Raw genomic sequence first — 115,343 nt, forward strand, 5'->3', positions numbered from 1 at the left:
TCTTCGCCGGCGCGTTGCAGCGCTACCGCCGCACCCTGCGCAAGCATGAGCTGGAACGCCCCACCGGCCTGGGCGGGTTGATCCCGTTCGTGATGGTCATCTGGCTGGGGGTTATCATGCTGGCCATGGTGACCGGGTACCTGACCCTTGCCTACTTCCTTACGGCCAAGTTGCTGTGGGTCAGCCTGGTGATCACGTGCGCCTACCTGTTGACCAGCTTCTTCGGCGACCTGTGCGAAACCCTGCTGTCGCCACGCCAACCCGGCGGCCTGGCACTGGCGTCGACCCTGGGGCTGGCGCCACGTCACCAGGCCCAGGCCAGCACCATCCTGGCCGGTATCGGCCGCACCGTAGTGCTGTTCCTGGCGCTGCTGCTGGCGTTGATGCCGTCGGGCACCAGCCCCAGCGAATTGCTGCTCAGCCTGGGCGACTGGGACGGTACCGGTGGCAAATTGCTGGGCAACCTGAACATCGTGCCGCAGGACATTCTGCTGGCGATGGCGATTCTGCTCGGCGGCTTGTTCGCCATCCGGGTGGTCAAGCGCTGGCTCAGCGAACGGTTGTTGCCGGAAACCGACATGGATGCCGGCATGCGTGCCTCGCTGGTCACCCTGGTGGGCTACCTCGGGTTCATTTTCCTGGCCATGCTGGTGATGTCGACCCTGCGCATCAACCTTACCAGCCTGACCTGGGTGGTCAGTGCCTTGTCGGTCGGTATCGGTTTTGGCCTGCAGCAGATCGTGCAGAACTTCATCTCGGGCCTTATCCTGCTCACCGAACGCCCGGTTAAGGTCGGCGATTGGGTCAGCCTGGCCGGCGTCGAGGGCGACATTCGCCGCATCAACGTGCGCGCTACCGAAATCCAGATGTCCGACCGTTCCACGGTGATCGTACCCAACTCGCAGTTCATCTCGCAGAACGTGCGCAACGTGACCATGGGCAACGCCCTGGGGGTGGTCGGCATCACCTTGACCCTGCCGCTGGATACGGATGCCAACCGTGTACGTGAGTTGCTGCTGGCGGCCTACCATGAACACGAGGCGATTCTGGACGCGCCCGCCAGCTCGGTGTCGTTCAAGGACCTGACCAGCAATGGCATGGTGATCGCGGTCAGTGGCTATGTGGCCGGGCCGCGCCAGGTGTCGGGCACCCGCAGTGACCTGCTGTTCACCATTCTTGGGCGGCTGCGTGACGAGGGTATCGCCTTGTCTTCGCCGCAGAGCATGGTGCTGGTACAGGAAGCTGCGCGCCCGGCTGACGAAGCGCCGTGATGCGCTTCATGCCAGTGGCACGCGACTAGATGAATGGCAGAAGCTGTCGAAAGGGGCCGCCACGCGCGGCCCCGTACAGTTCAGCCCAGGCACCGCGTTACATGCTTGACCGACTGGTAGCCCGACAAGCCCCAAGGCCCCAGCTCACGGCCTATACCGCTGCCCTTGGTGCCACCCCATGAGGTCTCGACGAACACCGCCTGCACCGAGTTGATCCACACATGGCCCACCTCTAGCGCATCGGCCACCCGCTCGGCGCGCGCCAGGTCTGTGGTGCACACTGTCGCCACCAGGCCGAAGCGGCTGTCGTTGGCCTCGGCAATCGCCTGCTGTTCGCTGGCGAAGCGCCGTGCGCACAATACCGGACCAAAGATTTCTTCGTTCCACAGGCGGCTGCCTTCAGGCACATCGGCATACAGGGTAGGGCTGACGAACCAGCCGCCACGGTCCAGCACTTTGCCACCGACCAGGCACTGCAAGCCTTCCTCCCGCGCCGTGGCAAAGTAGCCGGCCACCTTCAGCCACTGGGCCTGGCTGGTCACTGGGCCCATGTCGGCTTCTTCGCTCAGCGGGCTGCCCACCCGCAGGTTTTCCAGCGCTGCCTGCAGGCGCGGCAGCAGGGCATCGGCAATGCCGTCCTGTACCAGCAGGCGTGATGTGGCCGAGCACATCTGGCCCGCATTCCAGCAGATGCCGGCAACGATCCATTGCACCGCCGAGTCGACGTCGCAGTCATCGAACACCAGGATCGCCGACTTGCCGCCCAACTCCAGCGTGACCGGCCGGCATTGCGCGGCTGCGCTGCGCATCACCTGGCTGCCAACGTTATTGCTGCCTGTGAACGACAGTTTGTCCAGGCCGTTGTGGTTGCTCAGCGCGGCACCCGTCTCGGCTTTGCCATTGACGATATTCAGCACCCCGGCCGGCAGGCCCAGGGTGTCGGCGATCTGGCCGTAGGCGAGTTCGCACAGTGGGGTCACTTCCGAGGGCTTGAGCACCACGGTGCAGCCAGCGGCCAGGGCCGGGGCAAGCTTCCAGGCGCTGGTCACCAGTGGGAAGTTCCAGGGTACGATCAGGCCGACCACGCCCACCGGCTCCAGGCGGGTGCGGGCGGTGAAGCCCGGGGCAGCCAGCGGTACGTCGCGGTTTTGCCCAGGCAGTTGTTCAGCCAGCTCGGCGTAATAGCCGAAGGTCGCGATGGCGTCGTCCAGGTCGACTTCTGCCTCGTGGCGCGGCTTGCCGTTGTTGCGCATCTGCAGGGTGACCAGCGCTTCGCGGCGTTGCCCAAGCTGTTCGGCGAAGCCGCGCAGATACGCTGCGCGCTCACTGGCGCTGGTGCATTTCCAGGCGGGCAGGGCCGCACGTGCGGCGGCCACGGCCTGGTCAACCTGCTCGGCACTGGCAGCCATCAGTTCGGCAAACGGTTGGCCCAGTGCAGGGTCGTTGACGCTGATGCAGTCGCTGCCCTGGCCGTCGACCCAGCGGCCGGCAATGTAGTGGGAAGTGGTCATGGTGGTTTCCAGTCAGGCCATTTCGGCAGTGGTTACAGGCGTGTGCGCAGCCTGTTTGCAACGCACCCAGCGTGGGCCCTGCGGGCCATACACGCCGGCAGGTTCGGGGAACAGGTTGAGCAGCAGCAGGTACAGCACCCCGGCCAACCCCAGGGTGACCGGCAGGCTCAGGTCAATGCCACCGGCCAGGTCGCCCAACGGTCCGACGAATTGCCCCGGCAGGTTCACGAAGCACAGGCCGACCACTGCGCTGGGGACCCAGGCGCCCATGCCGCGCCAGTTCCAGCCGTGCAGGAACCAGTAGTGGCCACCCCGCTGGCCGCGGGTGAATACCTGCAGGTCATCAGCGTGGTAGAAACCACGGCGGGTGACCAGGCCGAGGATCATGATCACCATCCACGGGCTGGTGCAGGTGATGATCAGCACGGCGAAGGTCGACACGCTCTGCACCAGGTTGAAGGTAAAGCGGCCGATGAAAATGAAACCGATCGCCAGCACCCCGATCAGCAGCGTGGCGCCGGCACGGCTGAGCAGGCGCGGGAACACGCTGGACATGTCCAGGCCTGTGCCATACAACGCCGTGGTGCCGGTGGACATACCGCCGATCACCGCAATCAGGCACACCGGCAGGAAGAACCAGCTGGGGGCGACTGCCAGCAGCCCGCCGACATAGTTGTTGGCGGCAATGTAGTCCGGTGCCTGGGTAGCCACCAGGGTGGCGGTGCACAGGCCGAACAGGAATGGAATCAGCGTGGCACCCTGGGCCGCTATCACCGCCAGCATGATGCGCGCCTTGGGGGTTTCGCGTGGAATGTAGCGCGACCAGTCACCGAGGAAGGCGCCGAATGACACCGGATTGCTCATGGCCAGGATCGCAGCGCCGACGAAAGCTGCCCAGAAGCCCGCCTGGCTCAGGTTGACGCTGCCTGCGTAGCCCGCGTCGAACGGCCCGGCAAAAGCAGCGATACCCAGCAGGAACAGCAGGCTCGACGCCCACACGGCAATCTTGTTGACCCACAGCATGAAGCGGAAGCCGAAGATGCACACCACCAGCACCAGCACTGCGAACAGGCCGTAGGCCAGGCCCAGGGTCAGGTCGGTTTCCGGCAGGCCGACCAGGCGCTTGGCGCCGCCGACCAGGGCATCGCCCGAACTCCATACCGACAGCGAAAAGAATGCCACTGCCGTGAGCAGCGACAGGAACGAGCCGACGATACGCCCGTGCACGCCGAAGTGCGCGCCCGAGGAGACCGCATTGTTGGTGCCGTTCAGCGCGCCGAACAGGCCCATCGGTGCCAGGATCAGCGCGCCAACGGCAACGCCGAGCACGATGGCCCACACCCCCGCCTGGAACGACAGCCCGAACAGCACCGGGAAACTGCCGAGCACGGCGGTGGCGAATGTGTTGGCGCCGCCGAAGATCAGGCGGAACAGGTCCAGCGGGGAGGCGTCGCGTTGATCGGCGGGAATCTGTTCTACGCCGTTTGTCTCGATACCGGTCGAGTGGCTCATGGTGATGCTCCAGCGCGGTTGTTGTGGGCCGGCGCAGTGCGCAAGCCTTCTTGTGGGTGCGATGGCAGGGCGGCAGGGCCGCAAAAAGGTGATCAGGCCGGCGACACGGCCGACAGGTGTTCGTGGCAGGCCAGCCACTGGTCAGCGTGGCGGCGGAACACGATGGTCTCGCGCTCGTTCAGCTGGTGCTCGGCACCGCCGATGCGCAGATGCGTGGCCACATCATGCATGAAAATCGCCACGTCGCCTTGCAGGCTGACCTGGGCGTTGCTGGACGCGCAGGCGAGCACGGCAAACCCATCGGCCTGCCACTGGGCCCAGACCTTCTCATAGGCCCGGCGTGACAGCAGGGGTTGCGCCAAGGTATGGAAAAGGAACGTGGCGTCTTCGCTGAAGCAGGCGAAGTAGCGGGCGGTGTCGTTGCTGGCGAAGGCGGCAACAAGGTCGGCGGCGGCTTGCCGTACCTGCAGGGTCTGGTCCACGGGGTGGCCTCACGGGTTTTTATGATTGTGGTGAAGCGATTCTGGTGGGGCTTGCCGGTGGGAAAAATCGCTGGCGACAAATAATCAGTTCAGGAATTTGTGAAGTGATGCGCTGGCAGCCCGGCGTTTAGCCATACCCGACTGGCGGAGCAGGTCGGAGCAACTGTCTTTCTCAAAATTCGCAGAACCTGCGCGATTCATTGTGGGAGATTACCCAGCGCTACGGGCTGGGCTGTCGCGCAGAGAACTCAGTTCGTAAGCGCGACGCGGCCTGTGTGGGAGCGGGCATGCCCGCGAAGCAGGCGCCGCGGTGTCTGGCACCGGCTGCGCCGGTGTTCGCGGGCACGCCCGCTCCCACAAGAACCGTGTAATCTTCAAGTGCTGCATTTTGGCTGTTGATTTACACCCTCTTCGGCTGAGGCAACACCAGATCCAGCCAAGGCTCGCCAGTCCTGAGCATGGCATTGAGTCGCACCAGGACGATCCCGCGTGCGCGCAGCACCTCATAACGGGCCTTGAGCGCTGGGTTGTAGTTCATCGCCACCACTCCAATGTCTTTGACCTGAGCCCGCTAGCCGACCGTCACCTCAGCCGCGCACTCCACCGGGAAATTCACGGAGTTGGCGATAAAGCACTCATGATGCGCATCCTCATGCAGGCGCAGGGCAACTTCCCGGTCCGAGTCTGCGCTGATGGTAACCTGCGGGCGCAGCAGCACATGGGTAAAACGGCCCTTGCCGTGATCGTCACCTTCCACCATGCGCCCCAGTGGAAGGTCGACATACGCCAGTACATTCACGCCGTTGACCGCGCACAGGTGCAGGTACCAGAGCTTGTGGCATGCCGACAGCGATGCCACTAGCATGTCTTCCGGGTTCCAGCGCTGCGGGTCGCCACGGAATGCCGGGTCTGCGGAGCCTTGCAGGGCAACCTTGCCGGCGGCCTCGACATTGAAGTCACGGCTGTAGGCGGTATAGCCGGCGGTGCCGTAGCCCTTGTTACCTGTCCACGTCACCTGAACCACATATTGATGTTCTTTCATGCATCATCCTTGAAATGATCAGCCCGTGTTGTTTCGCCGACTCACCGTGCGAGGGTATTTCTGGTTGGTGTGTTACCTGTAGCGGCCTCGTCGCCGGCAAGGCAGCTCTCATGGAACAATATATAACTTATTGTTTTAGCATGGCGTGTCTTGAAATCGACCCGCCGCGAAGAATTTAACGCGGTGTCTGGCACCGGCTGCGCCGGTGTTCGCGGGCACGCCCGCTCCCACAAGGGCCCTGTTAAATCAAAAAGTTATATATTGTCCTGCAAAAGCCCGGCCGCCGCCTTAGCGATAAGGCCGGCGCGGGCCACATAAAACGAAAACCCCTTGAGGCATAAGCCGCAAGGGGTTTCTGGTTACTGCAGGCTACCGCTTAGACATTGAAGCGGAAGTGCATCACGTCGCCATCTTTGACGATGTAGTCCTTGCCTTCCAGGCGCCACTTACCGGCTTCCTTGGCGCCGCTTTCACCCTTGAACTGGATGAAGTCGCCATAGGCCACGACTTCAGCGCGGATGAAGCCTTTTTCGAAGTCGGTGTGGATAACCCCGGCCGCCTGGGGTGCGGTGGCGCCCACGCGTACGGTCCAGGCGCGAACTTCCTGCACGCCAGCAGTGAAGTAGGTCTGCAGGTTGAGCAGTTCGTAACCGGCGCGGATCACGCGGTTCAGGCCTGGCTCTTCCAGACCCAGGGCCTCGAGGAACATGTCTTTCTCTTCGCCATCGTCGAGCTCGGCGATTTCTGCTTCGATCTTGTTGCACACCGGCACCACGACCGCGCCTTCTTCCTCGGCAATGGCCTTGACCACGTCCAGGTGCGGGTTGTTGTCGAAGCCGTCTTCGGCGACGTTGGCGATGTACATCACCGGCTTGCTGGTCAGCAGGTGGAAGCCGCGGATGACCGCCTTGTCTTCGGCGCCCATGTTCTTCATCAGGCTGCGTGCCGGCTTGCCTTCGGTGAAGTGCGGGATCAGTTGCTCGAGGATGGCCTTCTGTGCCAGCGCCTCTTTGTCACCGCCCTTGGCATTGCGCGCAACCTTCTGCAGTTGCTTCTCGCAGCTGTCCAGGTCAGCGAAGATCAGTTCGAGGTCGATGATCTCGATGTCACGCTTGGGGTCCACACTGTTGGAAACGTGGATCACGTTCTCGTCTTCGAAGCAGCGGACCACATGGGCAATGGCGTCGGTCTCGCGGATGTTGGCGAGGAACTTGTTGCCCAGGCCTTCGCCTTTCGATGCACCGGCCACCAGGCCGGCAATGTCGACGAACTCCATGGTGGTCGGCAGGATGCGGTTCGGCTTGACGATTTCAGCCAGCGCAGCCAGGCGCGCGTCGGGCATCGGCACGATGCCGCTGTTCGGCTCGATAGTGCAGAAAGGGAAGTTCTCCGCCGCGATGCCAGATTTGGTCAAGGCGTTGAACAGGGTGGACTTGCCGACGTTGGGCAGGCCGACGATGCCGCAATTGAAACCCATGGGTATTCCCCTCTCTAAAGGAAATCAGGCCTTCTGGCTGTGCAGTTCGCGCATCGCCTTGGCGAAATCGCCGGCAAGCACGTCCGGCAGCACGCCGAGGGCAAAATCGATGCTGGCGTCGAGCTTCTCCTGCTCGGCGCGCGGCGCGCGGCCCAGGACGAAGTTGGAGACCAGTTTGGCGTCGCCCGGGTGGCCGATGCCAAGCCGCAGGCGGTGGAAGTCGTTCTGGTTGCCGAGCTGCGCGATGATGTCGCGCAGGCCGTTGTGCCCCCCATGACCGCCGCCGCGCTTGAGCTTGGCAACGCCCGGGGGCAGGTCGAGTTCGTCGTGCGCCACCAGGATCGCTTCCGGCTTGATGCGGAAGAAATTGGCCAAGGCCGCCACGGCCTGGCCGCTACGGTTCATGTAGGTGGTGGGGATCAACAAACGAACGTCGTTGCCCTGATGGCTGAACTTAGCCGTCAGGCCGAAATATTTTTTGTCAGCGGTCAGCGAAACACGCTGGGCGCTGGCAATGCGTTCAACGAAAAGAGCCCCTGCGTTATGCCGGGTCTGTTCGTATTCGGGGCCGGGGTTACCCAGGCCGACGATCAACTGGATGGCGGTCACGTCAGGGGCTCTTCCTTGGAGTTGGTGGGCTACAGTGCGCGCGGCACTGTAACCCGATCAACGCCGGCGTGCGAGTGGATTACTCGGCAGCGCCTTCTTCAGCAGCTTCGGCGGAAACGCGCGGAGCGTGAACGTTGGCAACAGCTTTGTCATCACCGTGGGCCAGAGCGACGAACTCTACGCCTTTCGGAGCTTTCAGGTCCGACAGGTGGATGATGGTGCCGATTTCAGCGTTGGCCAGGTCGACTTCGATGAACTCTGGCAGGTCTTTGGCTTCGCAGGAAACTTCGATCTGCGATTCAACGTGCGAAACTTCGCCGCCTTTCTTGACCGGTGCTTCTTCGTTGATGAAGTGCACTGGAACAACAGCGGTCAGCTTCTGGCCAGCTACGACGCGAACGAAGTCGGCGTGCATGATGAAGCCTTTGGCTGGGTGACGCTGCATGGCCTTGACCACGACGTTCTGCTTGGCGCCGTCGACGTTCAGTTCGATAACGTGGCTGAAGGCAGCTTCGTTTTCGAACAGTTTGGCGATTTCCTTGGCCACGATGGTCAGGGACTGGGCTTCTTTATCGCCACCGTAAACTACGGCAGGGATGCTGGCGGAGTGACGCAGGCGGCGGCTCGCACCTTTCCCCAGGTCAGTACGCGCTTGGGCGTTCAGGATGAAATCGGTCATTTTACTTCTCCAAAATAGCCTCCCGAATGGCGTTTGCGACCAGCGCCAGACGGGGATGGCAAAAAAGCCCCGCCCCAACACAGGTTGGGGCGGGGCGCTTCATATCAACACGGGTTCCGCTTAGCGGAACATCGCGCTGATCGATTCTTCGTTGCTGATACGGCGTACCGCTTCAGCGACAACCGGTGCGATATCCAGCTGGCGGATACGGTCACAGGCTTGAGCAGCGGCGGACAGCGGTACGGTGTTGGTCACCACCAGCTCGTCCAGTACCGACTTCTCGATGTTCTCGATCGCGCGGCCCGACAGGACAGGGTGCGTGCAATAGGCATAAACCTTGGCAGCGCCGTGTTCTTTCAGGGCTTTAGCCGCGTGGCACAGGGTGCCGGCGGTGTCGACCATGTCGTCTACCAGGATGCAGGTGCGCCCTTCGACGTCGCCGATGATGTGCATGACCTCGGAGTGGTTAGCCTTTTCACGGCGTTTGTCGATGATACCCAGGTCGACACCCAGGGACTTGGCGACGGCGCGTGCGCGCACAACACCACCGATGTCCGGGGATACGATCATGAGGTTCTCGAAACGCTGGTCTTCGATGTCGTCTACCAGTACGGGCGAGCCGTAGATGTTGTCGACGGGAATATCGAAGAAGCCTTGGATCTGGTCAGCGTGCAGGTCGACAGTGAGTACACGGTCGATACCGACGACAGTGAGCATGTCAGCGACGACTTTGGCGCTGATGGCTACACGTGCCGAACGCGGACGGCGGTCCTGGCGGGCATATCCGAAGTAAGGAATCACGGCGGTGATTCGGGATGCTGAGGAGCGGCGGAAGGCGTCGGCCATCACTACCAGTTCCATCAGGTTATCGTTGGTCGGGGCACAGGTCGGCTGAATAATGAAAACGTCTTTACCGCGAACATTTTCATTGATCTCAGTGCTGATCTCGCCGTCGGAGAATTTACCGACAGAGACGTCACCGAGAGGGATATGCAGCTGACGTACTACACGCCGAGCCAGATCGGGGTTAGCGTTCCCCGTAAAGACCATCATCTTGGACACGCGCAGTACCTGGAGGCTGAGGGTATACCTGGATGAGTATAAGGAAAATGGCAGGGGCGGCTGGATTCGAACCAACGCATGGCAGGATCAAAACCTGCTGCCTTACCGCTTGGCGACGCCCCTGTATCTGTTGCTTGCGAACGCTTATGCGCCCGACTTCTTGACCAGACTTTGCAGCTTGCGATGCAACATCGAAACATTGCTTCCTTTCGCCACAAACCCTGTTTGGGTCGCTGAAAGAAGGGCCAGAACTTTATCAGCTTCGGCTTTGCTTGGGAAGGCCCCAAACACACAGCTTCCAGTGCCGGTTAATCGAGCTTCGGTGAATTTTCCCAGTGAATTCAACGCATTGCGAACTTCTGGGTAATTCTGCTCTACCACCGGTTGGCAGTCATTTCGACTGTTTCCCTTGGGAACGGGGCGCATCTTAAGGGGCAGTGAATCACGTGTCAACTGCGGATGTGAAAAAATTTCTGCTGTGCTGACAGACACTTGCGGCACCAGCACGACATACCAGGGTTCTTCCGGGTCGACCGGGGTCAGCTGTTCGCCCACGCCCTGGGCGAAGGCTGCATGGCCGCGCACGAATACCGGTACATCCGCCCCCAGGCTCAGGCCCAGGGCGGCCAGGCGGTCTTCGTCCCAATCCAGCTGCCACAGGTGGGCGAGGGCCAGCAGGGTGGTGGCAGCATCCGAACTGCCGCCGCCGATACCGCCACCCATGGGCAGGACCTTGGTCAGCCAGATGTCCGCACCCAATGGGGTACCTGATTGCGCTTGTAGCTTGCGCGCAGCACGCACGATCAGGTTGCTGTCGTGCGGCACCGCCTCGATAGGGGTATGCAACTGAATCACGCCGTCATCGCGCAGGGCGAAGTGCAGTTCGTCGCCGTGGTCGAGAAACTGAAACACCGTTTCCAGCTCATGGTAGCCGTCGGCGCGGCGGCCAACGATGTGCAGCCACAGGTTGAGCTTGGCCGGTGCCGGCAGGGTCAGCGTGTGCATGGGCTCACTGCCCCAGCTGGCGCGGCTGCCAGTCCTTGATCACCAGGGTCACGTCCAGGTCCTGGCCGTGCAGCTTCAGGCGCTCGGGCAGCCAGTAGCCGTTCTGCTCGGTGTAGCTCAGGTACTGCACCTGCCAGCCATCTTGGTCGAGGGTGGCCAGGCGGCTGTTGCCGTCAAGGCTCAGTGTGCTCTTGCTGTCAGGGGCGGGCAGGCCGCGTACCCACCACACCAGGTGCGAGACCGGCAATCGCCAGCCCAGTTGCTCTTCCAGCAGGGCTTCGGGGCTGGGGGCTTCGTAGCGGCCCTGGTTGGCCACTTCCAGCACCACGCCGCCGGGGCGACCGGTGAGGCGGGCGGCACCTCGGCCCAGCGGGCCAGCCAGGCGAATGTCGTAGTAATCCTGGCGTTGCAGCCAGAACAGCGTGCCGCTGCCCGAATCGCGCGGTGCGCGGATGCCGACCTTGCCGTTGATCTGCCAGCCATCGAGGCTGCTCAGTTGCTCTTTATGGGCGCGCCACTGCTGTGGGTCGCCATGGCCTTGCAGGGCCTCGCGGCTTCCAAAGCCGGCGCAGCCGGCGAGCAGGGCGATCAGGGTGAAGGTAATGCAATGGCGCAGAAACATGGCGTTAAAGGGTCTCGGATCCGGTCAGGCGCAGGAGGGTCTTGCGCAGGAGGGGGCTGTCGGGCTGGGCATCGAAGCCCTTGGCCCAGACCTGGCGGGCCTCGCGGCGTTTGCCGTTGGCCCACAGCACTTCGCCCAGGTGGGCAGCCACTTCGTGGTCGGGGAAGTTGGCAAACGCCTGGCGCAGGTAGGTTTCAGCCGCGTCGAGGTTGCCCAGGCGGTAATTCACCCAGCCCAGGCTGTCGAGCACTGCCGGGTCATCGGGGGTTAGCTGGTGGGCCTTTTCGATCAGCGTCCGGGCCTCGGCGTAGCGGGTCGTGCGGTCGGCCAGGGTGTAGCCCAGGGCGTTCAGGGCCATGGCGTTTTCCGGCTCGCGGGCGATGATCGCGCGCAGGTCTTGTTCCATCTGCGCCAGGTCGTCACGTTTTTCGGCCAGCATGGCGCGTGTGTAAAGCAGGTTGAGGTCGTCCGGGTAGCGCTGAATGGCCTGCTGCAGCACCTGGTTGGCCTGGGCGTCCTTGTTGTTGTTGCTGTAGCTTTCCGATTCGATCAGGTACAGCTGGATGGCGTAGTCCGGCTGCGCTTCGCGGGCCTCGGCAAGCAGGCGCGAGGCCTCGCTGCCACGGCCGTTGGCGATCAGAATGTCGGCCTGGCGCAGTTGCGCCGGCAGGTAGTCGGGGCCCGGGCCGACCAGGGCGTATTCACGCAGGGCACCTGCGGGGTCGTGACGCTCTTCGCGGATACGGCCCAGGTTGAGGTGCGCGGCGTCGACATTGCTGTCGCGCTCGATCAGTTCCTGCAGGTAGCCCTCGGCCTCGTCCCAGTCCTTGTTCTCCAGGCACACCAGGGCCAGGGAGTAGCGCAGTTCGTCGTCGTCGGGGTACTGCTGGACCAGGCTGAGGAATTCGCCCTTGGCATCGGCGATACGGTCCTGCTCGACCAAGGTGCGGGCGTAGGTCAGGCGCAGGCGTTTGTCGTCCGGGTTGTCACGGATGGCCCCGCGCAGCAAGGGCAGTGCCTCGGGGCCGCGGTCCAGCGCCTGAAGCAGGCGGGCGCGCAGCAGGATCGGGGCAATTTCACCATTTTGCGGGGGGTGTGACTCGAGCAGTTCCAGGGCTTCTTCGGTCTTGCCGTCCTGGTTCAGCAGCAGGGCCTTGCCGAATACCAGCTGGCCGTTGTCGGGGTATTTCGCCAGCAGTCGCTCGAAGCTCTGCAGCAAGCCGTCACGTGTGCTCTGGTCGGTTTCGGCAGCTGACAGGGCCAGGAAATCGAAATGGGTGTCGCCCTGACCCTGCAGTACCTTTTCCATGTAGGCCATGGAGTCGTCATAACGGCCGGCGCGCGCCAGTTGAATGGCAGCGGCGCGTTGGGCGTCGAGGTTCTGTGGGTCGTTGCGGGCCCAGACCAAAGCGTTTTCCAGGGCGGGCTCGTCGGCGCCCAGGTATTCGGCGATGCGGTAGGCGCGCTCGGATACGCCGGGATCCTGGGTCTTGGCGGCCTGGTCGGTGTAGTTGGCCAGGGCGATATCGAAGCGGTTGCGCTGCCCGGCCAGTTCCGCCACCAGCAGGCTGTAAAGGGTGTCTTGCTTGAAGGATCCATACACCACGGGCTTCTCGGCCTCCGCCTTGGCGGCATCGGCAACGGGAGGCTCGGCCTTTTGCGGGGCCAGGCTCTGGCAGCCCTGAAGCAGGGCGAAGGCAAGCAGCAATGCGTATGGTTTGTTCATAGAAGGCTTTATTGGAGGACTCACCGGCGGTCGCAGCATGATGACACAAGCGCGGGGGCAAACCCACCTGCGAAGGTATGAAGCCATGCATAGCACATGCAGACCGCAGCGCGGCAGCGTGGTTCGCTCGCAACGCCGCAGCCCTGTCAGCACATTAGCGAACGGTGGTTGTCCTGCAACCTGCGAAAGAGGACAATTATCGGCTTCCTGTCACAACCAGCGACCTCGCATGGCCTTTCTTGCACTCGGTATCAACCATAAGACTGCCTCGGTAGACGTACGCGAGCGCGTGGCGTTTACCCCAGAGCAGCTGGTAGACGCCCTGCAGCAGCTCTGCCGACTGACGTCCAGCCGCGAAGCGGCGATTCTGTCGACGTGCAACCGCAGTGAACTCTATATAGAGCAGGACCACCTGTCCGCCGACGCCGTACTCAAATGGCTGGCTGATTACCACCGCCTCAGCCTCGACGAACTGCGCGCCAGTGCCTACGTGCACGAAGAGCACAACGCCGTGAAGCACATGATGCGCGTGGCCTCGGGCCTCGACTCGCTGGTGCTCGGCGAGCCCCAGATCCTCGGCCAGATGAAGTCTGCCTACGCCGTGGCCCGCGAAGCCGGTACCGTCGGGCCGTTGCTCGGGCGCCTGTTCCAGGCCACCTTCAGTGCTGCCAAACAGGTGCGTACCGACACCGCCATTGGCGAGAACCCGGTGTCGGTGGCATTTGCCGCCGTCAGCCTGGCCAAGCAGATCTTCGCCGACCTGGGGCGTAGCCAGGCCCTGCTGATCGGCGCCGGCGAAACCATCACCCTGGTCGCCCGCCACCTGCATGAGCAGGGCGTGCGCCGCATCGTGGTGGCCAACCGCACCCTGGAACGCGCCAGCATCCTGGCCGAACAGTTCGGTGCGCATGCCGTTCTGCTGGCCGACATCCCCCAGGAACTGGCCAACAGCGACATCGTCATCAGCTCCACTGCCAGCCAGTTGCCGATTCTTGGCAAAGGCGCGGTCGAAAGTGCGCTGAAGCAGCGCCGGCACAAACCGATCTTCATGGTCGACATCGCCGTGCCCCGCGATATCGAAACCGAGGTCGGTGAGCTCGATGACGTCTACCTCTACACCGTCGATGACCTGCACGATGTCGTGGCGGAAAACCTCAAGAGCCGCCAAGGCGCGGCCCAGGCTGCCGAAGAACTGGTGACAGTCGGCGCCGAAGACTTCATGCTGCGCCTGCGTGAACTGGCTGCCGTGGATGTGCTCAAGGCCTATCGCCAGCAAAGCGAGCGCCTGCGCGACGAAGAACTGCAAAAGGCCCAGCGCCTGCTGGCCAACGGCGGCAACCCCGAGGACGTACTGGCTCAATTGGCCCGGGGCCTGACCAACAAACTCCTGCATGCGCCCAGCGTGCAGTTGAAAAAGCTCTCGGCCGAGGGGCGCGTCGATGCGCTGGCCATGGCCCAGGAACTCTTTGCCCTCAACGAGGGCTCGACGGACAAAACCCCGCAATGAAAGCGTCGCTGCTGAACAAACTGGAAATTCTCCAGGACCGCTTCGAAGAACTCACCGCCTTGCTCGGCGATGCCGAGGTCATTTCCGACCAGACGCGCTTTCGCGCGTATTCCCGTGAGTACGCCGAGGTCGAGCCGGTCTATGCTGCCTATAAAGAGTGGCGCAAAGTCCAGGACGACCTCGAAGGTGCCCAGGCGCTGCTCAAGGACAGTGACCCGGACATGCGCGAAATGGCCGTGGAAGAAGTGCGTGAAGCCAAGGAGCAGTTGCTGACCCTGGAGGCGCAGCTGCAGCGCATGCTGCTGCCCAAGGACCCGAATGATGGCCGCAACGTGTTCCTCGAGATCCGCGCCGGCACCGGTGGCGACGAGGCCGCGATCTTCTCGGGTGACCTGTTCCGCATGTATTCGCGTTACGCCGAAAAGCGTGGCTGGCGCCTGGAGATTCTGTCCGAGAACGAGGGCGAACACGGCGGCTACAAAGAAATCATCGCCCGTGTCGAAGGGGAAAACGTCTACGGCAAGCTCAAGTTCGAGTCCGGCGCCCACCGCGTGCAGCGCGTGCCGGAGACCGAGTCCCAAGGCCGCGTGCACACTTCCGCCTGCACCGTGGCGGTACTGCCCGAGCCAGACGAACAAGCGGCCATCGAAATCAACCCGGCTGACCTGCGCGTGGACACCTACCGCGCCTCCGGTGCCGGCGGCCAGCACGTCAACAAGACCGACTCGGCGATCCGCATCACCCACTTGCCCACCGGCATCGTGGTGGAGTGCCAGGAAGAGCGCTCGCAACACAAGAACCGCGCCCGCGCCATGTCCTGGCTGTCGGCGAAGCTCAACGACATGCAGACCAGCGCCGCCCAGAACGCCATTGCCAGCGAGCGCAAACTGCTGGTCGGGTCGGGTGACCGCTCGGAACGTATTCGTACCTACAATTACCCACAGGGGCGGGTGACCGATCACCGTATCAACCTGACCTTGTATTCGCTGGACGACATCCTCAGTGGTGGCGTGGACGCGGTGATCGAGCCGTTGCTGGCCGAATACCAGGCCGATCAACTGGCTGCCCTGGGGGACTGATGACCATCATCGCCAGCCTGCTGCGCAACGCACAGTTGCCAGAATCGCCTACCGAACGCCTGGATGCCGAACTGCTGCTGGCAGCGGCCATCGGCAAGTCGCGCAGTTATCTGCACACCTGGCCCGAGCGGATCGTCAGCAGCGAAGACGCGCAGACCTACGCCGGGTACCTGCAGCGCCGCCGCGGCGGTGAGCCGGTGGCGTATATCCTTGGCCAGCAAGGTTTCTGGAAGATCGACCTGGAAGTCGCGCCGCACACGCTCATCCCACGGCCGGATACCGAGCTGCTGGTCGAAACCGCCCTTGAACTGCAGCCCGCGGCCCCAGCCAGGGTTCTCGACCTGGGCACCGGCACGGGCGCCATCGCATTGGCCCTGGCCAGCGAGCGCCCCGCCTGGCAGGTCACGGCCGTAGACCGGGTGGCAGAGGCCGCTGCGCTTGCCGAGCGCAACCGGCAGCGCCTGGGCCTGAGCAATGCCCAGGTGCGCCTCAGCCATTGGTTCGACAGCCTGGCCGGTGAGTGTTTCGACCTGATCGTCAGCAACCCGCCCTACATCGCCGCAGCAGATCCACACTTGGTGGCTGGCGACGTGCGTTTCGAACCCAGCAGTGCGTTGGTGGCTGGCCCCGATGGCCTGGACGACCTGCGCGTGATCGTCACCCAGGCCCCTGGGCACCTGGTGCCGGGTGGCTGGTTGCTGCTGGAGCATGGCTATGATCAGGCCGCGGCAGTACGGGCCTTGCTGGTCGAACAGGGCTTCAACGAGGTGGCCAGCCGGACCGATCTGGGTGGCCATGAACGCATCAGCCTGGGGCGCCTGCCATGCTGAGTGATCAGGAACTGCTGCGCTACAGCCGCCAGGTGCTGCTGGCGCAGATCGACATCGACGGCCAGCTACGCCTCAAGCACAGCAAGGCAATGATTGTCGGGCTGGGTGGCCTGGGTTCGCCGGTCGCCCTGTACCTGGCAGCCGCCGGGGTTGGCGAACTGCACCTGGCGGACTTCGATACCGTCGACCTGACCAACCTGCAGCGCCAGGTGCTTCACGACAGCGACAGTGTCGGCATGAGCAAGGTCGACTCGGCGCTGCAGCGCCTGCAGGCCATCAACCCGGAAGTCACCCTGGTTGCCCACCGCCAGGCGCTGGACGACGACTCCTTGGCAGCCGCGGTAGCCGCCGTCGACCTGGTACTGGACTGCTCCGATAATTTCTCCACGCGCGAGGCGGTCAACGCCGCCTGTTTCGCCGCCGGCAAACCCTTGGTCAGCGGTGCGGCAATCCGTTTGGAGGGGCAGCTGTCGGTGTTTGACCCGCGTCGCGACTACAGCCCTTGCTACCACTGCCTGTATGGGCATGGCAGTGAAGCCGAGCTGACCTGTAGCGAGGCGGGAGTGATCGGCCCACTGGTGGGCCTGGTCGGCAGCCTGCAGGCGCTGGAAGCGATGAAGCTGCTGGCAGGCTTCGGCGAGCCGCTGGTCGGCCGACTGCTGTTGATCGACGCCCTTGGCACCCGTATTCGCGAACTGCGCGTCAAGCGCGACCCGGCGTGTGCCGTGTGCGGCAAGCGCGATGGCTGAGCGCTCGGCGCCGGTCGGCGTGATGGACTCAGGTGTTGGTGGCTTGTCGGTGCTCGCCGAGATCCAGCGCCTGTTGCCCAACGAGACACTGCTGTACGTGGCCGATTGCGGCCATGTGCCTTATGGCGAAAAGTCCCCGGACTACATCCGTGAGCGCTGCCGGCGTATTGCCGGGTTCTTCCGCGAGCAAGGCGCCAAGGCCCTGGTGCTGGCCTGCAACACCGCCACGGTGGCGGCCGCGGCGGATTTGCGCGAGCTGTACCCGAACTGGCCATTGGTGGGGATGGAGCCTGCAGTCAAGCCTGCCGCGGCTGCCACACGCTCCGGTGTGGTTGGGGTGCTGGCCACCACCGGCACGTTGCAAAGTGCCAAGTTCGCGGCTTTGCTCGACCGCTTCGCCAGCGATGTGCTGGTGATCACCCAGCCTTGCCCAGGGTTGGTCGAGCTGATCGAGACCGGCGACTTGTGCAGCCCCACGCTGCGCCAGATGCTGTGGGGCTATGTCGAGCCGCTGCTGGCCGCTGGCTGTGACACCTTGATTCTGGGCTGTACCCATTACCCCTTCCTGCGGCCGCTGCTGGCCGGCATGGTGCCGCCAGAGGTGGCCATCATTGATACCGGTGCCGCCGTCGCCCGCCAGTTGCAGCGGCTGCTAGGCAACAATGGCCTGCTGGCCGCCGGACCGGCGCAGGCCACCCGCTTCTGGACCAGCGCCGACCCCTCTTCCCTGAAAAAAATCCTGCCTGTGCTGTGGCATAAGTCTGACGATGTGCAAAGCTTTGCCATGTGAAAAAAACGTGAAGAAAAGCTGAACTATCGTACCACTGCCGCTTTCTATCCCTTGCCTGAGATGAGGCGATCATTAAAACAGCACTAGGATGAAGGATGTTTCTCATGAAGAAACTGCTGGGCTTGGCGGCGGCTGCCGTTTTCACCATGGGGCAGGCAGTATCGGCGCAGGCTGCTGATGTATCGGTTTCGGTAGGGCAGACCGGTGACTCGACGATGGTCTACCGGCTGGGGCTGCAGTCGAACTGGGATGCCAGCTGGTGGCAGACCAGCGTAGGCCGCGTGACCGGCTATTGGGACGGTGCCTACACCTATTGGGACGGTGACGACACGGCAAGCAACCACAGCCTGTCGTTCGCACCCGTGTTCGTGTACGAGTTTGCCGGCCAGTCGGTCAAGCCCTACATCGAGGCGGGCATCGGCGTGGCAGCTTTCTCCAGCACCGAGCTGGAAAGCAACGAACTGGGGTCGTCGTTCCAGTTCGAAGACCGCATCGGCTTCGGCCTGCGCTTCGCCGGTGGGCATGAAATTGGTGTGCGTGCGATCCACTACTCGAACGCCGGCATCAAAGAACCCAATGACGGGGTCGAAAGCTACAGCTTGCATTACCGCATGGCGCTCTGACCCGATCGGGTCAATCATCAACCGCCAAGCGCGACTCAGGTTCGCGCTTGGCGGGGAGCCTGGCCGTCACCTCTGCGGCAGCGGCCATAGCCCACTGAAGTCAAGCGTCTCCAGCACCAACTCGGGCTCAGCCGCGGGCCAGCGCCGCAACAACTCCTGTGCGGCGCTTTGCGGCGTCCACTGCTCCGGAAAGGCTTGCGCAGGCGTCACTGGCGTTTTCAGCGACTGCGGTCCTACCACGGTCAGCGATATCCCCAACGCCTTGAGCGCATCACGTTGCTCACGTACCCACTGCGGCAGGTGGTTCCAACCGGCGGTTACCTGGCTTGGCGCGTACAACTGCAGGGCCGAGTAGCGGTTGAAAATAGCCATCACCTGGGGCGAATCACCCTTTGCCAGCAAGGGCGTCACCGCTGTCAGGCAGTGTTTGCCCGCCAGCTGGTTGCTGGAGACAATGGCCTCGATCAATTCGCTGTCAGCCACATCGCCCGGTAGATAATCGCTGGTACCGGCGTTGATGATCACGCCGTCCAGTGAGTGCCAGTGACGGGCGATCAACTGACAAGCGTCAGCGGCTTGCTGTGCATCGTGCAACTGCCAGGGCACTTGCAGGAATTGCTGGCCATAGCGTTCGCCCAGCGCTTCGAACGCAGGCGCATCCTTGCCACTCGCGGCCACCCGGTGGCCTTGGTCGAGCAGCCCTTGCAACAACGCCAAGCCAAGTCCATTGCTTGCGCCTGTAACCCAAAAACTGCGTGAGTTATTCAAGACGTTCTGCCCCCTGATGTTACCGTCGCGGCAGGCCTTTGAAGGCCTCCAATGCACGTTGGCGACTACTGCCCAGATCAACTATTGGATTGTGATACGAATTACCAGCGAAAAGATCCGTACATTTCATCGGACCATGAATTGTTTTTTCATCGATATCGCGAAGCTCCGGCAGCCAGTGACGAATGAAACGCCCCTCAGGGTCGAACCGCTGCGATTGTGAGACCGGATTAAAAATGCGGAAATAGGGCACCGAATCGGTGCCGGTAGAGGCGCTCCACTGCCAGCCGCCATTGTTGGCGGCCAGGTCACCATCGATGAGGTGGCGCATGAAGTGGCGCTCGCCCTTGCGCCAGTCGATCAACAGGTTTTTGCTGAGGAACATGGCGACGATCATGCGCAGCCGGTTGTGCATCCAGCCCGTGTGCAGCAGCTGGCGCATGGCCGCGTCGATGATCGGGAAGCCGGTACGGCCCTGCTCCCAAGCCTCGAGATCGTCCGGCGCATCGCGCCAGGGCAGGGCTTCGGTATGGCTACGGAAGGCGCGGTGCCGCGAAACCTGTGGGTAGCCGGTGAGGATATGCTTGTAGAACTCGCGCCACAGCAGCTCGTTGACCCAGGTCTGCACACCCGTGCTACCGCTGTCGAACTCGCCCTTGTTAGCCGCCAGGGCCCCATGCAAGCACTGGCGCGGTGAAATCACCCCGGCGGCTAGGTACGGCGAAAGCTGGCTGGTCCCTGGCATCGCTGGCAGGTCCCGGGTTTTATGGTAGTCGTCGATGGTTTCGTCCAGAAACTGCGACAGGCGCTGCTGTGCATGGGCCTCGCCCGCCGGCCAGTGCTCACGCAAGGCGCGCGGGGTTTTTTCGAAGCCGTCGATATGTTGCGGGATCGGGTCACTGTGGATCTTCAGCGCAGCCTGGCGCTTTACCCGCCGGGCCAGCGCAGGCAGGCTGCGGTGCAGGTGTTCAAGGCAGGTTTTCTTGAACTGGCTGAATACCTGAAAGTAATCGCCGCTGCGGGTCAGGATGGTGCCTGGGCGAAACAGCAGTTGGTCGAGATAGCTGTGCGCCTGGACAGACGCTTTTTCCAGCAGCTTGCGCGTAGCAGCGTCCCGGCGCTGCTCGTTGATGCCGTATTCCTCGTTCCAGTGCACGCTTTGCACCTGGTGTTGTTGGCAAACATCGAGTACGGCCTGAGGCGCCTGGTCCCAGGTGTCGATCTTGCGGATCAGCAGCGGGATGTTCAGCTTTTCCAGCGCCTGGCGCAGGTCGCGCAGGTTGCGTAGCCAGAAATCGACTTTGCAGTCGGCATCGTCGTGCGCACGCCATTGCCCGGGGCTTACCAGCCACAAGGCGATGGTCGGCCCGCGTTCAGTCGCAGCGCTCAGTGCGGTGTTGTCATCGATGCGCAGGTCACTACGCAGCCAGGTCAGGTGCATGGGTCACTCATCTCTACGGGCTGGCGGTCATGGGCTTGAAGCAGGCGCAAGGCCGCTTGCGGGGTATCGAACAGGAAAAGGTCAGGCAATTCGCTGTCTTTCAGGCGGGTTTCATGCAGCGTAACCATGCTGCCACCGAGTAACTTCGGCCCCGGCACCCCCTGCAGGGCACGCAGCAACGCTTTGTCGTCTATGCGCGGGCCCAGGTGCAGCAGCATGGCGCGGGGTTGGAAGATGCTGACTGCGCTTTGCAGTTGCGCCGCGCTGACAGGCTGTTCAAGTACCTCAACGGGGATGCCATTGCTGGTGAACAACCAGGCGCACAGCCACAGCCCGGGGCTGAAGGCCCGCTCGCTGTCCTCGGCCAGCAGCACGGCGGGGCCGTGCAGCAACTGGTTGTCGTGGTAAACGCGGGCGCCCAGTTTGCTGCGCAGCCAGCCGTAGAAGAACACCTGCTCCAGCCGCGCGTTGAAGTAGTTGCCCCAGCGCAGGTCGAGCAGGTCGAGCAAGGGCAGTAACAATTGCTCGCACAAGGTCAGAGCTGGATACAGCGCCATGGCCTGGTTGAGCTGCTGGTCCAGGTTGCGTTGCGACAGGCTGGCGATGGCTTCGACCAGCTCGAACTGACGGGCTTCCCAGTCGCCTTTGGGCGCGGTGCTGGTTGGCTTGTCGAGCAACTCGCGCACTTGGCCAACAGAGGCACCCCGCTGCAACCAGGCCAGGATCGTTTCCACCCGTTCCACCTGGCTTTGTGGGTACAGGCGGTGCCCCTTTGCCGTGCGTTGTGGTTTGAGCAGGCCATAACGGCGCTCCCAGGCGCGCAGCGTGACCGGGTTCACCCCGGTGCGGCGGGCCAACTCGCCTATTGGCAACAGCACCTCAGACCGCATTGCGTAAACCCAGGCTTTCAGGGTGGGGTTGCAGGTAGGTTTGCTGAAGCAGGTACGGGTCCGGATGCTTACGCAGGTGGTGTTTGAGCAGCGTCAGTGGCACCACCAGCGGCACGACGCCCTGCTGGTACTGGCCGATGATCGTCTGCAGCTCGGCTTTGTCCTGCTGGGTGAGGGTGTCCTTGAAATAGCCGCTGAGGTGCTGCAGCACATTGCAGTGGGTGCCACGGCTGGCACAGCGGCGCAGCGCCTGCATCAGCTGGCTGAAATACCGCTGGCCCACCTGTTGCGGGTCATCGTCCTTGCTCATGATGCCGAGCAGGCGCCCGAGGGTGCGGTAGGCCTGAGGGTTGTTGGCCATCAACAGGTACTTGTAGCGTGAATGGAAGCTTACCAAGGCACCCCGGCTGAGGCCCTCGGCCAGCAGGCGTTGCCAGTCGGCATAGGCATAGACACGGCTTATGAAGTTCTCGCGCAGCACCGGGTCATGCAGCCGGCCTTCCTCTTCCACCGGCAGGTCGGGGCGTAGCGCGCAGAAGGCCTGGGCAAAGGCGCCGCGACCACTCTGCACCGCAGGGTGGCCGTTTGGCTGATAGACCTTGACCCGTTCCAAGCCGCAGGACGGCGATTTCTGCATGAAAATGTAGCCGCAGATGTCACCCAGCTCAGCGGCCATCTGCTCGCCGTAGCTGCGTAGCGGCCCGGTCAGGTCCATGCCCGGGTTGCGGGTGCCGACCACTTCAGGGTTGTTCGGGTCGCCAACCAGGCGGATCGGATCGCGAGGCACGCCTAGCCCGATGGCTACCTCTGGGCAAACAGGCAGCCATTCGAAATGTTCTTCCAGTTGCTTGCGACACAGGTCGGAGGCCTTGTGGCCGCCGTTATAGCGAACGCTGTGCCCGGTGAGGCAGGCGCTGATGGCAATACGCGGCTTGCTGTGGGTGGGCGGGTTTTGCATGACTGCCTCCGAAAACCTGTACGTTTGTAAAAACTTGTACAGGTTTATTCCAGCACAGTGCGGAAGTTATGCAAACCAGTTTTTTTGTATAAGGTGAAATCAGTCCAAATGTTCGAGCAGTCGCCGTGCTGCTTCCTGGCCGCTAAGCCAGGCGCCTTCTACACGCCCTGACAAGCACCAGTCGCCGCATGCATACAAGCCCTGATCGGCATCGGCCAGGGCGCCCCACTCATGGTTGCTGCTCGGGCGGGCATACAGCCAGCGGTGGGCCAGGGAGAAAGCGGGCGCGGGCACCACGCAGCCGACCAGTTCGGCGAATTCGCCGTACAGATGCTCGATCACTGCCTCTCTGGGCAGGTCGATATGCTGCCGGCTCCAGTCTGCCGTTGCGTGCAATATCCAGGTATCGGGCTGCTCGTCGCGGCCAGGCTTGCTGCGGTTGCGTGCCAGCCAATCGAGGGCGCTGTCCTGCACGAAGCAGCCTTGCATCGGTGTATCCAGCGGGGCCTGGAATGCCAGGGCCACGGCCCAGGTGGGTTCCATCTGCACGCCGGCCGCCACGGCAGCCAACTTGGGCGTGGCGGCCAGCAGCGGTGTCGCCTGGGGCGCCGGCACGGCAATTACCACGCGGCTGAAGGGGCCGTGGCTGCAGCCGTCGGTATCCTGCAGGTGCCAGTACTGCTTGCCGCGAAACACCTCGGCAATGCGGCAGTCGAAATTCACCGTCACGTCGTTGAGCAGGCCGCGGGTGATCGCGCTCATGCGCGGCACGCCTACCCAGCGTGTCTGCTCGTCGGGGGAGGGGCTGAGGGTGCCGTCGCGGTAGTTGTACAGCTGGGGTTTCCACTGCTCTGCCCAACCTGCGGCCACCCATTGCTGGACCTGCTCGACAAAGCGCCGGTCGCGGGCAGTGAAATACTGCGCGCCAAGGTCGAGGGCGCCGGCCTCGCTGCGCTTGCTGGCCATGCGCCCGCCGCTGCCCTTGCCTTTATCGAACAAGTGCACCGACTGCCCGGCCTTCTGCAAAGCCTGGGCGGCAGACAAGCCGGCGATACCGGCACCAATGATGGCAATAGGTACTGTCATGATGGCCTCTTCAAACCTTGCTATGAGCAGGCTACGCTGCCAGGAAAACCTGTACAAAGCAAAAATATTGTATAAGGTAATTCCGCTTTGCCGGACAGGTTGGCCTATGTTTATCCGAGAGCGTCGGGTCAAAAAAGTGCCTTGATGTTAAAAATAGACCACCGCTGCAATCTGCGAGGACACAGGCATGCATATATTGCTGACAGGCGGTACCGGGTTGATTGGCAAGCACCTGTGCCAGTACTGGCTCAGCCAGGGCCACCGGCTGACAGTGTGGAGCCGGCGGCCACAGGAAGTGGCGAAGCTCTGCGGCGCCGGGGTGCGGGGCATCGCCCGGCTTGAGCAACTGGAAGCAGACGATCAGCTCGATGCAGTGGTCAACCTGGCGGGGGCGCCGATTGCCGACCGGCCCTGGACGGCCGCCCGGCGCAACCTGTTGTGGGCTAGCCGCATTGCCCTGACCGAGCAGCTGCTGGCTTGGCTGGGTACCCGCGAACAGCGCCCTGAGGTGTTGCTATCCGGGTCAGCGGTGGGCTGGTACGGAGACGGCGGTGAGCGCGAACTGACCGAGGCCTCGCCCCCGGTGCGGGAAGATTTCGCCAGCCAGTTGTGTATAGCCTGGGAAGAAACAGCGCAGCGCTCGCAGGCCCAGGGCATCCGTGTGGTGCTGGTGCGTACCGGGTTGGTGCTGGCCAGCGATGGCGGCTTTTTGTCGCGCTTGCGCATCCCCTTCAAGCTGGGGCTGGGTGGGCCGTTGGGCAACGGTCGGCAGTGGATGCCGTGGATCCATATAGACGACCAGGTCGCCCTGATTGATTTCCTCTTGCAGCATAAGGGCGCCAGCGGTCCTTATAATGCCTGCGCTCCAACGCCCGTGCGCAACCGCGAGTTCGCCAGGCGGCTGGGCCATGCGCTGCATCGCCCGGCGCTATTGCCGGTGCCGGCACTGCTGCTCAAGGCCGGCTTGGGCGAGCTGTCGACTTTGCTGTTGGGCGGCCAGCGTGCGCGCCCGGTACGTTTGCTGGAGGCGGGCTTCGCCTTCCGTTTCAATGATCTGCAATCGGCCCTGGACGACCTGTCCAGCCGCCTCTGACATAGGACGCTGCATGACTGATCACGCCCTGCTGCTGGTCAACCTGGGTTCCCCGGCCTCCACTTCGGTGGCCGATGTACGCCGCTACCTCAACCAGTTTCTGATGGACCCATACGTGGTGGACCTGCCTTGGCCACTGCGGCGGCTGCTGGTGTCGTTGATCCTGATCAAGCGACCGGAGCAGTCGGCCCATGCCTATGCGTCCATCTGGTGGGAAGAGGGCTCGCCGTTGGTGGTGCTGACCCGCCGCCTGCAGGCTGCCATGGTCGAGCATTGGCCGCATGGGCCGGTTGAAATAGCCATGCGTTACGGCCAGCCGGCGCTGGAGGATGTGTTGGCGCGTCTGGCAGCGCAGGGCGTGCGCAGGGTTACTCTGGCGCCGTTGTATCCACAGTTCGCGGACAGTACGGTGACCACGGTCGTGGAGTTGGCGAAACAGACCATCCAAGAGCGCCAGTTGCCGTTGCAAATGCGGGTGCTGCAGCCGTTCTACGAGCACCCCGCGTATATCCAGGCACTGGCGGCCAGCGCCGAACCTTACCTGGCACAGGATTACGACCACCTGTTGCTGAGTTTTCATGGGCTGCCGGAGCGGCACCTGAAAAAGCTGTACCCGCGCGGCACGCGCGGCAAGCATGATCTGCGTGCAGCCGACTGCTGCAAAGATGCCAGCGCCGAGGTGCGCGCGGTGTGTTACCGGGGCCAGTGCCTGGCGACCGCCAAAGCGTTTGCGGCGCAGTTGGGTATACCCGACGGCAAGTGGTCGGTGAGTTTCCAGTCGCGGCTGGGGCGTGACAAGTGGATCGAGCCGTACACCGAAACACGCCTGGACGAGCTGGCCAAGGCGGGGGTCAGGAAATTGCTGGTGATGTGCCCGGCATTCGTGGCCGACTGCATCGAAACGCTGGAAGAAATCGGCATGCGCGGCAGTGAGCAGTTTGTCGAGGCCGGCGGGCGGGAGCTGGTGCTGGTGCCATGCTTGAACGACCACCCGCAGTGGGTGAGGGTGTTGGCGGACATGTGTGAAAAGGCCTGAGTGAACCGGCCTTTTCGCGGGTGAACCCGCTCCCACAGGGTGTTTTGCTGCCCTGTGGGCGCTCAGGTCAAGGGTGGCTCAAGGCTGCTGATCCTCGAGCTTCTTGTGCTTCCAGCCGTCATTGCCAGGCAAGATCAGGTTCAGGGCAATCGCCACGATGGCACACAGGGCAATCCCCTTCAGGCCCCAGTCATCCGGGCCATCACCGCTGCCGATCAGTACCCCGCCAATACCGAACACCAGGGTCACCGACACGATCACCAGGTTGCGCGCTTCGGCCAGGTCGACCTTGTGGCGGATCATGGTGTTCAAGCCTACCGCGGCGATCGAGCCGAACAGCAGGCACAGGATGCCGCCCATCACCGGCACCGGAATACTCTGCAGCAGCGCGCCGAACTTGCCGATGAATGCCAGGGTAATGGCGAATACCGCCGCCCAGGTCATGATCTTCGGGTTGTAGTTCTTGGTCAGCATCACCGCACCGGTCACTTCGGCGTAGGTGGTGTTGGGCGGGCCGCCGAACAGGCCGGCGGCGGTGGTAGCCAGGCCGTCACCCAGCAGGGTGCGGTGCAGGCCGGGCTTCTTCAGGTAGTCACGGCCGGTTACGCTGCCAACCGCGATAACCCCGCCAATGTGCTCGATCGCAGGTGCCAGGGCTACTGGAACGATGAACAGAATGGCCTGCCAGTTGAACGCTGGCGCCGTGAAGTTGGGCATTTCCAGCCAGGGGGCAGCGGCAATTCTGGCGGTGTCGACCACGCCAAAGGCAAATGACAGGGCAAAACCCACCAGCACGCCAGCGATGATCGGCACCAGGCGGAAGATGCCTTTGCCGAACACAGCGACGATCAGTGTGGTCAGCAGCGCCGGCATGGAGATCAGCATGGCTGTCTTGTACGGCAGCAGCACGCTGCCGTCGCCAGCCTTGCCCATCGCCATGTTGGCGGCAATCGGCGCCATGGCCAGGCCGATGGAGATGATCACCGGCCCGATCACCACGGGCGGCAGCATGCGGTCGATGAAACCGGTGCCTTTGATTTTCACCATCAGGCCCATGAAGGTATACACGAAACCTGCGGCCATCACGCCGCCCATGGTCTCGGCCAGGCCGAACTGGCCTTTGGCGAGAATGATCGGGGTGATGAAGGCGAAGCTGGAAGCCAGGAACACCGGGACCTGACGGCCGGTGACCAACTGGAACAGCAAGGTACCGATACCCGCGGTGAACAGCGCGACGTTCGGGTCCAGGCCGGTGATCAGTGGCATCAGTACCAGCGCACCGAATGCCACGAAGAGCATCTGCGCGCCCGAAACGACCTGGCGCCAGAGCGGGTCGTTGAAGCCGTCCTGCATGTTCAGGCGTCCTTTTGCTTGGTGCCGAAGATCTTGTCACCGGCATCGCCGAGGCCCGGCACGATATAGCCGTGCTCGTTCAGGCGCTGGTCGATTGAGGCGGTGTAGATCTGTACATCGGGGTGAGCTTTTTCCACCACGTCGATGCCTTCTGGTGCCGCGACCAGGACCATGGCGCGAATCTCTTTGCAGCCCGCCTTCTTCAGCAGGTCGATGGTGGCAACCATCGAGCCGCCGGTTGCCAGCATGGGGTCGATGATCAATGCCAGGCGCTGGTTGATGTCCGGGGCGAGCTTTTCCAGGTAGGTGTGGGCTTCGAGGGTCTCTTCGTTGCGGGCAACACCGACCGCGCTCACCTTGGCACCCGGGATCAGGCTGAGTACGCCGTCGAGCATGCCGATGCCGGCGCGCAGAATCGGCACTACGGTGATCTTCTTGCCGGCGATTTTCTCTACCGCGACCTTGCCACACCAGCCGTCGATCTCGTAGGTTTCGAGCGGCAGGTCCTGAGTGGCTTCATAAGTCAGAAGAGCGCCGACTTCCTGGGCGAGTTCGCGAAAATTCTTGGTGCTGATATCGGCACGGCGCATCAGGCCGAGCTTGTGGCGGATCAGCGGGTGGCGGATCTCACGAGTGGGCATAGGGGGGGGCTCCGAAAGGCGGGCAAAAAAACCGCGCTAGATTAATCTATTCAGCCTGCGCTGTCGTCTGGTCATTCTGCACGTTAGTCCATAAACGCTTGATCTGTGACGAGCGGATGCGTACCTTTGCCCGCTTTTCCAAAATCCCCCGGAGCGCGCCATGTCCGCCGATCTCGAGCATATCCGTCAAGTCATGCGTGAAGCTGACTGCCTGTACACCGAAGCCGAGGTCGAAGCGGCCATCGCCAAGGTGGGCGAGCAGATCTGCAAGGACCTGCACGACAAGAACCCTGTGGTCTTCTGCGTGATGAACGGTGGCCTGATCTTCTCCGGCAAACTGCTGACCCACCTGCAGTTCCCGCTGGAAGCTTCCTACCTGCACGCCACGCGCTACCGCAACCAGACCAGTGGCGGCGAGCTGTTCTGGAAGGCCAAGCCCGAGGTGTCGTTCATCGACCGCGACGTGCTGATCGTCGACGACATCCTCGATGAAGGCCATACCCTCAGTGCCATCATCGAGTTCTGCAAGCACGCCGGCGCGCGCTCGGTGTACACCGCCGTGCTGATCGACAAGGACCACGACCGCAAAGCCAGCCCGGACCTCAAGGCCAACTACGTGGGCCTGCCCTGCATCGACCGCTACATCTTCGGCTATGGCATGGACTACAAAGGCTACTGGCGCAACGCCAACGGCATCTTCGCCGTCAAGGGCCTGTAAAAACGGCCACGTGCTAGAGTGCGGCTTCATACAAGGAGCCTCACATGCGTGCGTTTCTCCCCCTTCTGGTGGCCGTCAGCCTGCCGCTGGCCGCCGCACCGCTGCACAGCCAGTTCCTGCCCCCGGACGACCTGGCCCTGCGTCAGGAAGCACCCACCAGCCAGCAGTTGCTGCAAGTGACCGACTACTCGGTGGTAGTCGGTGCCCAGCGGCAGTCCGACCAGCAGCCGATCCCGATCACCTCGTCGCTGCAAGTGCGCCTTAAGGGCAAGCCGCTGAGCAAGGGGGCGACCATTGCCCAGGTGCTGCTGACATTCGACGGTGAGGCCGCCAAGAGCCTCAAGAAACCGGTGTACGACGACAAGACCCGCACCTTGAGCCTGAATTACCCCCTCAGCGACTACCGGGTGATCATGGACCTGCTGCGCAACGAAACGCTGTATGTGCAGTTCCTCACCTATGGCAATGGCCATATCTGGGCCGACCTGCACACGGGCACCGTACGTACGCGTTGAGGCGCGCGGCCTGCGGGGGGTAAACTGCCGGCCTTCGAAATTCCGTGATGGTCCAGATGGAGCCGGCAATGCGCAAAGACAAGAAACAGGTAATCGGTGACGAAATCAGCGACGACTACATCAAGTCGTTCCTTCAGTTCGAGCCGGCCGATGGCGTCACCTCACCCTCGCTGCACAAACTGGTGAAAGCCTACCGCGGCCTGCGTGTGGACGACTTCCAGCGTTTTGTCGGGTTCTTCGTCGAAGCCGGCCTGGACCTGGATGGCAAGGACGAACACGGCAAAACCTTCGTCGAGCAGATCGCCGACCAGCGCAATGCGCAGGAATACATCGAGATCATCACCCAGGCCCGTGGTTGATCGTTGGCCTGTGCCGCCTCCTCGCGGCCCAGGCTGACCAACACGCAGGCAAAAAAACGCCCCTAAGGGTGATGCCTGTCCTTTAAGCGTTATTGGGGCTGCTTTGCAGCCCTTCTCGGGCGCGCCCGCTCCCACACGTTTGGCGCTGAACTCAATAAATGCGCGATCCCTGTGGGAGCGGGCGTGCCCGCGAAGGGCCGCAAAGCGGCCCCCAATTACGTAACTGACTGGCATTGCCCCGAAGGGCGTTTTTTCGTTACCGGGCCAGTCAGGCGTAATGCTTGGCTGCCGGGCTGCTTTCCACCAGGTCCAGTGCCGCGTCGTTATCTGCACTGATCTTGCGGTACAGGGCGGCATCGGTTGCCAGGGTCTTCTCGCGTGCGGGGAAGATTTCCTTGAGTTTGTCGGCCCAGGCCCCTTTGGCCTGCTCAGGGAAGCAACGCTCGATCAGTTCCAGCATGATCGAAACGGTCACCGAGGCACCTGGCGAGGCGCCGAGCAGTGCAGCCAGGCTGCCGTCCTGCGCCGAGACCAGCTCGGTGCCGAATTGCAGCACGCCGCCTTTCTTCGGGTCTTTCTTGATGATCTGCACGCGCTGCCCCGCGACTTCCAGGCGCCAGTCTTCGGCCTTGGCCTGCGGGTAGAAGCGCCGCAGGGCTTCCAGGCGCTGTTCCATCGACTGCATCACTTCGCTGACCAGGTACTTGGTCAGGTCCATGTTGTCGCGGGCCACGGCCAGCATCGGGCCGATATTGCCCATGCGCACCGACAGCGGCAGGTCCATCAGCGAACCGTGCTTCAGGAACTTGGTGGTAAAGCCGGCATAAGGGCCGAACAGCAGCGAAGTCTTGCCGTCTACAACCCGGGTGTCCAGGTGCGGTACCGACATTGGTGGCGCACCCACGGCGGCCTGGCTGTAAACCTTGGCCTGGTGCTGCTTGACGATTTCCGGGTTGTCGCAGCGCAGCCACTGGCCGCTGACCGGGAAGCCGCCAAAACCTTTGCTCTCCGGGATGCCGGACATCTGCAGCAGCGGCAGGGCCGCGCCGCCGGCGCCCAGGAACACGAAGCGGGCGTCCACTTCACGGCTGCCGCCGCTGTTGACGTCCTTGATGCTGACGGTCCAGCCGCTGCCGTTACGGCGCAGGCCGACGACCTTCTTGCTGTATTTGACCTGCGCGTCCGGCGCGTCACCCAGCAGCTTCAGCAGCTTCAGGGTCAGGGCGCCGAAGTTGACGTCGGTGCCTTTGGCCACGCGGGTCGCGGCGATGTGCTGGTCGGCAGGGCGGCCAGGCATCATCAGCGGCATCCAGTCGTTCATCACGGCCTTGTCTTCGGTGTACTCCATCTCGGAGAAGGCATGGTGCTGCTTGAGCAGCTCGAAGCGCTTCTTGAGGAAGGCAACACCCTTGTCACCCTCGACGTAGCTCAGGTGCGGGACAGGGTTGATGAACGCACGCGCCGAGCCGAAGTTGTCCTTCTTGCTCAGGTAGGCCCAGAACTGGCGCGAAACCTCGAACTGGGTGTTGATGTGCACGGCCTTCTTGATGTCGATGCTGCCATCGGCGGCCTGCGGCGTGTAGTTCAGCTCGCACAGGCCGGCGTGGCCGGTGCCTGCGTTGTTCCAGGGGTTGGAGCTTTCCGCGGCTCCGGAGTCCATCGCCTCGACGACCTCAAGCTTCAGGGTCGGGTCAAGCTCCTTGAGCAGTACGGCCAGGGTGGCACTCATGATGCCCGCGCCTACCAGTACCACATCAACCGATTCGTTCTGCGCCATTTAACGCGTCTCCACAATCTACAGCTACCTAATTGACAGCATAGGACCTGGGGTTGCCAGGGTCGCCATGTCCGGCTTTTCGCAGTTCTTGCAACTTCCGCGGACACCGCCAACCAGTCTTCGGGTTCAGGTATTGAACGCCGTTTGCCAGGGCTGCGGCAATTCGACTTATGGTCAAGGTGTCGTGCGTGCGTTATGGAGCGGGTCAGGCACTCATGCAGGATGAGCGCATTTGCCGCCTGTTCAGGGCTGTTCGGGACACATCTGCCGCTTTTACACATGCCAGACTGTTCATTTGCTCGCCACACTCTTGTGAAGTTGTGAAAACCGTTTTTTCACGCTCTTTTGGAGACGTGAACCTCAAAAAGGGACTGCGCGATGGCAACCCGCAGGTTCATGCAGCGTGAAGGGCCGGAAAAGCAGGCACGACAGCCGATGCAAGACCTCAGTGGAAGGCTCTCTGTGGGCGAAGCGTTGAAGTTGCCGGGGTCAATCGGCGAGTGCGGGGCCCGATCAGGAGACGTCCTTATAATCGGGGGGAGATTATAACGATGTCGCGGGCAGAAATGTCGCCATTCGTGGTTTTTATTGCAGCGTTTGTCAGGCCAGGCGCATGCGCGGCTGCCAATGCCGGCTTGCGCGGGCGCAAAGCACAGGCCCGGGCAGTGCATGAAAGCATTGTCACAAGCGGGCTGGGACCGATGACTGGCCGATGCGGGGCTGGGTATACTGTGCGCCTTAGCCGCATTTTCTGGAGAAACGCGCATGTTGCAACGTCTGTTGTTCGGTTTGCTTGCCGTGGCCAGCCTCAGCCTGGTCGGTTGTGCCCACAGCCCGCAACAACTCAACCCGCAACCCACGCTCAAGGCCCAACTCGCGCCGGTCGGTCATGGCCAGCCGGTGGTGGTCCGGGTGGTTGACGGTCGCCCATCGCAGTCGCTGGGTACCCGTGGTGGCATGTACCCTGAAACCAGCACCATCAGCGTCAGTGGCAACGACGTGGTGCCCAAGCTGCAAGCCCAGGCTGAAGCGGCTGTGCGCCTGCTCGGCTTCACGCCTACGGCCAACGCCTACAACGCGCCGCAGTTGACCGTGACCCTGGCCGAGCTGAAGTACCAGTCGCCCAAAGACAACCTGTACGTGACCGAAGCCACGATCGGTGCCACCTTCCGTGCCGACGTGAAGAATGGCGGCCGCAGCTACAGCGGCCGTTACGGCGCGTCGCTCGACCAGCGCTTCGGCATGGCACCGAACCAGGACACCAACACCCAGTTGGTAGGCGACGTTCTGAGCGATGCGCTGACCCGCATGTTCAAAGACCCGAGCATTGGCCAGATCCTGGCCCAGTAAGCCCTCTGCGCTGCTGAAAACCCGCTGCCTGGTCGCCAGGCAGCGGGTTTTTTTTGTGCCTCGCCAATGCTTGCCGGTGGGGTGGCCGGCGCAGGTTCACGCCGCCTCTATATGGAAATCCAGCAGGCTGAAGCCAGTGCCGGCGTCCACCTCCGGCAGGTCTGCATGCACATGCCCGCCCAGCGCGCAGTAGACCAGCCACTGGCGGTCTTGCACATTGATGGCAAAACCATCGATCAGCGCCTGTTGCTCCTCGCTTTGGGCAACGAGGTAAAGGCGGTCCTGGTTTTCGGCGTGCAGCATGAAGTAGCTCCGGCTCATGGGAAGGTCGACAGGGTGGCCTGCTCAGATGACGAGCCGATGACAGATGAAATTAAATGACAGTTTGTCGCCAATGCCGGGCAGCGAAGGGCGAGTTGCGTAGAATGCGGGCCTTCGCCGTCGCTTACACCGAGGTTGCGTGATGTCCTTGCAAGTGCTTTGGGGTTTTCTGGCCGCCCATCCCACCAAGTTGATCAATGTGCTGGCGCTGCTGCTGACCTGCCCGGGCGGGTTGCTGCTGCAAAGCGCGCGGCGGCGCGCGGCCGAAACCCGCGAGAGCCTGGCGTTTGAGGAGGGGGTAGTGGATGCCTTCGACCTGCGGGTGCCCAAGTACTTCTACATTCTGGGCTTCGCTTGCCTGGCCATGGCGCTGCTGCTGTCCTGGCTCAGCACCTGGGTGTGAGATTGCGGGGCTGCAAGGCAGCCCCGCAATCGGTCAGGCAACTGGCGCCTGCTGCCTGACCTGGTACTGGTTGCGCACCGGTGTCGCATACTGCAACACCAGGTACGGCTGCTGCTCTTCAGGGCAGGCCGCCAGCCGACGTTGCCATTCTTCCTTGGCCTTGGCCAGTTCGTCGGCCGGGAACACCTGTTCGGCGCCAGGTACCTGCAGGGCTTCGTCCTTACCCTCCCACATTGCGTAGGCCAGGTAATGCACCGGGAACAAGCGGTAGCCAGCCAGGATCTGGCGGTCGATCTCCGCGGCCAACTGCTTGGTATCCTCGTAGTACTCGGTCACCGGTGGCGCGAAGTTGATGTGCACCCGGCCCTTGTAGCCGGTAATGCCCTTGGCAATGCTGTTGTCGTCCTCCCCTGGGGCCTTCTGGTAGCTGCCAGTGGTGGCGCGGATATACAGCTCGCGGGCTTTGGCCTGGTCGCACGGGTCGTACTCGTAGCTGATCGACACCGGCGTCAGGTTCAGGCTCTGGATGACGGCGCCAAACGCCTCGTCCTTGCGGCTCATGTGGAACATCTTGAGGATCGCCGAGTCGGTGCGGTCGTCACCGTCCTTGGCGCGGCCCTCGGCCTGGGCGATCCAGATCGAGGTGGCGTCCTTGCGGATCGAGTGGTTGATGTAGGCCGAGAGCAGCTGATAAGCCGCCAGCTTTTCACGGCGCCCGCTGATCGAACGGTGCACGATGAAACTCTTGTTCAGGCGCATCATGTCGCTGACGAACGGCTTTTGCAGCAGGTTGTCGCCAATGGCGATGCGCGGCGTGGGCAGGCCGGCGTGGTACACCGCATAGTTGACGAAGGCCGGGTCCATCACGATGTCGCGGTGGTTGGCCAGGAACAGGTAGGCCGTACCTGCCTTCAACTGCTCCACCCCGGAATAGGTGACGCCGTCGGTGGCGCGGTCGATGGTCTGGTCAACGTAGTACTCGACCTTGTCCTGCAAGGTGGAAACGCAGGTCACACCGGCGAATTCCTTGCGCAGGCGGCGGGCGATCAGCGGTTTGAGCAGCCAGCCGAAAGCCCCGGCTGCCCGCGGGAAGCGGAAGTGGGTGAGGATATCGAGGAATGCCGGGTCGCTGAGCAGGCGGGCCAGAACCGCAGGTACCTCAGCGTCGTCGTAGGGTCGGATGGCATCGAATTCGCCCATCATGCTCTCTTGTTGGAAACGGCTAGGGTAATAAACAGGGGCAGGCTCCGAAAAACGGCTCGGACGCACACGGGCCCCGTAAACAGACCGACAATTATACGCATAAGTCACCCCGGAGGCCGCGATGCTCGAAACTGCGTTCTACGATTGCCCTTATTGCGGTGAAGAGGTCGAAACCACGGTGGACCTGTCCGGTGGCGATCAGGAGTACATCGAGGACTGCCAGGTGTGCTGCAGGCCGATTCGTTTCGTGCTGCAGGTGCATGGCGAGGAATGGATGCTGGATGTCTACGGCGAGAACGAATGATGCGGCGGATCTACGAACCGGAAAACCTGCTTGAAGCCGAAATGCTGGCCGGGATGCTCACCAGTGAAGGCATCGCGGTGCAGGTGGTGGGCCGTGACCTGATCGGTGCAGTCGGCGAGCTGCCCCTGCAAGGGTTGCTAGGGCTTGCGGTCGCCGATGAGCAGGCCGAGTACGCACGGCAGCTGATCGATGCGTACAATGAAGCCCAGCCACTGGTTGGCGATGAACCGGAGAGTATCCCCGGTACCTTGATCTGCTAGGTTCTGAATTCGCTCATGTGTGGACGTTACGCCCTGTTTCGCTGGCCCCAGGCCCTTGCCAGTCTGCCGGGGTTCCCCGCGGGCCAGCCGGCCCAATGGAATATTGCACCTGGGGCATCGGTGCTGATCCAGCGCCAGCTTGACGGCCAGCAGCAACTGGCCATGGCGCGTTGGGGGCTGACCCCGGCGTGGCTCACCGACCTGTCCCGCACCCCCGCTCATGCCCGCGCCGAAACCCTGGCCGAGCAACCGATGTTCCGTGAGGCGCTTCGCCAGCGCCGCTGCCTGATGCCGGCCAACGGCTTTTACGAGTGGCGGGGCACGGTACGCAAGCGTCCTTATTGGCTGACGCCGGGGGAGGGCGCCTCGTTGTACTTTGCGGCCATATGGGAAGCCTACCCCGTGCAGGACCAGGTGTGGCTGAGTTGCGCGGTGGTGACCCAGGCGGCCATGAACCAGCGCCGGCCGCTGATCCTCGACGCTGCGGGCCAGGCTGCCTGGCTCGATCCGGATACGCCGGTTACCCGCCTGCACGAACTGCTGGCCAGCCCGCCTGCGCCACTGCGCGAAAGGGCCTTGGCGAATTTCGTCAATGACCCGAAGCTGGATGCGCCGGAGTGTCTTACCCCGCTTTGATGGGTGGCCGGTGCTGGTGATGAAAATCTTCCCCGCGGCTATGGCGGCTACCGGCGAGTCGGCCTAGGATACGGCGCATGCAAAAAAGGGAGTGTTTTCATGCGTAAGTCTTTTGTCGTCAGCCTGTTGAGTGCTGGCATCGTGCTGGGCGGCTGCCAGGCGGTGAATACCACCAGTGGCGGTGCTGTCGGCGTCGAGCGCCAGCAGTACATGTTCAGCATGCTCTCCACCGATGAAGTCAACCAGATGTACGCCCAGTCGTACCAGCAGACCCTCGGTGAAGCCTCCAGCAAGGGGGTGCTCGACAAGTCCAGTGCCGATGCCAAGCGTGTGCAGGCCATCGCCAGCCGGCTGATAGCCCAGGCCCCCAAGTTCCGCCCGGATTCCGCGCAGTGGGACTGGCAAGTCAACGTGATCAAGAGCGACGAGCTGAACGCCAACTGCGGCCCTGGCGGCAAGATCATCGTGTATACCGGCCTGATCGATCAGCTCAAGCTCACCGATGCGGAAATTGCCGCGGTTGTCGGTCACGAAATCGCCCACGCCCTGCGTGAGCACAGCCGCGAGGCGATGTCCAAGGCCTATGGTGTGGAAATGGCGCGCCAGGGGGCGGGGGCCATCTTTGGCTTGGGCCAGAACAGCATGGCCATGGCCGACACCGTGGTGAACTACGCCATGACCCTGCCCAACAGCCGGGCCAACGAAAACGAAGCCGACCTGATCGGCCTGGAGTTGTCGGCCCGTGCCGGCTACGACCCGAACGCCGCAATCACCTTGTGGAACAAGATGAGCAAGGCGTCCGAAGGCGCCCCGCCCGAGTTCATGAGCACTCACCCGGCATCTTCCAGCCGCATTGCATCGCTGCAGGCGGCCATTCCGAAGGTGATGCCGCTGTATCAGGCCGCGGCCAAGCCATGATCGCTTGAAGCGTGGGGGCGCACGGCGCCCCCGTGTTTTCCGCTTACCCGACCCAGCCACTAGCCTTCATCGCCGAGTACACGGCCACGATCGCCAGTACGAAGAACGCCGCGGCCGCCAGGCGACGGATCAGCGTCAGCGGCAGCTTGTCGGCTGCAAAGTTGCCCGCCAGCACCACGGGTACGTTGGCAATCAGCATGCCCAGGGTGGTGCCGATGATGACCATGATCAGGTGCGGGTATTGGGCCGCCAGCATCACGGTCGCGACCTGGGTCTTGTCACCGATTTCGGCGAGGAAGAACGCAATCAGCGTGGTCAGGAACGGGCCGAAGCGGCGCGCCGGGTTCTCGTCATCGTCCATTTTGTCCGGTACCAGGGTCCAGAGCGCCGTGGCGGTGAAGCTCGCGGCCAGGATCCAGTGCAGGGCCGAATCGCTGAAGAAGCTACCGACCCACGCTCCTACGGCACCGGCTGCGGCATGGTTGGCCAGGGTGGCGGCGATGATGCCGGCAATGATCGGCCATGGCTTGCGGAAGCGCGCGGCGAGAATGAGAGCGAGCAGCTGCGTCTTGTCGCCGATTTCGGCGAGCGCAACGATGGCGGTGGGGACCAACAGAGATTCCAGCATCAGGATTCCTACGGGGGCGGGTCGACACGGCTATGACACGTACAGCCTTCCCGCCCCGGGTAAGGTGTGCGTGTCATAGGTCTTGTCAAACCCCGGATCCGTCTATGCGGATCTCTCCATGCACGTGGGCATGGGGGTCGCACGCGCCATGGTCTGTGGACCAAGTATGTTGACGCGTACCGGGCGAGCGGTGGGCTCGCGGGAGACTACTCCCCTAGGACGGACCGGATTCTGCCTTGGCACAACGCTTTCGGCAAGCGCTGTTTTCAGCCATGCACGGCCTGGTAGATTCGGAAGCCTTCCGCCTCGTCGCGTATCTGGCAGTTGCCCAGCGCCCCTTCGATCAGCGGCTGGTAGCGCAGGAAGCTATTGGCAACCAAGCGCATTTCGCCCCCTTTTCGCAGATGAAACGCTAATTTTCTCAGCAAGTTTTCCGAGGCCTGGTAATTGGTGTGCACCCCGGTATGGAACGGCGGGTTGCTAAGAATCAGGCTCAGGTCGAGCGGTGCTGCATCAATGCCATCACCGCTGATCACCTCACCTTCCAGGCCGTTTGCAGCCAGGGTCAGACGGCTGGCCGCCACGGCGAAGGCATCCACGTCCAGCAACGTCACCCGGTTGTGCGGGTAACGGCGCTTGACCGTGGCACCCAGCACCCCGGCACCGCAACCGAAGTCCAGCATGTGGCCGCTGGGCAGGTTGTCCAGGTGCTTGAGCAGCAGCGCAGTGCCGCGGTCCAGGCGGCCGTGGCTGAACACACCGGGCAGGCTGACCACTTGCAGCGGGCCGTCTTCCAGGGCCAGTTCGAAGCGCTGGGCCAGGCTCTGCAGCGGTGTCGCCTGCGGGGCCTGGTCGACCATCACCTGCCACAACTGGCAATGCCGCGCGCTGTCGAGCTTGCGCGGCTTGCCGAAAGCCTGCAACAGCTTGGCCGCGCCCTCGATGCCACCGCGTTTTTCACCGACCAGGTACAGCGCGCGACCCGCCAGGCGGGAAGCCAGGGCGTTGAGCAGGTAGGCGGCCAATTCGCGGGATTTGGGCAGGAACAGCACGGCGCTGTCGAACGCGCCCGCCGGGGGCTCTACGCCATACTGGCTGCGGCCCGCAAAGCGGCCTTCGAGCACGGCCTGGTCGCCGGCGTGCCACGACCAGGCGCGGGCTTCGGGCAACTGCCCGAGCAAGCCGTCGGCGGGGGCGCCGGCGAGCAGCAGCGGGCCCTGGAACAGCTCCGCCTGGCGGAGCAATACTTCACTGCGCGGGTCCATGAACGACGCCTCCTGGAAAAAAGTGGCGCAGTGTAGCAGAGCCCGGCGCCTGGCTCAGCTGACCACGCGGCGTGGCTGCCCGGCGAAAAAGGCCTGGGCGTTCTCGCTGAGCTGGCCGACGATACGCTGGCGCGCCTCCACCGCGCCCCAGGCGCTGTGTGGGGTGATGATCAGGCGCGGGATACCGGCTTCGAGCAGCGGGTTGCCGTTGACCGGCGGCTCCACGCTCAATACGTCGGTGGCAGCGCCGCCCAGGTGGCCACTGCGCAGCGCATCGGCCAGGGCCTGCTCATCGATCAGGCCGCCGCGCGCGGTGTTCACCACCAGCGCCCCAGGCTTGAGCAGGGCCAGCTCGCGCGCCCCCAGCATGTGCCGGGTGTGCTCGTTCAAGGGGCAGTGCAGGGTCAGCGCGTCAACCTCCGGCAACAACGCCTCCAGCGGCAGCCGGTCGGCGCGCTGCGGGCGGCCGGGGATCAGCCCGCTCAGTACGCGCATGCCGAAGGCTTCGGCCAGCCGCGCCACCGCGCCGCCCAACTCACCGTGGCCAAGCAGGCCAAGGGTTTTGCCCTGCAGTTCGACAATCGGGAAATCCAGCAGGCAGAACTGGTTGGCCTTGGCCCATTGCCCCTCTGCCACCGCCTGGTGGTAGTCGCACAGCCGCGTGGCCAGCGCCAGCAGCAGCGCGAGGGTGTGCTGGGCGACAGACGGCGTGCCGTAGCCCTGGCAGTTGCACACCGTGATGCCCTGGGCGCGGGCGGCGGCCAGGTCGACGTTGTTGGTGCCGGTGGCGGCCACCAGAATCAGCTTCAATTGCGGGTTGGCGGCCAGCACGGCGGCGTCGAGCACAACCTTGTTGCTGACCACTGCGACCGCGCCCTGCAGGCGCTCGGCGACCTGTTCCGGGGCGGTGGCGGCGAACAGCTCGAATTGGTCGAACTGCTGCTGCAGGGGCGACAGATCCAGGTCGCCGAGGTCCAGGGACTGGTGGTCGAGAAACACGGCGCGACGCGGGCTGGGCATGAACATCTCCTGGGCAGGGCGGGTTTGTGGTGGGGCTCCCGGCGCAGTGTCCAGCTCAACCTCGCTGCCCGTCAACGCCTTGCGGCTCATACCTTGGCCAGGCAAATCATTCCTTCGGCTGATTTGGCCGTCACATTGGCGAACTACAGTAACTCCCCAGATCAGCTCCCCACAGACTTCTACGGCCCGCTTCCAAGAAAAGGGATACCCATGTTGCAGACCCGCATCATCAAGCCCGCCGAGGGCGCCTATGCCTATCCATTACTGATCAAGCGTCTGCTGATGTCTGGCAGCCGCTACGAAAAGACCCGCGAAATCGTCTACCGCGACCAGATGCGGCTGACTTACCCACAGCTCAACGAGCGTATCGCCCGGCTGGCCAACGTGCTGACCGAGGCCGGTGTGAAGGCCGGTGACACCGTGGCGGTCATGGACTGGGACAGCCACCGCTATCTGGAATGCATGTTTGCCATCCCGATGATCGGCGCCGTGGTGCATACCATCAACGTGCGCCTGTCACCCGAGCAGATCCTCTACACCATGAACCACGCCGAAGACCGTGTGGTGCTGGTCAACAGTGACTTTGTCGGCCTGTACCAGGCCATCGCCGGGCAGTTGACCACTGTCGACAAGACCGTACTGCTGACCGATGGCCCGGCCCAGGCCGCCGACCTGCCCGGGCTGGTGGGTGAGTACGAACAACTGCTCGCCGCCGCCAGCCCGAGCTACGACTTCCCCGACTTCGACGAGAACTCGGTGGCGACCACGTTCTACACCACTGGCACCACCGGCAACCCCAAGGGCGTGTACTTCACCCATCGGCAGTTGGTGCTGCACACCCTGGCCGAGGCTTCGGTCACCGGCAGTATCGACAGCGTGCGCCTGCTGGGCAGCGATGACGTCTACATGCCGATCACGCCGATGTTCCACGTGCATGCCTGGGGCATTCCCTACGCGGCCACCATGCTCGGCATGAAGCAGGTGTATCCCGGTCGTTACGAGCCCGAGATGCTGATCAGGCTGTGGCGTGAAGAGAACGTCACCTTCTCCCACTGTGTGCCGACCATCCTGCAGATGCTGCTCAATTGCCCGACTGCCCAAGGCCAGGACTTCGGCGGCTGGAAGATCATCATCGGCGGCAGCTCGCTGAACCGGTCGCTGTACCAGGCGGCGCTGGCCCGCGGCATCCAGCTGACCGCAGCGTACGGCATGTCCGAGACCTGCCCGCTGATATCCGCCGCGCACCTGAACGACGAGTTGCAGGCCGGCAGTGAGGATGAGCGCGTCACCTACCGTATCAAGGCCGGGGTGCCGGTGCCGTTGGTGGAGGCGGCGATTGTCGACGGCGACGGCAACTTCCTGCCCGCCGATGGCGAAACCCAGGGCGAGCTGGTGCTGCGTGCACCGTGGCTGACCCAGGGTTACTTCAAGGAGCCGGAAAAGAGCGAAGAGCTGTGGCTGGGCGGCTGGCTGCACACCGGCGACGTCGCCACCCTCGACAACATGGGTTACATCGATATACGCGACCGTATCAAGGATGTGATCAAGACCGGTGGCGAGTGGGTGTCGTCACTCGACCTGGAAGACCTGGTCAGCCGCCACCCGGCCGTGCGTGAAGTCGCGGTGGTGGGGGTGGCCGACCCGCAGTGGGGCGAGCGCCCGTTTGCCCTGCTGGTGGTGCGCGAGGGCATGGCGATCGATGCGAAAGCGCTGAAGGACCACCTCAAGCCGTTCGTCGAGCAAGGCCATATCAACAAATGGGCGATTCCCAGCCAGATCGCCGTTGTTACTGAAATTCCCAAGACCAGTGTCGGCAAGCTGGACAAGAAGCGCATTCGCCAGGACATCGTGCAGTGGCAGGCTAGCAACAGCGCCTTCCTGTCCACCCTGTAAACCCGGGGCGGGTCGCGTGCGACAGAACGCGACCCGCGTTCTAGAGCGGCTGGCGCCTTGCCAAATGGTAAAAATGCGCCATCCTTGAGCACTGCCAGCACGCGATCAAGGAAAAAACCCAACGAGTGGTTGGCACGGAGCGCAAATCACACTTTAGAGGGATCAAGCGCCTGTGCCTTGCTGGCTATAGTCGGGGCCAGGGGATTTTCAGGAATGGGGGAGGGCGTCACGCGCTAGCCGTGCCGCCGCAGGCGCAAGCCTGCAAACCGGTCTCTCGGGCCGTTCTTGAAAGGACTCACTGCCATAACAATAAAGTACATGGAGTAGCGTCGATGAAATCTGCAAATCCGTTCTGGCGCCGGGCCAAGCTGCCCTTGGCCGTCAGCATCGCTTCCACGCTCGCAAGTCCTGCTTTCGCTGTCAGTTTCAACATCGGTGAAATCGAAGGCCAGTTCGACTCGTCGCTCTCCATTGGCGCCAGCTGGTCGACCGCCAACCCCAACCGGAACCTGATCGGGGTGAACAACGGCGGCAAGGGCCTGTCGCAGACCTCCGACGACGGTCACCTGAACTTCAAGAAGGGTGAAACCTTCTCCAAGATCTTCAAGGGTATCCACGACCTGGAGCTCAAGTACGGTGATACCGGCGTATTCGTGCGCGGCAAGTACTGGTATGACTTCGAGCTGAAGGACGAAGGTCGCGAATTCAAGGACATCAGCGATTCCAACCGCAAGGAAGGGGCCAAGTCGTCCGGCGCCGAACTGCTCGACGCCTTCGTCTACCACAACTACTCGATCGGTGATCAGCCGGGCTCGGTTCGCCTCGGCAAGCAGGTGGTCAGCTGGGGCGAAAGTACCTTCATCGGTGGCGGCATCAACGCGATCAACCCCATCGACGTGTCGGCGTTCCGCCGCCCGGGTGCCGAGATCAAGGAAGGCCTGATTCCGGTCAACATGTTCTACATCTCGCAGAGCCTGACCGACAACCTGTCGGCCGAAGCCTTCTATCAGCTGGAGTGGGACCAGACGGTCGTCGACAACTGCGGCACGTTCTTCTCGCAACCCGACATCATCGCCGATGGCTGTACCGACAACCTGCGCGTGCTCAACAGCAGCCGCACGGTACCGGGCGCCGCCCAGCAGTTTCTTGCCACGCGCGGTGTGAACATCAACGAAGAGGGCGTGATGGTGCGTCGTGGTGCCGACCGCGATGCGCGTGACAGCGGGCAGTTCGGTGTGGCCATGCGCTACATGTTCGAGCCGCTGGACACCGAGTTCGGTGCCTACTTCATGAACTACCACAGCCGTGCGCCAATCTTCAGCGCCACAGGGGCCGCACCTTCGGTATTTGCAGGGCTCAGCGCGCTGCCTGCGCAACTGCGGGCGCTGGCGCCGCTGATCGTGGCCGGCAATTCCGAGTACTTCGTCGAATACCCGGAAGACATTCGCCTGTATGGCTTGAGCTTCTCCACCACATTGCCCACTGGCACCGCCTGGAGCGGCGAAATCAGCTACCGGCCCAACGCACCGGTGCAGCTCAATACCACGGACATCCTGTTTGCCGGGGTTCGCCCGATTGGTGGCGCGTTGAGCAACGCCTCGCTGCTGACAGGCACCCCTGGCCAGGACCTGCATGGCTATAGTCGCAAGGAGATCACTCAGTTCCAGACGACCCTCACGCACTTCTTCGACCAGGTGATGGGCGCCAGCCGCATGACCGTGGTCGGCGAGCTGGGTGTGACCCACGTCGGTGGCCTGGAGAACGCGCACGATACCCGCTACGGCCGTGACCCGGTATTCGGCCCAGGCCCGTTGCCCGCCACCGGCGGCGCAGATACCTGCCAGGCACTCAACAGCAGCACCATCGCCGGCGCGGGTGCGGGGGCCTCCACCGCCAACCTGAACCGCAATTGCGAGAACGACGGCTACACCACCAGCACCTCGTGGGGCTACCGCGCCCGCGTGATCTGGGACTACAACGACGTGTTCGCCGGGGTCAACCTGAAACCGAGCGTGGCCTGGTCGCACGACGTGTCGGGCTATTCGCCAGGCCCTGGCGGCAACTTCGAGGAAGGCCGCAAGGCAGTCAGCCTGGGCCTGGACGCCGAGTACCAGAACACCTACACGGCGAGCCTGTCGTACACCAACTTCTTCGACGGCAAGTACAGCACCGTGGATGACCGCGACTTCGTCGCCCTCAGCTTCGGCGTGAACTTCTAAGCCCACAGATCCAGGACAACACGACATGAACAAGACCAGAAGTCTGCTGCAAGCCGGTGTGCTGGGCCTGTCCCTGCTGGCGACCAGCGTCATGGCTGCGGTATCCGCCGACGAGGCGGCCAAGCTGGGTAGCACCCTGACCCCGATGGGCGCCGAAAAGGCCGGTAACGCCGATGGTTCGATCGGCCCATGGCAGCCCTTGTCGAAAACCGCAGGCAGCGTCGATGGCAAAGGCTTCCTGTCCGACCCGTACGGCAGTGAGAAGCCACTGTTCACCATCACTGCGCAAAACGCCGAGCAGTACAAGGACAAGCTCTCGCCAGGCCAGATGGCCATGCTCAAGCGTTACCCGGACACCTACAAGATCCCCGTTTTCAAGACCCACCGCGGTTCCACCGTGCCTGCCGACGTGTTCGCCGCCATCAAGGAGAACGCCACCAAGACCACCCTGGTGGAAGGCGGCAACGGCCTGAGCAACTTCCGCACCGCGATACCGTTCCCCATTCCGAAAAGCGGCCTGGAGGTGATCTGGAACCATATCACCCGCTACCGGGGTGGCAGCGTCAGCCGCCTGGTTACCCAGGCCACGCCGCAACAGAACGGCTCCTTCAACCCCGTGTACTTTTCCGACCAGTTCGTCTTCCGCGACAAGATGAAGGATTACGACCCGAACAACCCGGGCAACATCCTGTTCTACTTCAAGCAGGAAGTTACCGCCCCGGCGCGCCTGGCCGGTACCGTACTGCTGGTGCACGAAACCCTCGACCAGGTCAAGGATCCGCGCAAGGCCTGGATCTACAACGCCGGCCAGCGCCGAGTGCGCCAGGCGCCACAGGTGTCGTACGACGGCCCGGGTACCGCCGCCGATGGCCTGCGCACGTCGGACAACCTGGACATGTACAACGGCGCGCCAGACCGCTATGACTGGAAGCTGGAGGGCAAGAAGGAGCTGTACATCGCCTCCAACGCCTTCAAGCTCGATGACCCCAAGCTCAAGTACGCCGACATCATCAAGGCCGGGCACATCAACCAGGACCTGGCCCGTTATGAGCTGCGCCGTGTCTGGCATGTGGTCGCCACGCTGAAACCGGGGCAGCGGCATATCTACGCCAAGCGTGACTTCTACATCGACGAAGACACCTGGCAGGCCGCAGTGATCGACCAGTACGATGGCCGTGGCCAGCTGTGGCGCGTGTCCGAGGCGCATGCCCAGCCTTACTACAATGTCGAGGTACCGTGGTACACCCTGGAGGCCATCTACGACCTGCAGTCTGGTCGTTACCTGGCGCTAGGTATGAAGAACGAAGAGAAGCGTGCTTATGACTTCGGCTTCAGTGCCAGCAAAGCCGACTTCCAACCGGCGGCGCTGCGTCAGTCCGGCATTCGCTGAGCAGAACGCATTCAAGCGCCGGTTTACCGTAATGTTGTTCACTTGTGTGTGATGTCACACTGATTGGGGCTGCTGCGCAGCCCATCGCGACACAAGGCCGCTCCTACCAGGACCGTGCTGTACCTGTGGGAAATTCTGTGGTTTCTGGCAAGGGTAGCCGCAGCATCTTCAGCGCCTGTGAGATCGAGCGCCGCCCGTGCGGCGCTTCGCGGGTAAACCCGCTCCTACGTTTGTTTAGGGCCAATTATGCCTGTGGGATTTGCGCGCGAACGCCTTGGTGCCCACCACGATATCGCGTCGTAAAAACAAGGCGGTCGCGCGCGTCCGGCACAGGCAATACTGGCCCGAAACAAAGGTAGGAGCGGGTTTACCCGCGAAGCGCCGCGCGGGCGGCGCTCGGTCTCCCAGGCGCTGCATATCTTCTGACAAACACCTGTCAGCCCTAATGCGATCCCTGTGGCTTGCCTGCGATGGGCCGCAATGCGGCCCCAGTTGCTTGAGCGAGCAGCATTACCGGTTTACCGGGGCGTTTTCATTGGCGGCTCCATGCCCTCGGCGTGCAAGCCTGAACGGGCGATAAGTCCGCTGAATACCTGCCCAAACCCGCCCCCCACCCCCGCGTCCATCAGCCATGTCGCTTTTTGTCGCAGTCTTTTCTACGGCAATTGTTTCCATCATCTTCAAATGCGTAGCGTTACCGGCTAGTCTCGCAGGCATCCATATCGCCGTAGTCTTCCAACCAGAACGAGCCGGCCATGACAGAACTGTCCCGCACGCATGGATTCGCGACTCAGGCCTTGGGCCTGCTGGACGGGCGTTTCTTCCGGCCGCCATTGCCGGACGGGCACGTGCCGCGCCCGCGTTTGTGCCAGCGCTTGTACGCCGGCCTTGGTGGCCGCTTGCTGCTGGTCAATGCGCCGGCCGGCTTCGGCAAGAGCTCGCTGGCCATCGAGTTCTGCGAGTCGTTGCCCGATCACTGGCGCAGCCTCTGGCTGGGCCTGAGCCAGCGCGATGCCGACCCTGGGCGCTTTCTCGAGCGGCTGCTCGAAGGCCTGCAGCAGTACTGCCCGGCGTTGGGCGGCCAGGCCATGGGCCTGTTGAAAATGCGCCAGCGCCATCAGCCATTCGCCTTCGAGGAGTGGCTCGATGGCCTGCTCGACGAGCTGGCGCAGTACCTGCGTGCTGATACGCCGTTGCTGCTGGTGCTCGACGACTATCACCTGGCCCAGGGGCCGGTACTCGACCGCTGCCTGCAGTTTTTCCTCAACCATTTGCCGCCGGGCCTGGTGTTGCTGGTTACCAGCCGGCAGCGGCCGGACTGGCACCTGGCACGTCTGCGCCTGTCACGGCAGTTGGTCGAGCTCAACGAACAGGAGCTGCGGCTGACCGCCGAAGAAGCGCTGGCGGTGATCGGTCGCCAGCCCAACGGCTTGCGAGGCCAGGCGCTGGACAACCTGATCCAGCGCAGCGACGGGTGGGTGGCAGGGTTGCGCTTCTGGCAACTGGCGGTCAGCGAGAGCGCCGACGAGCAGGCCTTGCCACACGCCCTGCACGGGGGCGAGGGTCTGATCCGCGACTATCTGCTCGAAGAGGTCATCGACATGCTGCCTGCCGACGTGCAGGCCTTCCTCGATGAAACCGCCTGCCAGGAACGTTTCTGTGCCCCGCTGTGCGATGCATTGCGGGGGCGCGACGACAGCGCCGCGATCCTGCGCTTCTTGCAGGCACACCAGGTGTTCCTGGTACCGCTTGACGAGCATGGCCACTGGTTCCGCTACCACCACCTGTTCTCCGACCTGCTGCGCAGCCGCCAGGCCAGTGAGCCACTGGCCGACCTGCACCTGCGTGCCTGCCGCTGGTTCGAGCGCCAGGGTTTGCTGGATGAAGCCGTGGAGCAGGCCCTGCGTGCCGGCCACCTCGATGTCGCTGCCGACCTGGTACAGAGCCTGTCCGAGGAACAACTGCTGGCCGAACAGAATGTCGGCATGCTGCTGCGCTGGAAGATGGACCTGCCCGACAGTCTGCTGATCAGCACCCCGCGGCTGATCGTGCTGTACAGCTGGGCGCTGGGCCTGGCCTGCCAACTGGACGCGGCTGAAGAACTGGCAGGCCACCTCAGCCGCTTCCTGCCTGCACCTTCGGCGACCGCGCAAAAGTCCATGCTGGCCCAGTGGCTGGCACTGAGTGGCGTCATCGCCCGTGGCCGCGGTGATCGTGAGCGGACCCTGGCCTATTGCGGCGAAGCACTGCAGAGCCTGCCCGGCAAGCGCTATGGGCAGCGCCTGGTCTGTTTGTCGACGTTGTCCAACCTGGCGATTGCCGATGGCGACTTCTGGCGCGCCCGTGGCTGGAACCGTGAGGCGCTGGAGCTGGCCCAGCGGGTCGGCAACCCGTTGTTCGAGGCGTTGGCGCATTATGACCGGGCGCGGGTGTTGCACGCCCGTGGCGAGGTGCTGCGCGCACTGGATGAAGTGCGCCAGGGGCTGCAGCGCCTGCAAGGGCTCTCGGCGCAGCGGCTGTATGCGGTGCGCGCCCGCCTGACGCTGTATGAAGGCTACCTGCTGGTCTCGCGCCTGCAACCGGCCCAGGGCCGTGCACGCTTGCGCGCGGGGTTGGGCGAGGCACGTGCCTGCCGCGACATCAGCGTGCTTATCGGCCACTGCGTGATTGCCACCCTCGATGGGCGCGACGGGCAGTTCGCCGAGGCCTTTGCGGAACTGGCCGAGGCGGAACGGCTGATGCATATCTGGGATGTGCCGCCGGTTTACTACCTGGCCATGATCACCCTGGTCAAATGCGAGCTGTGGCTGGCCCAGGGGCGCGTCGACCTGGCCGAGTCCTGGTTGCTGCGCCTGGGCCAGACCTATGGCGGTGAGCAGCCGGCGGCGGCGCCAGAGTTTCACCCGCTGCTGCCGGTGCATATCGCCCTGCAGCAGGCGCTGCTCGAACGTGTGCTGTCACGCCGCACAGAGGCGCTTGAGCGCCTGGCCGGGCTGGTGGAGCGCGGCCAGGCCAGCGGCGGCATGATGCTCACCGTCAGCGCGCTCAGCCAGTGGATGCTGCTGTTGCTGGACGAAGGCCGCGATGGCCAGGCCGCGCAGTTGTTGCCCGGCTTGCTGGAGGCCGCACGCGGGGGCGTGCTGCAACCGTTCCAGCCGTTGCTGCAACGGCACCCGCAGTGGCTGCAGGAGCAGTTGCTGGCCAGGGCCGGCTGCCCGGTGCAGGTCGACCTGCTGGGGCATTTGCCAGCGTTGCCAAGCGCCCCATGCGGTAGCAGCGAGGCCCTGAGCGGGCGGGAGCTGGCTGTGCTCGAACTGATCGCCCAAGGTTGCTCCAACCAGCAGATCAGCGAGCGCTTGTTCATTTCCTTGCACACGGTCAAAACCCACGCCAGCCATATCAATAGCAAGCTGGGCGTGGAGCGGCGGACCCAGGCGGTGGCCAAGGCCAAGTCACTGGGGTTGCTGGCGTAGTGCTGGCGGTGCTGGCTATCGCCCGTTAAAGTAATGGCCTCGGGCCATGTTCGCGGCCGATAATGCTCGATGCTCATCTTTCCCGGCCAGCTGCCGATACAGCGATCGGTGGCATCGCCTCGCGCGATTTTTCAATCATTCCAGGGCAGGTCGTGTTGATGCTGCAGTACGGGCAAAAGAGCTTTCTGATCGTCGACGATTTCACCGACTTTCGCACGTCGACCCGGTCCATGTTGCGCGAGTTGGGTGTGCGCGACGTCGACACCGCCGACAGCGGCGAGCAGGCGCTGCGCATGTGCGCGCAGAAGCGCTATGACTTCATCCTGCAGGACTTCCACCTGGGCGATGGCAAGAAGAATGGCCAGCAGGTACTCGAAGACCTGATCATCGACAAGCACATCAGCCATGAGTGCGTGTTCATCATGGTCACCGCCGAGAGCAGCCAGGCCATCGTTCTCAGTGCCATCGAGCACGAGCCCGACGCCTACCTGACCAAGCCGTTCAACCGGGTGGGGCTGGCCCAGCGGGTCGAGAAGCTGTTCCAGCGCAAAACCCTGCTCAAGCCGATATTGCAGGCGCTGGACCGCAACCGCCCGGGCGAGGTGCTGGCGGCATGCGCCGAGCTGTGCAAAAGGGACCCGCGCCTGGCACCGCTGTGCCTGCGCTACCGGGCCGATGCCTTGCGCAACCTCAACCGCTTCGATGAGCTGGAGAAATTCCTCAAGGCCATTCTCGCCAGCCGCCCGCAACCGTGGGTGTACGCGGCGCTGGGGGCCTTGATGCACAAGCGTGGCCAGAATGCCCAGGCCCAAGGCGTATACGAGCAGGCGCTCAAAGCCTTCCCGATCATGCCAGCTTTGTACGATGGCATGGCCGAAGTGCTGGTGGCCCAAGGCGAAAGCAAGCGTGCGCAGAGCCTGCTGGAAGAGGCAGTGCGCCTGTCGCCATTGTCGGTGCGGCGGCAGTCGACCCTGGGCAAGCTGGCGCTGGAAAACGAAGACTTCGAAAGCGCTTCCAAGGCCTTCCGCCATGCGGTGAACCAAGGGCAGAGTTCGCGCTACAAAGACCCGGAAAACAACCTGGGCCTGGTGCAGGCGCTGATGAGCAAGAATGCAGGCTTTGGCCTGGACGCCCGTACCCGCGTCGAGATCAACACCACGCTCAGTGAAGTGGCCAAGGAAAACCCCGAAGACCAAGGCTTGCAGGTGCGTGCGCGGATGATGAAGGCCGCCAGCCTGCAGCAGGCCGGTGACCCGGAAACGGCTGCCAAGCTGACCGATCAGGCCATTCTGCGCCTGGACAAGATGAACCAGTTCTTCTCGGTCGATTCGGCCCTCACCGTCGCCGCGCAGTTGCAGGCGATGGGCCAGGAGGCCGCCGCCATCGGCGTACTGAAAAGCTGTGTGGAAAGTTATGGCGATGACCCCAAGGTCATGGAAAAAGTGGGCAAGCTGACGGACGACCCGAGTGTGCTCAACGCCATTACCGAAGCGGTCACCCTCAATCGCCAGGGTGTGCGCAGTTACCAGGGAGGGCAGCTCGGCGAGGCGTTGCAACTGTTCCGCAAGGCGCTGGGTCTACAGCCCAGGAACATCAGCATCGCGCTGAACACCGCCCAGGCGCTGCTGCGCATTGGTGGTGAAACCCCCCAGCCCGCGATCATGCAGGAATGCCGCGACGCCTTGACCAGCGTGGCCGGTATCCCTGCCAGCGACAATCGCTATGACCGTTACCGCAAACTGCACATCCGAGTGTTCGGCGCATGAATCAAGACAATCAGGGGCTGGATTTTTCCACGGTGATCGCCTCCACCGTGCACGACCTCAAAAGCTCCCTGGCGGCGTTGATCCAGTGCCACGGCCAGTGGGTGGAGCGCCTGCCCGAGGAACTGCGCGGCGGGGCCGAGCAAGGGATCATGGAGCACGAGTTTCGTCACCTCAACGGCATGCTGGTGCAGCTGCTGGGGTTGTACAAGCTTGGTGTGAACCAGCTGCCGGTGTGCCCGGACTACCACGAACTGGACGACTTCATCGAGGCCCAGCTGGCGGCGCACGAGGAAGTGCTCAAGCACAACGATATTCTCGCCACCTGGCGCATCGACACGGATAACCCGCTGGGTTTCTTCGACCGCGAGCTGGTGGCCTCGGTGATCGCCAACGTCATCACCAATGCCACCCGCTTTGCCGGGCATGCCTTGTTGATCAGCATCGAGGAGGCTGACAACCAGTTGGCCATTTGCGTGAACGATGACGGCCCGGGTTATCCACAGCGCATGCTCGACCGCCAGGAGGAATATACCCAGGGTATCGACTCGACCAGCGGCAGCACCGGCCTGGGGCTGTACTTTGCCGCACGCATTGCGGCGCTGCATGAAAGTGGCGGGGTGCGTGGGCGCATCGAGATCTCCAATGGCGGTGCACTGGGCGGTGGCTTGTTCAAGTTGTTTCTGCCGTAGGGATTGGGGTGCGCCTGCCGGCTTTTCCTGGCAGGCTTTGCGCAGAACCCCGGCTTTACCTGCGAGAACACCATGACCCAAGCCCTGCCTGCGCTCATCCGCGAAACCTTCCCTGTCGGGCCTTTGCAGTGCAACTGCACGCTCATCGGCGACCCGTTGAGCAAAAAGGCCATCGTCGTCGACCCGGGCGGTGATCCAGACAAGATCCTGGCCCGCCTGCAGGCCCATGGCCTGACGCTGGTGAGCATCATCCACACCCACGCCCACTTCGATCATTTTCTTGCCTCGGGCAAGCTCAAAGCGCTGACCGGCGCCACGCTGCATCTGCACAAGGATGACCAGGCACTGTGGGACAACCTGGAGATGCAGTGCCAGATGTTCGGCGTGCCCTATACCCCGGTGCCGTCGCCTGATCGCTGGCTGGCCGATGACGAAGAACTGGCGTGCGGCTGCGGCGTGGCCTTGCATACACCCGGGCACACGCCCGGCTCGATGAGCTTCTGGTTCGCCGACGCCAAGCTGTTGATCGCAGGTGACACCTTGTTCCGTCGGGGTATTGGCCGTACCGATTTGTGGGGTGGCGACCAGCGGGCCATCGTGCGCTCGATCAAGGAGCGGCTGTACCGGCTGGACGAGGAGGCCACCGTGGTCACCGGCCATGGGCCTGATACCCGGCTGGGTGACGAGATGCGCGAAAACCCGTTCGTGCGTGCCTGATGGCACATGAAGGCGCTTTCATGGAATTTTTCGTTGCCGGTGCGTTCCAAGGCTGGCATAGATGCATTTGCGATCTGTCGCATTCATGAATTGAGTAGGAGCTTGTCCATGTTCACCATGCGTCGTCTGATTATCGTCGCAACTGCCGCTGCCCTGATGACCGGCTGTGCCAGTCAGAACCCTTACGACAACCAGGGGCAGGCGCAGGGCTCTACCGGGATGAGCAAGACTGCCAAGTACGGTGGCCTGGGTGCGCTGGCCGGTGCGATCGCCGGTGCCGCCATCGACCACAACAACCGTGGCAAGGGCGCCCTGATCGGCGCTGCCGCCGTGGGCGCTGCCGCCGCCGGTTATGGCTACTACGCCGACAAGCAGGAAGCCGAGCTGCGCGCACAAATGGCCAACACCGGTGTGGAAGTGCAGCGCCAGGGTGACCAGATCAAGCTGATCATGCCGGGCAACATCACCTTCGCCACCGATTCGGCCAACATCGCGCCAAGCTTCTACCAGCCGCTGAACAATCTCGCCAGCTCGTTCAAGCAGTTCAACCAGAACACCATCGAAGTGGTCGGTTTCACCGACAGCACCGGCAGCCGCCAGCACAACATGGACCTGTCCCAGCGCCGGGCGCAGGCCGTCAGCACCTACCTGACTTCGCAGGGTGTGGACAGCTCGCGCCTGTCGGTACGTGGCATGGGCCCGGACCAGCCGATCGCCAGCAACGCCGATGCCAATGGCCGTGCGCAGAACCGCCGTGTCGAAGTGAACCTGAAGCCGATTCCAGGCCAGCAGTATGACCAGCAGCAGGGCCAGGTGCAGCAGTATCCCTGAATAGGCATTGGGGCCGCGTTGCGGCCCCGTTTGTTTCAGCGCCCTACGCTGGCCTGAATCGCCGTGAGGGCAATGGTATGGACGATATCGTCCACCTGCGCCCCGCGTGGCAGATCGTTCACCGGCTTGCGCAGGCCCTGCAGCATTGGCCCCAGGCTGACCCCGTCGGCACTGCGCTGCACCGCCTTGTGCGTGGTATTGCCGGTGTTCAGGTCGGGGAATACGAAGACCGTGGCGCGCCCGGCCACCTGGCTGGTGGGCGCCAAGTCCCGGGCAATTGCCGGGTTGGCTGCAGCGTCGTATTGCAGCGGCCCATCGATCAGCAAGCCTTGCGTGGCGGCCTGCGCCAGGCGGGTCGCCTCGCGCACTTTCCCCACTTCCTCATCGCTGGCCGAATCGCTTGAATAACTGATCATCGCCACTCGTGGCGCGATGCCGAAGGCTTGCGCCGATTCGGCACTTTGCCGGGCGATCTCCGCCAGTTCGGCGGCGCTTGGGTGAGGATTCATCACGCAGTCGCCGTACACCAGTACCTGCTCGGGGAACAGCATGAAGAATACCGACGATACCAGGCTCGCCCCCGGCGCGGTCTTGATCAACTGCAGGGCAGGGCGGATGGTGTTGGCGGTGGAATGCACCAGCCCCGACACCAGGCCGTCCACCTCATCCAGGGCCAGCATCATGGTGCCGATCACCACCGGGTCTTCCAGTTGCTGCTCGGCCATTGGCGCGTTGAGGTTCTTGCTTTTGCGCAGCTCCACCATCGGTTCCACGTAGCGCCCGCGAATCAGCTCCGGGTCCAGTATTTCCAGGCCTGGTGGCAGGGTGATGCCCTGCGCGCGGGCGACGGCGTCGACATCTTCGGGCTTGGCCAGCAGCACGCAGCGGGCGATGCCACGGGCCTGGCAGATGGCCGCTGCCTGCACCAGCAGCGGCTCTGCACCTTCTGGCAGAACGATGCGCTTGTTTGCCTGCTGCGCGCGCTGGATCAATTGGTAGCGGAACACCGCCGGCGACAGGCGCAGCTCGCGCGGGGTGCCGCAACGTTGGTGCAGCCAGGCTGCGTCGAGGTGGCTGGCGACAAAGTCGGTAATGAACTCGGCGCGTTCGCGGTCGTCCACCGGGATTTCCCGGTTGAGCGAATTGAGCTGGTTGGCGGTGTCGTACGAACCGGTACTGACCGACAGGATCGGCAGGCCCGCCTGCAGCGCGCCGCGGCACAGCCCGAGGATGCGAGCGTCCGGTTTGCTGTCACTGGTCAACAACAGGCCGGCCAGCGGGACGCCATTGATCGCAGCCAGGCTGACGGCCAGGATGATGTCATCGCGGTCGCCCGGTGTGACGACCAGGGTGCCGGAGGTGAGCAGTGGCACGGTATTGGCCACGGTGCGCGCGCAGATGATGATCTTGCTCATGCGCCGTTGTTCGTAATCGCCGGCATTGAGCACCTGGGCGCCAAGCAACTCGGCCACGTCGCGGGTGCGCGGTGCGTTCAGCTCGGGCTGATAGGGGATGCAGCCCAGCAGGCGAAAGTCATTGCCGCGCAGCAGCGGCGAGTGTTCGCGCAGGCGGGTGGCGAAGTCGGCCATGCTTTCGTCGGTGCGGACCTTGTTGAGGATCACCCCCAGTACTTTCGGGTCGCGTGGGCCGCCAAACAGTTGCGCCTGCAGTTCGACCCGCCCGGACAGCTCGCTGAGCACTTCGTTTTCCGGCGCCGAGACCAGGATCACCTCGGCATCCAGGCTCTTGGCCAGGTGCAGGTTGACCCGCGCGGCATAGCTGGCGTGGCGCGTGGGCACCATGCCTTCGACCACGACCACGTCATTGCCGATGCAGGCTTGCTGGTAAAGCCGGATGATTTCTTCCAGCAGTTCGTCCAGTTGGCCATCGCCGAGCATGCGCTCGACCTGGGCCAGGCTCATGGGCACGGGGGGCTTGATGCCGTGGGTACGGGCGACCAGTTCGCTGGAGCGTTCGGGGCCGGTGTCGCCCGGGTGGGGCTGGGCGATGGGCTTGAAGAAACCCACCTTCAGCCCGGCCCGTTCCAGGGTACGCACCAGGCCCAGGCTGATCGACGTCAGGCCGACACCAAAGTCGGTCGGCGCAATGAAAAATGTCTGCATGCGTGCTTCTCGAAATAAGCGGTGCAAGAAATTAACGGCCAAGGGTAGCGCTATCGGCCCCTTGTGCGCACCAGCCACATGCGAACGGCTGGCCGATACGCTGCAGGCGCTGGGCCGGGTCGAGCACCCACGGGCGTGCCTGCCACGGCGGCGGTTGGTGGCGCAGGTGCTGGGTGTGGCCGCAGGACAGCTCGGCTACCCAGTGGCCTTCTTCGTCCTGGTGAAAGCCGATGATCCGACTGATGGACCGTTGCTGCACGCCAGTGCGTTCGCAATCGGGCGGTGGCTTGGTTACACTGGTGCGCTCTACATTCTTTTGCAAAAGGTCTTGCCCCATGCTGATCGCCGCCAACAAGGCTGTCTCCATCGACTATACCCTGACCAACGACGCCGGGGAGACCATCGACAGCTCCGCCGGTGGCGCGCCGCTGGTTTACCTGCACGGTGCCGGCAACATCATCCCAGGCCTGGAAAAAGCCCTGGAAGGCAAGCAAGCCGGTGACGAACTGGAAGTTGCCATCGAGCCGGAAGACGCCTACGGCGAATACCTGGCCGAGCTGGTCAGCACCCTGAACCGCAGCCTGTTCGAAGGCGTCGACCAGCTGGAAGTGGGTATGCAGTTCCACGCTTCGGCGCCGGATGGCCAGATGCAGATCGTGACCATCCGCGACGTGGACGGCGACGACATCACCGTTGACGGCAACCACCCGCTGGCTGGTCAGCGTCTGAACTTCAAGGTCAAGGTCGTCAACGTGCGTGACGCCAGCGACGAAGAAATCGCTCACCGTCACATCCACGGTGAAGGTGGCCATCACCACTGATTTTCTGCGCTAAGCTCAGAAAGTCGCCAGGCGCTCGGGCAAGCCGATCTGCCTTCCTACGGGAGGTGGGCGGTTTGAACGGGCGCCTTTTTAGTGGGCGCGATTTGCCTGCGCGGCAACCCGGAAGCTGAGAGGGGGTTCATCATGAGTGCATTTCACGAGCTGAAACTGGAGGCGCTGAACGGCGGGGAACTGCCCCTCGCACCGTTCAAGGGCCAAGTGGTGCTGGTGGTCAACGTCGCTTCCAAGTGTGGTCTCACGCCGCAATACAAAGCCCTGGAAAACCTCTATCAGGTTTACAAGGACAAGGGCTTCAATGTGCTTGGCCTGCCGTGCAACCAGTTTGCCGGGCAGGAACCTGGCAGCGCAAAGGAAATCCAGGAATTCTGCAGCCTCAACTACGGGGTGAGCTTCCCGCTGGCGGGCAAGCTGGAGGTCAACGGGCCACAGCGCCATTCGCTGTATCGCTTGCTGGCGGGCGAGGGCGCGGAGTTCCCGGGTGACATCAGCTGGAACTTCGAGAAGTTCCTGGTCGGCAAGGATGGCCGGGTGCTGGCGCGCTTCTCGCCGCGTACGGCGCCGGATGATCCGACGGTGGTGCAGGCCATCGAGAAAGCGTTGGGATGAGTATTCGGGGCCGCTGTGCGGCCCTTTCTGTCAGTGGCAGGCCCTGACATTTTTGCCAGTTGCCGACCGAATGACGGTGTTGCCAAACTTCAACCTTGCGAAATGCAAGCGAGGTTTGGTCGATGGCGAGCAAGTTGTTTTATCAACAGGAACGTTTGGCGCTGATACAGGACGCGCAGGTACAGCGCCGGTTGATGACTTCAGTGATACAAATCCATGCAGTGCTGGTAGAGACAATGCAGGCGACCCCCAACGTTTTACTGGCCAGTGATGCTTTGCATTCCACTCTGCTAATTAGCCCACAGCAGAAAGCCAAACCTTATTGCTATTCACCGTATGGGCATCAGCCAAATCATCCCGGGTTGCCTGCATTTACCGGCCAAGTACCTGAGCCTATAATGGGCGGATACCTGCTGGGCAATGGCTACCGTCTATACAGTCCGCTCTTGATGCGCTTCCACTCTCCAGACAACTGGAGCCCATTCGGTGCTGCGGGTATCAATCCTTATGTTTACTGCGACAGTGATCCGGTCAACCACAGTGACCCCTCGGGTCACATAAAAATACTCAAGGCTGTGAAAAATGCTGCGCTGAAAGTCTTCGATACAGTGGCCTATGAATATGTTAAAGCCAAGTATGGGAAAAAGATTTTCAAGAAGATAGACCAATTGAACGCGGCCCCTTCCGCTCGGCCAAGCGCTGACGCCAGTGTTCCGACAAGCAATCTCAACCTGGCTGAGATCAAGGTCGGTGGGCGCATGCTGAATGATGAGATCAAACATCTAGAAAAAAATCAAAAAACATTAAGCAAACACCTAGAAGGCGCAGAACGAGGTGAAGAAGGTAGCCCAGTGATCTTCGGTGAGCCCAGCAGTTATATTGCAGATATTCTTGCCAACCAAAAAGTCAAAGAATTGAATTCGATCGGGAGATTGGAAAAAGCAGTTGCCAATTTGAGAGAGCACAAAAGGGCTGTAAGTTATCAAACGCATATACACGCGCGTTTAGGGTGATTCAGGCTTGATCTTCATTGCCAGCGACCCATTGTCCGGCAAGGGCGCAGCATCTTTTCTGGATGCCGCGTTCAGATACCCCTCAAACTGCTCGACAATCGCCGCCCACCCCTGGCGGCTGGCGTGTTGCCGTGCATTCAGCCGCACCCGGCGCAAGGTTTCCTCTTCCTCAAGCAACCAGCAGGCCGCATCGATGAACGCCGCCTGGTCTCCCGGCATGGCCAGCGCGCCGTTATGGCCATGGCGAATGTGGTGTGCTGCAGCGGCCTCGTCATAAGCCACTACCGCCAACCCCGAAGCCATGGCTTCGAGTACCACGTTGCCAAAGGTTTCGGTCAGGCTTGGGAACAGGAACAGATCTGCGCTGGCATAGTGTTCAGCCAGTATCTCGCCCCGCAGGGCGCCACAGAACACCGCGTCTGGCAACTGTTGCTCAAGGGTGGCGCGCTGTGGGCCGTCGCCGACAAAAACAAGGCGCAGGCGCTTTTGTGGATAAGTCTTTTGCAGTGCCTCAAGGCAGGGTCGCAACAAGCCAAGGTTCTTTTCCACCGCCAATCGGCCGACATGCAGCACGGCGATGTCGTCGGGCCCAAGCCCCCAGCCTTCGCGTAACGCCTGGCTACGCCGCGCCGGGTTGAACAGGCAGGCATCGACACCCCGGGCCAGCAGTTCCAAGCGTTCGAAACCACGGCGTTCAAGCTCCAGGCGCTGGCTGAGGCTGGGGACCAGGGTGATGGCCGTGCGCCGATGGAACCAGCGCAGGTAGTGCGTGAGCATGCGCGCCAGCAGGCCCAGCCCGTATTGGCCGGAGTACTGTGGGAAGTTGGTATGGAAACCACTGACCACTGCCACCCCCAGGCGCCGCGCCGCACGCAAAGCGCTGAGCCCGAGCGGCCCTTCGGTAGCGATGTACAGCACATCCGGGCGCTGTCGGCGCCAGCGGCGCAACAGCTTGTGCATCGACACCTCGCCCCATTGCAAACCGGGGTAGCCCGGCAAGGCCCAGCCCCGGCACAGCATCAGCTGCGGGTCGCTGTGCACTGGCCCTTCGCCGGCCTGGCGCGGGCGCACCACTTCAACTTCATGGCCACGTTGACGCAGCCCTTCGCTCAAGCGCCCAAGCGTGTTGGCCACGCCGTTGATTTCGGGTGGGAAGGTTTCGCTGACCAGGGTGATGCGTAGCGCAGGTGTGTTCATGGCAAAAGTTTCTGCCTGCCCGATTGCGTCAATGTGACGGTCACGTGGCGCGCAGGTGACAGCTGACCATCGGCTTGTGCAGCGTGCAGATTATTTCCTGGTGCGCCGCTCAAGGGGCCGTGCCGTCGGCCGATGAAGATGCATTCGACCACCTGTTGCGCTCCAGGAGAGCGGTGATGTTCAACAACAAGCTCAAGCAAGAAAACCGGCAACTGCGCGAAGACCTGATGTGTATCGAACAGGTCAAGAGCAGCCTCGACAGCGAGATGCTGGTGCTGCAACTCGACCCCCAGGGACGGATCGAGATGGTCAATGGCAACTTCGAGAGCGAGATGCTCTACCGGGCCGACCAACTGCTTGGACGCAACATCGAGGACATCGTCCCCGCCCATGTGCGATCGCTGGACTTCTACCAGCGGATGAAAGCCGCCATCACTCGTGGCGAGCACCTGAACGGCGCGTTTCGCCTGTTGCGCGGCAATGGCCAGGAAGCCTGGCTGCGCTCGATCCTGCAGCCGGTCAAGAACAGCGAGGGGCGCATTCGGTACTTCACCCTGCATTCCAGCGACCTGACCCGCACCATCGAAGCTTCGCGCGAACATGAGAGCCTGATCAAGGCGCTGATGCGCTCCACGGCGGTCATCGAGTTCGACCTCGACGGTAACGTCCTCACCGCCAACGAGCGCTTCCTGGCCACGGTCGGCTACCGCCTGGAGCAGATTCGCGGCAAGCACCATCGTCTGTTCTGCACGCCGGAAGAGGCCAACTCAACCGCTTACCAGGCGTTCTGGGACAGGCTGCGTCGTGGCGAGTACGTGGCTGACCGCTTCAAGCGCATCGATGCCCACGGCCGGGTGGTCTGGTTGGAGGCCTCCTACAACCCGATCTTCGATGCCCACGACGTGCTGTACAAGGTGGTCAAATTCGCCACCGTGATCACCGACCAGGTCAACCAGGAACAGGCGGTGGCCGAAGCGGCGGATGTCGCCTACACTACCTCGCTGGGCACCGATGCCAGCGCGCGCAAGGCTACCGAGGTGGTCACCCAGAGTGTCAGCGTGATGCGCGGCCTGGAAGCCTCGATGCAGGAGGCGGCCGAGGGCATTCAGGCGCTGGATACGCAGTCGCGGGTGATCGGCTCGATCATCAAGACCATCAGTGACATTGCCGGGCAGACCAACCTGTTGGCGCTCAACGCGGCCATCGAGGCCGCCCGTGCAGGCGAGCAGGGGCGCGGGTTTGCCGTGGTTGCCGACGAAGTCCGGCAACTGGCCTCGCGTACCAGCAGCGCCACCGAGGAAATCGCCCGGGTGGTGCAGCAGAACGAGCAGTTGGCGCAGGCGGCGGTGACGATCATCGACACCAGCAAGCGCCAGGCCGAACAGGGGCTGGCGCTGGCCGATCAGACGGGCAACGTGATTGTCGAGATCCAGGACGGGGCGAAGCGGGTGGTGGACGTGGTTGGGCAGTTTTCCAGCCGCTTGGGCCACTGACGCCCAGTGCTTGCGCGCTGCGCTGGCATGTGGGCGTTTGCTGGCTTGGGCAAGGTTATCGCCAGCCCATCGCCCATACTTGCGCATCGCGCAGCAGCCGCCAGTCCAGCCACTGGCTGCGGCCGCTGTGCACCGCCTGCAATTCCACCCGCAGCAGGACGCCCGTCTCGTCGTGCTCCAGATCGGTGACCAGAAAATGTTTCTCGCGGTTCACCGGGTGGGTGGCCGTCCATTTGGACAGCTTGAGTTTGGCGGGGTTGAAGCGGTTCATCGAAAGCTCCTGTTGCCGGATCATGCGCTTGGGTTGCCTGGCTTGCTGACGCGGATGTCGCCCTTTTCCCGCACCCAGAACAGGGTAGCCCCGGCCACCGCCGCCGGCATCATCAGCACGTTCACCCCCGGGATCAGCAACGCCAGGTACGTCACCCCGCCAAAGCCCAGGCTCTGCCAGCGCTTCTGGCGCAGCCAGGCCAGCATGTCCTGCCAGCTCATCTTGTTGTTGTCGGCCGGGTAGTCGATGTACTGGATGGCCATCATCCATACGCCGAAGATCAGCCACAGCGGCGCGGCCACCACGTTGACCACCGGAACCAGTGAGAGGATGAACAGGCCGATGGCCCGTGGCAGGAAGTAGCCCAGCTTGCGCATTTCGCGACTGAGCGTGCGCGGTACCATTGCCACCAGTTCGCCCCAGCTGAACGCCGGGAAGTTGTCTTCGCCACGTACCACCACTTCAACCTTTTCGGCGAGAAAACCGTTGAACGGCGCGGCGATGACGTTGGCGACCAGCGTGAAGGTGAAGAACACCATCAAAACCACCAAGGCGACGAACAGCGGCCAGAGGATGTAGGTAAGGAAGCTCAGCCAGCTCGGCAAGCTTGGCATCAGAGCATCCACCCAGAGGCTGAACTGATGGCCGGCGAAGTAAATCAGGCCACCGAACAGCAGCAGGTTGACCGCCAGCGGCAGCAGCACGAACAAGCGCAGGTTGGGGCTGAGCACCAGTTTCAGGCCTTCGCGCAGGTATTGGGGGCCAGAGAGGACAGGGGCTTGCATCAAGGTACTCCGCAGAGAAGGGAAACGCGCTGACCTTACCGAGTTTGGCGTGCCGACGAAAGGCAGCGGGTGGTCGGGAAACCGGCTGTAACAAAAGCATCGACAGTATGATCACCGATGAAATCGCAGCATAGACGATGCCTATGAGGTGGATTGTCGAAGGATATTTCCTTAATCTTTGCGACCTCGCTACAGTGCGTTCACCTTTCCGCTTTCCGGGCCTGCGCGTTGTAGCCTTCCCCAAGTGCTGCGTGGGTCCTTTTAAATTTTCCAGCTGGCGCCGCCGGTGTATCGAAACCGGCCCGCTCGACAGGAGTTCGACATGTCTGAAGTACGTCATTCGCGCGTCATCATTCTGGGTTCCGGCCCTGCCGGTTACAGCGCTGCGGTCTATGCCGCCCGTGCCAACCTCAAGCCGCTGCTGATCACCGGCATGCAGGCCGGTGGCCAGCTGACCACCACTACCGAAGTCGACAACTGGCCGGGCGACCCGCACGGTCTGACTGGCCCGGCCCTGATGCAGCGTATGCAGGAGCATGCCGAGCGTTTCGAAACCGAGATCGTGTTCGACCACATCAATGCTGTCGACCTGGCCAACAAGCCATTCACCCTGCAGGGTGACAGCGGCAAGTACACCTGCGACGCACTGATCATCGCCACTGGCGCCAGCGCCCGCTACCTGGGCCTGCCGTCGGAAGAAACCTTCATGGGCAAGGGCGTTTCGGCCTGCGCTACCTGCGACGGGTTCTTCTACCGCAACAAGCCGGTCGCTGTGGTGGGCGGTGGCAACACCGCCGTGGAAGAGGCCTTGTACTTGGCCAATATCGCCAGCAAGGTGACCCTGGTGCACCGCCGCGAAACTTTCCGCGCCGAGAAGATCCTGGTCGACAAGCTCAACGCCCGCGTGGCCGAAGGCAAGATCGAGCTCAAGCTCAACGCCACCCTGGACGAAGTACTGGGTGACAACATGGGCGTGACCGGTGCGCGCCTGAAGAACAACGACGGCAGCAGCGATGAAATCAAGGTCGATGGCGTGTTCATCGCCATTGGCCATACCCCGAACACGTCGCTGTTCGAAGGCCAGCTGACCCTCAAGGACGGCTACCTGGTGGTCAACGGCGGCCGTGAAGGCAATGCTACCGCCACCAATGTCGAAGGCGTATTCGCGGCCGGTGACGTGGCCGACCACGTGTACCGTCAGGCGATTACCTCGGCCGGTGCTGGCTGCATGGCAGCGCTGGACGTCGAGCGCTACCTGGACGGGCTGGCCAACGCCTCGTTCTGATTTGCCAAATGCACGGGGGCCACGCGCCCCCAACTGGAAACCGGCTCGAAACTGATCCTGTTCAACCAAGTGTGATAGCACACTGATTGGGGCTGCTGCGCAGCCCATCGCGACACAAGGCCGCTCCTACAGGTGGGAGCTGGCTTGCCTGCGATCAGCTCACAGGCTCAGCCGCATCGACAGGTCGACCGCCTTCACATCCTTGGTCATCGCCCCGATCGAGATGTAGTCCACGCCCGTTTCGGCAATCACCCGCAGGGTGCTCTCGTTGACCCCGCCGCTGGCCTCCAGCTTGGCCTTGCCGGCCGTGATGCGCACAGCCTCACGCATTTCTTCCAGGTTCAGTTCGTCGAGCATGATGATGTCGGCCCCCGCCGCCAGCGCCTCGCGCAGTTCGCCAAGGCTCTCCACTTCTATTTCCACCGGTTTGCCCGGGGCAATGCGGTGCGCAGCCGCCACGGCCTGAGCCACGCCACCGCTTGCGGCGATATGGTTCTCCTTGATCAGGAAAGCGTCGTACAGGCCGATGCGGTGGTTGTCGCAGCCGCCACAGGTTACCGCGTACTTTTGCGCCAGGCGCAGGCCAGGCAGCGTTTTGCGGGTGTCCAGCAGGCGCACCTGGGTGCCTTCTACCAGGCTGGCAAGAAAGCGCGCACGGGTGGCGACCCCCGACAGCAGTTGCAGGAAGTTCAGGGCACTGCGCTCACCGCTGAGCAGCGAACGGGCCGGGCCTTCGAGGTGAAACAGGGGCTGGTTGGCGCTGGCACGGTCACCGTCAGTGACTTGCCAGTGCACCGCCACCCGCGGGTCGAGCTGGCGGAATACCGCATCGACCCAGGCAGTGCCGGCGATCACACAGTCCTCGCGGGTGATGATGGTCGCCTTGGCCAGGCGCTCGGCCGGGATCAACTGCGCGGTGATATCGCCACTGCCGATGTCCTCCAACAGCGCACGGCGCACGTTGGCTTCGATTTCAGCGGTCAGGTCGGCAAGGCGTAGGTTCGGCATGGTCGGCTCCACAAGCAAGATGCCCGCGATTATAGGGCAGGGGGCTGGTGTGTACAGCCGCCTTGGCGCCGACCTTTGGTCGGCGCGTGGCGGGCGCCTGCCTGGGGTGAATCCGTGCTGGCAGCGCTGCGGGTTTTTGCCGATAATGGCGACCAGTATTTGGCGTCATAGCTTTGACGATACCTGCTGCGGCGGGCAACACACCCTGCAAGGAGTCCAGGATGCATGAAGAAGGCAAGGTGGTGCCCCTGGCGGCCGCCATCGACCGGGGCCGGCGTGCGCCTCTGCCTTGCCTTCCGGTGTTGCTGCTGCAAGTACGCGACAAGGCCGCCCTGCAGTTGCGCCTGGGCTTGCAGGCGCTGTTCGACAACGCTGACGACACCCTGTTCGAGATGGCTGACAAAGCCTTCGAGCACGCCGACCAGAACTTGTATTTCGAGGCCATGCGCGACCTGCGCCTGAAGCGCAAAAGCATCGAGCGCGGCTTTCTCGACATCTTCCATGCAACTTTCGCCCGCATCGGCCAGGCGGACCTGTTGCTGCACCTGGCCCAACCGGGGAACACGTGCGGCAAAGCGCAGGCCGAGCGGGGCGCTGCTGTCGAAGGCATGGTGGGGCGCGTGCTGGCACGTCATCGCCCGGCCTTGCAACAGCTCGGGCTGCGCTTGCAGGTGCTGCTCGACCGCCCCGTGTACGAGGGCGACAACCCGCTAGGGCCCGCCGCATTATGTGGTTACTTCCTCGATGCCGGGCGTAACCTGGGGGTTTGCCTGCGGGTGAAGCTGGTGTTGCTCACGCTGTTCGAGCGCTATGTGCTCAGTGATGCCGATCTGATCTACGGCGAGGCCAACCAGCTGCTGGCCGCCGCCGGCGTGCTGCCCGAACTGCAACCGGTACCGCGCCGGCCTGCCGAGGAGCGGCGCCTGGGCGCGCGACGTTGCCCGCCCATGCCAGGCCAGGATGTGGGCGCGGACGCAGCCGGGCAGGCGTTTTTTGCCTCGTTGCAAACCCTGCTGGCGCCGGTGCGGGGGCAATTTGCCCCACGTTTGCAGGGGGTGGCTGCCGCCCAGCCGATCAGCACCACCGACCTGCTGCGGTTACTGACCCATTTGCAGCATTATGTGCCCGCCACGCACGAGGCAGATGACGTCGAGCTTGGCCAGCAGCTTGAGCAATTGCTGCTGCGGGTCAGCGTGCGCAGTGGCATACGCAGGCGTATCGCGGTCGCCGACGAAGACATGATCAACCTGGTGAACCTGCTGTTCGCGTTCATTCAGCAGGACGACAACCTGCCGGCCAGCCTGCGGGCGCTGATCATCCGGCTGCACATCCCGCTGCTGAAGGTCGCGCTGCTGGACAAGGGGTTGTTCTGCCGGGCTGGCCACCCCGCACGGCGGCTGCTCAACGAAATCGCAGCGGCGGGCATCGGCTGGGAGAGTGGCCGCGAAGATGTGCGCGACAGTCTGCACGTGCGGGTGGCGCTGATCGTGCAGCGCGTGCTCAGTGATTTTGACGAAGATACCCGCGTGTTCGACCACCTGCTGCAAGATTTTCTCGCGTTCAGCCAAGAGGAGCGGCGGCGCAGCGATTTGCTCGAGCAACGTACCCGCGACGCCGAAGAGGGCCGCGCACGCACCTTGCAGGCCAGGCACCAGGTGCAGCAATTGCTCAACCAGCGCCTGCGCGGCCAGGTGTTGCCCCAGGTGGTGGTGCAGATGCTGGTACAGGCCTGGAGCCAGGTCCTGCTGCTGGCCTGGCTGAAGCACGGCGAGGGTTCCGGGGCCTGGTGCGATGCGGTGCAGACCATGGACACCCTGCTGCTCAGTGTTACCCCGGGCCGTGAGCCGCAAACCCTGTTGCAGCAGGTGCCAGGCCTGCTCAAGGCGTTGCGCGACGGCTTGGCCAGCGTGGCGCAGGACTCGCTCACGACCCGCGCATTCTTCCAGCAGCTTGAGCGGTTGCACCTGTGCGCCTGCGGGGGAGGCCAGTGGCAACCCTTGGACCAGGTGCGGGTGACGCAAGCGATTGTCCTGGCAAGTGCCGAAGAACCAGGCTGCCCGCCGCCAGGGGGCGACAGCGGGCACGCTGCGGCAGTGCGCCAGGCGCAGCGCCTGCGCATCGGAACCTGGGTCCAGGTGCTGGATGAAGACCCACCGCTGCGCTGCAAGCTGGTAGCACGTGTCGAGAACAGCGACAGGCTGGTGTTCAGCAACCGCACCGGCCTGAAAGTGCGAGAGTGGAGCAGCGCCAGCCTGGCCAGGGCACTGCAGCGCGGCGAGGTGCGGGTGCTGGGGGGCGGGCTGTTGTTCGAGCGTGCACTGGAGGCCGTACTTGACGGCCTGCGCCCGTGATCATTCACCTGCACAGGGCGTGAGCCGCAAGGCATACTGTTGTCCTGTTCAAGGCGTTTTCAGGATCTGCCCCATGCAATTGGACCGTGCCACTGGCTGGTTCCACGGAAACGGAATCACCCATTGCCCTTCGCCCAACTTCAATGCTCGGCCGGAGGGCGAATCGATTTCCCTGCTGGTGATTCACAACATCAGCCTGCCGCCGGCGTGTTTCGGTACCGGCAAGGTTCAGCAATTTTTCCAGAACCGCCTCGACCCCCAGGAACACCCGTACTTTGCCAGCATCAGCCACCTGACCGTGTCCGCCCACCTGTTCGTCGAGCGTGATGGCGCGGTGACCCAGTTCGTGTCGCTGTGCGACCGCGCCTGGCACGCAGGTGTTTCGTGTTTCGACGGGCGCGAAGGCTGCAATGACTTCTCCATCGGCATCGAGCTGGAAGGCACTGACGACCTGCCCTATACCGATGCCCAGTACACCGTGCTGGAACAGCTTACCCGGCACATCTGCAGTGCCTGGCCGGCCATCGACCTGGGCCGTATCCAGGGCCATAGCGACATTGCCCCGCAGCGCAAGACCGACCCCGGCCCGGCATTCGACTGGCCGCGCTACCGTGAAGCGCTGCAGCACAACGAGGACAAGGCATGAGTTTTCTGGTGTTGGTGCTGGCGCTGTGGGTCGAGAAGTTCTCGGCCCTGCGCCATCAGGTGCAACGTGACGGTTTTTTCCTTGGTGAGCTGGTGCGCCTGGAGCGCAGCGGCAAGGTTCACCCGTGGTGGACGCTGACGCTTCTGGTGCTGGCACCGGTCGCCCTGCTGGTCTTGCTGTTGCACGTACTGGAGCCCGTGGCCTATGGCCTGCTGGCGCTGCCGGTGCATCTGCTGGTGTTGGTCTACAGCCTGGGCCGCGGTGACGCCAAGGCGTCGCTTGGCCCGTTCCGTGACGCTTGGCGCCGGGGCGATGACCAGGCCGCCTTGCACGTGGCAGAGCGCGACCTTGGCCTGGCGGCCGATGAGCCGCACACGTTGTTGGTGCGGGTGCAGGGCAACTTGCTGTGGCAGGTGTACCAGGGCTTCTTCGCCGTGATCTTCTGGTATTTCGTGCTGGGGCCGGGGGCAGCGTTGGCGTATCGGTTACTGGCGCTGTGCGCTGGGCACAGCGGGCAAGCGGTGCTGAAGGCGCGCGCCGAGCAGTTGCGGCACATCATGGACTGGCTGCCGGTGCGCGTGCTGGCGTTGAGCTTTGCCTTGGTGGGTAATTTCCTGGCGGTGACGCGGGTGATGCTGCACGAGGTGCTCAACTGGCACATCAGCGCCGCACACCTGGTGGCCCGGGTCGGGCGCGTTGCCGACGACATTCCCGACGATGAAGACAGCCAGCGTGGGTTGGGGCGCCTGGACAGCCTGTGGGAGCTGCTGCTGCGCTGCGCGGTGTTGTGGTATGCCGCGTTTGCGCTGTGGACGGTGCTGGCCTGAAATCAGGCGGGCGGCAGCGCGGCTACCAGCCGAACAGCTCACACGCGTTGCGGGTACTCGCTGCAGCCAGCTCGCCGGCCTCGACACCCATCACTTGCGCCAGCGCACCGGCTATCTCGGGCAAATGCTCCGGGCTGTTCCTTACCCCTGGGAACATGGCCGGGGCCATGTCTGGCGCATCGGTCTCCAGCACCACGCTGTCCAGCGGCAGGCGCGCCAGGGTCTTGCGCAGCCGCAATGCCTGCGGCCAGGTCGCTGCACCGCCCAGCCCCAGCCGAAAGCCCAGCTTGATGTACTCGCGGGCCTCTTCATAACTGCCGGCAAAGGCATGCACCACCCCCGCCCGTGCCGGTTTGTAGCGCTTGAGCGTGGCAATTACCTGGGCATGGCTGCGGCGCACGTGCAACAGCGCCGGCAGCTGGAAATCACACGCCATCTGCAGTTGTGCTTCGAACAACGCCTGTTGGCGGGCCTTGTCCAGGTGTTCGAGGTAATAGTCCAGGCCAAATTCCCCCACTGCACACAGCCGTGGGTCACCGCGCAGGCGCTCCAGCCACTCGCGCAATTGCTGCAGGTGCTCGGGCCGATGCTGCTCCAGGTAGACCGGGTGCAGGCCCAGCGCGGCGTACAGGCCTGGTTCGGCGCCGGCCAGCGCCCACACCCGCTGGAAGTTCGCCTGGTACACCCCGAGCACGACCATTCGCTCCACCCCGCGCGCCGCTGCGTTGGCCAGCAGGCGCGCGCGGTCGGCGTCGAAGTCGGGGAAGTCCAAGTGGGTGTGGGTGTCGATCAGGCGCATGTTCAGCCTGCGGCGATGCGTTGTTTGAACGTACGGCCTATGGCATGCACGCCAGGTTCGTAGCGCTTTTCCTCGATGGCGGCCAGCGCCAGTTCCAGCGCAGTGGCGGCGATCAGGCCGTGCTGCTGGGCCATGGCATTGACCGGCAGTGGCAGGAAGTCCAGCAACTGGTTGTCGCCAAACGTGCCCAACTGCAACTGCCGGGAGCCGGCGGGGCGCGCCTGCAGTGTGTCGAATACCCCTTGCAGCAGCACATACGAGGTGGTCACCAGGGCATCGGGCAGGCCCCCCAGGTCGTCGATCAGTTGTTGCATCAGGCGCTGGCCGCATGCCCGGCTGAAGGCTTCGCCCTGGTAGCGGCGCACGTCACCGGCATAGCCTTGCAGCGCTTCATCGAAACCACCGGCACGGGCCTGGCTGACCGACAGTTCCGGGCGGGCGCCGAGCAAGGCAATGCTGCGTGGCGCGGCGCGCAGCAGGCTGGCGGCCAGCTGGCGGCTGGCGTCGCGGTCGTCGCTGATCACCGAACAGAAATGCGCAGGGTTCAGGCGGCGGTCGATGGCGATCACCGGCAGACCTTTGTTCTGCAGTTCGCGGTAGCTGTCATCTTCGGCTGGCAGGCAACTGGCAACGAACAGCGCATCGCAACGACGGGCACGGAACAGTTGCTGCAACTGGCGCTCGCTTTCGGGTTGGTCATCGCTGCTGGCGATCAGCAACTGGTAGCCGCGGGCGCGGGCGCCCTGTTCCAGTTGCTTGGCAATGCGCGCGTAGCTGGGGTTCTCCAGATCCGGGAGAATGAACCCCAGGGTACGGGTATGCCGGCTGCGCAGGCCAGCAGCCTGTGGGTTGGGGGTGAAGCCGTGGGCCTCGACCACCGCGCGCACCCTGTCGACCGTGCTGCTGCTGATGCGTTGCTGTTCAGCCTTGCCATTGATGACGTAGCTGGCGGTGGTCACGGACACACCGGCCAGACGGGCGATATCGCTGAGTTTCACCGAATTTTCCTTGTTGTTACCGGGGCTGGCGGGCAGGCCGGGCCGGCTAGTTTGACCGCCTACCGGCCATCCGCGCAGACGACTATTGTCGCAATTGTCCGACAAGATGGGGCTTTTTCCTTGGCAGATTATCGAGTAACGTGGCCGCCTGGTCAGATTAAACGTTTCAGCTGCCGATTTTCTGCCTCGGCCGAGAAAGCTGCAAGCGTTAGGCTGGCAGCCCCAAGCTGCAAATTTCAACTTGCAAGCTATAAGAAAAAGCGTGTCGGTGCACTGTCCGCTTTCGCTTGCAACGCGCAGCTCGAGGCCTGCAGCCCGCCGCTGGCCGTTACGTGAATTCCACAACAATACTCCAGTACCCCAACGGGAACTGCATAAGGAGAAGGTCATGCTCGAGCTCGCCAAGGAGCAGATAGCCATGGGTCAGACGGCAGCCGACAAGGCTGAGGCCTTGCGCCTGCTGGCCGACCGGCTGGTTACCGATGGCCTGGTTGCCGACGGGTACTTGCAAGGGCTGCAAGCCCGTGAGGCGCAAGGCTCTACCTTCCTTGGCCAGGGCATCGCCATTCCCCATGGTACGCCGCAAACCCGTGACCTGGTGTATGCCACCGGCGTACGCCTGTTGCAGTTCCCTGAAGGGGTGGACTGGGGTGATGGGCAGATGGTCTACCTGGCCATCGGCATCGCTGCGCGTTCCGATGAACACCTGCGCCTGCTGCAACTGCTGACCCGTGCGCTGGGCGAAACCGACCTGGCCGAAGCGCTGCGCCGGGCCAGCTCCGCCGAGGCGTTGCTCAAGCTGCTGCAAGGCGCGCCGCAAGCGCTGGCCCTGGATGCGCAACTGGTCGGCCTGAACCTGCCAGCCGAAGACTTCGACGAACTGGCCTGGCGTGGGGCCCGGCTGTTGCAGCGTGCCGACTGCGTCGACAGCGGTTTTGCCGCCGTGCTGCAGCAGGCCGAGCCGCTGCCGCTGGGCGAAGGCCTGTGGTGGCTGCACAGCGAGCGCCAGGTGCGCCAGCCAGGCCTGGCCTTCGTCACCCCGCAACAGCCGCTGCGCTACCGTGACCAGCCGCTTAATGGGCTGTTTTGCCTGGCCAGCCTCGGCGCGGCCCACCAGGCCTTGCTGGAGCGGCTGTGCGAAGTGCTGATCGAAGGCCGCGGGCAGACGCTCTACCAGGCCACCAGTAGCCGTGCGGTGCTGGAGGTTCTGGGAGGCGAGGCGCCGCCAGACTGGCCCTGCGCCCGCGTGGTGCTGGCCAACCCGCATGGGCTGCATGCCCGCCCGGCAAAAGTGCTGGCGCAACTGGCCAAAGGCTTTGAAGGGGACATCCGCGTGCGCCTGGCCGACAGCGCCCAGCCAGCGGTGTCGGTGAAGAGCCTGAGCAAGCTGCTCAGCCTGGGCGCCCGCCGTGGTCAGGTGCTGGAATTGCTGGCCGAACCCGCGGTTGCCGCCGATGCCTTGCCAGCGCTGCTGGCCGCCATCGAGCAGGGCCTGGGCGAGGAAGTCGAGCCGCTGCCACAGGGCACCAGCGCTGAACCGGAGGCCGCGCCCGAGGAGGTACAAGCGCCACCGGCCGGGAGCCGCATTCAAGGCGTGGGCGCCGCCCCAGGCATCGCCAGCGGCCCCGCGCACGTGTGTGTCGAGCGCGAGTTCGACTACCCCCTGCGTGGCGAGTCGTGCACGCAGGAGCGGCAGAAGCTGCGCGACGCCCTGGCGGTCGTGAGCAGTGAACTGCAGGCGCTGGTGCAGCGCAGCGACAAAGCCATTGGCGAGATTTTCGTCACCCACCAGGAGATGCTTGCCGACCCCGCCCTGACCGACGATGTCGAACAGCGCCTGGCCCAAGGCGAGAGCGCCGCCGCCGCGTGGATGGCGGTCATCGAGGCCGCGGCCCGCCAGCAGGAGGCCTTGCATGATGCCTTGCTGGCCGAGCGCGCCGCCGACCTGCGTGACGTGGGCCGTCGCGTGCTGGCGCAGTTGTGTGGGGTGCAGGCGCAAGTGGAACCCGAGCAGCCCTACGTGCTGGTCATGACCGAAGTGGGCCCATCCGATGTCGCCCGGCTGGACCCGAGCCGGGTGGCCGGTATCGTCACCGCCCAGGGCGGCGCGACCGCGCACAGCGCCATCGTCGCCCGGGCCCTGGGTATCCCCGCGGTGGTTGGCGCAGGGGCCGCGATACTGCTGCTGCAAAGCGGTACACCGCTGCTGCTCGATGGACAGCGCGGTACGGTCAGCGTGGCGCCGCCGGCCGATGAACTGCAACGCGCGCTGGCCGAGCGCGACCAGCGCGAGCAGCGTTTGCAGGCTGCCTGGGCCAGCCGTTTCGAGCCCGCGGTTACCCGTGATGGGCATGCAGTCGAGGTGTTTGCCAACATCGGCGAAAGCACTGGCATCGCCAAGGTGGTGGACCAAGGTGCCGAGGGCGTGGGCCTGCTGCGCACCGAGCTGATTTTCATGGCGCACCCTCAAGCGCCGGATGTGGCCACCCAGGAGGCCGAGTACCGCCGTGTGCTCGATGGCCTGGACGGGCGGCCGCTGGTAGTGCGTACCCTGGATGTCGGCGGTGACAAACCGTTGCCGTACTGGCCGATTGCCGCCGAAGAAAACCCGTTCCTTGGCGTGCGCGGTGTGCGCTTGACCCTGCAGCGCCCGCACGTCATGGAAGACCAGTTGCGCGCGTTGCTGCGGGCGGCCGACCAGCGGCCGCTGCGTATCATGTTCCCCATGGTCGGCCAGGTGCACGAATGGCGTGAGGCGCGGGCCATGGTCGAGCGTTTGCGTGCCGAAATCCCGGTCGCCGACCTGCAACTGGGCATCATGGTCGAGGTCCCCTCGGCAGCCCTGCTGGCGCCACAGCTGGCCCGCGAAGTGGACTTTTTCAGCATCGGCACCAACGACCTGACGCAGTACACCCTGGCCATCGACCGTGGCCACCCGAGCCTCTCGGCCCAGGCCGACGGCCTGCACCCGGCGGTGCTCAGCCTGATCGACATGACGGTGCGTGCCGCCCATGCCCATGGCAAATGGGTAGGTGTGTGCGGTGAGCTGGCGGCCGACCCGCAAGCGGTCGCCGTGTTGCTGGGCCTGGACGTGGATGAACTCAGCGTCGCCGCGCGCAGCATTGCCGAAGTCAAGGCCCTGGTCCGCCAGGCCGATCACCAAACGGCCCGCGCCCTGGCGCGCGAGGCCCTGCAACAGGACAGCGCGGCAGCGGTACGCGCGCTGGTGGAGCGTTACTGAATGGCCAAGATCCTCACCCTTACCCTGAACCCGGCGCTGGATATCACCATCGGCCTGGGCACCTTGCGCCCAGGGCAAGTCAACCGCAGCCAGGCGCAGCACAGCCACGCCGCCGGCAAGGGGCTGAATGTCGCCCAGGTGCTGGCCGACCTGGGGCACAGCGTAACCGTGGGCGGCTTCCTCGGGGGTGACAACCTGCAACCGTTCGAGGCGCTGATCGAAACCCGCGGCTTCGCCGACTGCTTTGTCCGCGTGGCGGGTGAAACCCGCAGCAACATAAAGCTGGTCGAAGCCGATGGCCGCGTGACCGACATCAACGGCCAAGGCCCGCAGGTGGACCAGGCGGCGCGCGATGCCTTGCTCAGCCGCCTGGCCCACGTCGCGCCAGGCCACGATGCGGTGGTGGTGGCCGGCAGCCTGCCGCGTGGGGTCAGCGCCGAGTGGTTCCAACAATTGCTCGAACAGCTCAGGGCCCAAGGCCTCAAGGTGGCCCTGGACAGCAGCGGTGAAGCTTTGCGGGCCGGTTTGCAAAGCGCGCCGTGGCTGGTCAAGCCCAACACCGAAGAGCTGGGCGAAGTGCTCGGCGAGGCTGTGGTTACCCAGGCGCAGCAAGGCGCCGCTGCCGAGCGCCTGTTGGCCAGCGGCATCGAACACGTGGTGGTATCGGCGGGTGAGCAGGGTGTCAGCTGGTACATGCGCGACCGCGTGCTGCACGCAGTCCCGCCCACGGTGCGGGTCGCCAGCACGGTGGGGGCAGGGGATTCCCTGGTCGCCGGCATGGTGCATGGCCTGCTGCAGGGCGAAGCGCCCGCGCAGACCTTGTCCCGGGCCACCGCCATCGCCGCCCAGGCCGTCACCCAGGTTGGCTTCGGCATCTGCGACCGTGAGCAACTGGCTCGGCTGCAGGCGGCCGTGCAACTGACAGAACAACAAGAGGGTTGCCGATGAACATTGCCATTGTCACCGCCTGCCCTAATGGCCAGGTGTCGAGTTTGCTGAGTGCCCGCTTGCTGTCTGCCGCAGCCCAGCGGCGCGGTTGGAGCACCAGTGTCGAGGTGCAGGATGCCGAACACCCCGAGCGGCAACTGAGCGCGACGCAAATCGCCGAGGCCGACTGGGTGCTGGTGGTCAGCACCGGCCCGGTTGACCTGTCCCGCTTCGTCGGCAAGCGCCTGTTCCAGAGCACGCCGTCGCAGGCCCTGGCTGACCGCGAAGGTTTCCTCGATGAGGCGGCGGCCAACGCCCGCTTGCTGACGGATGTGCCAGGCAAGCCGGCGCTGGAAGAGCGTTCTGCCGGCGTTAAGATTGTGGCAGTCACAGCCTGCCCGACCGGTGTGGCCCACACCTTCATGGCCGCCGAGGCGTTGCAGCAGGCCGCGCAACAAGTGGGCTACCAGCTCACCGTGGAAACCCAGGGCTCGGTCGGCGCACGCAACCCGTTGTCTGCCGAAGCCATCGCCCAGGCCGATGTGGTGCTGCTGGCCGCCGACATCGAGGTGCCCACCGCCCGCTTTGCCGGCAAACGTATTTACCGCTGTGGTACCGGAATCGCCCTCAAGCAGGCGCGGGCCACGCTGGACAAGGCCTTGGCCGAAGGCAAGGTGGAAAACAGCGCCGATGCCGCGGCGGCCGCGCCCGCCAAGGGTGAAAAGACCGGGGTGTACAAGCACCTGCTGACTGGCGTGTCGTTCATGCTGCCGATGGTGGTGGCGGGCGGCCTGCTGATCGCGCTGTCATTCGTGTTCGGCATCGAGGCCTACAAGGAGCCCGGCACCTTGCCGGCTGCGCTGATGCAGATTGGTGGCGAAGCGGCCTTCAAACTGATGGTGCCACTGCTGGCGGGCTATATTGCCTGGTCTATCGCCGACCGCCCCGGGTTGGCGCCGGGCATGATCGGTGGCCTGCTGGCGAGCACCCTGGGTGCCGGCTTCATTGGCGGCATCGTGGCCGGTTTCCTGGCGGGCTACAGCGCCAAGGCCATCGCCCGCTGGGCTCGTTTGCCCAGCAGCCTGGAGGCGCTCAAGCCGATCCTGATCATCCCGTTGCTGGCGAGCCTGTTCACCGGCCTGGTGATGATCTACGTGGTCGGCCAGCCGGTTGCAGCCATGCTGGAAGGCCTTACCCGCTTCCTGGACAGCATGGGCACCACCAACGCCATTCTGCTGGGGCTTTTGCTGGGCGGCATGATGTGTGTCGACCTTGGCGGGCCGATCAACAAGGCCGCCTATGCGTTCTCGGTGGGGCTGCTGGCCTCGTCGAGCTACGCCCCCATGGCCGCTACCATGGCGGCGGGCATGGTGCCGCCCATCGGCCTGGGTATCGCCACCTTCATCGCCCGGCGCAAGTTCGCGCAAAGCGAGCGCGAGGCCGGTAAGGCGGCCCTGGCGTTGGGGCTGTGCTTCATCTCGGAAGGGGCGATCCCGTTTGCTGCCAAAGACCCGCTGCGGGTTATTCCGGCCAGTGTCGCCGGTGGTGCTTTGACCGGGGCATTGTCGATGTACTTCGGCTGCAAGCTGATGGCCCCGCATGGCGGCTTGTTCGTGCTGCTGATCCCTAATGCGATCAACCACGCGCTGCTGTACCTGTTGGCGATCGTCGCGGGCAGTTTGCTCACGGCGGTGGTCTATGCCGTGATCAAGAAGAGTGAGCGGGTGGAGCTGGCTGTGGCGCCCGTTAAAGGCTAGCGGTTTGTATAGGCAGTACTGGCCTCTTCGCGGGTAAACCCGCTCCTACAGGCATTTCGCAGTCTTGCAGATTGCGCGGGCCACCTGAGGGAGCGGGTTCACCCGTGCTTCTGCCGCAATGGCTTTAGCAGATCACCCAGGCCGTTATGGTCGATCTCATGCATCAACGCCAGCAACCCCCCCAGTTCCCCCGTAGGGAAACCCTTGCGTGCGAACCAGGCCAGGTAGTCTCCCGGCAGGTCGGCAATGCATCGCCCCTGGTATTTGCCGAAGGGCATCGTGCGGGTCACCAACAGTTCCAGGGTTTCGGGTTTCATCAGAAGAGACCGGGTTGTGGCGAAGCGCTGACCATACTGCAATCTGCACGAGCGCCCAAGCGGTAATCATGCAGAACACCGGTATCCGGCTTTTTTGCGTCTGATGTAAGTCATTGATATTAAAAGATATTCAAGATAGTTCCAGGTTGGCATGAACACTGCTCCTATCCAGATGACTATCACCTGCCAAGGAGCTTTACCATGAGCAACCCGAACAAAGACGTGATCGATGTACTGAACGACCTGATCGAGTACAGCAAGGACGGCGAGAAAGGTTTTCGTGAGTCGGCCGATGATGTCAAGAACTCAGAGCTGAAAGCGTTCTTCGTACAGCGTGCTGGAGAATGTGCCAATGCGGCTGCTGAGCTGCAGAGCGAGGTTCGCCGCCTGGGTGGCGATCCGGAAACCTCCACCAGCATCAGCGGCGACCTGCATCGCGGCTGGGTCAGCTTGAAATCGATGGTTACCGGTAAAGACGAAGAGTCCGTGCTCAATGAGGTCGAGCGTGGCGAGGACCATGCGCTCAAGGCATACAAGGAAGCCCGCGAGAAGCTGGTAAAACTGGGCCGTATTGCTTCCGACAATTCCTATGCCCTGGTGGAAAAACAGTTGCAAGGCGTGCAGCGCAACCACGACCAGGTGAAGGCACTGCGCAACGCTGCCCGCGCTCGCTCTTAAGCCTCTGGCCCCTCTACCCGGTTACGGCCTTTGGCCTTGGCCCGGTAGAGGGCCTCGTCCGCAGCACCCAGCAACCTGGCCAGGTCGTACTGGGTGCCGGACAAACCGATGCCGATGCTGACCGTGACCCCACGGGCATCATCGGCAAACGGTGCCAGCCCCTCTACGCTCAGGCGGATGCGTTCAGCCATCAGGTGAGCACCTGCCAGGTCGGTCTCCGGCAGTACTACCTGAAATTCCTCCCCACCATAGCGCGCAGCCAGGTCTGCAGGGCGCCTCAGGCATGCCTCGATTGCCTTGGCCACCTCGCGCAGGGCATGGTCGCCACCGGCATGACCATGGCGCTGGTTGAATGCCTTGAAATGGTCGATATCCACCATCAGCAACGCCAACGGCGTGTGATTGCGCTGCGCCCGCGCCCACTCCTGCCGCAATACCTGGTCCAGCCGCCGGCGGTTTGCCAGGCCGGTGAGGCTGTCGGTGGCTGCCAGTGTCGCCAAGCCCTGTTCGGCTTCGTGGCGGCGGCGCAATTCCCGGCCCAGCAGCAAGGTGAGCCAGAGGATGCCGATGCACAATACGCCCGTGGCGACACTGACCACCGTGGCGGTACGGCGCCACGACTGGAACACCTCGTCAGCTGAATGCTGCACCAGCACGATCAGCGGTAACTGCGCTACCCGGGCGAAGGTGAACATGCGTGGCTGGCCGTTACTGGTCGCGGGGGCGGTGAAACTCCCGTGCTGCTCGCGGAGAATGCGTTTGAAATTCGGCCGAGTGGCAAAATTGGTACCGATCCCAAGCGTTTCCGGGCGCGAGGTTTGCCGGGCGAGCAATTGCCCATCCGTGTTCAGCAGGCTGATGCTGCTGTCGTCGCCGATGTCCAGGCGCCGGAACAGGTCGTTGAAGTACGACAGGCGCAGCGCCCCGGCGGCGACCCCGGCAAACTCGCCTTGCGGCCCGGAAATACGCCGGCTGAAGCTGATGCACCAGTCCAGGTCACCCAGTTTGGCCTTGAATGGCGGGCCCACCAGCAGCCCCAGGTGAGCATTGTGCTGGTGCGCCCTGAAGACCCCGGTATCGCCAAAGTTGGCCTGGCGCGGCACGCTGCTGGTGGAGTCACCGACCACGTTGCCTTGCTTGTCCAGCCAAAGCACGTCACCGCGTTGGCGGTCGACGAACGCCTCGTTGAACAGCAGACGCTGGCGCAACGGGCCGGGAATTTCCGGAAGCTCCTTGCGCCCAACGGCCCAGATCAACCCTTTGAGCGATTGGTCGTAGAGCTCGGCATTGCGCAGGATGTCGCTTTCGATCAGTTGCACGATGTTGTTGGCTGAACGCACGGCCGACTGCTCGACGCTGTCCCGCTCGCGGGCCAGCAGGTAGCTGACGATCGTCACGATAGCGAGCACGGCGAGGCAACTGCCCAAATTGAGGATCAGCTCGGGGTGCGACCTGTAAAATGCTCGAGGCGGGGATTGGGTGGGCATGGTCGCTACTGCAGGGGCAGGGCCATTCGCGGCGGCGGTATTCTAGGGAAGCATGGATTGTCGGACAAGATTTGTCCGACGGAATCACGCTGTACTGCATGTTGGATTTACGCTTAACCCTGTGGGAGCGGGCGTGCCCGCGAAGCAAGTGTTGCGGTGTATGGCACCGGCTTCACCGGTGTTCGCGGGCATGCCCGCTCCCACAGGCGTTCAGGTGTGCTGCCTGCAAACGAGGGTCAGAACACGTTCACTGGGTAATCGACGATCACCCGCAGTTCATCGTTGTCGCTGTTGCTGTCGATCGAGGCATAGCCCTGGCTGCCACGGTGGGTGGCATAGCGCACCAGCACCGACAGGTCCTTCAAGTCACCCTCCTGGAACACGTACTTCAAGTCCAGGTCGCGTTCCCAATGCATGGCGTTCTTGCCATCGGCACGGTAGTAGTCGTAATGGGTGGTGTCCTGGGTGGCCTTGGTCAGGTCCGCTTCGCCGCGCGAATAGGACAGCGAGGTGGTCAGGCCAGGCACGCCGACACCTGCGAAGTCATAGTTGTACTGCAGCTTCCACGACCGCTCGTTGGGGGCGTTGAAGTCCGAGTACATGCGCGAGTTGTCCAGGTACACGCTGTCGCCCAGGTTGATGTAGTCGAACGGGGTGTTGCCATTGACCCGCTGGTAGGCGGCGGTGACGCTGTGGTACCCGGCGTTGACGGTGAAGTGCACGCTGTAGGTGTTGTTGTCGATCTTGCCCAGCAGGGCCTGGCCGTTGTCCTGGGTGTGATAGAAGTGCACACCGGGGTTCAGGCTGACCAGATCGCTGACCACGTAGGTGTAGTCGAAATCAGCGTAGTACTGGTTCCAGATGTCCTTCAGTTCGGCGGCGTACAGGTTGGCGGTGATGTTCGGCATACCGCTCCAGGAGGCACCAGCCCAGTTCAGGTGCTTGCTCTTGTCGTGTTCGTCGAGCGAGCCGTAGTAGGTGTCGATGCGGCGATGGCCACTCTGGTTGTACGGGTGGGTGAAGCTCACCTGGCCGCCTTCGAGCAGCAAACCGTCGACGCTGGTGTTGGTCAGGCTCACACCGCGGAAGGTTTGCGGCAGCATGCGGGTTTCGCCGCCGGCAATCACCGGGTTGGTTAGGAACAGGTCACCGGCCTTCAGTTCGGTGTCGAAGGCTTTGAGCTTGACTGCAGCGCCAGCGGTGGAAAACGAATGCGGCGCAGCACCCAGTTCGCCGTCGTCCTTGATGTGCGCTGGCAGGATGCTGGTGCCGGCATGGCCGCCGCCACCGTCGAGCTTCAGGCCCAGCATGGCATGGGCGTCCAGGCCAAAACCGACCGTGCCTGGGGTGTAGCCCGACTCGAACCGCGCTACTGCGCCCTGGCCCCACTCGCGGGTATCGCGCACGCCGGCGTTGTGGTTGTCGCGGTTGAAGTAGGCATTGCGCAAATGCAGATTGAAGGACGACCCTTCGATGAAGCCATCAGCCTTGTCTTCATCTGCCTGGGCGGCGCAAGGGATCGTTGCAGTCAATGCAATGAAAAACGGGGTGAAACGAAACGCGGAAGGCACCGGTAGAAGCTCCTTTGGTCTGACGGTGGGGCAGTTTTTATTTTGAATGTGCGTCTTTCTTATGGGTAAACGTTACAGCCGGGCTGAGAGTTACGGGCACATAAAAAAAGCCGCTGATGAGCAGCGGCTTTAAAAGGCTAACATATCGGCACAGGCTGTGCCCATGGCGTAGCCAAGGGAAAGTGGAAGCAACAACAGCGCCTGATCAGCTGTCGGCTTTGGCATCGACAGAGGCCTTGGAAGCTGTCTGTTCAGCATCTTTCATCACGTCGGCCTTATGTGCGGCAACGCTTTCGCGGGCCTCCTGGTGCGCGGCGGCGAGTTCGCTGTTACGGTTGACGAACGCCGGCGATTCTTCGGCCATGGCCAGGGGCGACAACAACAGGGACGACAGGACGAAAACGCTGGCAATACCCATACTGTTGGACATTTGAAACTACCTTCTTGCTGTGCAAGTGCTAATGAGGACGGGCTAAAGTTAGTCCTTTCATTGCACTTGATACAGAGCGAAGTGCGATAAGCACTGTTGCGCAAAAGGTAACGATGTACGCAAAAAGCGATAGGGCTTTCGTCTGCAAGCCGCAGGCTAGACGCGGCCTTTGCAGCCCCGACAATTGCCGCCCGGTCATTGAACCAGGGGCTGCTTCGCACCCCATCGCGACACAAGGCCGCTCCTACAGGTCGGGAGCTGGATACCGAATGTATTCGCCCCGGCTTCACTGCGCACGAACACGTCCCCGCCATGCATCAGCGCAATCGCCTTGACGATGGCCAGGCCCAAGCCATGGTTACCGCCCCCGCTGTTGCTGCGCGCCGCATCCACCCGGTAGAAACGCTCGAACAGCAGCGGCAGGTGCTCGTCGGCAATCGCCGGCCCCGGGTTGCTCACGGCAATGCTGACCTGCTGCGGCCCGGGGACGATCCTTACCTGGATCGCCTGGTGCGGCGCCGTATGCTGCACGGCATTGTTCAGCAGGTTGATCAACGCCCGGCGCAATTGGGCTTTTTCGATGGGAACCTGGGCATCGCCACTGACGCTGACGCTGACCTGCGCGTCTTCGAGAATGTAGGAGCGGCCTTGTGTCGCGATGGGCTGCATGGCAGCCCCGGCAATTGCCGCCCTGTCACTGAGCCAAGGGCTGCTTCGCACCCCATCGCGACGCAAGGCCGCTCCTACAGGTCGGGAGCCGGATACCGAATGTATTCGCCCCGGCTTCACTGCGTACGAAGACGTCCCCGCCATGCATCAGCGCAATCGCCTTGACGATGGCCAGGCCCAAGCCATGGTTCCCGCCCCCGCTGTTGCTGCGCGCCGCATCCACCCGGTAGAAACGCTCGAACAGCAGCGGCAGGTGCTCGTCGGCAATCGCCGGCCCCGGGTTGCTCACGGCAATGCTGACCTGCTGCGGCCCGGGGACGATCCTTACCTGGATCACCTGATGCGGCGCCGTATGCTGCACGGCATTGTTCAGCAGGTTGATCAACGCCCGGCGCAATTGGGCTTTTTCGATGGGAACCTGAGCATCGCCACTGACGCTGACCTGCGCGTCTTCGAGAATGTAGGAGCGGCCTTGTGTCGCGATGGGCTGCATGGCAGCCCCGGCAATTGCCGCCCTGTCACTGAGCCAGGGGCTGCTTCGCACCCCATCGCGACGCAAGGCCGCTCCTACAGGTCGGGAGCTGGATACCGAATGTATTCGCCCCGGCTTCACTGCGCACGAACACGTCCCCGCCATGCATCAGCGCAATCGCCTTGACGATGGCCAGGCCCAAGCCATGGTTACCGCCCCCGCTGTTGCTGCGCGCCGCATCCACCCGGTAGAAACGCTCGAACAGCAGCGGCAGGTGCTCGTCGGCAATCGCCGGCCCCGGGTTGCTCACGGCAATGCTGACCTGCTGCGGCCCGGGGACGATCCTTACCTGGATCGCCTGGTGCGGCGCCGTATGCTGCACGGCATTGTTCAGCAGGTTGATCAACGCCCGGCGCAATTGGGCTTTTTCGATGGGAACCTGGGCATCGCCACTGACGCTGACGCTGACCTGCGCGTCTTCGAGAATGTAGGAGCGGCCTTGTGTCGCGATGGGCTGCATGGCAGCCCCGGCAATTGCCGCCCTGTCACTGAGCCAGGGGCTGCTTCGCACCCCATCGCGACGCAAGGCCGCTCCTACAGGTCGGGAGCCGGATACCGAATGTATTCGCCCCGGCTTCACTGCGTACGAAGACGTCCCCGCCATGCATCAGCGCAATTGCCTTGACGATGGCCAGGCCCAAGCCATGGTTACCGCCCCCGCTGTTGCTGCGCGCCGCATCCACCCGGTAGAAACGCTCGAACAGCAGCGGCAGGTGCTCGTCGGCAATCGCCGGCCCCGGGTTGCTCACGGCAATGCTGACCTGCTGCGGCCCGGGGACGATCCTTACCTGGATCGCCTGGTGCGGCGCCGTATGCTGCACGGCATTGTTCAGCAGGTTGATCAACGCCCGGCGCAATTGGGCTTTTTCGATGGGAACCTGGGCATCGCCACTGACGCTGACGCTGACCTGCGCGTCTTCGAGAATGTAGGAGCGGCCTTGTGTCGCGATGGGCTGCATGGCAGCCCCGGCAATTGCCGCCCTGTCACTGAGCCAGGGGCTGCTTCGCACCCCATCGCGACGCAAGGCCGCTCCTACAGGTCGGGAGCTGGATACCGAATGTATTCGCCCCGGCTTCACTGCGCACGAACACGTCCCCGCCATGCATCAGCGCAATCGCCTTGACGATGGCCAGGCCCAAGCCATGGTTACCGCCCCCGCTGTTGCTGCGCGCCGCATCCACCCGGTAGAAACGCTCGAACAGCAGCGGCAGGTGCTCGTCGGCAATCGCCGGCCCCGGGTTGCTCACGGCAATGCTGACCTGCTGCGGCCCGGGGACGATCCTTACCTGGATCACCTGGTGCGGCGCCGTATGCTGCACGGCATTGTTCAGCAGGTTGATCAACGCCCGGCGCAATTGGGCTTTTTCGATGGGAACCTGGGCATCGCCACTGACGCTGACGCTGACCTGCGCGTCTTCGAGAATGTAGTCAAGGTAGTCGAGGGTGGTCGCCACCTCTTCGGCCAGCGATGCCTGGGTCAGGGCAGTGGCTTTGCTGCCCTGGTCGGCACTCGCCAGGAACAGCATGTCGTTGATGATGCTGCGCAGGCGCTCCAGCTCTTCCAGGTTCGATTGCAGCACTTCGAAGTAGTGCTCGGCGCTGCGCCCGCGGGTCAGCGCCACCTGGGTCTGGCCGATCAGGTTGGTCAGCGGCGAACGCAGCTCGTGGGCAACGTCGGCATTGAACGCCTCCAGCCGTGAGTAGGCCTGGCTGACCCGGTCGAGCGCGGCGTTGAAGGCACTGGCGAACTGCGCCAGCTCAGGGGCCAGGGCCTGGGTTTGCAGGCGCCCGTCCAGGCGTGGCGGGGCCAGTGCCTGGGCCTCCCTGGAAAGCGCCAGCAAAGGGCGCAAGCCGATGCGCGCGACCCAGTAGCCCAGCACCGAGGCCAGCAGCACGCCAAGCACTGCCAGCCCGATGATCGCCAGCAGCAGGCTGTGCTGGGCCTGCCAGAAGGTTTCGGTGTCGATGCCGATCATGAACCGCAGTGGCGGGCGCTGGCTCAGCGCCGGCAGCTCGCTGACCAGCACTTTGTACGGGTAGGGGTGGTCCGGCAGGCGCAGGTCGCGCATGCCCTGCGCGCCCTCAGCGAACTGGCGCACCAGCGCGCTGGGCTGGCCATATTCATAGGCGGGGTCGCTACCGACCACCCAGAACCGGATGCGCTTGTCTTCCTCGCTCAGCAGGTTCAGCTTGTTGATGATCTTGGCCCAGTGCTCGGGCGTGCCGTAGCGGTTGAGTGTGGATTCGAGCACGCTGAAGCGCGCCTCCAGCTCGGCTTGCGGCAGCAGGTCGAGGCTGCGGTCGACCTGGCGATACAGGGCCGAGCCGATCAGCAGGAACACGGCCAACGCCACCAGGATGAACAACGCCGACAAACGCAGCGCAATCGAGTTACCCCGCACGGTTTTCCAGGACATAACCCATGCCTCGAATGGTGTGCAGCAGTTTCTGGTCGAACGGCCCGTCGAGCTTGGCCCGCAGGCGTTTGATCGCGACCTCGACCACGTTGGCGTCGCTGTCGAAATTGATGTCCCAGACCAGTTCGGCAATTGCCGTCTTCGACAGGATTTCCCCCTGCCGGCGGGCCAGCACGCTGAGCAGCGAGAACTCTTTGGCGGTCAGATCCAGGCGCTGGCCGGCCCGCGTGGCCTTGCGTGCCATCAGGTCGATCCACAGGTCGGCCACCTGAACCTGCAGGGGCTCATGGCTGCTGCGGCGGCGGGTCAGTGCCTGCAGCCGGGCCACCAGTTCCAGAAACGAAAATGGCTTGCCCAAGTAGTCATCGGCGCCTTCGCGCAGGCCACGGATACGGTCTTCGACCCGCTCACGGGCGGTCAGCATGATCACCGGGGTCTGCTTGCGCGCACGCAGGGCGCGGAGCACGCCGTAGCCGTCCAGCCCGGGCAGCATCACATCCAGCACAATGACGGCATAGTCGCCCTCCAGGGCCAGGTGCAGGCCATCGATGCCATCGCGCGCCAGGTCCACACTGAAGCCTTGCTCGGTGAGGCCGCGATGCAGGTAGTCGGCGGTTTTTTCTTCGTCTTCGATGATCAGCACACGCATGGTCTTGTCCTAACTGGCACTTGGCGCTGCCGCGCGGGCAGCCTGACGGCGATGGAACAGGCGCTCCAGGGCCAAGTATATGACCGGGGTGGTGAACAGCGTCAGCGCCTGGCTCACCAGCAGGCCGCCGACCACCGCAATGCCCAGTGGCTGGCGCAATTCGGCGCCGGTGCCAAAGCCGAACATCAGCGGGACCGCGCCGAGCAGCGCGGCCAGGGTGGTCATGATGATCGGCCGGAACCGCGTCAGGCAGGCCTGGTGGATCGCCTGTTCCGGGGAAAGGCCCTGCTGGCGCTGGGCTTGCAAGGCAAAGTCGATCAGCAGGATGCCGTTTTTCTTGACGATGCCGATCAGCAGCACGATGCCGATCAGCCCCATGATGCTGAAATCCTGGCCCATGGCCCACAGCAGGATCAACGCGCCAAGGCCCGCCGAGGGCAGGGTGGAGATGATCGTCAGTGGGTGGACAAAACTTTCGTACAACACGCCGAGAATGATGTACACCGCCACCAGTGCCGCCAGGATCAGCCAAGGCTGGCTCGCCAGCGAGCTTTGGAAGGCCTGCGCCGCGCCCTGGAAGTTGCCGCTGATCGAATCGGGCATGCCCAGCTCGCGCTGGGTACGTTCAAGGATGCTCACCGCATCGCCAAGGGCCACGCCGGGGGCCAGGTTGAACGACAGGTTGGCGGCCGGGAACAGGCCGTCGTGGCTGATCGACAGCGGCCCGGTGCTGGGCGGCGCCACATGGGCCACGGCCGCCAGGGGCACCATTTCATTGCTCAGGGGCGAGCGCAGGTAGAAGTAGTTGAGGCTCTCGGCTTTGCCGCGCTGGCGCGCATCCAGTTCCAGAATGACCTTGTACTGGTTGGTGTCGGTCTGGAACTCGCTGATCTGGCGCTGGCCGAAGGCGTCGTACAGTGCCTGGTCGACGTCTGTAGTGGTCAGGCCGAAACGGGCGGCGGCCTGGCGGTCGATGTCGATGCGCGTGACGCTGGCCCCCAGTTGCAGGTCATTGGACAGGTCGCGCAGCGCCGGGTTGTTGCGCAGCCGCTCGGTCAGGCGCTGGGTCCACAGGTTGAGCGCCTCGGCGTCGTTGCTCTTGAGCACGTACTGGTACTGGGTGCGTGAAGGGCCGGAGCTGAGGTTGATGTCCTGGCCGGCGCGCATGTACAGCACGATCCCCGGCACCTGGGCCAGCTTGGGGCGCAGGCGGTCGATCAGTTCGCTGGCCGAGACATCCCGCTCGCCACGGGGCTTGAGGGCAATCCAGAAACGGCCGTTGGCGATGGTCTGGTTGCTGCCGGTAACGCCCACCGAATGCGAGAACGCGCGCACCGCCGGGTCGGCACCGATGATTTTCGCCAGCGCCTGATGTTTCTCGATCATCGACGGGTACGACACATCCGCGGCCGCCTCGCTGGTGCCAAGGATGAAGCCGGTGTCCTGCAGCGGGAAAAAGCCCTTGGGGATGGCCACGTAGCCCACGACCGCCAGCGCCAGGGTCACTGCGAACACGCCCAGCGTTACGCGCTGGTGGGCGAGGGCACGGTTCAGGCCCCGCTCGTACCAGTTGACCAGGCGTTCGCCGAAACCGCCCTGGTGCCCGCCAGGTGGGCGGTGCATGAACAGCGCACACAAGGTCGGCGCCAGGGTCAGCGACACCACCACTGAAATCAGGATGGTGGATGTGGCGGTCAGGGCGAATTCCTTGAACAGCCGGCCAACCACCCCGCCCATGAACAGCAGTGGGATGAACGCTGCGATCAGCGACAGGCTGATCGAGACTACGGTGAAGCCGATTTCCCCTGCACCCTTGAGCGCTGCGGTACGGCTGTCGTCGCCGGCTTCCAGGTGGCGGTGGATGTTCTCCACCACCACGATGGCATCGTCCACCACGAAACCCACGGAAATGACGATGGCCACCAAGGTCAGGTTGTTCAGGCTGAAGCCCAGCACGTACATCAGTGCGCAACTGGCGATCAGCGATACACCGAGTACGCTGGATACCACCAGCGTCGCTGACCACTGGCGCAGGAACAGCGCCATCACCCCGATGACCAGCGCCACGGCGATCATCAAGGTCAGTTCCACCTCATGCAGCGAGGCGCGGATGGTTTGCGTGCGGTCCTGCAGCACCGACACCTCGACCGAGGCCGGTAGCATTTCCTGCAGCTTGGGCAGCGCGGCCATGACCCGGTCCACGGTGTCGACGATATTGGCGCCGGGCTGGCGGAAGATCACCAGGTTCAGCCCCGGCTGGTCGCCGGACCAGGCCTTGACGTAGGCGTTTTCCGCGCCGCTGACGACCGTGGCCACGTCCCGCAGGTACACCGGGCTACCGTTGCGGTACGAGACGATCAGTTGCGCGTAGTCCTCGGGGTGGAACAGCTGGTCGTTGGCGGCCAGGGTCGACACGCTGTGTTCGCCGTACAGGGCGCCCTTGGCCAGGTTCAGGCTGGTTTGCGCAATGGCCTGGCGCAGGTCGGCCAGGGTCAGGCCGATGGCGGCGAGTTTTTCCGGCTGCGCCTGCACGCGGATCGCCGGGCGCAGTTGCCCGGTGATGTTGATCAAGCCGACCCCTTCGATCTGGCTCAACTGCCGAGCCAGCAAGGTTTCGGCGTAGTCGCTGAGGTCGTTGCCGGGCATCTGGCTGGAGCTGACTGTCATCACCAGCACCGGGCTGTCGGCCGGGTTTACCTTGCGCCAGGTGGGCGGGTTGGGCAGGTCTTGCGGCAGGCGCGCAGTGGCGGTGTTGATCGCCGCCTGCACTTCCTGCGCCGCCGTGTCGATGTTCTTGTCGAGGGTGAACTGCAGCACCAGGGTGGTCGAGCCCAGCGCACTGCTGCTGGTCATCTGGGTCATGCCGGGGATGGCACTGAATTGCACCTCCAGCGGGGTTGCCACCGACGAGGCCATGGTTTCCGGGCTGGCGCCGGGCAGTTGCGCGGTCACCTGAATGGTGGGGAAATCGGCCTCGGGCAAGGGGGCGACCGGCAGCCGTGGGAAGGCGATGGCGCCCAACAGCACCAGGGCGAAGGTCAGCAACAAGGTGGCGATGGGGTGGTCGATGCACCAGGCCGAAACACCGTTGCGCGTGTTCATGGCTGGCTCCGCTGGTCTGCCATGGCCGGCGCTGTAGGCGCATCGGGGCTGACCTCTACCCGTGAACCGGGCTTGAGCCGCGACTGGCCATCGAGCACCAGGCGCTCACCCGGCTTGACCCCGGCAATGACGTTCAGCTCGCTGTCCTGGTACAGCACCTTGACCGGCACGCTGGTGACCTTGTCGCCGTCCAGGCGGTAGACGAAGTGCCCGTCCACCCCACGTTGCACCACCGGCGGCGGGACCACCAGGGCGTTTTCTTGCACGGCGGTGCGCAGGCGGACGGTGACCAGTTGCCCCGGCCACAGGCGGCCGTCCTTGTTGTCGAATTCGGCTTTGACCCGCACGGTGCCGGTGGTGGCGGAAACCTGGTTGTCGATCAGCGCCAGGTGGCCTTCGCCAAGCAGGCTGCGTTCGCCGTCAGCGTCCATGTACGCCTGCACCAGCGCAGGTGCCGGTGCCGTGAGCAGGCGTTGCAGGGTTGGCAGCATTTGCTGGGGCAGGGCGAACTCGACGGCGATCGGGTCGATCTGCGTCACGCTGAACAAGCCTTGCGTGTCACTGGTGCGTACCAGGTTGCCCGGGTCGACGTTGCGAATGCCCACCCGGCCAGTCACCGGCGAGCGGATCCGGGTGTACGACAGCTGCACCTGGGCGTTGGCGATGGCTGCCTGGTTGCCTTTGACGGTGGCCTGCAACTGGTTGACCAGTGCCTGTTGCTGGTCGAGCTGTTGCCTGGACACGCCGTTATCGCGGCTGAGCAGGCGGTAGCGCCGCAAGTCCACTGCCGCCACCTGGATCTGCGCCTGGCTTTGGCCGAGCAGGGCGCGCGCCTGGTCGAGCTGGGCCTGTATGGCGCGGTCGTCGAGGGTGGCGAGCAAGTCGCCCTGCTTGACCCACTGGCCTTCCTTGACCAGGACCTGGGTCAGTACCCCCTCGACCTGCGGGCGCACCTCGACGCTGTGCAGCGACAGCACCGAACCGATGGCGCTGGCGTAGCGGGGTACGTCCTGTTGGGCGACGGTTACCACCCGCACCGGGATGGCCGTTTGCGAGCGGGCGGCGGGGGCAGGCTGGCGCTGGGCGAACCAGGTACCCGCTGCTACCAGGGCGAGCAGTACCAAGGCGGCAAGCAAGGCAGAGCGGAACGGACGTCGCATTGGTGCGGGTACCTTGGCCAATGGGGAGGGTGGTCAGTCATTCCATCTTATAGCCGCCGAACCGGGTCGGCAGCGTGACCGCTGGCTGACAACCGTGTCAGTTTCAGATAACCGGCTGCACGGTCTGCTCCCTCGCGGGTGAACCCGCGCCCACCACCTGCAGGGCTAGAAACCGATAAAGGCGTAATACACCGGGGGCTCGTTGGTGGTGTGCAAACCATGCCCCTGCAAGCCCGCCGCCAGCGTCTCATCCTCCACATGCAAGGTCCACTGTGTACCGCCATCATTCGGCACCTGCGCCAGCGCCCCGGCAAACGCGCCCATGTCCGGCAGGTAGGCGGTAAACCCGTTGCCCTTGAGCGCACTGGTGGTCATGCCCAGTGCCTGGCACACCGCCACCTTGGCGGCAATGTCGTCACGGTCGGCCTGGCGCGAAGCCTGCACCAATGCCTCCAGCCCGGCATCCACCAGTTGCGTGCCGTGAAGCAGCGCAGGCCCCTGCTGCCAGGCTTCTGGCGGGCAGTCCTTGGCCTCTGGGCGCAGGGGGAGGTGCGGGTTGATTTCGACCGGGTAGATGCGGCAAACCAACGGCCGTTGCTCATAGATGCTGCACCGGTCGTTGTCGTCCAGGTTGCGGCAGCGGCCGGGGTTGAACGCGGCAAAGGTCACCGACACCCGCGCCTCGCCATTGCCACAGGCTACCGGGTACGAACGGCGCAGCACATGCTCACGTTGCTCCACCGGCATGCCCGGGCCATCGGTGACGAAGGCTTCGATCAGCACAACCACCTGACCGCCGTCAGTTGCCCAGCGGCCTGCCTCGGCCAGGGTCAGGGGGACATGGTGGCCGCTGCAGCACTTGCCGCATCCGGTGCAGCCAAAACGCAAGGTGGCGGTCACTTGGCTTGCGGGCTCCATTCGCTGACGAAGGCACGCTGCTGTTGGCGGTCGTACAGGCACAGCTCGGTGCCAGTGCGCTGCTGCATGTGCTTCTGCGGGTAGACACCTTCGACCAGCAAGGCACTCATGCCTACCTGGTCATCGAATTCGGCGGGCTTGCCGCGGGCGTGGGCGTCCTTGAACTGGCTGGCCGCCAGGCAGGCTTTGAGCATCTGCTGGCGCTGCGTGTTCCAGGCCTGGCTGCTGGAAGCCTGGGCGATACCGCTGAAAAGGGCGCAGCCGATCAGGATGGAGCTGAGATACTTCATGGCGGGTTCCGGCAAATTTATTGCGAGGGCGCGAATTATGCCCGACTTGCCCCCGGCAGCAAGCCGGGGAGTTTGTCGCTGAATATATCAGTGCTCGGCGAACACCACGGCGCGTGCTGCCACCACCAGACAATCGGTCAGCTCCGGCGAGGAAAACTTGGTGAGGATGGCATTCGCCCCGGCCTGGGTTGCTTTCTCGCTGCTCATGGCGCTGTCCAGCGAGGTGTGCAGCAGCACGTACAGGTGCTGGAAGTCGGGGGTTTCACGCAGGGTTCGGGTGAAGGCGTAGCCATCCATCTCGCTCATTTCGATATCGGAGACGACCACGTTGATCTCCTGTGCAGTGCCTTGCAGTTCCAGCAGCACATTGATCGCGTCCTTGGCGCTGCGCGCGGTGTGGCACTCGATGCCCAGGTTGCGCAGGGTGTGCACCGACTGCTGCAGGGCCACCTGGCTGTCGTCCACCACCAGGATATTGGTGGCGGCCAGCAGGCTGGCGTCTTCTGCGCTTACTGAGCCGCGCGCTGGCTCTGGCGCAGGCGGGGCAATGCCGTGGATGACCTTCTCGATATCCAGCACCTGCACCAAGGTGTTGTCGACGCGGGTAACACCGGTGATGAACGAGCGGTTGCCCGAGGCATAGGGCGGCGGTTTGATGTCGGTGCTCAGGCAATGCACGATGCGGCTTACGGCCTGCACGTGCAGGCCCTGGCGCGAACGGCTGATCTCGGTGACGATCAGGCAACCGCCTTGCGGGTCCTCCAGCGGCTGCTCGCCGATGGCACGGGACAGGTCGATGACCGACAACGAATGGCCACGCAAGGTGGCTACGCCTTTCACGTGGGGGTGCGACTCGGGCAGCTTGGTCAGCGGCGGGCAGGGGATGATCTCGCTGACCTTGAGCAGATTGATTGCCATCAGCTTGCCGCTGCGCAGGGTGAACAGCAGCAGCGACAAGGAGTCCGCGCGGGCTTTTTGCGTGGCCATGGTGACCTTCGGTGGGAAACGGGGGGATAACCGGTTATCGGCCAGGTCAGGCTGGGCTTTAGGGCGCAATCCGCCGCAGATCAAGAAGGCTGAGCAACCCTGTAGGAGCGGCCTCGTGTCGCGAAAGGGCTGCAAAGCAGCCCCGGGGTTTCAGCACAGATGCACAAACTGCAGGGGCTGCTTTGCAGCCCTTTCGCGACACGAGGCCGCTCCTACAAGGGCCAGCGCTTGGCAGCAGTGTGGATCAGCGCTCGCGCAGGGCCTCCTTGGCCCGGTTCAGCGGTTTGATCAGGTAATCGAGGATGGTTTTCTCGCCAGTGCGGATATCCACCGTGGCAATCATCCCCGGGACAATCGCGAAGTGCTTGCCGGCCTTGTTCTTCAGGCTGTCCTGCTCGGTACGGATGAACACGCGGTAGTAGTAGATTTCCGGTTTCACCTCGTCTTGCAAGGTATCCGGCGAAATACCCACCACCTTGCCATCCAGCCCGCCATACACCGAATAGTCATAGGCACTGATCTTGACCTTGGCCGCCTGGTCCGGGTGGATGAAGGCAATGTCGCGCGGGGCGATGCGGGTTTCGATCAGCAGGCGCTCGTCCATCGGCACGATTTTCATCACCTGGCCACCGGGCTGTACCACGCCGCCCAGGGTGTTCACCTCGATGTCCTTGACGATGCCGCGCACCGGCGAACGCAGGGTCAGGCGGGTGAGCGAGTCGCTGCGCCCGCGGATCACCTCTGACAGGCTGTCGGCCTCGGCGCTGGCCTTGGCCAGCTCTTCCCGGGCGCGCACCAGGTAGTCGGACCGGGCCTCGTTGGCTTTGAGTTCAAGCTCCGAACGCTGGCGGTTCAGGCGGATGACCTCGACCCGGCTGGAGGCGCCCATTTTCGCCAGGTTTTCGGTGATCTTCAGCTCGCTGCGCACCAGCCGCAGCGAATCCTCGATGCCGGCCAGGGTCTGCTCCAGGCCACGGCGGCGGGTCTGGTACAGCGCCGTTTCCGCTTCGATCAGCTCGGGCGAGTCGCGCAGGCTGGCCGGGAAGGCCAGCGGCTTGCCGGTCACCTCGGCTTGCAGCCGGGCCTGGCTGGCCTTGGCGGCGCGGTACTTGGCCTCGCTTTCGCCCACGCTGGAGGCGGTCTTGGTCGGGTCCAACTGGGCCAGTACCTGGCCGCGCTCGACCAGGTCGCCTTCGGCCACGTTCATCTGCGCGACGATGCCCCCTTCGAACGACTGGATCACCTGCTCCCGGGAGCTAGGGATGACCTTGCCGGTACCGGTGGAAACCTCGGTCACCTCGAACCAGGCGGCCCAGGCCAGGAACGCGGCCAGCATCAGTGCGCTGAGGGTGATGAGGCGCCCGGCGCGGAATACGGCCTGGTCGTCCTGCCCGTCCAGGTAGGACGCCGGGAGTTCGTGGTTGCTCATGCCTGCGCTCCTTGCAGTTTGGCCAATGCGGCATCGCGGGTGTCATCGATGACGATGCGCCCACCGTCGAGCACCACAATGCGCTCGACCCGTTGCAGCACGCTCAGGCGGTGGGTAGCGATCACCAGCGTGCGGCCCTGGCAGAAGCGCTCCAGGTTATCCAGCAGTTTGCGCTCGGTCATGTCGTCCAGCGATGCCGTAGGTTCATCCAGCAGCAGCACCTGTGGCTGGCGCACCAACAGGCGCGACAGCACCAGCGCCTGGCGCTGGCCGCCAGACAGGCCCAGGCCGCCTTCGAGGATGAGGTGGTCCATGCCCTTGGGCAGGCGGCGGACAAAGTCCAGCGCCCCGGTGGCAGCCAGCGCGGCCACCAGTTCCTGGTCGCTGGCCTGGCCGGCGCCGAGGGTCAGGTTTTCCCGCAGGGTGCCGTGGAACAGCCGCGCGTACTGCGGCAGCAGGCCTACGTCGCGGCGCAAGTCAGCAGGGTCGAGGTGGGCCAGGGCGATGCCGTCCAGGCTGACCTCGCCCTGTACCAGGTCCATGGCCCCGCCCAACGCCTGCAGCAGGGTGGACTTGCCCGCGCCGTTGCGGCCGAGCACTGCAATGCGTTCGCCCGGCTGAATATCCAGTTGCCCAATGTTGAGCACCGGGGGGGATTCTTCGCTGTAGCGGAAGTTGGCCTGGCGCAGGCGGTATTCACCGCGGATTGCCGGCAGGTGCACGCGCGCTTCGCCTTCGGGGTGGTCGACCGCCGACTGCATCAGCTTGTCCAGGCCTTGCAGGGCGACCTTGGCCTGCTGCCAGCGGGTCAGCACATGGGTCAGCTGGGCCAGCGGCGCCATCATCCGCGACGACAGCATCGACGCCGCCACCAGGCTACCGGTGGTGAGGTCGCCGGCGATCACCATCGGTGCACCGACCACGATGACCACGGCAAACACGGCACCTTGCACGTTCTGGGTCCAGGTCACCAGGCCGTTGGTGAGCGTGCGCAGGCGCAGGTTGGTGTGTGCACAGGCTGCGTTGTACTGGTTCCACTGGCGCTCGAAGCGTGCCTCGGCCTGCAGCGCCTTGATTTCGTCCAGGCCCTGGATGCTTTCCACCAGCATGGCGTTGCGCAGCGCCGACTCGCGCATCGAGGCGTTGGCCAGCCGCGCCAGGCGCCGCTGCGCCAGCAGGCCTGGCAGCAGCATGGCCAGCAGCGCCACCAGCGGGATGAACACCAGCACGCCGCCGATCAGCCAGAACACGAACAAGAACAGCAGGAAGAACGGCAGGTCGGCCAACGCCGTGGCAGTACTGGAGGTGATCAAATCGCGGATCGACTCCAGCTCGCGCAGTTGCGAAATGAACGAGCCGGTGGACTTCGGCCGCACCGAGTTGCGCAGGCGCAAGGCATGGCCGTAGACCAGGTCACTCACCCGCAGGTCGGCGCGTTTGCCGAGCAGGTCGGTGACCTTCAGGCGCAGCAAGCGCATGCTGAAGTCGAACACCAGCGCCAGCACCACGCCGCCGAACAGCACGTACAAGGTGGGCAGCGATTCTGCCGGGATCACACGGTCGTAGACCTGCATCGAAAACAGCACCCCGGCCAGCGCCAGCACGTTGGCCACCAGCGAGGCGACCATCACTTGCCCATAGGGGCGCAGGTCGCGCAGCACGATACGGGCGAACCAGTGGCGGTCGTAGGGGGCGGTATAGTCATCGGTGCGCACATCGCGCAGTGGTCGCGCCGGGCGCAGCAGCGCAACCCGGGTGATGCGGCCCTTGAGCGTGGCGCGGGGCAGGCGTGTGGTCAGGCCCTGGTCACCGGCGAACACCACCGCCAGGTCATCTTCTTCGGTGACTGCCTCGACGACGGCCAACTGGCCATCGTCCAGCTCCAGTACCAGCGGTGTACGCCATTGCCGCAGGCCCTTGGCATCGAAGCGCACGAAGCGCAGTGCCAGGCCGGCCTGGCGGGCCATGTGGCGAAGAATTTCGTCCAGCGGCCGGGCATCCTCCACCGCCGCCAGGCGAATACGCTGGGGCGACACGTCCAGGCGGTAGTGGTGCGCCACCTGCAGCATCACCTCCAGCCACGGCCCCAGGTCAGGCCGTTGGGCCGCCTCAGGCGCTGCTGCCGCTGGCTGGGTGGGCAGGGTTACATTGATCGAATCGCTCATGGCTGGATCTCCACACCTTGCAGGTTGCGCCCCTCAAGGCCAAAGGCCGCGCGCAGCGCGCCGGTGTTGTACAGGCAGTCGACATCCAGGCGCAGCAGGTCGGAGCGGGTGCCGGCAAGTTCGAACCGTGACTGGTAGATCTCCTGCTCGGCGTTGAGCAGGTCGAGCAGGGGCCGTGTGCCCAGGTCCAGATACTGGCGGCCATAGAGCATGCGCGCCTCCTGGATGCTGACCTGGCGCGCTTCCAGCGAACTCAGCCGGCGGCCCAGCCCGGAGGTTTGTGCCTGGGCCTCGGCCAGGCCACGCCGTGCCTGCAGGCGCGCGGCATCTTCGGCGGAGTCGGCGGCGCTCAAGGCGTGGCTGGCAGCGCGGCTGCGGGCGCTGATCGCACCACCTTGGTAGATCGGTACCTCGACGTTGAGGTAGATGCCCGCCTGGGTGCGGTCCATACGTGAGTTGTCGCGGTTGTAGTCGTTGTCCAGGTAATGGTTGACCTGGGGCTGCAGCGACACGGTCGGGTAGGCCTCGGCCTTGGCCTGGGCCAGCTCTGCCTGGCCTTGCGCACGCTGGGCCAGGGCCATCAGCACGGCCGGCAGGCGATCATCGTCTTGCGCAGGCCGCTTGCAGGCCTGGTTCAACGCCGCAGGCGACTGCTCGGCCAGGGCCGGCGGGGTCACGCGGCCCATCAGCGCGGCCAGGGTGGAGCGCCAGCGCTCGTATTGCGACTGGTACTCCTCCAGGGTGGCTCGGGCGCTTTCCACGCGGGATTCGGCCTGTACCACGTCGGAGCGGGTGCTGGCGCCCATGTCGCTGCGCTGGCGAGCCATCCCGGCAATGTCGCCCACCCCGCGGATCTGTTCGCGGGCAATGGCCATCAACTGTTCGTAGCGGCGGGTTTCGATCCAGGCATAGGCGGTGTCACGGGCCAGGTCGTCCACCACCAGCAGGATATTGGCCTGGGCCCGCGCGGCGGCGGCCTGCGCCGCGTTGACGGCGCTGTCGACCTTGCCGAAATCGTAGAGCATCTGCTTGAGCGACAGGTTGAGGGCCTGGCTGTTGCGATCGCCCCCGTAGCCGGTGTCATAACCGGTGCGGATACCGCCGGAAATCTGCGGGTAGTAACCCGCGCGGGCGACGTTGATGCCTTCGCCCTGTTTGTACAGGTTGCCGATCGCTTCGGCGATGCTGGGGTGCCATTGCGCGGCCTGCAACACCGCCTCGGTCAGGCCCAGGCGCTCGCCACTGGCGACCGGGGCCATGCCGGTGGGTGGCCGCGCAGGCACCGCCGCGGGCGCATCGCGTAGCAGCGATGGCCCGATGTGGCGCAGGTGGGGGTCTATATCATCGGCTGCCTGGGCAACCGGTTGGAGATTCAGGGCCAGGAGCCCGCAGGCTCCAAGCAACAACGGTGACAGCGGACTGCTTCGCTTCACATAGTTCCCTTACTGCTGGTCGTCCATGCCGCCGGGCGTTTGCCCGGCGGGTTTGCCGCGGCCTCAGACGACGTGAATGCCGTTCTGTACCCACAGGTGGTGGCTCGGGTCCTCCTGGGCCGTGTATTGGTTATAGTCGATCCCGTCGGCGGCCTGGTTGCCGACCAGGTTCCAGTTGTCAGTCATGTGCACCGAGTCATGGTTGTCGCCCTTGATGATCAACGTGTCGGTGCCGGTTTCGGTGATGGCCACCACGTCGGCCAGGTTGAGTGTCAGGGCCACCGCGCTGGTGTCGTTGAGGTCGATGGCCTCGATGCCGTGCACGCGGCCGACCAGGTTGCCTAGGTCGATGCTGACATCGCCGCCACCCCATTGCAGGGTGTCGGTACCCGTGCCACCGTCGACGCTGGCGAAGTTCTGGTCGACGATCACCAGGGTGTCGTCACCGGCACCACCTTCAAGCGTGATGTGCCCGCCCTGGCTGCCCACCAGGTGGTCGTTGCCGTCGCTGCCAGCAACCACATCGCTGACAGCGGCGACACTGGCCAGGGCGACTGCCTCTTCACCGCTGTCGGCCAGCAGCGACGTGGTGCTGACCAGGCCAGCGGCATTGTCCAGGTTGATGGTCAACGTTGCCGTGTCGGTACTGCCGTTAGGGTGGGTCAGCTCGTAGGTGAAGGTATCGTGCTGGCCGACCGCTGCGGCGCTGACCCCCGAGTTGAGGGTGTAGGTGTAGCTGCCATCGGCCTGCACCAGCAAGGTGCCATAGGTGCCCGCCACGCTCACCCCGTTGTAGCCGGGTATGGTGTAGGTGTTGGCTGCGGTCATTACGCTCAGCACGGTCAGTGCCGAACCCAGGGTATCGTCCGCCAGCAGGTTGCCGGTGGCCGCCGTAGCGCCACTGACCACGAACTCGTTCAGGTGCGTGGTGGTGGCATTGACACTGGTGGTGATCGAGCTGGCCAGGCCAATGCCGCCAGCGGTCACCCGCACGTGGTAGGTGCCTGCGCCCTGGTTCTGGAAGGTATACCCTGCGCCCCCGCCCAACAGGCTGATCAACGAGCCACCGCCTACCGATTGCACCAGCACGTACTGGCCCGTGGCCGGGTTGAGCTTGAGCAGTTCAAGGGTGGTGCCGTTGAGCAGGCTCAGCAGGTTGGCGGAATTGAGTACCACTTGCAGGTTAGCCGTGGTATCGGCAGCCACTGTAGTGGTGTAAGTGGCCTGGCGGCTGCCGATCAACGGCAGGGTCAACGAGCCCAGCGTACTGCTGCTGGTGTCTACCCGGTTGGCCAGGGTGAGGTTGCTGAAGCCTACGTCGTTGACTGCGTCAAGTACCGTGGCTGGCGCCGCGTAGTTACTGTCGCTCCAGACTTCCGTGGCTTGTGGGCTATCGATGCGCACATACAAATTGGCGCTGTCGGACAGACCGTTGGGGTGCACCAGCTGGTAGCTGAACACATCCACTTTGCCGACGCTGGCGGGGCTGCCGTTTGGCGTGTAGGTGTAGCTGCCGTCGCCGCGAATCACCAGCGTGCCGTACAGGCCTTGCACCGTGGTGGCACTGCCGGCCGAGACGTAGCTGCCCCCTTTGAGCACCTGCAGCACCGCGGCGCTGTCCGGGCCCCGCGCATCCACCACTCCATCGGTGCCCACGTCGGTGATGACGTTGCCAGAGGTGGCTGTGCCAGTACCGGTGAACTCGGTCAGGCTGGTGGAGGTGATATCCAGCGAGGTGCTGACATTGGTGATCAGGCCAATGCCGCCGCTGCCCACCGTCAGGCGGTAATCGCCCGCCTGCAGCACCCCGATGTCGACTCGCAGGCCTTGGCCCAACGGCAACAGGATCAGGTCCAGCAAGCCCTGGCTGTTACCGGTGGCCAGCGTGACCCAGGTTCCGCTGGCATTCTTCACCTGCAGGGTGAAGGTGGTGTTGTCCAGCAGGGCCAGTGCACTGCTGGTGGTCAGGGTCAGCGTGGGGTCGGCCGTGGTGCCGGCGGCTACCGTCCAGGTGTAGGTCTTGGTGAACCCCGCCAACAGGGTGGTGAAGCTGTCGGTGTAGGTCCTGCTGGCGGTGACCGCGGCCAGGTCGACCGTCGCCGTGGCGAGGTTATCGCTGGCGATGACCGGGGCGTTGGCATCCACATCCGGCGCAGTGATGCTGGCGTTGCCCGACACGTTGCCGCGTGGATCGCTCAGTGTCACCGCAAGCACCTGCCCGTTGTCCTGAGGGGGGCTCAGGGTCACGGTAAAGCTGCCATCGGCTTGCACGGTGGCGGTTTGCAGCACAGTGCCGCTGGCGCTGCGCACGGTCACGGTGGCGCCCACTTCACCGGTACCGGTCAGGGTGCTGCCGTCGGCACTGATCGCCAGGTTGGCGGCCGCAGCAGGTGGGGTCAGGTCCGGGGCGGTCAGCGTGGTACCGGTAGACACATTGCCAGCACTGTCGGTGAGGGTGACGCTCAGTGCCTGGTTGTCGATCTGCGCGGCATTCAGGCTGACCACGAACAGGCCGGTGCTGCCCACGGTTGCCGTACCCAGCACGGTCCCGGCACTGTTGCGCACGGTAACCGTGCTGCCAACCTGGCCAGAGCCACTGACCATTGTGCCGTTGGTATTGATGGTGGCCAGCGGCGCCGCCGGCGGGGTGGTGTCCGGAGCGTTGAGGTTGACGCTGCTGGACAGGTTGCCCGCAGCGTCCGCCTGGCGCACCACCAGCAATTGCCCGTCGTTCTGAGGCGTGGTCAAAGTGACGCTGAAGGTGCCGTCGGCTTGCACCACTGCACTGCCCACCGGACCGTTGGCGCCTTGCACGGTGACGGTGGCGCCGGCTTCACCATTACCGGTCACCACAGTCCCCGCGCCGTTGATGGTGACATTGGTCGGTAGCGCAGGCGGTTGCAGGTCGGCAGCGGTGTAGCGGGTGCTGCCGGATGTATTGCCCGCAGCGTCGGCCTGGCTCACCGCCAAGACCTGGCCATTGAGCTGCGCGGCGTTGAGGTTGACGGTGTACACGCCACCGCCATTGACCACGGCGCTGCCGAGCACGTTGCCACCGGCATCGCGCACGGTCACCGTGGCACCGGCCTCGCCGGTACCGCTCAGCACCAGGCCGTTGGTCGACAGGCTGGTCACCAGTGGGTCGGTCGGTGCGGTGGTATCAGCTGCCTGCAAGAAGGTGGGTTGCGACTCGCCGCCCACCAACGCCACGGCGGTGACCTGCAGGTACTCGCCGTTGAGCTGCGCCGAGTTGAGCGTCAGCGTAAAGGTACCGTTCAATGTCGCGCCACCGGTACCGATCAGGTTGCCTGCGGCATCGTACACACGGATGCCGACGCCGCTGGGCGCGTTACCTGTCAAGGTCAGGCCGTCGCTGCCCAGCGTCACGTTGGTCGGCGGTACTGGCGGAGCCACCAGCGGTGTGACATAGGTCGCCACCGCCGACGTATTGATGCCGTCGGACTGCGTGATGGCCAGCGTTGCCAGCGAGCCTGCTGCCGGCGTCAGGGTGATCTGGAAGTTGCCAGCGGCGTCTACCGTGCCAGTCCCTAGCACGCTGCCGCCCAGGCTGACGGTGACCGTGGCATTGGCCTCGCCCTTGCCGGTGAGCACGTTGAAGGTGTTGTTGATTGCCAGGTTGGTCACCAGGTCAGGTGGCGAGGTGTCGTTGGCCTGGTAGGGCGCAGCAACCGAGACGTTGCCGGCGTCATCGGTAGACACCACGCTGAGCAACTGGCCATTGTTCTGCGCCGGGCTGATGGGCACGGTGAAGCGCCCGTCGGCACCGACCTCCACCTGGCCCACGAGGGTGTTGTCCGGGCCACGCACGGTGATCAGCGTGCCGGCCTCGGCAGTGCCGGTCATCGACGTACCGGCCGGGTTGAGCAGCAAGTCGCTTGGCTGCACCGGTGCGGTGAGGTCGGGGGCGCTCAGCTCCAGGGGGGCCGACGGGTTACCGGTGGCGTCCTGGGCAATGATGGTCAGCGTTTCGCCGTTGATCTGAGGCTGGCTCAAACCGAGGACGAAGGTGCCATCCAGGTCGACCGTCACCTGGCCCAGCAGGTCACCGTTGTTGTTTATCACCGTGACCCGGGTACCGGCCTCGGCGGTGCCGATCAACTGGGTACCGCTGTCGTTGATGCTGGCAATGACGATGGCCGGCGGCGTTACGTCGACTGCCGTGACGGTACTGATCGGCGACACGTTGTCACTGGCGTCGGTGAGGGTTACCTGCACCTGCTGGCCATTGAGCTGGGCGGTGTCCAGGCCGACGCTGAAGGTGCCGTCGGCAGCGACCGTGGTGGTGCCGATTTGCGTTGTACCCACATAGACGCGCACCGTGGTACCCGCTTCGCCAACCCCGGCCAGCACATCGCCTGCCGCATTGAGCCGCAACTCGGTTGCAGCCGCGGGGGGCGTGAAGTCCGGCGCCTGCACGCTGACGGGCGCGCTGACGTTGCCGGGCGGATCGGCCTGCAGTACTGACAGCACCTGGTTGTCGATTTGTGCAGGCGACAACACGACGCTGAAGCTGCCGTCGGCCAGCACCGTAGCGGTTCCCAGTACGCTACCGGCGGCGTTGCTCACAATCACGGTGGCGCCGGCCTCACCCAGGCCAGTGACCACACTGCCGTCGGCGTTGATCGCCACCTGGGTGAGCGGGGCAGGTGGGGTGAAGTCCGGGGTCTGCAGGGTCGCTGCTGCCGACACGTTACCGGCGGCGTCGGCCTGGGTGAAGCTGAGCAGCTCGGCATTGCCCAGTGCCGGGTTCAGGGTAATGGTGAAGTGCCCGCTGGCATCGACGATGGCGCTGCCGATCGGGGCGCCGCTCGGGTCGGTCACGGTCACCTCGGCGCCGACTTCGCCGCGGCCGGTCAGGGTGACACCATCGCCGGAAACCGCCAGGTCGCTCGGCGCCGCAGGTGGTGTAGTGTCTGGCGCGGTGATGGTGCTGGCGGCCGACTGGTTGCCGGCCGCATCGGTCAGAAGCACCTGTAGCGGCTGACCGTTGGCTTGCGGCGAGGCGAGCACGACCTGGAAGCTGCCGTCGGCGCGCACTACGGCCGTGCCCAGCACGCTGCCATCGGCAGCCATTACCCACACGCTGGCGCCGGCCTCGCCGCTACCGTTAAGCAGGCTGCCGCCCCCGGCGAATGCCAGGTCTGCGGCGGCATCCGGTGCCACGCGGTCGGGGGCAGTGATGCTCACGCTGTTGGACTCGTTGCCGGCCGCATCGGCCTGGCTGGCGCTGAGCTGTTCGCCGTTGAGTTGGACGCTGCCCAGGGTGACGCTGAAGTTGCCGCTGGCATCGACCACTGTCGTGCCCAGGTCGATACCGCCTTCACCGACCACGGTAACGGTGGCGCCTGGTTCGCCGCGCCCGGTCAGGACCAGGCCGTCGCTGGACAGCACCAGGTTGCTGAGCGGTTGTGGCGCCGTAGTGTCCGGCGCCTGCAAGGTGGCCGGCAGCGACAGGCTGCCATCGCTGGCCATTGCGCTCACATGCAGCACTTCGCCATTGGCCTGGGCACTGCCCAGGTTGACGGTGAAGGTGCCGTCGTTGGCGACCGGGCTGCTGCCTAACACCGCGCCGTTGGGTCCGTAAACAGTGACCGTGCTGCCCGCTGTAGCGGTGCCGGTGACCGATAGACCGTCTACAGCCAGCACCAGGTTGTCTGGCGTGGCGGGGGCCAGAATGCCCGGCGCAGTCACGTTTTGCTCAGGCGAGGCGTTTTGCGCGGCATCGGTTTGCACAACGCCCAGGCGTTCACCGGTGAGCGCCGCAGGTGACAAGGCCACGCTGAAGCTGCCATCGGCGGCCACGGTTGCGGTACCCAGTACGGTTGCGTCCGGGGCGCGTACGGTGACCGTCGCACCTGCTTCGCCCTGGCCGGTAAGGGTCGCGCCGTCGGCAGACACCGCCAGGTTGCTGACCGCCGCGGGCGGCGTGGTATCGGCGGCCGTGTACGGCGCCGCTGGCGATACATTGCCCGCCGCATCGGTGGCGGTTACCTGCAGGGTCTGGCCGTTGGTCTGGGCACTGTTCAACGTGACCTGGAAAGTGCCATTGCTGCTGGCCACCGCGCTGCCCAGCACACTGCCGCCGGCATCGCGGACGGTCACGGTGCTGCCGGCTTCGGCGTTACCGGTCAGTTGCAGCCCGGTCGCCGACAGGGCCAATGCCGTGGGTGCTGCTGGCGGGGTGAAGTCCGGTGCGGTCACCGCCACGGCGCTGGAGGTGTTGTTGCCGGCATCGGTCTGGGTCACGCTCAGTTGCTGGGCGTTGAGCTGGGCAGTGGTCAAGGTCAGGCTGAAGCTGCCGTTGGCCGCGACCAGGCCGGTGCCGATGATGGTGCCGTCAGGCCCGCGCACGGTCACGCTGGCGCCGGCTTCGCCCAGGCCACTGAGGGTCAGGCCGTTGTTGTTCAGCACCACATTGGTCAGCGGTGCTGGCGGGGTCAGGTCTGGCGTGGCCACGGTCACAGCTGGCGAGGTATTGCCGGCGGCGTCTATTTGCGCCACGCCAATGGCCTGACCACTGTTTTGCGGCGTGTCGAACGTCACGGTGAAGCGGCCATCGGCGCCCACCGTAGCGCTACCCAGCACAGTACCGGCGGCATTGCTGACCTGTACCGTAGCGCCCACTTCACCGCTACCGGAAAGCTGCCTGCCGTCGGCACTGAGCAGCGGGTCGACAATGGCGGCAGGTGGCGTGCGATCCGGGGTAGCCAGGCTGGCGGGGCCTGATACGTTGCCTGCGGCATCACTGAGGGTGACCTGCAACGGGCTGCCGCTGACTTGCGCGCTGGGCAGGGTGATCTGGAACTGGCCGCTTTGGTTGACGGTGCCGGTAGCCAGAATGGCGCCACTGGCATCGCGCACAGTGACACTGGCACCGGCTTCGCCCTGGCCGCTGACCACGGTGGCGGCGGCGTTCAGGCTGAGGTTGCTGGCGGCGGCAGGGGCCTGTAGGTCAGGTGCCTGCAGGCTGGCGGCCAGCGACACGTTACCCGCAGCATCGGCCTGGGTGACGATCAGGTTCTGGCCGTTGGCGGCCGCCGGCGACAGGGTGATGCTGTACAGGCCATTGCTGCCGACCACGCCGCTACCCAGCACATTGCCCTGGGCGTCGGTGACCCGCACGTTGGCGCCCACTTCGCCTTGGCCGGTCAGCGTGCTGCCGGTGCGGTCGATGGTGGCGCTCGGGGCTTCGGGTGCAGTGGTATCGTTGGCGACCACGGTGGCCGGTACCGATGGCTGGCCGTCGGTGCCTATCCGTGCGCTGACCTGCAAGGTCTGTGCATTGAGCTGAGCGTTGCTGAAGAACACCCGGAAGACACCATCGCTGCCCACCGTCGCGGTGCCCAGCGTGGTACCGGCGGATGTCACGGTGATCAACGCACCCACGGTACCGGTACCCGTCAGCACGAAGCCGTCGGCGCTGATGGCCAGGTCCGCCGGGGTGGCCACTTCGCTGCCGGTCGGACCAGTCAGGGTCACACCGTCGGATTCGTTGCCGGCCGGGTCGATGACCACCACGCTGACCTCTTCGCCAGCGGCCAGCGGCGGGTCGACCGGCACCACGAAGGTACCATCCGGCCCTGCGGTGGTGGTGCCGCGGTCACTGTTGTCCGGGTTACGGATGACCACGGTGCTGCCCGGCTCTGCAGTGCCGCCAACGCTGCTGCCGTCGGGGCTCACAGTCACGCCGCTGGCAGGTTCCGGGTCGGTGGTGTCGGGTGCGGTAACGGTAACCGGTGCCGAGCTGTTGCCCGCCGGGTCGGTGACGATCACGGTCACGCTTTCGCCGTTGTTCTGCGGGGTTGGCAGTGGCACGTTGAAGCTGCCGTCGGGGTTCACTTCAACCGTGGTTTCCACGCCTGCGCCGTCACGCACCGTCACGGTATCAGCGCCCGGTGCATTGCCGCTGACCGTGCTGCCGTCTTCGCTGACCACCACCCCGGTGGGCAAGGCCGGCGGGGTGAGGTCGGGTGCAGTGATCGGGGTGCTGCCGGAGACATTGCCCGCCACATCGGTCAAGGTCACCTGCAGCGCCTGGCCATCGAGCTGGGCCGGGCTGATCGCGACAATGAAGCTGCCGCCAACCGGCACCACCACGCTGCCCAGCAGGTCGCCGGCGGCGTTGCGTACCTCAACGGTGCTGCCTGCTTCGCCCGTACCCTGAAGGGTGTCGCCGCCCGCGCTTATGGTCAGGCCACCCGGTGCTTGCGGTGCGGTGCTGTCGTCGGCAGTGAACGCCACGGATGGCGACGTGTTGCCGCCAGCATCGACCACTACCACCGACACGGTTTCGCCGTTGGTCTGGGCGGGGGCCAGGGGCACGCTGAAGCTGCCGTCCTCTTCCACCTGCGCGGAGCCCAGCAGGTCGCCAGCGCCGTTGCGCACCTCCACGGTACTGCCTGGTTCGGCCTGGCCGGTGAGTGCCGTGCCCGTGCCATTGATGCCTAGGCCTTCAGCGGCTACCGGAGCTTCCAGGTCCGGCGCGGTGACGCTGCCGGCGGTGGAGGTATTGCCGGTCGCGTCCGCCTGGGTGACGGCCAAGGTCTGGCCATTGAGCTGCGGTGGGTCGATGGTCACCTGGAAGCTGCCGTCCGTTTGTACCGTGGCAGTGCCCAGCACGGCGCCGCCGGCGCCGGTCACGGTTACCTGCGCCCCCGGCTCGCCGCTACCGCTCAGGCTGCCACCGTCACCCGCCAGTACCAGGCCGGTGGGTGTGTCGGGGGCCTGGGTATCCGGTGCCGACAGATCGACCGCGGTCGACAGGTTGCCACTGGCGTCGCGCTGCTCGACGGTCAGGGCCTGACCGTTGGTTTGCGGGGTATCGAGGCTGATTTCGAACGCACCACCGGCGCCTACCACGATGCTGCCCAGTACGCTGCCGTCCGGCCCGCGTACGGTCACGGTCGCACCCGGTTCACCGTTGCCGGTGACCGTGACGCCGTCGCCATCGATGGCCGGGTTGGTCACTGCTTGCGGCGGGGTACTGTCTGGTGCGGTGAAGTCCACTGGCCCGGCGCTGTTGCCTTGGCTGTCGGTGGCTTCCACGGTCAGGCTTTCGCCATTGCGCTGCGGTGCGTTGAGGGTGACGTCGAAGCGCCCGTCCCCGCCCACGGTGGCGGTCCCCAGCACATTGCCGTCGGCATCGCGCACGGTGACCAGCGAGCCGCTCTGGCCCTGGCCGGTGAGGTGGATGCCGGCGCTGTCGATGGCCAGACCCGACGGTTGCAGCGGGCCATCCAGGTCAGGTGCGATAACGGTGGCGGTCGAGCTGTTGCCAGCGGCGTCACGCAGCACCACGTCCAGCTCCTGGCCATCGGTTTGCGCCGGGTTCAGGACCACGCTGATCACGCCATCGGCGCCCACCTGGGCATTGCCCAGTACGTTGCCCTGGGCGTCCACCACCTGCACGCTGGTGCCGGGTTCGCCACGGCCGGTCAATACGCTGCCATCGTTGCTCAGTTGCAACTCGCTGGCCTCGTTGGGCGGGGTGATGTCCGGTGCGCCGATCTGGGTCGGCAGTGAGCTGTTGCCATCCGCGTCGATGGCTACCACATCCAGCAGCTCGCCGTTCGCCTGGGCAGGGCTGAGGGGGATGTTGAAGCTGCCGTCGTTGCCGACTTGCACGCTACCCAGCACACCGCCTTGGGCATCCCGCACTTCCACCAGGCTGCCAGCCGGGGCCGTACCACTGATGGCGCTGCCATCGGCAGCTACCACCAGCCCCGTCGGGCTGTCCGGCACGGCAATGGCCGGTACGGTGACCGTCAGGGCAACCGAAGGGTTGCCGGCGGCATCGGTCTGTTGCAAGGCAATGGCGTCGCCTGCGGCCAGTGGGCTGTCGAGGTCGATCAGGAAGGTGCCATTCGCTGCGACCACCCCGGTGCCGATCACGTTGCCATTGCCATCCCGGATTTCTACCGTGGCACCCGCTTCACCGCGGCCGGAAACGACCAGGCTGCCAGCACCCAGCACCACATTGCTGATAATGCCGGGCGGGGTGATGTCCGGGGTTACGTAGCTCAACGGCAGCGAGGTGTTGCCTGCGGCGTCGGTCACCTCCACGCTGACGGTTTCGCCATTGGCCTGCGCCGGGTCGAGGGTGAGGCTGAAACTGCCATCCGCTTCGGCGAGGGTACTGCCGATCACGTTGCCAGCAGCGTCGCGTACCTCTACCCGGGCACCGGCCTCGGCATTGCCGGTCAGGCTGACGCCATCGACCAGCGCCAGGTCGGTGGGTTGCAGTGGCGCCACCTGATCCGGTGCGGTCAGCGGGCTTGGGCTGGACACGTTGCCAGCAGCATCGGTCAAGGTCACTTGCAGTGACGAGCCATCCACCACCGGGGTGGGCAGGGTAACGTTGAAACTGCCGTCCTGCTGCACGGTGCTGCTGGCCAGCAGTTGGCCTTGGTCGTTGCGTACCTCTACGGTGGTGCCGGCTTCGCCGCGGCCGGAGACGGTGCGGCCGTCATTGCTGATCGCCAGGTTGGTGGCAGGCTCTGGTGGCGTGGTGTCGCCGCCGTTGTCGATGACCGGTGCGGTAAGGCTGCCCGCCTGCGAGGCATTGCCGGCTGCGTCGGTGGCAACCACTTGCAACTGTTCGCCCGCCACCTGGGCAGGGCTAAGGGTGATTTCAAACGCACCACTGGCGCCCACCACCACAGTGCCAAGTACGGTGCTGCCATCGGCCGCCAGCACGCGCACGGTGCTGCCAGGTTCGGCACGGCCGCTGACGGCGGTGCCGTCGGCGGTAATGGCCAGTTCGCTTGGCGCCACCGGTGGCGTGATGTCTGGTGCGCTGACCTGTACCGGCAGCGACGAGGTGCCGTTGTTGTCGATGGCTACCACATCCAGCAGTTGGCCATTGGCCTGGGCCGGGTTGAGGACCACGGTGAAGGTGCCTTCGGCGCCGACCACCACGCTACCGATCAGCGCACCCTCGGCATCATGCACTTCCACGCGGCTGCCCACGGGGGCCGAGCCACTTACGCTGGTACCGTTTTCGGCGACCACCAGGTCGCTTGGGCTGAGCGGTACGGTTACCAGCGGCACGTCATAGTCCAGCGCCAGCGAGGCGTTGCCGCTCGGGTCGGTCTGAACCAGGCTCAAGCGTTCACCCGGCAACGCGGCCGGGTCGAGGTCGAGCAGGAAGGTGCCGTTCGCGGTCACCACGCCGCTGCCGATCAGGGCGCCGTTGGCGTCGCGCACCTGCACGGTAGCGCCGGCTTCGCCACGCCCGCTCAAGGCCAGGCCATCGGCGCCGACCACGATATCGCTGACCTGCGCCGGCGCAGTGATGTCTGGCGCCTGGTACTGCAGTGGCGAGGAAATGTTGCCGGCAGCATCCACCAGGCGAATGTCCAGCACTTCGCCATTGGCCTGTGCTGGGGTCAGGGTCACGCTGAACGTGCCGTCGTCGTTGACCTGAGCGCTGCCCAGCAGGGTGCCCGCGGTATCGCGCACCTGCACGCTGGCGCCTGGCTCGCCGCTACCGCTAAGGGTGACGCCGTCGACCAGCGCCAGACCGGTGGGCTGCGCCGGCGCCTGCAGGTCCGGTGTTACCACCGACGCAGGGGCGGAGGCATTGCCGGCGGCGTCGGTCAGCACCACTTGCAAGGTGCTGCCGTCCTTGACTGCAGGTTCCAAGGCCAGGGTGAAGCTGCCATCCGGGTTGACCGTGCCGTTTGCCAGCACGTTGCCCTGGGCGTCGCGCACTTGCACGCTGGCACCGGCTTCACCGCGGCCGCTGAGCTGGGCACCGGCCAGGCCGACAAGCAGGTTGGTGGCGGCTTCCGGTGGCGTGTTGTCGCCACCGTCAATGTCTGGTGCGGTGACGGTGCCGGCCGTAGAAGCATTGCCGGCGGCATCGGTAGCGGTAACTTGCAGCACCTCGCCGTTCAACTGGGCGGGGTCCAGGGTAATGCTGAAGCTGCCGGTGGCACCGACTACCGCGGTGCCAAGCACAGTGGTGCCATCGGCCGCCAGCACGCGTACGGTGCTGCCAACTTCTGCGCGGCCGGTGACCACGCTGCCGTCGGCGCTGATTACCAGCTCGCTGGGGGTGACCGGTGGGGTGATGTCCGGTGCGGAGACCTGGGCTGGAAGGGACGAAGCACCGCTGCCATCGATGGCCACCACCTCCAGCAGTTCGCCATTGGCCTGGGCCGGGTTGAGAATGACCGTGAAGGTGCCGTCCTGGCCAACCTGCACACTGCCAACCAGCGTTCCGTCGGCGCCGTAGACCTCCACACGGCTGCCGGCCGGCGCGGCGCCGCTGATGCTGCTGCCATCTTCGGCGACTATCAGGTCGCTCGGGCTGGCAGGGGCAGGGGTGACCGGCACCTCGAACTGCAGCGCTTCGGAGGTATTACCGCTCGGGTCGGTTTGCACCAGGCTCAACTGAGCACCGGGCTGCGCGCCAGGATTCAGGTCGATCAGGAAAACGCCATTGGCAGCGACCACGCCGCTGCCGATCACGGTGCCGTCGGCATTGCGCACTTCAACGGTGGCGCCGGCTTCGCCACGCCCACTCAGCGCCAGGCCATCGGCACCGACCACGATGTCGCTCACAGCCGCCGGTGGCGTGGTGTCGGGTGCGGTGAATGCCAGCGGCATCGAGCTGTTGCCGGCAGCATCGACCAGGCGTACATCCAGGGCTTCGCCATTGGCCTGGGCAGGTGACAAGGACAGGCTGAACGCCCCGTCCGCACCGACCACGCCGCTGCCGATCACGGTGCCATCCGCATTGCGCACCTGCACGGTGGCGCCAGGTTCGCCACGGCCAGTGAAGGTGACGCCATCGACCAGGGCCAGGTCGGTCGGCTGGGCCGGGGCCTGCAGGTCCGGTGCGGTGACCGTGCCAGGTTGCGAAACGTTGCCGGCAGCGTCGGTCAGGGTCACTTGCAGGGCGCTGCCGTCGTCGACGGCTGGGCTCAGGGTGAGGACGAAGCTGCCATCCGGGTTGACCGTGCCGTTGGCCAGCACATTACCTTGGGCGTCACGCACCTCCACGCGGGTGCCGGGTTCGCCGCGACCGCTCAGCTGGCTGCCGGCCAGGCCGATCACCAGGTCTGTGGGTGCCAGCGGTGCGGTGTTGTCGCCACCGTCAATGTCTGGGGCGGTGACGGTGCCGGCCGCAGAAGCATTGCCGGCATTATCGGTAGCGGTAACTTGCAGCACCTCGCCGTTTACCTGGGCGGGGTCGAGGGGGATGCTGAAGCTGCCGGTGGCACCGACTACCGCGGTGCCAAGCACCGTGGTGCCGTCGGCCGCCAGCACGCGTACGGTGCTGCCGGCTTCGGCACGGCCGGTGAGCACGCTGCCGTCGGCGCTGATCACCAGCTCGCTGGGGGTGACCGGTGGGGTGATGTCCGGTGCGGAGATCTGGGCTGGCAGGGACGAAGCACCGCTGCCATCAATGGCCACCACGTCCAGCAGTTCGCCATTGGCCTGGGCGGGGTCGAGGGTGACGGTGAAGCTGCCATCGTCGCCTGCAACCCCACTGCCAAGCAGCGTGCCATTGGCATCATGGACCTCCACGCGGGTGCCGGCCGGCGCGGTGCCGCTGATGCTGCTGCCGTCTTCGGCAACCACCAGGTCGCTGGGGCTGGCGGGCGCAGGCGTGGTCGGCACCGCGAACTGCAGGGCCTCGGAGGCATTGCCACTCGGGTCGGTCTGCACCAGGCTCAGTTGCGCGCCGGGCTGCACGGCCGGTTCGAGGTCGATCAGGAAGGTACCGTTAGCGCTGACAACGCCGCTGCCGATCACGGTGCCGTCGGCATCTCGCACTTCAACGGTGGCGCCGGCTTCACCACGCCCACTCAGTGCCAGGCCGTCGGCGCCGACCACGACGTCGCTTACGGCAGCCGGTGGCGTGGTGTCGGGTGCGGTGAATTCCAGCGGTATCGAGCTATTGCCAGCAGCATCGACCAAGCGCACATCCAGGGCCTCGCCATTGGCCTGGGCAGGTGACAAGGACAGGCTGAACGCCCCGTCCGCACCGACCACGCCGCTGCCGATAACGGTGCCAGCCGCGTCGCGCACCTGCACGGTGGCGCCGGGCTCGCCGCGGCCATTGAAAGTGACCCCACCAAGCAGGGCCAATTCGGTTGGCGGCGCAGGTGGCTGCAGGTCGGGTGAGGTGACCGAGCCGGGGGGCGACTGGTTGCCGGCAGCATCGGTCAGGGTCACTTGCAGGGCACTGCCGTCGTTCACCGGCGGGTCCAGGGTGATGGTGAAGCTGCCGTCGGCACCTACGCTGCCGGTGGCCAGGATATTCCCGGCCGCATCACGGACTTGCACGCTGGCGCCCGGTTCGCCACGCCCGCTCAGCTGGCTTCCGGCCAGCGCCATGGCCAGGTCGGTCGGCGCTGCTGGTGGTGTGGTATCGACCCCATCGAGGTCCGGCGCGGTCACCGCGCTGGTGGCTGAGGTGTTGCCCGCCGCATCGGTGGCGGTGGCTTGCAGCACTTCACCGTCGGTTTGTGGTGGGGCCAGCTCGATGCTGAACACCCCGGTCGGGCCGACCACGGCGCTGCCCAGCTCGGTACCATCGGCAGCCACGATGCGCACGGTGCTGCCGGGTTCGGCGCGGCCGGTGATCACGCTGCCGTCGGCACTGACTGCCAGCTCGGCAGGTGCCGCGGGTGCCGTGATATCGGGTGCGGTGATCTGGGTGGGCACGGAGGACACGCCCTCGGCATCGAGGGCCAGTACGTTCAGCAGTTCGCCGTTGGCCTGGGCAGGGGTGAGCTCGATGCTGAAGCTGCCGTCGGCGTTGGCTACGGCGCTGCCAATCAGCGTGCCGCTGGCATCGCGTACTTCCACTCGGCTGCCGGCAGGGGCGCTGCCCGTGAGGGTAGTGCCATCGGCATCGATGGCCAGCCCGCTGGGGCTGGCCGGGGCAGTGGTGAGCGGTACATCGTACTCGACGGCCACCGAAGCATTGCCGCTGGGGTCCACTTGCAGCAGGGTCAGCTGGTCGCCGGGTTGCACGGCCGGGTCGAGGTCGATCAGGAAGGTGCCGTTGGCCGTGACCACGCCACGACCTAGCAGGTTGCCGTCGGCATCCCGCACTTCCACAGAAGCCCCGGCTTCACCATGGCCACTGAGGCGGGTGCCGCCCGCACCGACCAGGATATCGCTGACGGCATCCGGCGCAGTAATGTCCGGGGCGTTGAATTGCAGGGGAGGCGAGCTGTTGCCGGCGGCGTCGACCAGGCGTACGTCAAGCGCCTCACCGTTGGCTTGGGCAGGGGACAGGCTCAGGCTGAACGTTCCGTCCTGGTTGACCACCGCCGAGCCGAGCAGGTTACCGGCAGCGTCCCGCACCTGTAAGGTGGCACCCGGTTCGCCGCGGCCGGTGAAGGTCACGCCGTCCGCCAGTGCCAGGTCGGTGGGCTGTGCCGGTGGCAGCAGGTCGGGCGACGTCACTGCGCCTGGCTGCGACACGTTGCCGGCAGCGTCGGTAAGGGTGACTTGCAGGGTGCTGCCATCATTGACGGCCGGGTCCAGGCTAATGGCGAAGGTGCCATCCGCGCCGACGGTGCCGGTCGCGATGAGCGTGCCTGCGGCATCACGCACCTGCACGGTGCTGCCGGCTTCGCCACGGCCGCTGAGCTGGCTGCCGGCCAGGCCGATGGCCAGGTCGCTCGGCTGGTCGGGGGCCGTGGTGTCGGGCGTGTCGATATCTGGCGCGTTGATGCTGGCCGGCGGTGAAACATTGCCGGCGGCGTCGCTGGCACTGACCTCCAGGGCCTGACCATCGGTTTGCGCAGGTTGCAGGGTGATGCTGAACTGGCCGTCGGCGCCGGCTACGGCAGTGCCCAGCACTGCGCCGTCGGCCCCGCGTACGGTTACCGTCGAGCCGGCTTCGGCGCGGCCGGTCAGGCGCAGGCCATCGGGCGATACCAACAGGTCGATGGGCGTGGCCGGTGGGGTGGTGTCCGGGTCGGCGCCACCCCCGCCACCGCCACCCCCGCTGCCGGCCGCCGCCGCCGCACCGCCGGCACCGAGCAGGCTGAGCCCGGCAATCGCCCAGGTGGGCATGGCGCTGCCAGCGGTACCCAGGCCTGCAACCAGCTCATCCAGGGAGTTTACGTCTTCGAAGGTGAAGCCCTCGAATGCCGCCGCATTGTACTGGGCGTGCCACAGGGTGCCGTCCTCGCCAACGAAGACAATGTCGCTGCCGACACCGGCCTGGTCCACTGCGAAGAAATTGCCGATGGTGATTTTTTCCCCGGACTTGAGGGTGAGGACCAAGTCCTGCCCGCGCTGGGTGACGGTGGCCAGCTGATCGGGAGCCACGGGCATCTGCACGACGCCTGGCCCTTTGAGATTGATATTGCCCCAGGCGCTCTGAGTGGCGACTTCAGTTTGCTTATCGGCGACGACGATGTTGTCCATGGATGCTCCCTGCTGGTGTCCGGAACCCCCAGCCCGTTATCGGGCTACAACCGCAGTAACAGGACCCGTGCAGGGGTGTTACGCACAGCCTCGACCAGGCAGCCGAGAGTGGGGTGGTTAGGGAGATATAGCAGCCAGGCGGGAAGCAACCAGATGGCTTTCTGGGTTAATCCTTTTGTAGATAAACCTCAGCGAAGCCCCAGCCGACGGGCCAATCGGCTGAGGTTGGCACGGTCCAGACCCAGCTCGCGCGCCGCTGCCGCCCAGTTGTCCTGATGCCGTTGCAGGCACGCTTCGATCACCTGGCGCTGGTAGCTGTCGACGGCCTCGCGCAGGCCACCCTCGGGCAGGTTGGCTAGCGACAGCGGCGGGGCAGGGAGGGGCGTGGCTGCGGCCGCCGGTGCCGTTGTACGCACGTCCAGGTCGTTGGCCTCAAGGGTCAGGATACGTGGTCGGTCGGGGTGTTGGCCCAGCGCCTTGAGCGCCGAACGGCCGATCAGGTGTTCCAGTTCGCGCACGTTGCCAGGCCAGGCATACGCCAGCAGCGCGGCCTGGGCCTCACTGCTCAGGCGCAGGCTGTTCAGGCCCAGGCGCGAACGGTTCTGTTCGAGGAAGTAGCCGGCCAATAGCAGCACATCACGCCCACGTTCGCGCAGTGGCGGTACCTGCAGCGGGTACACGCTGAGGCGGTGATAGAAGTCGGCGCGGAAGTTGCCGTTGCGCACCTCGGCCGCCAGGTCACGGTTGGTGGCGGCGATCAGGCGCACGTCCACGCGGTGCTCGCGGTCCGACCCCAGGCGTTGCAACTGACCGCTTTGCAAAACGCGCAGCAGCTTGGCCTGCACGGTCAGCGGCAGTTCGCCGACTTCGTCGAGGAACAGCGTGCCGCCGTTGGCCAGTTCGAACTTGCCGCGGCGCTCGCCGTGCGCGCCGGTGAAGGCCCCGCGCACATGGCCGAACAGCTCACTTTCCACCAGGGTGTCCGGCAGGGCTGCGCAATTGAGGCTGACCAGCGGCTGGTTGGCGCGGCTACTGGCCTGGTGCAGGGCCTGCGCCACCAACTCTTTGCCAACACCGGTTTCGCCGGTGATCAGTACGGTCAGGTCGCTGCCACCGACCAGGCGGATCTCTTCCACCAAGCGTTTGTGGGCCGGGCTTTGGCCGATCAGTTCCTGGTGCTGGCCACTGGCCTGGCGGTAGATTTCGGCGCGGTGGTGTTCGTCTTCGGCACGCAGGGCCAGGTGGTGGATACGCTCGGCCACGGTTACGGTCGCGGCGGCCAGGCTGGCGAAAGCTTGCAGGGCATCCAGCTCCAGGCTCTGGAACTGCCCCGGCGTCAGCGCATCGAGGGTGACCAGGCCCCATGGGCGCTCATCGACCATCAACGGGCAGCCCATGCAGTCGTGAACTTCGAGCGAGGCCGCGACGGCGGTCACCAGGCCATCATAGGGGTCGGGCAGCTCGGAATCGCTGGCGAAGCGGGTGGGCTCGGGGCGGCTGAGCAGGATCTGGAAGCGCGGGTGTTCGCTCACCCGGAACCGCCGGCCGAGGGTATCGGGGCTCAGCCCGTCCACGGCCAGCGGTACCAGCCATTCGCCGTCCAGGCGCAGCAGCGCGGCGGCATCGCATGGCAGCAGGCTGCGCATGGCCTGCAACAGGCGGCGGTAGCGCTCCTGGTCGGGCAGTTCGCGGGACAGGTCACTGACCAGTGGCAGCAACGTGGTGAGCAAAGGCTTTGTGGTCATATGGACTCCAGTAGGTCTTTATGACTATACGGCCTACTGCGTCTTTTTGACATGGTGGGTATCAAGTATCTGATTTAATTGGAAATTTAAGTTGGCACGATTGGTGTAATGACCTAGGCATCATTCGAAGCCCTAGGCCCAGGAGTCACCGCAATGCTCAATGCCGACCAACGTGCGATCATCAAGGCCACCGTCCCACTGCTGGAAAGGGGCGGGGAAGCGCTGACCACTCACTTCTACAAGATGATGCTCAGCGAGTACCCCGAGGTGCGTCCGCTGTTCAACCAGGCCCACCAGGCCAGTGGCGACCAGCCGCGCGCGCTGGCCAACGGCGTGCTGATGTATGCCCGCCACATCGACCAGCTGGAGCAACTGGGCGGCCTGGTCGGGCAGATCATCAACAAGCACGTCGCCCTGCAGATTCTGCCGGAGCACTACCCGATCGTCGGCAGTTGCCTGCTGCGCGCCATCGAGGAAGTGCTGGGCAAGGACATCGCCACCCCGGCGGTGATCGAGGCTTGGGGCGCTGCCTATGGTCAGTTGGCCGACATCCTGATCGGTGCCGAAGAAGACCTTTACCAGCAAAAGGAAGCGGCCGAAGGTGGCTGGCGCGGCACCCGCGAGTTCCGCCTGGTGCGCCGCGAACAGGAAAGCAGCGAAATCGTTTCGTTCTACTTTGCCCCTGTAGACGGCAAACCGGTGCTCAAGGCCGAGCCCGGGCAGTACATTGGCCTGAAACTGAACATCGACGGTGCCGAACAGCGCCGCAACTATTCGCTGTCGGCGTTGTGCGACGGCAAGGAGTACCGCATCAGCGTCAAGCGCGAGGCGGGCGGCAAGGTGTCCAACTACCTGCATGACCAGTTGCAGGTTGGCGATACCCTGCAACTGTTCCCGCCAGCAGGTGACTTCACCCTGGCAGCCAGTGCCAAGCCGCTGGTACTGATCAGTGGCGGTGTGGGCATTACCCCGACCCTGGCGATGCTGCAGGCCGCCCTGCACACCGGGCGTCAGGTGCATTTCATTCACTGCGCACGCAATGGTGCGGTGCATGCCTTCCGTGACTGGATCGATGGCCTGGCGGCTCGCCACCCGCAGCTCAAGCGCTTCTACTGCTATGCCGAGGCGGATGGTGGTGCGGCCGATGCCGTGGGCGTGCTGAGCGAAGACCTGCTGGCCGAGTGGCTGCCGCGTGAACGGGACGTGGATGCGTACTTCCTTGGGCCGAAGGGCTTCATGGCGGCGGTCAAGCGCCAGCTCAAGGGCCTGGGCGTGCCGGAACAGCAGAGCCGCTACGAGTTCTTCGGGCCGGCGGCGGCGCTGGAGTGATGTAGTCGCCGTACCGGCCCTATCGCCGGCTTGCCGGCGATAGGGCCGGTGAAGGCTTGTGCATTTCCAGCGGCATGCCCGCATCACACCTTTCTGCCTATATATAAAGGAAAGATGAAAGCACCAGCGCCGCTTTCATTCTTAATCATCCTTTAATCACGGTATCCTTCACTCCCGGGTGTCGAGGGGCTTGCCCCTGCGCGGCGTCCGGGTACTGGTTTTTTGCCGCCCGCCGTTGAACCGACCTCGTTCTGGCCGGTCTCAGCCACACCGGATAGCCCTGCGCAGTGCTATCACGCCGCTTCCTCGGCACGCTCACAGGCCCCGCCCAGCGTGTAGACTTGCGCCAGGGCAGGCGGACCACGCTGCCACTTTCCATCGAAGGAACCGGTAATGAACGAACAAACATCGCGCCTGAATCGGGAACGGCGCTTTCTGGTGCTGCTGGGCCTGATCTGCATTTCGCTGATCGGCGGCGCGCTCTACATGCAGGTGGTACTGGGCGAGGCGCCGTGCCCGTTGTGCATCCTGCAGCGCTACGCACTGCTGTTCATTGCCGTGTTCGCGTTCATCGCGGCGGCCATGCCCGGGCGCCGTAGCCTGACCTTCTTCGAGGCCCTGGTCGTGCTCAGTGCCATTGGCGGAATGATTGCGGCTGGCAACCATGTGTATATACTCGCCAACCCGATGGTCAGTTGTGGTATCGATACGCTCCAGCCGATCGTCGATGACCTGCCGCTGGCCAAGCTGTGGCCCTTGGCATTCCAGGTCGATGGCTTCTGCAGCACGCCATACCCGCCGATCCTCGGTTTGTCGCTGGCGCAATGGGCGCTGGTAGCCTTCGTTCTGACCGCTGTGCTGGTGCCGCTCGGCATCTACCGAAACCGCCGCCAGGCTTAGACAAAAGTCCCGATTTGCGTGGGGTCTTTTACAGCCCGCGAGAACA

The 115,343-nt window shown here is 64.3% G+C and carries 87 protein-coding genes, 1 tRNA gene, 7 pseudogenes and 1 riboswitch (1 of these 96 cut by a window edge); of the genes and pseudogenes, 41 read left to right on the forward strand and 54 right to left on the reverse strand.

Features of this window, described 5'->3' with window-relative positions; all coding sequences use genetic code 11:
* A protein-coding gene (locus K4A76_RS03670) for a DUF3772 domain-containing protein (protein WP_274411580.1) crosses the window boundary here: on the forward strand, positions 1–1,271 show its 3' portion. Its footprint begins 1,141 nt before the window's first position; 1,271 of the gene's 2,412 nt are visible here — the last part of the coding sequence; its start codon lies beyond the left edge, outside the window; its stop codon occupies positions 1,269–1,271.
* A gap of 80 nt (positions 1,272–1,351) precedes the next feature.
* Here the strand turns inward: K4A76_RS03670 and K4A76_RS03675 are convergent, their stop codons facing one another.
* From K4A76_RS03675 to K4A76_RS03735, 13 genes and pseudogenes are all read right to left on the reverse strand, one after another.
* Positions 1,352–2,782 (reverse strand): aldehyde dehydrogenase family protein, encoded by a 1,431-nt coding sequence (locus tag K4A76_RS03675; protein ID WP_274411581.1) that lies wholly within the window; start codon positions 2,780–2,782, stop codon positions 1,352–1,354.
* Between the two features lie 12 nt (positions 2,783–2,794).
* Positions 2,795–4,294: a purine-cytosine permease family protein gene (locus tag K4A76_RS03680; RefSeq protein ID WP_274411582.1), complete on the reverse strand. Its 1,500-nt coding sequence runs from the start codon at positions 4,292–4,294 to the stop codon at positions 2,795–2,797.
* Positions 4,295–4,386: 92 nt separating this feature from the next.
* Positions 4,387–4,776 (reverse strand): YybH family protein, encoded by a 390-nt coding sequence (locus tag K4A76_RS03685; RefSeq protein ID WP_274411583.1) that lies wholly within the window; start codon positions 4,774–4,776, stop codon positions 4,387–4,389.
* A gap of 400 nt (positions 4,777–5,176) precedes the next feature.
* Positions 5,177–5,323 (reverse strand): annotated as a pseudogene (locus K4A76_RS03690) (IS110 family transposase); the annotation flags it as partial.
* A gap of 24 nt (positions 5,324–5,347) precedes the next feature.
* On the reverse strand, positions 5,348–5,818 hold the full coding sequence (locus K4A76_RS03695; protein WP_009686130.1) for an OsmC family protein: 471 nt from the start codon (positions 5,816–5,818) through the stop codon (positions 5,348–5,350).
* Positions 5,819–6,194: 376 nt separating this feature from the next.
* Positions 6,195–7,295 (reverse strand): redox-regulated ATPase YchF, encoded by a 1,101-nt coding sequence (gene ychF, locus K4A76_RS03700; RefSeq protein ID WP_274411585.1) that lies wholly within the window; start codon positions 7,293–7,295, stop codon positions 6,195–6,197.
* Positions 7,296–7,319: 24 nt separating this feature from the next.
* A complete protein-coding gene (gene pth, locus K4A76_RS03705; protein WP_009686183.1) occupies positions 7,320–7,904 on the reverse strand; it encodes an aminoacyl-tRNA hydrolase in 585 nt (194 codons plus the stop codon).
* Positions 7,905–7,983: 79 nt separating this feature from the next.
* Positions 7,984–8,583: a 50S ribosomal protein L25/general stress protein Ctc gene (locus K4A76_RS03710; protein ID WP_009686184.1), complete on the reverse strand. Its 600-nt coding sequence runs from the start codon at positions 8,581–8,583 to the stop codon at positions 7,984–7,986.
* Between the two features lie 120 nt (positions 8,584–8,703).
* The gene (locus K4A76_RS03715; protein ID WP_003247410.1) at positions 8,704–9,645 is read right to left on the reverse strand and encodes a ribose-phosphate pyrophosphokinase; all 942 of its coding nucleotides are present in this window, start codon (positions 9,643–9,645) and stop codon (positions 8,704–8,706) included.
* Positions 9,646–9,693: 48 nt separating this feature from the next.
* Positions 9,694–9,768 (reverse strand) — tRNA-Gln (locus K4A76_RS03720).
* 21 nt (positions 9,769–9,789) lie between these two features.
* Positions 9,790–10,650 carry a 4-(cytidine 5'-diphospho)-2-C-methyl-D-erythritol kinase gene (gene ispE, locus K4A76_RS03725; RefSeq protein ID WP_125854896.1) on the reverse strand — a complete coding sequence of 287 codons (861 nt, stop codon included), beginning with the start codon at positions 10,648–10,650 and terminating at the stop codon, positions 9,790–9,792.
* Between the two features lie 4 nt (positions 10,651–10,654).
* On the reverse strand, positions 10,655–11,272 hold the full coding sequence (gene lolB / locus K4A76_RS03730) for a lipoprotein insertase outer membrane protein LolB (protein WP_274411586.1): 618 nt from the start codon (positions 11,270–11,272) through the stop codon (positions 10,655–10,657).
* Positions 11,273–11,276: 4 nt separating this feature from the next.
* Positions 11,277–12,998, reverse strand: coding sequence for a tetratricopeptide repeat protein (locus tag K4A76_RS03735; protein ID WP_110679470.1), 1,722 nt, complete (start codon positions 12,996–12,998; stop codon positions 11,277–11,279).
* 229 nt (positions 12,999–13,227) lie between these two features.
* Here K4A76_RS03735 and hemA point away from each other — a divergent pair, with 229 nt between their 5' ends.
* The 6 genes from hemA to K4A76_RS03765 all read left to right on the forward strand — a co-directional run bounded on the left by hemA (position 13,228) and on the right by K4A76_RS03765 (position 18,576).
* Positions 13,228–14,505 carry a glutamyl-tRNA reductase gene (gene hemA / locus K4A76_RS03740; protein WP_274411587.1) on the forward strand — a complete coding sequence of 426 codons (1,278 nt, stop codon included), beginning with the start codon at positions 13,228–13,230 and terminating at the stop codon, positions 14,503–14,505.
* Positions 14,502–15,584: a peptide chain release factor 1 gene (prfA, locus tag K4A76_RS03745; RefSeq protein ID WP_009682967.1), complete on the forward strand. Its 1,083-nt coding sequence runs from the start codon at positions 14,502–14,504 to the stop codon at positions 15,582–15,584. The genes hemA and prfA overlap by 4 nt, the downstream gene beginning before the upstream one ends.
* Positions 15,584–16,414: a peptide chain release factor N(5)-glutamine methyltransferase gene (gene prmC / locus K4A76_RS03750; RefSeq protein ID WP_274411588.1), complete on the forward strand. Its 831-nt coding sequence runs from the start codon at positions 15,584–15,586 to the stop codon at positions 16,412–16,414. The genes prfA and prmC overlap by 1 nt, the downstream gene beginning before the upstream one ends.
* Positions 16,408–17,163, forward strand: coding sequence for a molybdopterin-synthase adenylyltransferase MoeB (locus K4A76_RS03755; protein ID WP_274411589.1), 756 nt, complete (start codon positions 16,408–16,410; stop codon positions 17,161–17,163). Before prmC ends, K4A76_RS03755 begins: the two co-directional genes overlap by 7 nt.
* Positions 17,156–17,953 carry a glutamate racemase gene (gene murI / locus K4A76_RS03760; protein WP_054912093.1) on the forward strand — a complete coding sequence of 266 codons (798 nt, stop codon included), beginning with the start codon at positions 17,156–17,158 and terminating at the stop codon, positions 17,951–17,953. The genes K4A76_RS03755 and murI overlap by 8 nt, the downstream gene beginning before the upstream one ends.
* A 104-nt stretch (positions 17,954–18,057) precedes the next feature.
* A complete protein-coding gene (locus K4A76_RS03765) occupies positions 18,058–18,576 on the forward strand; it encodes an acyloxyacyl hydrolase (protein ID WP_054912094.1) in 519 nt (172 codons plus the stop codon).
* A 66-nt stretch (positions 18,577–18,642) separates the two neighbouring features.
* On the opposite strand, the gene K4A76_RS03770 is transcribed toward K4A76_RS03765, so the two are convergent.
* The 5 genes from K4A76_RS03770 to K4A76_RS03790 form a co-directional block, all read right to left on the reverse strand.
* A complete protein-coding gene (locus K4A76_RS03770; RefSeq protein WP_274411590.1) occupies positions 18,643–19,344 on the reverse strand; it encodes an SDR family NAD(P)-dependent oxidoreductase in 702 nt (233 codons plus the stop codon).
* 19 nt (positions 19,345–19,363) lie between these two features.
* Complete coding sequence (phrB, locus tag K4A76_RS03775; RefSeq protein ID WP_274411591.1) at positions 19,364–20,785, reverse strand: deoxyribodipyrimidine photo-lyase; 1,422 nt, start codon at positions 20,783–20,785, stop codon at positions 19,364–19,366.
* On the reverse strand, positions 20,776–21,675 hold the full coding sequence (locus K4A76_RS03780) for a MerR family transcriptional regulator (protein ID WP_274411592.1): 900 nt from the start codon (positions 21,673–21,675) through the stop codon (positions 20,776–20,778). The genes phrB and K4A76_RS03780 overlap by 10 nt, the downstream gene beginning before the upstream one ends.
* Positions 21,665–22,633: a YbgA family protein gene (locus tag K4A76_RS03785; RefSeq protein WP_274411593.1), complete on the reverse strand. Its 969-nt coding sequence runs from the start codon at positions 22,631–22,633 to the stop codon at positions 21,665–21,667. The genes K4A76_RS03780 and K4A76_RS03785 overlap by 11 nt, the downstream gene beginning before the upstream one ends.
* 99 nt (positions 22,634–22,732) lie before the next feature.
* Positions 22,733–23,719, reverse strand: a complete 987-nt coding sequence (locus K4A76_RS03790; protein WP_274411594.1) for an NAD(P)/FAD-dependent oxidoreductase — start codon at positions 23,717–23,719, stop codon at positions 22,733–22,735.
* Positions 23,720–23,906: 187 nt separating this feature from the next.
* On the opposite strand from K4A76_RS03790, the gene K4A76_RS03795 reads away from it, so the two are divergent.
* Entirely contained in the window at positions 23,907–24,812 is a 906-nt protein-coding gene (locus tag K4A76_RS03795) for a TIGR01777 family oxidoreductase (RefSeq protein WP_274411595.1), read from the forward strand.
* A gap of 13 nt (positions 24,813–24,825) precedes the next feature.
* The gene (gene hemH, locus K4A76_RS03800) at positions 24,826–25,848 is read left to right on the forward strand and encodes a ferrochelatase (RefSeq protein WP_110679478.1); all 1,023 of its coding nucleotides are present in this window, start codon (positions 24,826–24,828) and stop codon (positions 25,846–25,848) included.
* A 78-nt stretch (positions 25,849–25,926) separates the two neighbouring features.
* On the opposite strand, the gene K4A76_RS03805 is transcribed toward hemH, so the two are convergent.
* Positions 25,927–27,201 (reverse strand): uracil-xanthine permease family protein, encoded by a 1,275-nt coding sequence (locus K4A76_RS03805; protein ID WP_009682954.1) that lies wholly within the window; start codon positions 27,199–27,201, stop codon positions 25,927–25,929.
* Between the two features lie 2 nt (positions 27,202–27,203).
* Positions 27,204–27,842, reverse strand: a complete 639-nt coding sequence (gene upp, locus K4A76_RS03810; protein ID WP_009682953.1) for a uracil phosphoribosyltransferase — start codon at positions 27,840–27,842, stop codon at positions 27,204–27,206.
* Between the two features lie 160 nt (positions 27,843–28,002).
* On the opposite strand from upp, the gene K4A76_RS03815 reads away from it, so the two are divergent.
* From K4A76_RS03815 to K4A76_RS03825, 3 genes are all read left to right on the forward strand, one after another.
* Positions 28,003–28,560 carry a hypoxanthine-guanine phosphoribosyltransferase gene (locus tag K4A76_RS03815; protein ID WP_009682952.1) on the forward strand — a complete coding sequence of 186 codons (558 nt, stop codon included), beginning with the start codon at positions 28,003–28,005 and terminating at the stop codon, positions 28,558–28,560.
* A gap of 44 nt (positions 28,561–28,604) precedes the next feature.
* The gene (locus tag K4A76_RS03820) at positions 28,605–29,075 is read left to right on the forward strand and encodes a hypothetical protein (protein ID WP_054912102.1); all 471 of its coding nucleotides are present in this window, start codon (positions 28,605–28,607) and stop codon (positions 29,073–29,075) included.
* A 68-nt stretch (positions 29,076–29,143) separates the two neighbouring features.
* Positions 29,144–29,434 (forward strand): PA4642 family protein, encoded by a 291-nt coding sequence (locus K4A76_RS03825; protein WP_274411596.1) that lies wholly within the window; start codon positions 29,144–29,146, stop codon positions 29,432–29,434.
* 268 nt (positions 29,435–29,702) lie between these two features.
* On the opposite strand, the gene mqo is transcribed toward K4A76_RS03825, so the two are convergent.
* Complete coding sequence (gene mqo / locus K4A76_RS03830) at positions 29,703–31,211, reverse strand: malate dehydrogenase (quinone) (protein ID WP_054881708.1); 1,509 nt, start codon at positions 31,209–31,211, stop codon at positions 29,703–29,705.
* Between the two features lie 765 nt (positions 31,212–31,976).
* Between mqo and K4A76_RS03835 the strand changes: the two genes are divergently transcribed.
* Positions 31,977–32,561: a YajG family lipoprotein gene (locus tag K4A76_RS03835; protein ID WP_029886852.1), complete on the forward strand. Its 585-nt coding sequence runs from the start codon at positions 31,977–31,979 to the stop codon at positions 32,559–32,561.
* 96 nt (positions 32,562–32,657) lie between these two features.
* Here the strand turns inward: K4A76_RS03835 and K4A76_RS03840 are convergent, their stop codons facing one another.
* Complete coding sequence (locus K4A76_RS03840; protein ID WP_009682946.1) at positions 32,658–32,864, reverse strand: hypothetical protein; 207 nt, start codon at positions 32,862–32,864, stop codon at positions 32,658–32,660.
* Positions 32,865–33,024: 160 nt separating this feature from the next.
* Between K4A76_RS03840 and K4A76_RS03845 the strand changes: the two genes are divergently transcribed.
* Positions 33,025–33,285: a hypothetical protein gene (locus K4A76_RS03845; RefSeq protein ID WP_009682945.1), complete on the forward strand. Its 261-nt coding sequence runs from the start codon at positions 33,025–33,027 to the stop codon at positions 33,283–33,285.
* Between the two features lie 33 nt (positions 33,286–33,318).
* Here K4A76_RS03845 and K4A76_RS03850 read toward each other — a convergent pair whose 3' ends face one another.
* Entirely contained in the window at positions 33,319–34,485 is a 1,167-nt protein-coding gene (locus tag K4A76_RS03850; RefSeq protein ID WP_274411597.1) for a 1-acyl-sn-glycerol-3-phosphate acyltransferase, read from the reverse strand.
* A gap of 124 nt (positions 34,486–34,609) precedes the next feature.
* Between K4A76_RS03850 and K4A76_RS03855 the strand changes: the two genes are divergently transcribed.
* The 4 genes from K4A76_RS03855 to K4A76_RS03870 all read left to right on the forward strand — a co-directional run bounded on the left by K4A76_RS03855 (position 34,610) and on the right by K4A76_RS03870 (position 36,606).
* Positions 34,610–34,792, forward strand: coding sequence for a CPXCG motif-containing cysteine-rich protein (locus tag K4A76_RS03855; RefSeq protein WP_009682943.1), 183 nt, complete (start codon positions 34,610–34,612; stop codon positions 34,790–34,792).
* On the forward strand, positions 34,792–35,052 hold the full coding sequence (locus K4A76_RS03860; protein ID WP_274412265.1) for a putative signal transducing protein: 261 nt from the start codon (positions 34,792–34,794) through the stop codon (positions 35,050–35,052). The genes K4A76_RS03855 and K4A76_RS03860 overlap by 1 nt, the downstream gene beginning before the upstream one ends.
* Positions 35,053–35,067: 15 nt before the next feature.
* Entirely contained in the window at positions 35,068–35,688 is a 621-nt protein-coding gene (locus K4A76_RS03865; RefSeq protein ID WP_274411598.1) for an SOS response-associated peptidase, read from the forward strand.
* Positions 35,689–35,787: 99 nt separating this feature from the next.
* The gene (locus tag K4A76_RS03870) at positions 35,788–36,606 is read left to right on the forward strand and encodes a M48 family metallopeptidase (RefSeq protein WP_054881704.1); all 819 of its coding nucleotides are present in this window, start codon (positions 35,788–35,790) and stop codon (positions 36,604–36,606) included.
* A 43-nt stretch (positions 36,607–36,649) separates the two neighbouring features.
* On the opposite strand, the gene K4A76_RS03875 is transcribed toward K4A76_RS03870, so the two are convergent.
* From K4A76_RS03875 to K4A76_RS03885, 3 genes are all read right to left on the reverse strand, one after another.
* Positions 36,650–37,234 (reverse strand): TMEM165/GDT1 family protein, encoded by a 585-nt coding sequence (locus tag K4A76_RS03875; protein WP_009682938.1) that lies wholly within the window; start codon positions 37,232–37,234, stop codon positions 36,650–36,652.
* Positions 37,235–37,321: 87 nt separating this feature from the next.
* A riboswitch (yybP-ykoY riboswitch) is annotated at positions 37,322–37,462 on the reverse strand.
* Between the two features lie 38 nt (positions 37,463–37,500).
* A complete protein-coding gene (locus K4A76_RS03880) occupies positions 37,501–38,499 on the reverse strand; it encodes a class I SAM-dependent methyltransferase (RefSeq protein ID WP_274411599.1) in 999 nt (332 codons plus the stop codon).
* A gap of 54 nt (positions 38,500–38,553) precedes the next feature.
* Positions 38,554–39,519, reverse strand: a complete 966-nt coding sequence (locus tag K4A76_RS03885; RefSeq protein WP_274411600.1) for a 2-hydroxyacid dehydrogenase — start codon at positions 39,517–39,519, stop codon at positions 38,554–38,556.
* Between the two features lie 210 nt (positions 39,520–39,729).
* On the opposite strand from K4A76_RS03885, the gene K4A76_RS03890 reads away from it, so the two are divergent.
* From K4A76_RS03890 to K4A76_RS03925, 8 genes are all read left to right on the forward strand, one after another.
* Complete coding sequence (locus tag K4A76_RS03890; RefSeq protein ID WP_054889824.1) at positions 39,730–41,412, forward strand: fatty acid--CoA ligase; 1,683 nt, start codon at positions 39,730–39,732, stop codon at positions 41,410–41,412.
* Between the two features lie 332 nt (positions 41,413–41,744).
* Positions 41,745–43,631: a DUF1302 domain-containing protein gene (locus K4A76_RS03895; RefSeq protein WP_161892805.1), complete on the forward strand. Its 1,887-nt coding sequence runs from the start codon at positions 41,745–41,747 to the stop codon at positions 43,629–43,631.
* A 25-nt stretch (positions 43,632–43,656) separates the two neighbouring features.
* A complete protein-coding gene (locus K4A76_RS03900) occupies positions 43,657–45,021 on the forward strand; it encodes a DUF1329 domain-containing protein (RefSeq protein WP_274411601.1) in 1,365 nt (454 codons plus the stop codon).
* A 755-nt stretch (positions 45,022–45,776) separates the two neighbouring features.
* Positions 45,777–48,494 (forward strand): LuxR C-terminal-related transcriptional regulator, encoded by a 2,718-nt coding sequence (locus tag K4A76_RS03905; protein ID WP_274411602.1) that lies wholly within the window; start codon positions 45,777–45,779, stop codon positions 48,492–48,494.
* Between the two features lie 158 nt (positions 48,495–48,652).
* A complete protein-coding gene (locus tag K4A76_RS03910) occupies positions 48,653–50,260 on the forward strand; it encodes a response regulator (protein WP_009682687.1) in 1,608 nt (535 codons plus the stop codon).
* On the forward strand, positions 50,257–50,949 hold the full coding sequence (locus K4A76_RS03915) for a sensor histidine kinase (protein WP_009682688.1): 693 nt from the start codon (positions 50,257–50,259) through the stop codon (positions 50,947–50,949). Before K4A76_RS03910 ends, K4A76_RS03915 begins: the two co-directional genes overlap by 4 nt.
* A gap of 72 nt (positions 50,950–51,021) precedes the next feature.
* The gene (locus tag K4A76_RS03920; protein ID WP_274411603.1) at positions 51,022–51,666 is read left to right on the forward strand and encodes an MBL fold metallo-hydrolase; all 645 of its coding nucleotides are present in this window, start codon (positions 51,022–51,024) and stop codon (positions 51,664–51,666) included.
* Positions 51,667–51,774: 108 nt separating this feature from the next.
* Complete coding sequence (locus tag K4A76_RS03925; protein WP_029887746.1) at positions 51,775–52,497, forward strand: OmpA family protein; 723 nt, start codon at positions 51,775–51,777, stop codon at positions 52,495–52,497.
* 35 nt (positions 52,498–52,532) lie between these two features.
* Here K4A76_RS03925 and pta read toward each other — a convergent pair whose 3' ends face one another.
* The gene (gene pta, locus K4A76_RS03930) at positions 52,533–54,620 is read right to left on the reverse strand and encodes a phosphate acetyltransferase (protein WP_029887747.1); all 2,088 of its coding nucleotides are present in this window, start codon (positions 54,618–54,620) and stop codon (positions 52,533–52,535) included.
* 31 nt (positions 54,621–54,651) lie between these two features.
* Positions 54,652–54,957 carry a DUF3565 domain-containing protein gene (locus K4A76_RS03935; RefSeq protein WP_274411604.1) on the reverse strand — a complete coding sequence of 102 codons (306 nt, stop codon included), beginning with the start codon at positions 54,955–54,957 and terminating at the stop codon, positions 54,652–54,654.
* Here K4A76_RS03935 and K4A76_RS03940 point away from each other — a divergent pair.
* The 3 genes from K4A76_RS03940 (at position 54,956) to K4A76_RS03950 (ending at position 57,081) form a co-directional block, all read left to right on the forward strand.
* Complete coding sequence (locus K4A76_RS03940; protein WP_029887748.1) at positions 54,956–55,441, forward strand: FKBP-type peptidyl-prolyl cis-trans isomerase; 486 nt, start codon at positions 54,956–54,958, stop codon at positions 55,439–55,441. The genes K4A76_RS03935 and K4A76_RS03940 overlap by 2 nt on opposite strands.
* Before the next feature lie 144 nt (positions 55,442–55,585).
* Positions 55,586–56,068, forward strand: coding sequence for a glutathione peroxidase (locus K4A76_RS03945; protein WP_274411605.1), 483 nt, complete (start codon positions 55,586–55,588; stop codon positions 56,066–56,068).
* A 122-nt stretch (positions 56,069–56,190) separates the two neighbouring features.
* The gene (locus K4A76_RS03950) at positions 56,191–57,081 is read left to right on the forward strand and encodes an RHS repeat-associated core domain-containing protein (RefSeq protein WP_274411606.1); all 891 of its coding nucleotides are present in this window, start codon (positions 56,191–56,193) and stop codon (positions 57,079–57,081) included.
* Here K4A76_RS03950 and K4A76_RS03955 read toward each other — a convergent pair.
* Positions 57,073–58,278: a glycosyltransferase family 4 protein gene (locus tag K4A76_RS03955; RefSeq protein WP_274411607.1), complete on the reverse strand. Its 1,206-nt coding sequence runs from the start codon at positions 58,276–58,278 to the stop codon at positions 57,073–57,075. The genes K4A76_RS03950 and K4A76_RS03955 overlap by 9 nt on opposite strands.
* A gap of 305 nt (positions 58,279–58,583) precedes the next feature.
* Here K4A76_RS03955 and K4A76_RS23830 point away from each other — a divergent pair.
* Both K4A76_RS23830 and K4A76_RS23835 read left to right on the forward strand, forming a co-directional pair.
* Positions 58,584–59,183, forward strand: a pseudogene (locus tag K4A76_RS23830) (PAS domain-containing protein); the annotation flags it as partial.
* 228 nt (positions 59,184–59,411) lie between these two features.
* A pseudogene (locus tag K4A76_RS23835) lies at positions 59,412–59,771 on the forward strand (methyl-accepting chemotaxis protein); the annotation flags it as partial.
* A 55-nt stretch (positions 59,772–59,826) separates the two neighbouring features.
* On the opposite strand, the gene K4A76_RS03965 reads toward K4A76_RS23835, so the two are convergent.
* On the reverse strand, positions 59,827–60,042 hold the full coding sequence (locus K4A76_RS03965) for a TIGR02450 family Trp-rich protein (protein WP_274411608.1): 216 nt from the start codon (positions 60,040–60,042) through the stop codon (positions 59,827–59,829).
* 20 nt (positions 60,043–60,062) lie between these two features.
* A complete protein-coding gene (cysZ, locus tag K4A76_RS03970) occupies positions 60,063–60,827 on the reverse strand; it encodes a sulfate transporter CysZ (RefSeq protein WP_009682700.1) in 765 nt (254 codons plus the stop codon).
* Between the two features lie 322 nt (positions 60,828–61,149).
* Here cysZ and trxB point away from each other — a divergent pair, with 322 nt between their 5' ends.
* On the forward strand, positions 61,150–62,112 hold the full coding sequence (gene trxB / locus K4A76_RS03975; RefSeq protein WP_003247318.1) for a thioredoxin-disulfide reductase: 963 nt from the start codon (positions 61,150–61,152) through the stop codon (positions 62,110–62,112).
* Positions 62,113–62,271: 159 nt separating this feature from the next.
* Here trxB and nadC read toward each other — a convergent pair whose 3' ends face one another.
* Positions 62,272–63,120 carry a carboxylating nicotinate-nucleotide diphosphorylase gene (gene nadC, locus K4A76_RS03980; RefSeq protein ID WP_054914219.1) on the reverse strand — a complete coding sequence of 283 codons (849 nt, stop codon included), beginning with the start codon at positions 63,118–63,120 and terminating at the stop codon, positions 62,272–62,274.
* 221 nt (positions 63,121–63,341) lie between these two features.
* On the opposite strand from nadC, the gene K4A76_RS03985 reads away from it, so the two are divergent.
* The 3 genes from K4A76_RS03985 to ampE all read left to right on the forward strand — a co-directional run bounded on the left by K4A76_RS03985 (position 63,342) and on the right by ampE (position 66,944).
* Positions 63,342–65,471, forward strand: a complete 2,130-nt coding sequence (locus tag K4A76_RS03985) for a DUF1631 domain-containing protein (protein WP_274411609.1) — start codon at positions 63,342–63,344, stop codon at positions 65,469–65,471.
* Positions 65,472–65,544: 73 nt separating this feature from the next.
* Entirely contained in the window at positions 65,545–66,117 is a 573-nt protein-coding gene (ampD, locus tag K4A76_RS03990; RefSeq protein ID WP_274411610.1) for a 1,6-anhydro-N-acetylmuramyl-L-alanine amidase AmpD, read from the forward strand.
* On the forward strand, positions 66,114–66,944 hold the full coding sequence (ampE, locus tag K4A76_RS03995; RefSeq protein ID WP_054911439.1) for a regulatory signaling modulator protein AmpE: 831 nt from the start codon (positions 66,114–66,116) through the stop codon (positions 66,942–66,944). The genes ampD and ampE overlap by 4 nt, the downstream gene beginning before the upstream one ends.
* Before the next feature lie 22 nt (positions 66,945–66,966).
* Here ampE and K4A76_RS04000 read toward each other — a convergent pair whose 3' ends face one another.
* Positions 66,967–67,743 carry a TatD family hydrolase gene (locus K4A76_RS04000; RefSeq protein ID WP_054881926.1) on the reverse strand — a complete coding sequence of 259 codons (777 nt, stop codon included), beginning with the start codon at positions 67,741–67,743 and terminating at the stop codon, positions 66,967–66,969.
* A gap of 2 nt (positions 67,744–67,745) precedes the next feature.
* Positions 67,746–68,741 (reverse strand): catabolite repressor/activator, encoded by a 996-nt coding sequence (gene cra / locus K4A76_RS04005; protein ID WP_029886926.1) that lies wholly within the window; start codon positions 68,739–68,741, stop codon positions 67,746–67,748.
* Positions 68,742–69,129: 388 nt separating this feature from the next.
* Between cra and ptsP the strand changes: the two genes are divergently transcribed.
* Genes ptsP through K4A76_RS04020 form a run of 3 tightly spaced genes read left to right on the forward strand, consistent with a single transcriptional unit; the run spans position 69,130 to position 74,666 of the window.
* The gene (ptsP, locus tag K4A76_RS04010) at positions 69,130–71,982 is read left to right on the forward strand and encodes a phosphoenolpyruvate--protein phosphotransferase (RefSeq protein ID WP_173887612.1); all 2,853 of its coding nucleotides are present in this window, start codon (positions 69,130–69,132) and stop codon (positions 71,980–71,982) included.
* Positions 71,983–72,930, forward strand: coding sequence for a 1-phosphofructokinase (gene pfkB, locus K4A76_RS04015; RefSeq protein WP_274411611.1), 948 nt, complete (start codon positions 71,983–71,985; stop codon positions 72,928–72,930). It begins immediately after the preceding gene.
* Entirely contained in the window at positions 72,927–74,666 is a 1,740-nt protein-coding gene (locus K4A76_RS04020) for a PTS fructose-like transporter subunit IIB (RefSeq protein ID WP_029886928.1), read from the forward strand. The genes pfkB and K4A76_RS04020 overlap by 4 nt, the downstream gene beginning before the upstream one ends.
* A 98-nt stretch (positions 74,667–74,764) precedes the next feature.
* Here K4A76_RS04020 and K4A76_RS04025 read toward each other — a convergent pair whose 3' ends face one another.
* Positions 74,765–74,983 carry a DUF3820 family protein gene (locus K4A76_RS04025; RefSeq protein WP_009682711.1) on the reverse strand — a complete coding sequence of 73 codons (219 nt, stop codon included), beginning with the start codon at positions 74,981–74,983 and terminating at the stop codon, positions 74,765–74,767.
* A 201-nt stretch (positions 74,984–75,184) separates the two neighbouring features.
* Between K4A76_RS04025 and K4A76_RS04030 the strand changes: the two genes are divergently transcribed.
* Positions 75,185–75,661, forward strand: a complete 477-nt coding sequence (locus K4A76_RS04030; protein ID WP_274411612.1) for a ferritin-like domain-containing protein — start codon at positions 75,185–75,187, stop codon at positions 75,659–75,661.
* Here the strand turns inward: K4A76_RS04030 and K4A76_RS04035 are convergent.
* The 19 genes and pseudogenes from K4A76_RS04035 to norR all read right to left on the reverse strand — a co-directional run bounded on the left by K4A76_RS04035 (position 75,658) and on the right by norR (position 113,068).
* A complete protein-coding gene (locus K4A76_RS04035; protein ID WP_274411613.1) occupies positions 75,658–77,148 on the reverse strand; it encodes a sensor domain-containing diguanylate cyclase in 1,491 nt (496 codons plus the stop codon). The two genes, K4A76_RS04030 and K4A76_RS04035, sit on opposite strands and share 4 nt — an antisense overlap.
* 236 nt (positions 77,149–77,384) lie before the next feature.
* The gene (locus K4A76_RS04040) at positions 77,385–78,719 is read right to left on the reverse strand and encodes an OprD family porin (protein ID WP_274411614.1); all 1,335 of its coding nucleotides are present in this window, start codon (positions 78,717–78,719) and stop codon (positions 77,385–77,387) included.
* Between the two features lie 205 nt (positions 78,720–78,924).
* Positions 78,925–79,149 (reverse strand): hypothetical protein, encoded by a 225-nt coding sequence (locus K4A76_RS04045; RefSeq protein WP_274411615.1) that lies wholly within the window; start codon positions 79,147–79,149, stop codon positions 78,925–78,927.
* A 195-nt stretch (positions 79,150–79,344) separates the two neighbouring features.
* Positions 79,345–79,788 (reverse strand): annotated as a pseudogene (locus tag K4A76_RS04050) (ATP-binding protein); the annotation flags it as partial.
* A 55-nt stretch (positions 79,789–79,843) separates the two neighbouring features.
* Positions 79,844–80,281: pseudogene (locus tag K4A76_RS04055) on the reverse strand (ATP-binding protein); the annotation flags it as partial.
* A 55-nt stretch (positions 80,282–80,336) separates the two neighbouring features.
* Positions 80,337–80,780: pseudogene (locus K4A76_RS04060) on the reverse strand (ATP-binding protein); the annotation flags it as partial.
* A 55-nt stretch (positions 80,781–80,835) separates the two neighbouring features.
* A pseudogene (locus tag K4A76_RS04065) lies at positions 80,836–81,279 on the reverse strand (ATP-binding protein); the annotation flags it as partial.
* Between the two features lie 55 nt (positions 81,280–81,334).
* Positions 81,335–82,768 carry a heavy metal sensor histidine kinase gene (locus tag K4A76_RS04070; RefSeq protein ID WP_274411616.1) on the reverse strand — a complete coding sequence of 478 codons (1,434 nt, stop codon included), beginning with the start codon at positions 82,766–82,768 and terminating at the stop codon, positions 81,335–81,337.
* A complete protein-coding gene (locus K4A76_RS04075) occupies positions 82,743–83,417 on the reverse strand; it encodes a heavy metal response regulator transcription factor (protein WP_274411617.1) in 675 nt (224 codons plus the stop codon). The genes K4A76_RS04070 and K4A76_RS04075 overlap by 26 nt, the downstream gene beginning before the upstream one ends.
* Before the next feature lie 9 nt (positions 83,418–83,426).
* Positions 83,427–86,519 carry a multidrug efflux RND transporter permease subunit gene (locus K4A76_RS04080; protein ID WP_009685177.1) on the reverse strand — a complete coding sequence of 1,031 codons (3,093 nt, stop codon included), beginning with the start codon at positions 86,517–86,519 and terminating at the stop codon, positions 83,427–83,429.
* A complete protein-coding gene (locus tag K4A76_RS04085) occupies positions 86,516–87,679 on the reverse strand; it encodes an efflux RND transporter periplasmic adaptor subunit (protein ID WP_274411618.1) in 1,164 nt (387 codons plus the stop codon). The genes K4A76_RS04080 and K4A76_RS04085 overlap by 4 nt, the downstream gene beginning before the upstream one ends.
* Positions 87,680–87,844: 165 nt before the next feature.
* A complete protein-coding gene (locus K4A76_RS04090) occupies positions 87,845–88,579 on the reverse strand; it encodes a YkgJ family cysteine cluster protein (protein ID WP_274411619.1) in 735 nt (244 codons plus the stop codon).
* Entirely contained in the window at positions 88,576–88,887 is a 312-nt protein-coding gene (locus K4A76_RS04095; RefSeq protein WP_009685180.1) for a hypothetical protein, read from the reverse strand. Before K4A76_RS04095 ends, K4A76_RS04090 begins: the two co-directional genes overlap by 4 nt.
* An 87-nt stretch (positions 88,888–88,974) precedes the next feature.
* Complete coding sequence (locus K4A76_RS04100; protein WP_009685181.1) at positions 88,975–89,874, reverse strand: chemotaxis protein; 900 nt, start codon at positions 89,872–89,874, stop codon at positions 88,975–88,977.
* Between the two features lie 244 nt (positions 89,875–90,118).
* Positions 90,119–91,303, reverse strand: a complete 1,185-nt coding sequence (locus tag K4A76_RS04105) for an HlyD family type I secretion periplasmic adaptor subunit (protein WP_054890297.1) — start codon at positions 91,301–91,303, stop codon at positions 90,119–90,121.
* Complete coding sequence (locus tag K4A76_RS04110) at positions 91,300–93,468, reverse strand: type I secretion system permease/ATPase (protein ID WP_110678775.1); 2,169 nt, start codon at positions 93,466–93,468, stop codon at positions 91,300–91,302. The genes K4A76_RS04105 and K4A76_RS04110 overlap by 4 nt, the downstream gene beginning before the upstream one ends.
* The gene (locus K4A76_RS04115; RefSeq protein ID WP_274411620.1) at positions 93,465–94,901 is read right to left on the reverse strand and encodes a TolC family outer membrane protein; all 1,437 of its coding nucleotides are present in this window, start codon (positions 94,899–94,901) and stop codon (positions 93,465–93,467) included. Before K4A76_RS04115 ends, K4A76_RS04110 begins: the two co-directional genes overlap by 4 nt.
* A gap of 63 nt (positions 94,902–94,964) precedes the next feature.
* Positions 94,965–111,323: a BapA/Bap/LapF family large adhesin gene (locus tag K4A76_RS04120; protein ID WP_274411621.1), complete on the reverse strand. Its 16,359-nt coding sequence runs from the start codon at positions 111,321–111,323 to the stop codon at positions 94,965–94,967.
* A 188-nt stretch (positions 111,324–111,511) separates the two neighbouring features.
* Positions 111,512–113,068 (reverse strand): nitric oxide reductase transcriptional regulator NorR, encoded by a 1,557-nt coding sequence (gene norR / locus K4A76_RS04125; RefSeq protein ID WP_274411622.1) that lies wholly within the window; start codon positions 113,066–113,068, stop codon positions 111,512–111,514.
* 153 nt (positions 113,069–113,221) lie between these two features.
* On the opposite strand from norR, the gene hmpA reads away from it, so the two are divergent.
* Together hmpA and K4A76_RS04135 are read left to right on the forward strand one after the other, a co-directional pair.
* The gene (gene hmpA / locus K4A76_RS04130; RefSeq protein ID WP_274411623.1) at positions 113,222–114,397 is read left to right on the forward strand and encodes an NO-inducible flavohemoprotein; all 1,176 of its coding nucleotides are present in this window, start codon (positions 113,222–113,224) and stop codon (positions 114,395–114,397) included.
* Positions 114,398–114,790: 393 nt separating this feature from the next.
* On the forward strand, positions 114,791–115,297 hold the full coding sequence (locus tag K4A76_RS04135) for a disulfide bond formation protein B (protein ID WP_009685199.1): 507 nt from the start codon (positions 114,791–114,793) through the stop codon (positions 115,295–115,297).
* Positions 115,298–115,343: the final 46 nt, after the last annotated feature.

This window comes from Pseudomonas sp. NEEL19, from assembly GCF_028751975.1.
GTDB lineage: Bacteria > Pseudomonadota > Gammaproteobacteria > Pseudomonadales > Pseudomonadaceae > Aquipseudomonas > Aquipseudomonas juntendi.

Excerpts from the sequence above, each read along its gene's own strand:
- norR (WP_274411622.1), bottom strand. The coding sequence starts at position 113,068 with ATGACCACAAAGCCTTTGCTCACCACGTTGCTGCCACTGGTCAGTGAC.
- K4A76_RS03985 (WP_274411609.1), top strand. The coding sequence starts at position 63,342 with ATGCATGAAGAAGGCAAGGTGGTGCCCCTGGCGGCCGCCATCGACCGG.
- K4A76_RS03945 (WP_274411605.1), top strand. The coding sequence starts at position 55,586 with ATGAGTGCATTTCACGAGCTGAAACTGGAGGCGCTGAACGGCGGGGAA.
- ampD (WP_274411610.1), top strand. The coding sequence starts at position 65,545 with ATGCAATTGGACCGTGCCACTGGCTGGTTCCACGGAAACGGAATCACC.
- nadC (WP_054914219.1), bottom strand. The coding sequence starts at position 63,120 with ATGCCGAACCTACGCCTTGCCGACCTGACCGCTGAAATCGAAGCCAAC.
- hmpA (WP_274411623.1), top strand. The coding sequence starts at position 113,222 with ATGCTCAATGCCGACCAACGTGCGATCATCAAGGCCACCGTCCCACTG.
- K4A76_RS03710 (WP_009686184.1), bottom strand. The coding sequence starts at position 8,583 with ATGACCGATTTCATCCTGAACGCCCAAGCGCGTACTGACCTGGGGAAA.
- K4A76_RS03735 (WP_110679470.1), bottom strand. The coding sequence starts at position 12,998 with ATGAACAAACCATACGCATTGCTGCTTGCCTTCGCCCTGCTTCAGGGC.
- K4A76_RS03815 (WP_009682952.1), top strand. The coding sequence starts at position 28,003 with ATGTCCGCCGATCTCGAGCATATCCGTCAAGTCATGCGTGAAGCTGAC.
- upp (WP_009682953.1), bottom strand. The coding sequence starts at position 27,842 with ATGCCCACTCGTGAGATCCGCCACCCGCTGATCCGCCACAAGCTCGGC.
- K4A76_RS03825 (WP_274411596.1), top strand. The coding sequence starts at position 29,144 with ATGCGCAAAGACAAGAAACAGGTAATCGGTGACGAAATCAGCGACGAC.
- K4A76_RS04105 (WP_054890297.1), bottom strand. The coding sequence starts at position 91,303 with ATGAGCAACCACGAACTCCCGGCGTCCTACCTGGACGGGCAGGACGAC.
- K4A76_RS03875 (WP_009682938.1), bottom strand. The coding sequence starts at position 37,234 with ATGCTGGAATCTCTGTTGGTCCCCACCGCCATCGTTGCGCTCGCCGAA.
- K4A76_RS04085 (WP_274411618.1), bottom strand. The coding sequence starts at position 87,679 with ATGCGACGTCCGTTCCGCTCTGCCTTGCTTGCCGCCTTGGTACTGCTC.
- K4A76_RS03785 (WP_274411593.1), bottom strand. The coding sequence starts at position 22,633 with ATGCAAAACCCGCCCACCCACAGCAAGCCGCGTATTGCCATCAGCGCC.
- phrB (WP_274411591.1), bottom strand. The coding sequence starts at position 20,785 with ATGCACCTGACCTGGCTGCGTAGTGACCTGCGCATCGATGACAACACC.
- K4A76_RS03915 (WP_009682688.1), top strand. The coding sequence starts at position 50,257 with ATGAATCAAGACAATCAGGGGCTGGATTTTTCCACGGTGATCGCCTCC.
- lolB (WP_274411586.1), bottom strand. The coding sequence starts at position 11,272 with ATGTTTCTGCGCCATTGCATTACCTTCACCCTGATCGCCCTGCTCGCC.
- hemA (WP_274411587.1), top strand. The coding sequence starts at position 13,228 with ATGGCCTTTCTTGCACTCGGTATCAACCATAAGACTGCCTCGGTAGAC.
- K4A76_RS04000 (WP_054881926.1), bottom strand. The coding sequence starts at position 67,743 with ATGCGCCTGATCGACACCCACACCCACTTGGACTTCCCCGACTTCGAC.
- K4A76_RS03905 (WP_274411602.1), top strand. The coding sequence starts at position 45,777 with ATGACAGAACTGTCCCGCACGCATGGATTCGCGACTCAGGCCTTGGGC.
- K4A76_RS03835 (WP_029886852.1), top strand. The coding sequence starts at position 31,977 with ATGTTGCAACGTCTGTTGTTCGGTTTGCTTGCCGTGGCCAGCCTCAGC.
- ychF (WP_274411585.1), bottom strand. The coding sequence starts at position 7,295 with ATGGGTTTCAATTGCGGCATCGTCGGCCTGCCCAACGTCGGCAAGTCC.
- K4A76_RS03940 (WP_029887748.1), top strand. The coding sequence starts at position 54,956 with ATGCTGATCGCCGCCAACAAGGCTGTCTCCATCGACTATACCCTGACC.
- K4A76_RS03675 (WP_274411581.1), bottom strand. The coding sequence starts at position 2,782 with ATGACCACTTCCCACTACATTGCCGGCCGCTGGGTCGACGGCCAGGGC.
- K4A76_RS03795 (WP_274411595.1), top strand. The coding sequence starts at position 23,907 with ATGCATATATTGCTGACAGGCGGTACCGGGTTGATTGGCAAGCACCTG.
- K4A76_RS04075 (WP_274411617.1), bottom strand. The coding sequence starts at position 83,417 with ATGCGTGTGCTGATCATCGAAGACGAAGAAAAAACCGCCGACTACCTG.
- K4A76_RS03860 (WP_274412265.1), top strand. The coding sequence starts at position 34,792 with ATGCGGCGGATCTACGAACCGGAAAACCTGCTTGAAGCCGAAATGCTG.
- K4A76_RS03920 (WP_274411603.1), top strand. The coding sequence starts at position 51,022 with ATGACCCAAGCCCTGCCTGCGCTCATCCGCGAAACCTTCCCTGTCGGG.
- mqo (WP_054881708.1), bottom strand. The coding sequence starts at position 31,211 with ATGGCGCAGAACGAATCGGTTGATGTGGTACTGGTAGGCGCGGGCATC.
- K4A76_RS03965 (WP_274411608.1), bottom strand. The coding sequence starts at position 60,042 with ATGAACCGCTTCAACCCCGCCAAACTCAAGCTGTCCAAATGGACGGCC.
- murI (WP_054912093.1), top strand. The coding sequence starts at position 17,156 with ATGGCTGAGCGCTCGGCGCCGGTCGGCGTGATGGACTCAGGTGTTGGT.
- prmC (WP_274411588.1), top strand. The coding sequence starts at position 15,584 with ATGACCATCATCGCCAGCCTGCTGCGCAACGCACAGTTGCCAGAATCG.
- K4A76_RS04025 (WP_009682711.1), bottom strand. The coding sequence starts at position 74,983 with ATGAAACCCGAAACCCTGGAACTGTTGGTGACCCGCACGATGCCCTTC.
- K4A76_RS03890 (WP_054889824.1), top strand. The coding sequence starts at position 39,730 with ATGTTGCAGACCCGCATCATCAAGCCCGCCGAGGGCGCCTATGCCTAT.
- K4A76_RS03850 (WP_274411597.1), bottom strand. The coding sequence starts at position 34,485 with ATGGGCGAATTCGATGCCATCCGACCCTACGACGACGCTGAGGTACCT.
- K4A76_RS04120 (WP_274411621.1), bottom strand. The coding sequence starts at position 111,323 with ATGGACAACATCGTCGTCGCCGATAAGCAAACTGAAGTCGCCACTCAG.
- K4A76_RS03925 (WP_029887746.1), top strand. The coding sequence starts at position 51,775 with ATGTTCACCATGCGTCGTCTGATTATCGTCGCAACTGCCGCTGCCCTG.
- prfA (WP_009682967.1), top strand. The coding sequence starts at position 14,502 with ATGAAAGCGTCGCTGCTGAACAAACTGGAAATTCTCCAGGACCGCTTC.
- cysZ (WP_009682700.1), bottom strand. The coding sequence starts at position 60,827 with ATGCAAGCCCCTGTCCTCTCTGGCCCCCAATACCTGCGCGAAGGCCTG.
- K4A76_RS04135 (WP_009685199.1), top strand. The coding sequence starts at position 114,791 with ATGAACGAACAAACATCGCGCCTGAATCGGGAACGGCGCTTTCTGGTG.
- K4A76_RS03790 (WP_274411594.1), bottom strand. The coding sequence starts at position 23,719 with ATGACAGTACCTATTGCCATCATTGGTGCCGGTATCGCCGGCTTGTCT.
- ispE (WP_125854896.1), bottom strand. The coding sequence starts at position 10,650 with ATGCACACGCTGACCCTGCCGGCACCGGCCAAGCTCAACCTGTGGCTG.
- hemH (WP_110679478.1), top strand. The coding sequence starts at position 24,826 with ATGACTGATCACGCCCTGCTGCTGGTCAACCTGGGTTCCCCGGCCTCC.
- K4A76_RS03695 (WP_009686130.1), bottom strand. The coding sequence starts at position 5,818 with ATGAAAGAACATCAATATGTGGTTCAGGTGACGTGGACAGGTAACAAG.
- K4A76_RS03855 (WP_009682943.1), top strand. The coding sequence starts at position 34,610 with ATGCTCGAAACTGCGTTCTACGATTGCCCTTATTGCGGTGAAGAGGTC.
- K4A76_RS03820 (WP_054912102.1), top strand. The coding sequence starts at position 28,605 with ATGCGTGCGTTTCTCCCCCTTCTGGTGGCCGTCAGCCTGCCGCTGGCC.
- pfkB (WP_274411611.1), top strand. The coding sequence starts at position 71,983 with ATGGCCAAGATCCTCACCCTTACCCTGAACCCGGCGCTGGATATCACC.
- K4A76_RS03680 (WP_274411582.1), bottom strand. The coding sequence starts at position 4,294 with ATGAGCCACTCGACCGGTATCGAGACAAACGGCGTAGAACAGATTCCC.
- K4A76_RS03955 (WP_274411607.1), bottom strand. The coding sequence starts at position 58,278 with ATGAACACACCTGCGCTACGCATCACCCTGGTCAGCGAAACCTTCCCA.
- K4A76_RS03895 (WP_161892805.1), top strand. The coding sequence starts at position 41,745 with ATGAAATCTGCAAATCCGTTCTGGCGCCGGGCCAAGCTGCCCTTGGCC.
- ptsP (WP_173887612.1), top strand. The coding sequence starts at position 69,130 with ATGCTCGAGCTCGCCAAGGAGCAGATAGCCATGGGTCAGACGGCAGCC.
- K4A76_RS03935 (WP_274411604.1), bottom strand. The coding sequence starts at position 54,957 with ATGGGGCAAGACCTTTTGCAAAAGAATGTAGAGCGCACCAGTGTAACC.
- ampE (WP_054911439.1), top strand. The coding sequence starts at position 66,114 with ATGAGTTTTCTGGTGTTGGTGCTGGCGCTGTGGGTCGAGAAGTTCTCG.
- K4A76_RS03880 (WP_274411599.1), bottom strand. The coding sequence starts at position 38,499 with ATGGACCCGCGCAGTGAAGTATTGCTCCGCCAGGCGGAGCTGTTCCAG.
- K4A76_RS04045 (WP_274411615.1), bottom strand. The coding sequence starts at position 79,149 with ATGTCCAACAGTATGGGTATTGCCAGCGTTTTCGTCCTGTCGTCCCTG.
- K4A76_RS03780 (WP_274411592.1), bottom strand. The coding sequence starts at position 21,675 with ATGCGGTCTGAGGTGCTGTTGCCAATAGGCGAGTTGGCCCGCCGCACC.
- K4A76_RS03910 (WP_009682687.1), top strand. The coding sequence starts at position 48,653 with ATGCTGCAGTACGGGCAAAAGAGCTTTCTGATCGTCGACGATTTCACC.
- K4A76_RS03900 (WP_274411601.1), top strand. The coding sequence starts at position 43,657 with ATGAACAAGACCAGAAGTCTGCTGCAAGCCGGTGTGCTGGGCCTGTCC.
- K4A76_RS03885 (WP_274411600.1), bottom strand. The coding sequence starts at position 39,519 with ATGCCCAGCCCGCGTCGCGCCGTGTTTCTCGACCACCAGTCCCTGGAC.
- K4A76_RS04080 (WP_009685177.1), bottom strand. The coding sequence starts at position 86,519 with ATGAACACGCGCAACGGTGTTTCGGCCTGGTGCATCGACCACCCCATC.
- K4A76_RS04070 (WP_274411616.1), bottom strand. The coding sequence starts at position 82,768 with ATGTCCTGGAAAACCGTGCGGGGTAACTCGATTGCGCTGCGTTTGTCG.
- K4A76_RS03870 (WP_054881704.1), top strand. The coding sequence starts at position 35,788 with ATGCGTAAGTCTTTTGTCGTCAGCCTGTTGAGTGCTGGCATCGTGCTG.
- K4A76_RS03840 (WP_009682946.1), bottom strand. The coding sequence starts at position 32,864 with ATGCTGCACGCCGAAAACCAGGACCGCCTTTACCTCGTTGCCCAAAGC.
- K4A76_RS03950 (WP_274411606.1), top strand. The coding sequence starts at position 56,191 with ATGGCGAGCAAGTTGTTTTATCAACAGGAACGTTTGGCGCTGATACAG.
- K4A76_RS04100 (WP_009685181.1), bottom strand. The coding sequence starts at position 89,874 with ATGGCCACGCAAAAAGCCCGCGCGGACTCCTTGTCGCTGCTGCTGTTC.
- K4A76_RS03845 (WP_009682945.1), top strand. The coding sequence starts at position 33,025 with ATGTCCTTGCAAGTGCTTTGGGGTTTTCTGGCCGCCCATCCCACCAAG.
- K4A76_RS04095 (WP_009685180.1), bottom strand. The coding sequence starts at position 88,887 with ATGAAGTATCTCAGCTCCATCCTGATCGGCTGCGCCCTTTTCAGCGGT.
- trxB (WP_003247318.1), top strand. The coding sequence starts at position 61,150 with ATGTCTGAAGTACGTCATTCGCGCGTCATCATTCTGGGTTCCGGCCCT.
- K4A76_RS04110 (WP_110678775.1), bottom strand. The coding sequence starts at position 93,468 with ATGAGCGATTCGATCAATGTAACCCTGCCCACCCAGCCAGCGGCAGCA.
- K4A76_RS04035 (WP_274411613.1), bottom strand. The coding sequence starts at position 77,148 with ATGCCCACCCAATCCCCGCCTCGAGCATTTTACAGGTCGCACCCCGAG.
- K4A76_RS03865 (WP_274411598.1), top strand. The coding sequence starts at position 35,068 with ATGTGTGGACGTTACGCCCTGTTTCGCTGGCCCCAGGCCCTTGCCAGT.
- K4A76_RS03765 (WP_054912094.1), top strand. The coding sequence starts at position 18,058 with ATGAAGAAACTGCTGGGCTTGGCGGCGGCTGCCGTTTTCACCATGGGG.
- K4A76_RS04030 (WP_274411612.1), top strand. The coding sequence starts at position 75,185 with ATGAGCAACCCGAACAAAGACGTGATCGATGTACTGAACGACCTGATC.
- pta (WP_029887747.1), bottom strand. The coding sequence starts at position 54,620 with ATGCAGACATTTTTCATTGCGCCGACCGACTTTGGTGTCGGCCTGACG.
- K4A76_RS03805 (WP_009682954.1), bottom strand. The coding sequence starts at position 27,201 with ATGCAGGACGGCTTCAACGACCCGCTCTGGCGCCAGGTCGTTTCGGGC.
- K4A76_RS04020 (WP_029886928.1), top strand. The coding sequence starts at position 72,927 with ATGAACATTGCCATTGTCACCGCCTGCCCTAATGGCCAGGTGTCGAGT.
- K4A76_RS03755 (WP_274411589.1), top strand. The coding sequence starts at position 16,408 with ATGCTGAGTGATCAGGAACTGCTGCGCTACAGCCGCCAGGTGCTGCTG.